Genomic DNA, 115,343 nt, shown 5'->3' with positions numbered 1-115,343 from the left:
GCGATAAAAAATAATACCCAATGCTCCACTTGCCATGTAAATCCGGCCGGTGGTGGTGCGCGCACGACTTACGGTGCCTACTACGGCACCCATGTATTGCCGCGAACCGCAGGTAGCCTGGATTTATTTGATGCCGGAAAATTCGGCGAGACTTTACGCATAGGTGCAGACTTGCGCACCAATTATTACCAGTCGGATCGCGATGAAGGTGAAGACACGCGCGGATTTGAAACCCAATCCGGCCAACTCTATGTAGTATTGCAACCCAAAGACTCGCGTTTTTCACTGTATATTGATGAGCAGATCGCACCCGGCGGTGCGTTAAATCGCGAAACATTTATTCTCACCAAACTTAACGGCAACCATTTTTTAAAAGCGGGGCGCATTATGTTGCCCTACGGTATTCGCCTGGAAGATGACAGCGCGTTTATCCGGCAGGCAAGTGGATTTAATTTTGATACCGGCGACAACGGTGTGGAGTTAGGTTTGCAGTACACCAAAACCCTGTTTAATTTTGCGCTTAGTAATGGCAGTAGCGGCCTTAACAATGACGATAAAAATTTACAATTTTTATCGCGTGCGGAATATCTCGGCAACAACTGGCGCATTGGCGCCACTGCACTCTATAACGATGCCGAAGCCGGTGCGCGCATCCAGGCAAATCTATTTGGCGGTTTTGTATGGCAGGGTTTTGTTTTTCTTGCCGAGGCAGATCTGATTGAAGATGAATCCATTGAAAACATTCCCGATGAGTATCAGCAGCAGCGGGTAGGTTTATTGGAAGTCAATCGCGAGATTAGTAAAGGCTACAACGTTAAACTCACGACTGAATATTTAGATCCGGATGCGAATATCGATGAGAATCAGCGTGTGCGCCATTCCTTGTTATTGGAATATACGCCTTTCGCCAATTTACAAATTCGCGGCGGTTTACGTAAAGGTGATGATATACCGCAGCGGGATGCAGGGAATTACCTGGATTTTTTTGCTCAGTTGCATTTTTATTACTGAATGAAAACTTGTGTGTATACTCGTTCGCAAGCTCCGCTTGCAAACGAGTATACGGGGAGAGCAGTGCAAAATTATCTATATTCGGGTTTGCGTCTGTTGCAATGGAAATGCCTGCGCTCCAATTCAACATTAACATGCCGGGCGAGCCCAAGATGTTGGGCAAACGTTATTACACCAAATCCAGCAAGACGCAACAACCGCACGATTATCCCTACAAATCCCACCGCGGTTAACAAGACTCCAACAATCATCACAATAAACGCCGTGAGCATTTGGTGTAGCGCTTCATGTTGACCGGACCTTAAAGGTTCGTCACTAAACCGGCTAAAAATTCGTTTAATTTCCAGATTATCCTTATCCATGATCCATCCTCGCAATTAAGAAAATGAAACCCGCAACTGCCTGCGAAATTCTCCATCCCGGGAGAAGCCCTATTAAGCTCAAGATCAATTTACGCCTGTAACAAGGGTTGCGTCTGTGAGAAATTACCAGCCATTTGTGTAGGATTTTTCCCCTTCAGTTACAGGAAAATGAATCTACACGACACTCAGGCTGGTTGGGTATGAAAGGACAATTGGAAATAGTAAACAGGAATTACAAATTAAACGAATAATCCAGATATACCTTGCGCACCGAACCTGAATTCCCTTCTGGTTCAAAATTGGCGAGGCGCAATGAGATGCTGTGTTTGCGCGCAGGTTTGTACACAAAATCCAGATCAAACTCGCGGCCGATATTAGTGCCGTCCAGATCATCTTTAAAAAAATGATAGGAAGTTTCTACGCGCAGCGGTGATGCGCGCCATAATAGTCCCAGCGAAAAATTGCGTAGGCCGCTATTGGGGGTATTGCCGATTTCATCGGCCCAGCCTTCAAAATCGTGATTGGAACCTAGTGGCGTTACAAATGCCGCGCCATCGTTTGCGCCGAGAATTTCATAGCGGGTACTGAGCTCCCAGGTGCTTATACCAAAACCGAGATCAACCAGATAATAAGGCAAGCTTTCCGCATTGAGTTCAAAACGATTTTGTTGTGCAGCTTCAAGTTGTACGCGATATTTTACAACGCTGGCTTTGTAGTTGAGTGTGTAGCTAGCACCAAACGTATTATTGGATACACTCGGCATATCGCGATTATCAATGCGATATCCATAGCCGACAACACGGGTGTAGTCCCATTCATTCCACTCAAGCCGCGCGAGATGGGAATTCTGTTTGTGGTCGCCGAGAAATGCAGCGGGACGCCATGCATTTTCATAATCGTGCTCGCGCCCCGAATTATTTTCATCCGCATCATCGCCATAAATGCGGTTGGCATTAGCGATATAGCTGTAAGTGACATTGGAATTGCTGGCGAGCTTGAATTTAGCGAGCACTGCATCAAAGGTCTGTTCGTTTTGCCAAAAACCATTGCCGCCGATAAAACGCTGGTTGTCAAAGTTAATGCGCTGCCGACCGAGATGGATATTGGCAGCATCCAGATTGAGCGACAAAAAAGCTTGATTGATTTCGGCGCCCTGAGGATCGGGAATTAATGGTTCATCATTAAATCGCTCGCCATCGCTGTGATCATCTTTTAAGGCTGTTCCGATTGCATCGACTTCCAATGTCGAACTTAATAATTCACTCCAGGCAGACTCAACATTCGCGCGCAACAATAATGATGCTGCCTGACCAGAGTTGTCGGCATTCACACGGGCATAGCGTGCGCGGCTGCCCCAATCAAATTCATGTTCGCCGAGCGCAAGTGTGCATGGCGATAATGTGAGCGCTGTTAAACCCGCTGCTAATAATTTCACCTGTTTCCAATCCTTTCTTATTGCCAGTCTTCGGCATTGCCGTCATGTAAAAAAGTCACGCCTTTGAGTTTGTCCATTTCTTCATAGAGTGGATCAGGCATGGGGTTTTGGCGCGCATCCATATAGGTCATGGCGGGCAAGTGGTAAATATCCACATGCTCCATCACATTATTGAACATATAGATTTTTTCCAGCGCGGGTAGATCCTTGTAAGTGAACTGCACAATCTGGTTGTCGTTGATTTTGAGCAGTTTAAGTTTGGGTAACCCGGACAAATCCAGCACCGTCATTTTATTGCCAAAAATATACAGTTCTTCCAGTGCCGGTAATTCACTGAAATTAACCTGGGTAATTTTATTTTTGGCGAGGTTGATATGGCGGAGGTTCGGTAATTTTCCGATGCTCGCTTCAGTGAGCTGGTTATTGTAGAGCGATAATTTTTGCAGCTGCTGGAATTGCTCAATACCGGCAAGCGAGGTGATATTTTTTGAGTGGCATTCAACCGCGGTGATATCGGCAAGGCTCTGCCAATTTTTTTTCGCTGCTAATTCCTGCACGCATTGTTTGAAATTGGCATCTTGCAAAGGAATCTCCAGCGCTTGGGTAACAGCGCTGGCGAGCAACAACAGTAAACCGCAACAGAGTTTTTTCGTCATGGCATAGGTTCGCAGGTGAGATAGATGCGGCGCATTATATGGCCTTCTTCACCTGCGCGAGGAGAACGCAAACACCTTTTGCCAAGACGACGTCACTGGGTTCATCTAACGGCGAGCCGCCTACGTCTTCCTCCGTAAGGATCAGATGGGAGGAATCTTTAATCAGCCGCCACTGTGGGACTGTGAGTGGCAATTGCTGGATATCGGTTTGCGCGAATACACCGAGCGGCCGGATTTGGCCATCGCGTTTGGAAACCGCCCAGAGCTGCAGGTTTTTATCATCTGCAATCTCCACTGCCTCCCATTTCAACCAAAGCTGCGCGCCACCAGTGGCGGTGAGTACCGTCAATTGTGGCGCACCTGAGTCATCGGTCAGTACGGCTACATAATCGGCATTGGGTTGTTGCAGTGGGTCGCGCGCCATCAGCAGCCAGATACATACAGCGAGCATCACTGTCGCAAACGCGGAGATACTGGGCCAGAGCCAGGCAAATCTGGATGGCCGCGTATCAGCCGGGCGCGTTTGCTGTTGTAGACGCGCCTCAATACCGCGCCAGACTTCCGGGTCGGGTTTGATGCCTTGTTGTTCATCGCTAAGGCTCATGAGCTGCTCTTCCCAGAAGCTGACCTCTGCCTGCAGAGCCGTATCGCTGCGCAGGCGCTGTTCACATTGCTCGCGTTCCGCACCGCGCAGTACACCGGTGACATAGTCGAACGCGAGGCTTTTGTCGTCTAAAGGTGGCTCTGGTGTTTGGCTCCCAGACGCACTTATTTGCTTTCTAGGCATAGTCTCAACCTTTCAGCGCCGCGATGCAGCCAGGATTTAACGGTGTTGGTATTGGTGGCAAATTGCTGCGCGATCTCTTCGCGCGAGTAGCCATATAAATAGGCTAGCTCGATACTGCGTTTAATGTTGTCGCCCAGCGTGGTCAGGCACTGGTGCAAATGAAATCTGAGCTGGCTGGCGCCGACACTGTGCTCGGGCTCATCGCCACCGGGCATATCTTCTATCCCATCATGATGGGCGACAAATTTAGCGCTAATCCGCTGCTCTGATGCGAGCCGATCCAGCGCCCGGTAGCGCGCAATGCTGGCCATCCAGGTCAGGGGCTTGGCGAGGTGCGGCCGGTAACTGGCCGCGTTATTCCAAATCTGCAAAAACGCCTCCTGCAATACCTCGTTGCTCAGCTCTTTGGATTTCAGGATGCGCCAGGCGATCGCATTCAAGTAGGGGCTCACCCGCTCAAACAGCGTTTTGAGCGCGGCCTGGTCGCGCAGCGCGCAACGGGCGATGAGGTTGATCAGCTCATCGTCCTGATTTTCAGTCGGGGCAGTCATCTCGGGATTCGTTCCTTATTCGGGGTGTTTGATCCCATCTACGGTTCAACGGCCAAAAAGTTGCAGGTGTCATATCAAACTTTAGGTGCCACTTCAGGTTTTCTGCGCGCCATTTTAGGTTTAGTGCGCACCACTTCAGGTTTTCTGCTCAAACTGGTGCGACCAAGTTTGGCAATTTGGGGAGTATAAGCTCGTGGCAGGCCGCAGTCGCCACGGTCTACTACAGACAAAAGCGTTTTTAATAATTGCCTCTAATAATTAATGATAAAGGTATTCGCTATGTTCAAACTCAATCGCTATACCGGCGTGCTCTTTGCGTTCGCCACCCTGATCGGTTTCACTGCTACCAGCCCTGCCGCCGCCAAACCTTATAAAGCTGCGGAAATCTACTCGAAGCAAACCTACAAATACGGTCGCTATGAAATGCGTATGCGTGTCGCCAAGGGCAGCGGGGTGTTGTCCACTTTCTTCACTTACAAAAATGGCTCCGAGCAACCGGGCGTATTTTGGGAGGAGATCGATATCGAGATCTTCGGTAAGAACAATGCCACCCAATGGCAGAGCAATGTGATTATCGGCACCAACCGCCCCACCACCAAAACCGAAGGCGTACATACCACTCCCTTCTCCATGGGCGACGGCTACCACACCTATGTGCTGGAATGGACGCCTAATTACATCGCCTGGTATGTAGATGGCACCCAAACTCGGCGCATTACTGGCGGACAATTTGTCACCAGCCTGACTAGTCCGCAAGACCTGCGCTTTAACCTTTGGGCAGCAAATATCGCTGAGTGGGTTGGCCCTTGGAATGACAGCATCCTGCCGGTGTACCAATTCGTAAACTATATTGAATACAAACCTTATGTGGCGGCGACCAACAGTTTCGGCACCGGTTGGCGCGATGACTTCAACAGTTTTGACACCAACCGCTGGAACAAAGCCAACTGGACCTTCGGTGAAAACCTCGCCGATTTCGATCCAAATAACGTGGTAGTGAAAAACGGCACGCTGGTTCTCGCACTGACACGCGAAGGCCAGACCGGTTATACCGGCACTCCTCCAGTCGATGGCGGCACGAGTGGTGGTGGCAGTAGCAGCAGTGCGCCCGCGACCTCTATCACCATCCAGGCAGAAAGTTTTAATGAAGTGGGCGGCAGCGTCACCGTCTCTGGTGGCACCGTGGGTTATATCGATGCGGGTGAATGGTTCAAATACAACAATGTGAATATTCCGCAAACCGGCACTTACAAAGTGGAATACCGTGTGGCCTCAGCGCTCACAACAGCGCAATTTACCTTGGATCGCAACGGCGTAGGTTTGGGCACCATAAGTGTACCCAACACCGGCGGCTGGGGTACCTACCAGACGATCAGCCACAATATTTACCTGAACGCCGGTGTACAAAGTTTGGCGATTTACGCCAACAGCGGTGGCTTTAATATTGATTGGATCAAGTTAACTAAAATTTAAAATATTCGTCACTACTGCGAACGTAGAAGCCCGGCGGGTTGTTGTGAATCCCGCGTTCGCGGGGATGACGACTGAGATGTTTCAGCCTTTGGGGGTTGCGGGTACCTTGCCTGCACTCCCGTTTTTATTTTTCTCGTCTATTTATTTTTACTACTTTTTAAAACTGTTTTTTGTCACTGAGGTAAAAGTTATGCGTCGTTTGTTGTGTGTATTCACTGCGATCACTTTGGGATTGGTTGCCCAGGTTGTTAATGCCAAAGCCTACAAAGGCGCGGAAATTTATTCCAGCGACAGCTATTTATATGGCCGCTATGAAATACGCATGCGCGTGGCCAATGCCAGCGGTGTGTTGTCGACTTTCTTTACTTACAAAAATGGTTCGGAAGTGGGCAATACCTTTTGGGAAGAAATTGATATTGAAGTATTTGGGAAAGAAAATGCGACCAAGTGGCAGAGCAATATTATTCTCGGCAGCTCGCGCCCGACCATTCACACCGAACAAGTTCATACTGCCCCGGCGTCGCTCGCGGATGCTTACCACACTTATGTCGTTGAGTGGACGCCAGATTACGTCGCCTGGTTTGTGGATGGCGTAGAAGCGCGTCGCATTACCGGCACCAGCACTGTAACCAGTCTCACAAATCCACAATCATTGCGATTTAATATTTGGTCATCTGAATCAGTGCCTTGGGTGGGCGCATGGGATGATGCAGTATTACCAGTTTATCAATTTGTAAATTACATCGACTACAAAGCTTACAATGCAACTACCAAAACATTTGAGGGTGGCTGGCGCGATGATTTCAACAATTTTGATAGCGCTCGCTGGGGCAAAGCCAATTGGAGTTTTGATACCAACCGCGTGGATTTTGCACCGGAGAACGTAGTAGTAAAGGATGGCATTCTGGTTCTCGCATTAACCAAAGAAAACGCCACCGGCTTTAGTGGTACACCACCAGCGGATGCGCCTGTAAGTAGTTCAAGCGCGAGTTCCGTTGCGGTTTCAAGTTCAGCGGCAAGCTCGATAGCCGCTTCAAGTGCTGCGCCCAGTTCAATCGCCGCGAGCAGCATTGCAGCGAGTGTAGCGGCGAGTTCTACTGCAGTAGCAATGTCATCAGTAGCAACTTCCAAAGCAACTAGCGGGGGTGGTTCGGGTGGTGGCGGTGCGGTGAATTTATTATGGTTAGTATTACTAGGTGGATTGGCACTCGTAGGTCGCAACAATAAATAAACATCTGGACTCCTGCGTTCAGGAGTGACGAAACATTTGCCATTCAACTGTATTTTTTGTCATACCCGCGAACGCGGGTATCCATATTTATTCGGCAGCGGATGTTTGTTTTCTAAACTCCGCCGCTGACATCCCGGTATAGCGTTTAAAAAACCGGTGAAATGACGACTTACTGTTAAACCCGGACTCCAGCAAAATATCCAGGATCGTCATCTCTGCATATTGCGGATCAACCAGCATCTGCTTGGCGCGATTCACGCGATACTCATTCACAAATTCAAAAAAATTCGTATTGAATTCTTTATTGATGATGCTGGATACCTCGCGAAAATGAATGCCCACCTGCCGCGCAAAGTCTTCAATATTCAAATTCTGTTTCAAATACAGCTGTTGCTTCTCCATGGTATTGCGAATGCGCGCAATGGCATCGGGCGATATTTCTGCCGGCGCAACTACTTCTTTTTCTTTGAGCTTTTCTTTGGTTTCCAGTAATTGATGTGCATACAACAAACTGTACACAAAGAGTGCGTTCACCAACACAAAGGTAATGTAGTTGTCGAAAATGCCAAAACTATCGGCGATAGAAAAACTCACTGTCTGCCCGAGCAAATGCACGACGAGCGACCAGAACCAATTGAGTGCAAAACCCAATGTCAGTAGTAGCAACCAATAGGGACCTTGCAAACTCAAACTGGAATAAAATTGTTTTAGCTGCTGTTTGTAGCGATAAATTTCCAGCGCTGCCGCAAAGGCATACACCACCGGTAAAATTTTCAGGTAATGCCATAAGTAATTCGTAAGTTGAATGGAATATTCTGTGTGACTAGCAGACTGAAAGCGCAAACGGTCGCTATCCAAACCACCCCATAGCACCCATCCGACAACCGTGAATAAATTCAATAAATGCAGCGCATCTTTTGCACGCAACGAAAAGTTCGCCCGCGTAATCGCCACCACATACAAATACAGACACACACTTTTACCGACAACCGCCGTCACCAATCCCAGTGACAGCACCATTTTCGCCACTTCGCTGTGCAAGCCAATATAGTCGTTCCACAACAACAAATTACACAGCGCACTGGCACCCACGCACACAAAAAATCCCGACAATAACTGCGAGGCAATCGCTTTTTGTTTGGATAACAGCCACTGGAAAATCACCAGCAGCACGCAGACTGCCAGGGTGAGTACGAGGATAAGGTCGTGGATATTGAAGATGGGGGTTTTCATGGTTGCACTTCAAGTTGTTGTTATAGTGTTTATAGTAAACCAGTTCAGACTTAATAATAGTAAGTCTGTTGCGCACGTGCATCGTTACCAAGACCGAAAACGGTTACCGATTGCTGTTCCTGATTTAACGCGAATGGCTTAGTTTTGTAAGGGCTAACATGACGAACAGCCTCTGGGGAAGTTGGCTTCATTTGTTCAATAATTAACAATAGCCCGCGTCGAAATGCTTCCAGATCTTTGGTGCGCACTACATACTCGGTATACATAGTGGGCGGAGCCACCTCACTGAGAATCTGCCCTACAACATTATAAGGGTGGCGAAAATAGTGGGTTGCCGTTTTTTCTGGATAAGCCTTTTGTTTATACAATTCCAGTGTTGCTTCAAAGTTGGTTAATGGAACATCGAGCTCCAACACAATTGAATTCAGTGATTCAGCCCGCTTATTTAAGGTATCTTGCTTTTGATACGCAAATGCAAGCAGCAGCCTGCCAGTAAAATTATCAATACCAGATCCATCCAGCGGGTAGACCAAACTTTCAGAAAGAAACCATTCCCCTATCAAACAACGCCGCATAGACAATTCTTCATCAGTAAAGGGAATTATTAACGCAGCAGGTATTGCAGCTGGTCGAATACTATTGTCCAACTTTAATAGGAAAAAATTAGTCCATAAAAAGTTATTTTTAATTGCAGCGACTGCGATCATTTTTCCAATTAATGTATCTGTATTTTTTAGTACAGATCGCCAAAATCGAAGATCGTCATCAAGTAGCCCAGCAATATTCTTGCTCTCATCAGGGTGCATAATGGCTAACGCACTAATAAATGCGAGCCGTTGAACTTTCATAACCTCACCATAGCTTGGTAATGGCAAGCGTATATCTGTTTTCATCAATTCCAACCAAGCCTTATGTGCAATCAACTGCCGATAGCGATCAAGAATCCAAGTATCATTTTTCGACCACTGAATGATTGAGTAACGCTGTTTTTCAATATTATTAATGCAAGTCGCTGTTATTTGACTGCAAAGATCCATAAGTTGTACGATTTCCTTTGGTAATTGTTTTTGGAAATCATTATACGCTTGAGGAAAACGTATAGATTCTTCAGTGGCTGGAAGTATTGCTTCTTTAGTCCATTGAACGCGCTCCTCCCCAACAAATTTTGGGTCTGCATCTTTTGCCACATCAAAGCCAAGAAAATAAAGATAACCATTATCGGCTGAATCAACTGGTTTTCTATTATCCCAGGATTGTTGGAATTCAATTACCGTTGCAGAAGGTGGCTTGTCTCTCAAGTTGATAAGCAGTACACCTAAAACATATACAAGTAGTAATGCAAGGACACATAAAAACAGTTTTCCCAATATGTTTAGCAATTTGCCCAGCATTGTAAGTCCTTATAAATAGTTGTTATTTAAGGTGTAGAGGTAAGGAGAATTAATGCCCTATCACCTGTTGAATTTTTTCGGGTTAATGGGCAGTCGGTGCCGACAACAACTTCAACCCGATAATCCCCGCAATAATCAGCACAAAACACAACAGTCGCAAAATGCTCGCATCTTCATTCAATGCAATGATGCCGTAAGCCGCTGTGCCGACCGCACCTACACCAACCCAAATCGCGTAGGCAGTTCCTATCGGTAAAGTGCGTACCGACAGGGATAACAAATACATACTGGCAGCGATAAATAGCAAGCAAAACAGGCTCGGCCAGAGCTTGGTAAAACCGTCCGTTTTTGGCATAGCAGCTGCGTAAAAAATCTCACACAAACCCGCGGCCAACAAATAAATCCAGCCCATTAATTCCCCCTCGAAAACATGTCAGGCGTCCCACTTCAAGAAACCGGGGTGGGACTTATATCCGAAACAGAGCACTTATTACCTAAATCGCAAATTGGCAGGATTTCTATAGTAAATAAGTTTAATTTGGCGCCAAAATAATGAAAATTGCGCCTATTTATTACCCAAAAGCGTGCCTATGATTGTTTTACGCGCTTTGTGATACCCGCCCCACCTCACAAAAGCGAAACAGGATGTGAACAAAAAGTCTAATAAAGCTCTACATTCCCATGAGGATAACAACTATGCGTCACGCTTTTTCACTGCTTATAAAACAATCCAAACTTCCGCTACTCAGCTCAGCCTTGCTAGGGCTGTGTGCATTGCCGTCGCAAGCGGTCGTATTCCAAGCGGAAGATTACAGTAGCTACTACGACACGTCTGCAGGTAACTCAGGCGGTAAATATCGCTCCGATAACGTCGATATTGAAAACACAAACGATACTACCGGCGGTATTTATAACGTTGGTTGGATAGAGCCAAATGAGTGGCTCGCTTACTCCAATCTGGTGATTCCCACTACTGGCAGCTACACCATCAAGATGCGCGTTGTGAGCCCCGCAGGTGCAACCGCAGCGGTCGACTTGAACGGCGGCAGCATCCCCTTGGGTGACATGGTTATTCCAGCCGCAGGTAACTGGACCAATTGGACCACTGTCACCAAAACAGTAAATCTCAATGCAGGCACCTACAGCCTGGGTGTTTTTTCCAAATCAACGGGGTGGAATTTTAATTGGATTGAAGTGGTGGCCAACAGCGCGCCACCTTCAAACTTACCTACCGCTTACCCAGGCTACACCGGAGTTTATTCTGGCTATACACTGAAGTTGGATGAACGTTTTAACAGTCTGAACACGGCCATTTGGGCCAAAGGTGATGGCGCTGTTGGTGGCGAATCCATCTGCCGCTTCCAACCCCAAGGTGTGCAAGTCGTTAACGGGAATCTGGAATTGGTCATCCGCAATCAATATGTGGCGGGTAGCTATTCTTATGACCACAAAGCTGAAAAAGGTGCTTACAACTATTCCTGTGGCGAATTGCGCACTGTTCCATCCAAACGAATCAAATATGGCCGCATTGAAACACGTATGAAGGCGCCAGCGAGAAATGTTGCTACTGGCTACATCTCTTCGCTCTTCACCTACAAACACGAGGGCTCGCCCAGAGAGTGGGAAGAGATTGATGTTGAATTGGAAGGTGGTCGTCCCGATAAATTCCAAGCCAACTTAATTTACGGTGTGAACGTTGTCGATTGGAATGGCACTCGTCAGTGGGGTGCATGGGAACATAAAATCGACATAGCACCTGCTGACCAATGGCGAGTCTATGCCATTGAATGGACGCCTTCTGCAATTAAATGGTATGTGGATGGTGTGTTGCTGAAAACCCTGGATCAAAACTGGATTGACTGTAATCCATCCTGTGTAGCGCCCCAAGTGTCTTACACGCCGATCCCGGACAATTTGACTGAATTGATGATGAATTTCTGGATCCCGAACGACGGCATTCAAAACGTTTTCGGTGGAAACAAATACGGCAACGTTTATCCAATGGTAACGCAATACGACTGGATTAGAATTTATCAGTTGAACACCCATCCGCTAACCAACTGGTAGCATTCACGTTTGGTAAAAACTGCACCTAAAAACCACCAGCGATGGTGGTTTTTTTATGGCCCACGGTTTATTTGCCGCCTCCCACACATGTCTTTTTGCTCAATAAAAGACTTGCCCACTCTCTGAACAATACATACACTTATCCATATATATGTAATTTCATATGTAGACGTCTGGAGACTAGTCGCGTTATGAATCCCGCTGAATTTAGCAAAGCTATAGCTGACCCCACCCGCGCGCGCATCGCGCTGCTGGTCACACGCGAAAAAGAGCTATGCGTATGCGAACTCACCTGCGCGCTCGATGAAATCCAACCCAAAATTTCCCGCCATTTGGCGCTGCTGCGTGAATCCGGTTTACTGGCAGATCGCCGCAAAGGGCAGTGGGTGTATTACCGTTTGCACCCGGAATTACCCGTGTGGGTGACTAAAACCCTGAAGACAATGCTTGATGCCAATCAGGATTGGCTGGAGGAAAATCACCAGCGTTTGTGTGCGATGGAAGCTCGGCCCAATCGTTGTTGTTAAACAATTAATATCAAATAATTTTTTTTTTGCGAGAAAGAACATGAAAAAAATCAAAATCGGTATCAATGGCTTTGGCCGCATTGGTCGCCTGGCTTTGCGCGCGAGCTGGCACTGGCCGGAATTTGAATTTGTACAAATTAATGATCCAGCAGGTGATGCAGCCACTTTTGCACATTTGCTTAAATTCGATTCCGTACAAGGCCAATGGGCGCCAGACACGAGCGCGGTTGAAAATGTAATTTATATTGATGGTAAATCAATTGCATTTAGTCGCAACAAAACAATTGCAGAAACCGATTGGAGCGGTTGCGATCTGGTGATTGAAGCCAGCGGCAAAATGCGCGAGGTAAACTTGTTGCAGGCCTATTTGGATCAAGGCGTAAAACGTGTCGTGGTAAGCGCACCGGTAAAAGAACCGGGTGTATTAAATGTCGTGATGGGTGTTAATCAGCATCTATTTGATCCAGCGACGCATCGCATAGTGACCGCTGCGTCTTGCACCACTAATTGTTTGGCTCCCGTGGTAAAAGTGATTCATGAACAGCTCGGGATTAAACACGGCGCCATTACCACCATTCACGATTTAACCAATACCCAATCAATACTCGATCAACCACATAAAGATTTGCGCCGCGCCCGCGCATCCCATTCCAATTTAATTCCCACCAGCACCGGTTCTGCTACTGCAATCGCGGAAATATTTCCCGAACTGCGCGGCAAATTAAATGGGCATGCGGTGCGCGTGCCATTGGCCACAGGTTCACTCACCGATTGCGTATTTGAAGTGGAGCGCACCACCACAGTTGATGAAGTAAATGCACTGTTAAAAACCGCGAGCGAAACTTACCTGAAAGATATTCTTGGCTATGAGACTCGTCCGTTAGTCTCCAGTGATTTTTGTGGCAATCCGCTTTCATCCATTGTCGATGCGCTTTCCACTATGGTGGTGAACGGCAGCTTGGTAAAAATTTATGCCTGGTATGACAATGAATGGGGTTATGCAAATCGCACGGTGGAGTTGGCGAAATTGGTTGGTTTGGAAAATTAACTTTATCGTTTGCAATGAGATTGCGTGTTGGGCATCGCTGCGCTCAGCCTACGCGGCCCGGCCCAACCTACGGAGCACCTTGTGAGCTAGCATGAATCAATCATCGGCAATAAAACAATACGCAATCGTCACCGGAAATTATTGGGCGTTTACCCTAACTGACGGCGCGCTGCGTATGCTGGTGGTGTTGCACTTTCACCAACTCGGTTACAGCCCGTTGCAAATTGCAGCGCTGTTTTTGTTTTATGAAATTTCCGGAATAGTCACTAATTTATTCGGTGGTTATCTGGGTGCGCGGATTGGTTTGAATCGCACAATGAATATCGGCTTGGGGTTGCAGGTTATTGCGCTGGCAATGCTCACTGTACCCACACATTGGCTCAGCGTGCCGTTAGTGATGGGCGCGCAGGCGCTATCAGGTGTCGCCAAAGATTTAAATAAAATGAGCGCCAAGAGTGCGATTAAATTATTGGTACCGGGTGACCAGCAGGGAAGATTATTTAAATGGATTGCGTTGCTAACGGGTTCTAAAAACGCTTTAAAAGGTGTGGGATTTTTTCTCGGCGGTGCGCTACTTGCACTTTTGAGCTTTAAAGGCGCAGTATTAGCGATGGCTGCGGCGCTAGCCTTGGTATGGATTGCCAGCGTGATCTTACTAAAACAGGATTTAGGTAAAGCCAAAAACAAACCGAAATTCAATGAGTTATTTTCCAAAAGTCGTGCGATTAATATTTTATCGGCTGCGCGGCTATTTTTATTCGGCGCGCGCGATGTCTGGTTTGTGGTAGCACTGCCGGTTTTTTTAAGCAGTCAGTTAGGTTGGAATTTTTGGTGGGTAGGTGGCTTTCTCGCCAGCTGGGTAATTGGTTACGGTATCGTGCAATCTTTTGCCCCCAAGATTATTGGCACCTTCTCTTCTAGTAAATCGGAAGCAGCTCCGGGCGGTAGCGCAGCGCTCGCTTGGGCAATAGTGCTAACCTTGGTTACAGCGCTTATGGCATTCGCATTTTCAACACCTTTACCTGTAGCAAAGGTATTAATCATCGGGCTGCTAGTTTTTGGTGTGGTATTTGCGATTAACTCATCGCTGCACAGCTATCTGATTGTTAGCTATGCTAAAGATGACGGTGTTTCACTTGATGTTGGCTTTTATTATATGGCCAACGCCATGGGGCGATTAGTTGGCACGTTATTATCAGGTTATGTCTATCAAACCGGTGGCATGATTGCGTGCCTTTGGATAACTACCGGATTTTTAGCCATCGTCTGTGTGATCTCGCTGTTGCTACCAAAAACACATTCGCGTGCTTCATAGGCGACATTCTATTTTCATTTTCGCAGGCAATCGACCCAACCATGTTGTTATCCATATTATCGATCCTGTTTTTAGTCACTACCGCCGTGCTTATTCATTTTGAAGCATTGAATTTATTAACGGGTACAATTTCTAAAATCAAAGCCTCGCCCCGCTTGAGTATTTTAATCGGTATATTGGGTTGTCTTTGTGCGCATCTGTTGGAAGTTACACTGTTTGCTGGTGGTTTTTATTTTTTAATTCAACAGGAATCGCTTGGTAGTTTATTGGGCGGCGATATTCAGGGCCACGGCTTATTTGGTACACCCAGCACCGGTTTTATAGATAGCCTTTATTTTTCTCTTACCTGTTATACCTCGCTCGGTTTTGGTGACCTGGCGCCCACCGGATGGCTGCGTTTTTTGGCCGGCATTGAAGCCCTGACGGGCTTGTTACTGATTGCCTGGACTGCGTCCTTTATGTATTTGGAAATGCAGAAACACTGGAAAGTAAAATAATAGAGGAAGGTAAAATAAAGTGAACGATAAAAAGGTTTGCAAGACAAATTGCGACTCCGCCGCTGATCTATTAAATCGTGCCTGCTTTTGCAAAACCCTGAATCGCGCTGAACTGCTGGTGAGTTTGCAGGCGCAGGCATTGCCAGCTGAAGTATTGCAGCACCTTGAACAATTATTTTCCCACACGGCAGTATTTATCTCCCCTACACAATGGCAGCAACTGCAGCGGCTGGTGCATGCAATAACGCGCGTTACTGCCTTGAGTGCTTATCAACAAGCGGCATTAGCCAAGGCTCCCGCCATCGCTCAACATGCATCAACTGTCTCCGGCGTATTTATGGGCTTTGATTTTCATTTGAATGAAAGCGGGCCGCAGGTTATTGAAATCAATACTAACGCTGGTGGTGGTTTTTTAAATGCGATATTACTCAGTGCACAAACTGCTTGTTGCAATGCAGCGGGAACTTTTCCACAGCTTCTGCAGCCGCAAGTTGAGTCTGAATTTGTAGCCATGTTTAAACGCGAATGGCAGTTGGCGCGTGGTGATCAAACGCTGCGCTGCATTGCACTGGTAGACGAAAATCCCAGCGCTCAATTTCTCTATCCGGAATTTTTATTGGCGCAAAGTGTATTTGAGCGCGCGGGAATTAAAACCCTGATTGTCGATCCGCGCGAACTCAGCTTGGTTGATGGCAAGTTGTTTTATCAACAACAAATGATTGATCTGGTTTACAACCGTCTCACAGATTTTTCTCTTACACAGCCGGGCAACGCCGTGTTGCGGTCTGCTTATGAAAACAATGCCATAGTGCTTACCCCCAACCCGCGTCACCACGCACTTTATGCCGACAAACGCAATTTGGTTTTGCTCAGTGATGAAACAAATCTCAGGGAGTTCGGCACAAGTGGTGACGATATCAAAACCCTGCTCGCCGGAATTCCCCGCACCCAATTAGTCAGTGCCGATAATGCCGAACATTTATGGCAGGAGCGCAAACACTTATTTTTTAAACCTGCGACTGGCTATGGCAGCAAAGCGGCCTATCGCGGCGACAAAATTACCAAACGCGTATGGGATGAAATCCTGCAGGGTGATTATGTCGCCCAACAACAAATTCCACCGAGCGAACGCGGTATTTTGGTGGATGAACAAGAGATCGCTTTAAAGATGGATATTCGCGCTTACGTATATGCCGGTGAAATTCAATTATTGGCCGCACGTTTGTATCAAGGCCAGACGACGAATTTCCGTACGCAAGGTGGAGGCTTTGCGCCGGTGTTTGTGGCGGAGTAGTTATTTTTTAAGCAGACCGTTATGCTTGCATCAATTTCATCCCAAACCTAAACTAAAAAACGGCCATGCCCAAACTCTCCCCCCATTATGCCTTTCTGGCACTAGCCTTCTGGTTGCTTAGCAACTGGGCGGGAGCACATGGGCATTTTTGTTTTGATGGGCAGGAGCCGCGGGTGTCGGTGCATATGCATTTGGATGGCCATGAGGTGCATGATCATCACCCGGATGAAGTGCATCAGGATGCTGATATTGAGTTGACCCAGTCAGCACTGGCGAAGCTGAGCAAAATTGATTTGGGATTGGTATTGCTGGCTGCGTTAGCGCTGGTGTTATTGATCCTGCCTACACCCGTTTATACCAGCGCTTATCGCTCGTTTTATCCCCGCGTTTTCCTCTATTGGCGACCTTTACTGCGCGCACCGCCCGTTCCTGTCTGAGTGTTTGATCGTATTGGGAGCGTGTGACTGCGCCCTGATAAAACCTCTGTGCCCTTTGGGCACATTTGACAGGATCTACCATGAACAAATTTTCGTTTGCGCTGCCTTTGTTGGTCAGTGCTTTGGCATGCACCGCAGTGGCGGACGGCATTAGCCTGCAAGATGCACTCAGCGCCAGCTTGCAACACAACCCACAATTGGCGGGCTATCAATTCCGCCGCGCAGCTCTAACCGGTGAACAGACTACCGCCGCATTGCGACCGGAGATGCGCCTGCATTCTGAATTGGAAAATGTCGCCGGTTCGGGTGATTTTTCCGGTGCAGATGGCGCCGAGCTGACGCTCTCGTTTGCTTCGGTAATCGAGTTGGGCGACCAGCGCGATGCACGCCTCGGTGTCGTCACTGCACGCCAACAGCAATTGGCGACCGAGCAGCGGGTGGCGGTATTGGATCTGGTCGCGGCGGTGAATTACCGTTTTATCGCCCTGATTGCGGCGCAAGAGCAAGAGCAAGTGCAAAAGCAGGCGCAGCAACTTGCCCAGTCATTAGTGACCAGCTTAAGCAAACGTGTCCAAGCCGGTCGTGCACCACAGGAGGAGTTGTTGCGCGCCCGTGCCGCGCAAGCCAAAGCGGCGCTGGATGTCGATCGAGCCCGCCAGCGAATGCAGCTGGAAGCACTAAAACTCAGCGCTTACTGGGCGGATAGCACGCCGGATTTTACCCGCGCCGAGGGTGATTTGTTTGCGCTTACTAACGCAGAACCCCTTGTCGATTGGCAAACTCGCCTCGCACAAAATCCGGATTTGCTCTTGCTCGCCGACGAAACCCGTCTGCGCTCCGCGGAGTTGCGCAAAGCGGAAGCCGAAGGGCAAATGACCTTGGGATGGAGTGCCGGCGTGCGCCAGTTGCAGATGAGTGAGGATACCGCGCTGGTCGCGGGCATCAATATTCCACTCGCCAGCGGCAAACGCGCGAGCGGCGCGATCAGTAAAGCGCGCGCCGAGCAAGATGCCGCCACATTCGCAGCCGATAGCTCTAAAGTTCAGCTGGAAGCCCGCTTAAACCAAACTTACAGCGCCCATACCCAAGCGCTTGCCGAGCTGCACAGCTTGCGCGACCAAATCCTGCCGCTGCTACAAGACGCCAACCGCGCTACCGCCGCCGCTTTCGACCAGGGGCGCTATAGCTCACTCGAACTGGCACTCGCCCAACGCGAATTGCTTGAAGCCCGCGCCGCCTTGATCGACGCCGCCTTGCGCGCCCATGAAACCCGCATTGAACTGGAGCGGCTCACCGCATCAGCCCCTGAAACGGAGATTGCCCAATGAATTCTTTTATCAAAACCCTGTTATTAATTGCGAGCCTCGGCCTGTCAGCAAACCTATTGGCATCGGGCGATCATGACCACGGCCACGATGAACATGACGAACACCACGAAGAGGAGCCGCAAAAGGGTGTCCATAACGGCCGCTTGCTGGAAGACGGTGACTTTGTGGTCGAGCTGGCGATTTATGAAAAAGACGTACCGCCCGAATACCGCGCCTGGGCGAGTGTGGATGGCAAATCCCTGAAACCCGGCGACTGGAAATTGGAAGTGCAGCTCTCTCGCTTGGGCGGTGACGTGAACAGCTTTGCGTTCGAACCCGAGCAGGATTTTTTGCGTGGGCAGGGCGTGGTAGAAGAACCGCATTCATTTGATGTAAAGGTGATCGCCACCTACCAGAACAAGCAGCATCAATGGACTTATCCATCATACGAAGGGCGCATCACTATGGAGGCTGATGTCGCTGCCGCCTCGGGTTTAACTACCGCGATTGCCGGTGAAGGTGTGCTGCAAGAGCGTATCAAACTCTACGGTACTATCGTTGCCGACCCGCTGCGCGTGAGTCACATTCAAGCGCGTTACCCCGGTTTGATCCGCTCGGTAAAACCCACCATTGGCGCGCGCGTAAAAGCGGGCGATGTATTGGCGACAGTTGAATCCAACGAGAGTCTGCGCGAATACCCACTGCTGGCGCCGATTGATGGGGTGGTCGTCGAACGCCATTCCAACCCCGGCGAATTTACCGCAGATCGCGTACTGTTTACCTTGCTCGATGAACGCGTATTAGAGCTGCATTTGCAGGCGTTCCCGACCGATGCCAGCAAAATCAAAACCGGCCAAGCTATCACCATCTATGCCAATGGTCAGCAAGCACAGACCAAAACGGAATACATCACCCCGCGCCATGGCGAAACTCCTACGCTGGAAGTCCATGCACCAGTCGATAACAGCGCCGGTAATTGGGTGCCCAACCAAGCGGTGGAAGGCTGGGTTGATATCGCCCAAACTCCAGTGCCGCTTATGGTCGATAACCGCGCCCTGCAATCCTTCCGCGATTGGCAGGTGGTGTTTATCCAGATCGGCGACACCTATGAAATCCGCCCGCTCGAACTAGGCCGCACCGACGGTCAATTCACTGAAGTGCTCAGCGGTTTAAACGCGGGCGATAGCTACGTGGTGGAAAACTCCTTTTTGCTCAAGGCTGATCTGGAGAAATCCGGCGCCTCTCACGATCACTAAGGGGCGGCATCATGATTGAATCGATTTTACGCGCGGCCATCACGCGCCGCTGGCTGGTGCTCGCCGCTGTGCTCGCACTGATTATCCTCGGCCTGTGGAATTACCAGCGGCTGCCAATTGATGCAGTGCCCGACATCACCAATGTGCAGGTACAAATCAATACCGAAGCATCCGGTTACTCGCCGCTGGAAACCGAACAGCGCATCACCTATCCGGTAGAAACCGCGCTCGCCGGTTTGCCCAAACTCGCTTACACCCGCTCAATTTCGCGCTACGGTTTATCGCAAGTCACCGTGGTATTTGATGAAGGCACGGATATTTATTTTGCGCGCAATTTAATTAATGAGCGCCTCGGCCAAATTAAAAGTGCACTGCCCGACGAGATAGAACCGGTGATGGGTCCTATCGCCACCGGTCTCGGCGAAATTTTTATGTATACGGTCGAAGCAAGCGATCCTGCGCAATTTGATGCAATGGCATTGCGTGAATTGCAGGATTGGGTAATCCGCCCGCAATTAATGCAAGTCAAAGGCGTGGTAGAAATAAACGCGATTGGCGGCTACACGCGGCAATATCACATCACCCCCGAGCCAACGAAATTGATGCAGTTTGGGCTGACCATGGAGGACCTGGCCGTCGCACTGAAAAACAATAACGACAATCGCGGCGCCGGTTATCTGGAACGCAGCGGCCAACAATTATTGGTACGCACACCAGGGCAATTAACCAGCATTGCGGATATCGAAAATTTAATTGTGAGCAACCCCAAAAGCGTCGCGGTGCGCATTGGTGATCTCGCGCAAGTGGCGATCGGCAAAGAATTGCGCACCGGTGCGGCAACACAAAACGGGCGTGAAACGGTGCTCGGCACTGCGCTAATGTTAAAAGGTGAAAACTCACGCACTGTTGCACGTACGCTGGCGATTAAATTGGAAGAGATTAATCGCTCATTGCCGGAAGGTGTTCGTGCAGTCGCGGTTTATGACCGCACACAACTGGTCGATAAAACCATCAGCACCGTGCAAAAAAATCTGCTCGAAGGCGCGCTCTTGGTAATCGCCGTTTTATTTTTATTGCTCGGCAATATGCGCGCTGCATTAATTACGGCGGCGGTAATTCCCATCACCATGTTGATGACGATTACCGGTATGGTGGAAGCCGGTGTGTCTGCCAACCTGATGAGTTTGGGCGCGTTGGATTTTGGTTTAATTGTGGACGGCGCCGTGATTATTGTAGAGAACTGCATTCGCCGGTTGGGCGAAGCACAACGAAACGGCAACCTTGAATTAAAAGAGCGTTTGCAACTCACCTATGAAGCCACCAGCGAAGTGATTCGCCCGAGCTTATTTGGTGTGGGCATTATTACGCTGGTGTACTTACCGATTTTTACGCTCACCGGTGTGGAGGGGAAAATGTTTCACCCTATGGCGATCACTGTAGTGATTGCCTTAACCGCCGCGTTAATTCTGTCACTCACTTTTGTGCCAGCTGCAATTGCATTAATCATGAACGGCAAAATCGCCGAACATGAAAACCGTTTTATGCAAGCGGCAAAAAAACTCTATCAACCACTATTGCTGGGCGCCTTTAGACAACGCAGCCTGGTATTGGGTGGTTCTGTTGTGTTGGTGATATTCAGCATCTGGCTTTCCACGCGTTTGGGTTCGGAATTTATTCCGCAACTGGATGAAGGTGATATCGCCCTGCATGCACTGCGCATTCCCGGTACCGGTTTGGATCAAGCCGTGGGTATGCAAACCTTGCTCGAAGCGCGCATCAAACAATTTCCGGAAGTGGATAAAGTCTTTGCCAAGATCGGCACCGCCGATATCGCCACTGACCCCATGCCACCTTCGGTTGCCGATAACTATGTGATTTTTAAACCGCGCAGTGAATGGCCTAACCCGAGTCGCGAAAAATCAGATTTGGTGGAAGCGATTGAAACTGCCGTGCGCGAATTGCCCGGCAATAATTACGAATTCACGCAGCCGATCCAGATGCGTTTTAACGAACTCATTTCCGGTGTGCGTTCGGATTTAGGTATCAAAGTGATTGGCGATGATTTGGAGCAACTGCAAACATCTGCAGCGGAAATTTTGGAAGTGCTGGAAAAAATTCCCGGCGCAGCCGATGCACGCATGGAACAGGTGACTGGCTTACCCGTATTAACTGTCACACCAAAACGCGACCAACTTGCCGCCTATGGTTTAACAGTTAATGAATTACAAGATTTTGTTGCGACCGCAATTGCTGGTGAAAGCGCAGGATTAATTTACGAAGGTGACCGCCGTTTTGAATTGGTTGTGCGCCTACCGGAAAATTTGCGCAATGATTTATCCGTATTGGAACGCTTGCCAGTACCCATCAAAACCGAACCGGGATTTGTACAGCTCAATGAAATCGCCAGTATTGAACTCGCTCCGGCACCGAACCAGGTCAGCCGCGAAAACGGCAAACGTTTAGTCATCGTCACCGCCAATGTGCGCGGCCGCGATTTGGGTTCTTTTGTCAGCGAAGTGCAAACGCGTATCGCAAGCGACGTAAAATTACCAGTAGGTTATTGGCTGGATTACGGCGGTACTTTCGAACAACTCGAATCCGCAAGCAAACGTTTAGCGATTGTTGTACCACTCACATTGTTAATGGTGATCGCACTATTGGTGATGGCCTTTGGTTCGATCAAAGACGCACTGATTATTTTCACCGGCGTCCCACTCGCACTCACCGGCGGCGTACTCGCACTCTGGCTGCGCGATATGCCCATGTCCATGTCCGCCGGTGTCGGCTTTATTGCACTGTCCGGCATAGCAGTCTTAAATGGTTTGGTAATGCTCGCATTTATCCGCCAGCTTTATCTTGAACATGGCGATTTAATGAGTGCGATAATTCAAGGCGCGCTAACACGTTTACGTCCCGTATTAATGACCGCATTAGTTGCCAGTTTGGGCTTTGTGCCTATGGCATTTAACGTGGGAATTGGTGCGGAAGTGCAGCGGCCATTGGCAACTGTGGTGATTGGTGGAATTATTTCATCGACGTTGCTAACGTTGTTGGTATTGCCGGTACTGTATGGTTTAGTGCACGGTAAGAAAAAATAAATGAATAGGAGTTGGGGCGCGCGTTTCGCTTTCTGAGCTGGTGAGCTCCAACTCCATATTCACAACACTGCCCCAGATGTACCAGTCACTAGTCGTTTTTACTCCGGACTAGTGACCGGCGGATAAACAATTGTGCATGCCGCTTGTTTTTTCATAAAACTGACAAAATCTTCCGGGGAAATCGGTTTACTAAAGTAGTAGCCTTGGGATTGGTCGCAGTTGTGATCGCGTAAAAATGCTTCTTGTTCTTTGGTTTCTACACCCTCGGCGATAACCGTCAAACTCAAGGTTCTGCCCATGGCGATAATCGCTTCGGTAATAGCGCGATCTTCGCGGTTTTGGGGGATATCGCGGATAAAAGAGCTGTCCACTTTTAAGGTATCAATAGGGAAGCGTTTTATTTGTGCGAGCGATGAATAGCCCACACCAAAATCATCAATTGCCAAGCGCACACCCAATGCTTTGATTGCGGTGAGGATGCGAATTGCGCGCTCTGCATCCTGCATCACCATCCCTTCGGTAATTTCCATTTCCAGCAACGCTGGCTGCATGCCAGATTCGTTTAATGCATCGGCAACATCCTGAATTAAATGTTCATCGAAAAACTGCCGCACGGATAAATTCACGGCCATGCACAGCGGTGGCAGGCCTTGTTTTAACCAGGCGACATTTTGTGCGCAGGCGGTTTTTAATACCCAGCGGCCAATTAATACAATCAAACCGGTTTCTTCTGCGAGAGGAATAAATTGTGCAGGCGAGATAATGCCAAGCTCTGGATGTTGCCAGCGCACTAATGCCTCAACTCCCGCAATTTCGCCGGTTTGCAAATTGCGTTTTGCCTGGTAGTGCAAGAAAAATTCATTGCGCTCAAGCGCCATGCGCAAATTATTTTCCAGCACCAAACGCTCCAATGAGCGGGCTTCTATATCGGGGGAATAGAATTGGTAATTGTTTTTGCCTTCTTCTTTCGCGCGGTACATGGCGATGTCGGCATTTTTCATCAGGGTTTGTTCGTCTCTTCCATCATCCGGATAAACACAAATGCCGATACTGGCAGTCACGCGACATTCCTGGCCATTGATATCCATGGGCTCAAGTGATGCAGACAAAATTTTCTGTGCAACAGTGGCTATTTGCTCGGCATTTTCCGGTTCAGGCAGCATAACGACAAATTCGTCGCCACCGAGGCGACCCACAACATCACTGGCACGCAAACATTGCTTCAGGCGTGCTGCCATTTCGCACAGTAAAAAGTCACCCGCTTCATGGCCAAGTGTGTCATTAATATTTTTGAACCTGTCCAGATCAATAAAAAATACAGCGAGTTTGCGATGATAGCGGTGCGCTGACTCAATCGCTAAATTCAATATCTGGCTAAACATAAAACGATTGGGCAGCGAGGTTAAACTATCGTGCGTAGCCAAAAAGTGAATGTGTTGTTCGGAGCGTTTGCGATCGCTAATGTCGCGCCCAATGCCGCGATAGCCACGAAAATTTCCGTCCTCATCGAAGGCGGGCAGACCAGTCAAACTAATGAAATACGTTTTGCCGTTGTCCGCCACGCGCCGCAGTTCCAAATCGCGAAACGGCTTGCGCTCGGCTACGTGGTCGTCGTATTCAATCCAGGATTCGGATAGGAGTGCAGTGCCGGGTAACTCCTTTAAACTTTTGCCGAGAACTTCATCGCGCGTGTAACTGGATTTGTTGTTCGGGTCTTCGATATCAGTAAACTGCAAATCGGCATCTTGTTCCCAATACCAATCAGACGATAATTCGATCAGGCTGCGGAACCGTTCTTCACTTTCGCGCATTGCGCGCTCTGCGCGGCGGCGTAAGGTGATGTCGCGGCCGATACCGACCAGCGCGACGGTTTCGCCTTTGTCGTTGCGTACAGGCAGCTTGGTGGTGAGAAACCAGCGCATATTGCCGGTCTCTTTGTTGACGGCCAGCTCCTCCCGGTTAACCAATCCTTCACCGGTGCGAACAATGGTTTGTTCATCGTCAAAAAAATTCTGCGCCATCTCTTGAGGAAAAAAATCAAAATCATCTTTGCCAATCAAATTTTCCGGCGTAGTGCCCATGCCTCTGGCAACCGCTTCATTTGCTAACAAAAATTTGCTGTTAAGGTCTTTGGCAAAAATACTGTCGGGTACTGCATCAACCAGTGTGCGCATCAGGTTGCGCTCTTGCTCAAGGGTAGCGCTGATCGCGCTCAGCTCGGCGGTGCGCTCGGCCACCCGATTTTCCAATTCAGCATTCAGATCACGCGCATTGAACTCGGCTTGTTTAATTTGGGTAATATCGCGTGTAATACCGATAATTCCGATAATCTCGCCGTTATCATCGCGCAGTGGAACCTTGGTTGTAGAATGCCAGCGCGACTCACCGGTTTTAAAGTTTGTCAGCAGTTCCTCGCGCCCCACCAGTGGTTGGCCTGAGCGCATCACCAATTGATCATCGTCGGAATAGGCTTGCGCAGCCGCCGGTGGGTTAAGATCGAAATCGGTTTTGCCTAAAATACTGTCTGCAGATTCCGCACCGGTCATATTGACCAAGGCCAAATTGGCATAGATAAACCGGCCTTGTTCGTCCTTGGCATAGATGAGATCGAGCATGTTGTCGCCGAGGGTGCGAAGTAAAAAGCGTTCCATAGGAAAGTCTTATATTGTTGGTGGAGGTCTTGCTTATGGCGCAGGTTTCATTAGAGGTCAGTATAGGCGGCGGTTGAAGCTGACGAGAAAAATAACACTAATAAACATTGGCTGCGGTCGCATTTGTCGGCTTATTGACGACCGCAAGGGGGATCCTGTGGGCGGGTGTTCATGTAGCGGTTTTTTTGGCGATGGATCGCTAAGTGTTATTTGGCAAGCATCTTCATTGAAAAACTTCACGTTGAAATATTCAGGAGCAAATGATGGGCGCCCATTGCTGTAACCACGATCATCAACAACCCGCCAAACCCGATCCCAAATACCGTCGCATTTTGTGGATCGCGTTAGTCGTCAACTTCGCTATGTTTGCGATTGAAATTATTTTCAGCCTGCAGTCCAAATCGGTTTCGCTACTCGCCGACTCCATCGACTTTCTCGGCGACTCTGCCAACTACGCCATCAGCCTTTGGGTATTGGCGATGAGCGTGCAAACCCGCGCAAAGGCATCATTATTTAAAGCCGCATCAATGGCATTATTTGGCGTTGGTGTTTTAGTTCATGCAATTTGGAATGCAATTACAGGTGTGATTCCCGATGCAGAAACCATGAGTCTGGTTGGCCTGCTGGCACTCGTGGCCAATTTGAGCGTGGCATGGCTGCTCTATGCCTATCGCAATGGCGACAGCAATATGCGCAGTGTGTGGTTGTGTACACGCAATGATGCGTTGGGGAACATCGCGGTGATTGTTGCGGCTATCGGTGTATTTGGAACGGGCACTGCGTGGCCGGATTTAATTGTGGCAAGCATCATGGCGTCACTGGCATTGACGGCGGCTTGGCAGGTGGCGAAACAAGCTCAGCGCGAGCTAGCCCAGTAAAAGCACGAATTTCATATATAAAAATAATTCCATGTTTCAAAATGAAACAGCTACCCAATTGTATTGCCAGGAGTAACTTCTGCCTGTTTCCAAACCACTCATTAAATCCTATTTGTAATATTTTAATGGTCTTTTAGTCAAAACAACCCTTAGTATTTCTTCAGCCGCTTGCGCGGCCGGTGCTGACCGCTTTGAGCTCGCACTCTCCCCCCTTGGGCGAGTTCCTGGCGGTTGCGCCTCTCATCCTGACTTAGGCTCCGGGCAACCGGAGAGACGTATCACCTGCAGTAGTGTCAGAGCACATCAATCCCTAAGGAAATAATAAAGATGAAATCCTTTTTCTCTTCCATTGTTCTATTGCTCGCGTTTTGTATTGCGCCTTTTTCCCAGGCGCAAAGCTGCGGCAGCGGCGGCGGTGCGACCGTCTGTTTGACGGCCACCGGCACTGCCAACAATGTCGGCTTGAGCTGGACTGTTAGCGGCACCATCAGTAGTGTGCAGGTTTACCGCGATACCGACAGCAACCCGAGCGGGCGCGTCCGCATTGCGACCGTAACCACATCAGCCAAAACCTATACCGACTCCACCGCCGTAGCGGGAACACCCTACTGGTATTGGATTAAATTTACCGCTGCCGGCACCAGCTACAGCTCCAATGCCGCATCAGCGACACGTACTGCGTCTACCGCTGCAATGCGCAATCTCACCAGCGTACAAGTGGCAGCCCTAATGGGCGCAGGTTGGAATTTGGGTAACTCGCTCGAAGCGATTGGCAGTGAAACCGCCTGGGGCAACCCTGCTACCACCCAAACCATGATTAATGCCGTGAAGGCGGCCGGTTTCAAAACCATCCGTATCCCTGTGTCCTGGAGTCAATACGCCGATGCCAATTACAACATCAGCAGCACCTGGATGGCCCGCGTTAAACAAGTGGTTGATTATTCAAAAAGCGCCGGCCTCTATGTGATCATCAATATCCACTGGGATGGCGGTTGGATGCAGCCCAAGTACGCCAATCAAACAGCCGTGAATAGCCGCATCACCAAATTGTGGACGCAAATCGCCAATCAATTTAAAAACTATGACGATTACTTATTATTTGCGGGCACCAACGAGGTGATGGTGGATGGAGATTACGGTACGCCCACCACGGAATACTACACAGTGCAAAACAGTTTTAATCAGACGTTCGTCAACGCTGTGCGTGCAACCGGCGGCAACAATGCGGTGCGTCATTTGATCGTGCAGGGTTTCAATACCAATATCGATCACACCATCAGCTTCGCCACTATTCCGAGCGATTCAGCGAGCAAACGTTTGATGATGGAGGTGCACTTTTACGATCCCTACAATTTCACGCTCAATGAAAACAGTGTTATCTGGCAGTGGGGTAAAAATGCGACCAGTGCGGCAAATGTGGAAGCCTGGGCAAACGAAGCTTATGTTGATGCGCAATTCCAACGCATGAAAACCAAATTTGTCGATAACGGCGTGGCGGTTATTCTGGGTGAGTTCGGTGCAATTTCACGCAACAATATTCCCGCCGCAGAAAGTTATCGTGTCTATTGGAATCAATACATTACCCGCGCGGCGTACACACGCGGATTGGTACCCATCTATTGGGACAACGGCTACACCGCCAACGGCGGCATGGGTCTATTTGATCGCTACAGTGGCAATCAGGTTTATCCAACGCTGATTAGCACAATCGTGAATGCTGCCAAATAAGCTTGAGGTGCGATGATCCAAACAAAAACGCCCTGCAAATGCAGGGCGTTTTTGTATCGCGCTGGCTGCACCAGGCAGCCCAGGCAATTATGCCGCCTTACGACGACGAGTCAGACCCAGACCCAACAGACCCAGACCCAACAACATCAGAGAAGAGGTCTCTGGAACGTCGGTAGTGCCATTGAAGGTGAAGTCATCCAGAGCCCAGTGACTACCGTTGTTGAAGATTTGGATAGAGTCAATACCAGCCCAATCCAGGCTGATCCAGAGCGGAGTTTGGTTATTGATGGTGTAGCTGCTGCTAGTAAAAATTTGCACGCCATCGTTGAAACCGGCAAAGCTTACGTTCTGGGTAGAATCCCAGGCAGCAGTCAAATAAGCACCGTTAAAGGTGAAGGTGTCAGTGCCCAACCAGTTAATCTTGGCACCTGAAGTACCGTAGTAGTTAAAAATGGTATTGCCTGGAGACACAGTGCCGTTGTCGTAGCCAGAGCCAGGGTGGAAGCCTTCACCAATAGCACCCAGGTTGGTAGAACCTGCCTGCCAGTCAAAGCCGCCGTAACCGAATGGAACTTGTTCGGTACCGCCAGCCAAATCATCAAAATTCAATACAGTTGCAGAAACAGAAGAAGCTGCGAAAGCCAAAGTAGCAGCCAACATGAAACGTTTCATAATCGATCCTTAGGTAGGGTAATGAGAAATTATTTTTTTGTTGCCTATAAGAATAAGCAAAAGGTGATCCAGTTCTCTTTTTTTAAGTAAAATCAATGATTTGCGCGCCAAGCACAATTGTGAATTGTAAATTTTTCCGACATTGATCGACTTCAGGCCTGGCAGTATGCTGACCCATCCTTATTATTCTCAAGCTTGATAAATATGACCGATCCTTTCCAGGCTGCCGCGCTGGACGAATACCAAAAGGCCACCGCCCAACTGGAGTCGAGAAGAGACCCGGCGACGGCGCTGCAAAAATCTTACACCCGCTACGACACTCTCATCGCGCGCGCGATGGAGGCATCGCCGATCAAACCGGCGTGCAAAGCGGGCTGCGCATTTTGTTGTCACTACAAGGTGGAAGTGCGTGCGCATGAAATATTGCTGATCAAAGATTACATGAACAAAACATGGAGTGAAGAAAAAATCACGGCGGTGCTGGCCGACGTGGAAGCCAATGCGGCGATCATTCGCACTCTCTCACCCGAGCAGCATCTGGTGACTAATATCAAGTGCGCTTTGCTACAGGACAACCAGTGCAGTATTTATCCCGTGCGCCCGTTTCGCTGCCGCAATTTTCATTCGACCGATGCAAATGCTTGCGAGCAATCCCACGGTGACCCGGGCAATATGGATATTGCTACGGGTATGATTGAGGACATCGCCATGCTCGCCGATGCTCATACGCAAGGGTTTGAAGCTGCAGCCGAACATACGGGTCGAGACAACCGGGTCTACGATTTCAGTACCGCACTGCTGGAGGCGTTCAGCGACAAGAGCGCGACCAAACGCCACCAGCGTGGTAAAAAGACCTTTCAACAGGCAATCGAAGTGATTCTGTGAAATAGCCAATCCCCTATTCCCAAATTTGCTACGTCACCAGGTCTACAACAGATCAAGTGCTATAGTGAAGCTGTCTTTTGTGTCTAACGACGGGAATCCCTTATGTCTGAGGCTGTGCCCCTTTTATTTCGTCGCCCGCGCGCGCTAGCGCTGCTGGTGCTGGCGATTTGCCTCAGCCTATCGACAGTGGTGATTTGGCAATTGGAGCAAAATCAGCGCCATGCCAAACGCGCCGATGTGGAAAACCTCGCGCAAAACCACACTTTTTTGGTGCGCGATAGCCTTGATCAGGCGCTGACACTCAATTATTCCTTCGCTGCCATGGTGCGTTTGGGGCAAGGATCCACCGGCCGCTTTGAAGATGCTGCCCGTGAACTATTGCCCTACTTTGACAGTGTTTCTCACGTGAGCCTCGCCCCCGGCGGTATTATCACGCGGGTGTATCCTTTGGAGGGCAATGAAAAATCCGTCGGTCTCAATTTGCTGGAGGACTCCTTCCAAAACAAAGAAGCCCTGCGTGCGCGCGATACCGGCAAGCTGACCCTCGCTGGCCCGGTCAATCTGGTGCAAGGTGGTTTGGGTGCGGTGGCGCGTTTGCCCGTATTTTTGGAAGATCAGGGCGGTCGTCATTTTTGGGGTTTTACGCTGGTGGTGATCCGTATCAATCGCCTGCTGGAAACCGCCAACCTGACCCAGCTTAATGATCAAGGAATGGCTTACCAACTTTGGCGCACAAATCCTGATACCGGTGTGAAGGACACTATCGCGGCCAACGCTCCTGAACAGCTGAACAACCCGGTGCACAAGTCCTTTGCAGTACCTAACGGCACCTGGACACTCAGTGTCGCGCCCATCGAGGGCTGGATTAACGGTTGGCGGCTGTGCGGTGAAGCACTGGTGGCGTTGATACTCAGCCTGCTGCTCGCGTATCTGGCCCGATTGATGGTTATGCTGCAAAGGCAGCACCTGAGTTTGCAGGATGCGGTTAGTGAGCAAACGCGCGAATTACTGGTTGCGCGCGCGCACTTGCAAGCCACGCTTGATGCGATCCCGGATCTCTTGTTTGATATAGACCTGAACGGCATTATTCACAGCTATCACACCAACCAACCTGATTTGCTCACGGTTCCACCCACTAAGTTTTTGGGTAAAAGTTTCCATCTGTTTTTGCCTGAGGACGCCTGCATCGCTGTTCACGAAGCACTGGATGAAGCCTTGGAGAAAGGTGTGTCCTCGGGTAAGTGCTATTCGATTATGATCCCGCGTGGCCCAGCTACGTTTGAGCTGTCGGTATCGCGCAAAGCGGATGACCACTCTGGCGTTCCGCGTTTTTTAGTGCTCAGCCGCGACATCACCCAGCGCAAGGAAAACGAAGCGCGGATTAACAATCTGGCGTTTTTTGATTCGCTCACGCAATTGCCCAATCGTCGCCTGCTGTACGAGCGTCTTGGGCATGCAATTGCCACCAGCCGACACCAACAGAGTTTGGGGGCGCTTTTGTTTATTGATCTCGACGATTTCAAAACGCTCAACGACAACCGCGGTCACCACATTGGCGATTTATTATTGATTGCTGTCGCTGAGCGCTTGAAGCAGGCCCTGCGCCGCCAGGACACAGTCGCGCGTCTGGGCGGAGATGAGTTTCTGGTGGTGCTTGAAGGGCTTGATCAGGAGCGCAATTCCGCCGCCTCACAAGCGCAACAAATCGCCGAAAAAATTCTCGCCAGTCTTAACAACGCCTATCAATTGGAAGGCCAGGATTATTTCAATTCGCCCAGTATCGGCCTGTGCTTGTTTGGCGATCAGGATGTAGCGATTGATGATTTGCTCAAACAAGCTGACCAAGCCATGTACCACGCCAAGGCTGCGGGACGGAATACCTTACGTTTTTTCGATCCGGAAATGCAGGCAGTTACCGCACAGCGTTTTGCGCTGCAAAATGAAATTCGCGAAGCACTGCAACAGCGCCAATTCCAGCTTTACTATCAGCCGCAAATGAATCATGTCGGAAAAGTGGTGGGCGCAGAGGCATTAATTCGCTGGATACATCCGCAGCGCGGCATGATCCCCCCACTGGACTTTATTCCGCTGGCAGAAGAGTCCGGATTAATCCTTGCTCTCGGCAACTGGATTTTTGCCACCGCTTGCGCGCAATTGGTTGAGTGGAGCAAATCAACAGTAACGGCGGATATTGTGCTCTCGGTCAATGTCAGTGCACGGCAATTTCAACACCCGGATTTTGTTGCACAACTGCTATTAATTATCCATGGCAGCGGAATTAATCCGCACAGACTTAAGCTCGAACTCACCGAAAGCATGCTGGTGGCCAACCAGCACGACATCATCACTAAAATGGATGCGCTCAAAACCCACGGCATTAAATTTTCACTCGACGATTTTGGCACCGGTTATTCGTCGCTTTCCTATTTAAAACGTCTGCCGATTAGCGAATTGAAAATCGATAAATCCTTCGTCAACGACATATTGTCCGATACTAATGGTGCCGCTATCGCGCGCATGATTATTCGCCTCGCACAAAGCATGGAATTAACGGTAATCGCGGAAGGGGTAGAAACCAAAGCGCAGCGCGATTGGCTGGAAAGTGAGGGCTGCTTTAGATATCAGGGTTATTATTTTGGTAGGCCAGTGGCTATTGAGAATTTTCCATTGCCTACTGAATAAATTTTGGTGGTACATAAGCCCTGCAATTGCAGGGCATAGTCTTTTATTCCGCTGGAATCAATCCCAAATTTTTCACAATTTGCGCGGTCGGTTCGGTCTGGTTCATGGTGTAAAAGTGCAGACCGGGCGCTTCGTTTTCCAGCATGACTTCGCACAGCTCTGTTACCAACTCTATGCCGAACGATTTTAAGCTGGCTTCGTCGTCGCCGTAGTTTTCCAATGCTTTGCGCAACCAGCGCGGAATTTCTGCGCCACAAGCATCGGAGAAGCGGGTCAAATTTTTGTAATTGATGATCGGCATAATACCGGGATAAATTGGCTGGGTGATTCCCGCTTTCTGGCATTGATCAACAAAATAAAAATACGAATCTGGATTAAAAAAGTATTGGGTGATGGCGCTGTTCGCACCCGCATCAAATTTACCTTTCAAGTAACCCACATCGTCGCTGTAGCTTTTGGCTTGCGGATGAATTTCCGGATAGGCTGCCACTTCCAAATGAAAGTGATCGCCAAAGTGTTTGCGAATAAACGCCACTAATTCATTGGCGTAAACCAACTGATAAGCGCCGCCTACACCGGAAGGCATATCGCCACGCAAGGCAACGATGCGATCGACACCCGCGTTCTTGTATTCCTGAATTAAGGTTTTGATGGTTTCTTCATCGTCGCCACCAAAAGACAAATGCGGCGCTATGCTGACGCCATCGGCTTTGAATTGCGTGACTATGCCTTTGGTGTTGTCGCGGGTTGAACCACCAGCACCGTAGGTGACGGAGAAAAAATCCGGCGCAAAGGCATTTAATTGGTCGCGTACTTTGATGAGTTTTTCTTTCCCTTCAGTGGTTTTTGGTGGAAAGAATTCAAAACTTAAACGCGGTTGTGAGTCGTTCATGATATTTCCTGATGTCGCGGGCGATATGCTTATCGCCCGCGCAAATAAAATTAATATTTGTAAGATTCCGGCTTGAATGGGCCTTCTACTTCCACGCCAATATATTCAGCTTGTTGTGAGGTAAGTTTGGTAATCACACCACCGAAGCCTTCCACCATATCTTTAGCGACTTCTTCGTCGAGTTTTTTCGGCAGTACACGCACGTACAAATGTTCTGCTTTTTGCTCTGCTGGCAAATCGGCAAATTTGCGCTCGTACAAATACATTTGCGCGAGAACCTGGTTGGCGAAAGAGCCATCCATTATGCGCGATGGGTGACCGGTTGCGTTGCCCAAATTTACCAGGCGGCCTTCCGACAAAATAATCAAATGATCGTTGGTGGCTTTATCGCGATACACTTTATGCACTTGCGGTTTAACTTCTTCCCATTCCCAATTTTTGCGCATAAACGCGGTGTCGATTTCGCTATCGAAGTGGCCAATATTGCACACCACTGCATTGCGTTTTAAGGCGCGCAACATGGCTGAGTCACAAACATTGACGTTGCCAGTGGTGGTGACTACCAAATCGGTAGTGCCGAGCACGATGTGATTAATGTCTTCGTATTTGCCGGTGTTGATGCCATCGTTGTAAGGCGATACAACTTCAAAACCATCCATGCACGCTTGCATGGCACAGATAGGATCGATTTCAGTAATTTTTACAATCATACCTTCTTGGCGCAGTGACGCGGCAGAACCTTTACCCACATCGCCGTACCCCACTACTAATGCTTTTTTACCCATCAGCAAATGGTCGGTACCGCGTTTAATCGCATCGCTCAAGCTGTGACGGCAACCGTATTTGTTGTCGTTTTTGCTTTTGGTCACTGCGTCGTTCACATTGATGGCGGGCACTTTTAATTGGCCTTTTTTCAACATGTCGAGCAAGCGGTGCACACCGGTGGTGGTCTCTTCTGAAATGCCGTGGATTTTCTCGAGCATCTGCGGATACTTTTCATGCACTATCTGTGTTACATCGCCGCCGTCATCGAGAATCATATTGGCCGCCCATGGCTTGCCATCTTTGTTGATGGTTTGCTCGATGCACCACCAGAATTCTTCTTCAGTTTCACCTTTCCACGCAAATACCGGAATGCCGGCAGCCGCGATTGCAGCTGCAGCGTGATCTTGCGTGGAGAAAATATTGCACGATGACCAGCGCACTTCTGCACCCAGATCCACCAATGTTTCAATTAATACTGCGGTTTGGATGGTCATATGGATACAGCCAATAATTTTTGCATCGGCCAGTGGCTTACTCGCTGCATATTTGCGGCGCAGTGCCATCAATGCGGGCATTTCACCTTCGGCGATTTCAATTTCTTTGCGGCCCCAGTTTGCGAGGGACATATCGGCAACTTTGTAGTCGGTGAAGCTCATAATAAATTCCTGATTAATCAACAAATGGTTGATATTTTATTCCGTCATTCCTGCGAACGCAGGAATCCATTTTTACAAGAGCTGGATCCCCGCGTGCGCGGGGATGACGATGGGTTATAAATCAATTTTTACAGCGCTTTCTTCAATGCATCCGCTTTATCGGTTTTCTCCCAAGTAAAATCGGGCAGCTCGCGACCGAAGTGACCGTAGGCCGCAGTCTGGCGATAAATCGGGCGTTTCAAATCGAGCATTTGGATCAGGCCGCGCGGACGCAAATCAAAATGTTCGCGGATTAAATCAATAATTGCGCTGTCGGCAATTTTGCCAGTACCAAAGGTGTTAATTGAAATTGACGTGGGTTCTGCAACACCAATCGCATAACTCACTTGAATTTCACATTTGTCCGCCAACCCAGCGGCGACAATATTTTTAGCAACATAGCGGCCAGCATAAGCAGCAGAGCGATCAACTTTTGATGGATCTTTACCAGAGAAAGCGCCGCCACCGTGACGAGCCATGCCGCCGTAGGAATCCACAATAATTTTGCGCCCTGTCAAACCGCAATCACCTACTGGGCCGCCGATAATAAATTGACCGGTAGGGTTGATGTGGTATTGCGTATCTTTGTGCAACCATTCAGCAGGTAATACGTGCGCAATAATTAATTCGCGCACAGCTTCGTGAATTTCTGATTGTTTTACACTGGGGCTGTGTTGGGTTGAGAGAACCACTGCATCAACTGCAACGGGTTTACCATTCTCATAACGCAAGGTTACCTGGCTTTTTGCATCGGGGCGCAACCAAGGCAACACGCCGCTCTTGCGCAGTTGTGCTTGTTTTTCTACCAAGCGGTGCGCATAAAAAATCGGTGCGGGCATTAATACTGCCGTTTCATTGGTAGCATAACCAAACATTAAACCCTGGTCGCCAGCACCCAAATCTTTATCGTCTGCCTCATCCACACCCATGGCGATGTCAGCAGATTGTTTGCCGATTGCGTTTAATACTGCGCAGCTTGCGCCATCAAAGCCGACATCGCTTGAGTTGTAGCCGATATCCAAAATTACCTGGCGAATCAAATCCTCCAGATCGACATAAGTGGATGTGCGCACCTCACCGGCGACAATCGCCATGCCGGTTTTTACCAGCGTTTCTACTGCTACACGCGCATTGGGGTCATCTTTTAAAATTGCATCGAGTACGGCATCAGAAATCTGATCCGCTAATTTATCGGGATGGCCTTCAGAAACGGATTCGGAGGTAAAGACGGAATATTCGGACATGATTTTTCCTTGCAAATAATATTAAAGAAATTTGTAGCCCCTATGGAGTGACGCGTAATACGGGGTTGTTATTCACATCATCAATCGTTCCCGTATTTCGTTACACTCCATACGAGTTACGTATTAAATTATTGAAAAGTTAAAAATTCATTGGTTTAAAAAATTGTCGTAACTGAATCTGGAATCCGTTGCGCAACGCAAAATACACGCTCTGCCCTTCATCTAACTTTGCTGCCTGCGCCCAGCGAGAAAAATCCTGTGGTTCAAAACCCTGCCATAAATCGCCGCAGGCTTCGCGCGCCCATGCTTGTTCGTGGCGACAGAGGTCGCAGATCAGTAATGCACCGCCAGGTGCCAACACATTGCTTAAATCCTGAAAAATATCCGCGGGCGATGGGGTGTGGTGCAGCACCATATTCACCAATATGCAATCGGCCAACACTTTATGGCCGAGTAAACTTTGCGTATCGCCGTGGATAAATTCGATATTGCGCAAGTTTTTTTCGCTGGCAAAGGCGCGCGCTTTATCGAGCATGTTGGCAGCATTATCGAGTGCAATCACGTGGTTAAATTGTTGTGCAATCACTGCCAGAAATTCACCTTCGCCCGGGCCAATTTCGAGCGCGAGTTTTTTGTCGCGCAGGGCAGTGTTGTTGAGTAATTGTGTCATCTGCTCAGCGTAGACGGGGTAGCTGGCGATCAAATCTTGTTGTGCGCGAAATTTATCGGCGTTCTCGCTAAAAAATTGTTGTGCGGCTTGGCTGCGTTCTTGCTGCAATTCGCGGATAGGTTCACGCAGGTGATCGGCAATTGGCAGGGTATCCACAGTCGCAAACAATTGTTGCTGTAATGCAGCGAGCGGATGATCTGGCGCTAAATAAGCGCGGCGGTAAAAAATGGAATTGGCTTCACGGCGCGAACTCAGTAAACCGGCGTTGTTGAGCACTTTAAGATGATGACTCATGCCCGACTGCTTGATCGAAAAAATCCGGCACAGCTCCAATACCCCGAACGAATCCTGGCTGAGTACGCGCAAGATTTCCAGACGCAGCGGATCGCCCGCCGCCTTGAGCAGGTTGGCGAGTGGACTGAGCGGGGTTTCCAATTCGACGACATCGGTCAGAACGGGAAGCGCGCTTGGGTCGTTGGGCAGGGGTTGGTTCATGGTGTGATCAAGTGGTGACAAGTGCTGAGCAGTCTAGCAGCCCAAAAAACCTATATCAAAATATTTTGATATAGGTTTTAGGCTTTTTTGTGAGGATTTGTTCTGAATGGATGCTTTTTCGATCTGTAGTGCCCCGTTTATGGATTAATTGTGCCGATCAGGTCGCTTATTCCTTTACGGACGGCGCTTGCTGGGCGAAAATGCCTGCCCATTTTGTCAGTGGCCGCTCGTTGTATCTTGAGCGACCACTCCCAGCGACGGCGGCTGGAACCCAACGACACAAAAGCCCATCAGAGGCCTGTAATAAGTGGCAATTGCCCATTAGTGCTTTGCAACCCCAGGGTGCCCTGAACCGCATAGGTGGTCAGGCAAACCGCGCCCACCACAACAGCAATCAACTTATCTTAGGAGCCTTGAGTTTCATGCCAACTCGCCAACATCTTGCCAATGCCATCCGTGTCCTTTCGATGGATGCCGTACAAAAAGCCAATTCAGGCCACCCGGGCGCCCCCATGGGCATGGCGGATATCGCCGAAGTTCTCTGGAATGACTTTTTAAAACACAACCCCCAGAACCCTGATTGGGCTGATCGCGACCGCTTTGTATTATCAAACGGTCACGGCTCCATGCTGATTTACTCGCTGTTGCACCTGAGCGGCTACGCTGTGTCGATGGAAGACCTGCAGCAGTTCCGCCAATTGCATTCCAATACCCCTGGCCATCCTGAGCGCGGCTATACCCCGGGTGTTGAAACTACCACCGGTCCGCTGGGCCAGGGTATTGCCAACGCTGTTGGTTTTGCGCTGGCAGAAAAAGTACTCGCGGCGCAATTCAACCGCGACAGTCATGACCTGGTTAATCACTTCACCTACTGTTTCCTCGGCGATGGCTGCATGATGGAAGGTGTTTCCCATGAGGCCTGTTCGCTGGCCGGCACTCTGGGCTTGGGTAAACTTATCGCCTTCTACGATGACAATGGCATCTCTATTGATGGCCATGTTGAAGGCTGGTTTACCGATGACACGGCAAAACGTTTTGAAGCCTACGGCTGGCAAGTCATCCGTTCCGTGAATGGACATGACCCGGTTGAAATCAAAACTGCAATTGAAACGGCGCGTGCTGAGACACAAAAGCCAACTCTGATCATCACCAAAACCGTTATCGGTTTCGGTTCACCGAACAAACAAGGTTCACACGATTGCCACGGCTCACCACTCGGTTTGGAAGAAGTGGCGTTGGTACGTAAAACCCTGAAATGGGAATACGAGCCATTTGTGGTTCCAACCGATGTGTACGAAGGATGGGATGCAAAAGCCAAAGGCGCTGCGGCAGAAAAATCCTGGAGCGAAAAGTTTGCGGCTTATAAAGCAGCCTATCCGGAATTGGCTGCCGAATTTGATCGCCGTGTAATCAAAGGTGAATTGCCAGCGGACTTCGCTGCAAAAGCGGAAGCTCTTATTGCCGAGACGCAAGCCAAAGGCGAAAAAATTGCGAGCCGTAAGGCATCGCAAAACACCATCGCGTCTTTTGTTGAATGGTTGCCTGAAATCCTCGGCGGTTCTGCCGATCTCGCTGGCTCCAACCTGACGTTGGTGAAAAAATCCAAAGGCGTGGAAGCGGGCGATGCAAGCGGTAACTATGTGTATTACGGTGTGCGCGAATTTGGTATGAGCGCGATCATGAACGGTGTTTCTGCTCACGGTGGATTTATTCCTTACGGCGCAACCTTCCTGATGTTCCAACAATACGCTGCTAACGCCGTGCGTATGTCAGCGCTGATGAAATTGCGCAACGTGTTCGTTTATACCCACGACTCAATCGGTCAAGGCGAAGACGGTCCGACTCACCAGCCAATCGAAGTGCTCGGCACTTTGCGTTTGACGCCAAACCTGGAAACTTGGCGCCCGGCGGATAGCACTGAATCGGTTGTCGCCTGGAAAGCCGCGGTTGAGCGTAAAGACGGTCCTGCGGCGTTGGTGTTCAGCCGTCAAAACCTGGATTTCTTCGCGCGTACGCCAGAGCAAGTTGCCAACATCGCCAAAGGCGGTTACGTGCTGGTTGATTCCGTAGGCGAGCCAGAAGCCATCCTGATCGCTACCGGTTCAGAAGTGGGTGTTACTGTGAAAGCCGCAGAAGCGCTGAAAGCAAAAGGCAAAAACATCCGTGTTGTGTCTATGCCTTCCACTTCTGTGTTTGATCAACAAGATGTTGCCTACAAAGAATCAGTATTGCCTATTAGCGTAGGTGCACGCGTTGCCGTTGAAACTGCACACGCCGATTTCTGGTACAAATATGTCGGCTTCGATGGCCGCATCATCGGCATGACCACGTTCGGTGAATCAGCGCCGGGCAATAAACTGCTCGAACACTTCGGCTTCACTGTCGATAACATCGTCAGCACTGTTGAAGAATTGTTGGAAGACTAAGTAAGAAAAAAACACCCGGCGCGAGTCGGGTGTTTTGTTTTATCGCAGTATTTTTTTGAATTATTCACATTCATGTGAAGTATAAAAAGGCATTTGGTTTTATTCGGAGCTTCTTCGTAAAGGTGAAAAACATGACCGTAAAATTAATGAAAGACCAGGATCTCGCTGGCAAGCGGGTATTGATTCGTCAGGATCTGAACGTGCCGTTGGAAGATGGCCGCATAACGTCTGCTGTGCGTATTGATGCATCTATTCCGACTATCAAGGAAGCCTTGGCGAAAGGCGCAAAAGTGATGGTGATGTCGCATCTCGGTCGTCCCGATGAAGGTGTTTACGATGAAGCTGCTTCGCTTGCTCCTGTTGCAAAATACCTGAGTGAAAAATTGGGTCGCAATGTGCCGCTCGTTAAAAACTGGGTCGACGGTTTTGCGATGGAAGGCGATTTGGTGTTGCTGGAAAATGTGCGCTTCAATGTGGGCGAAGGCAAAAATTCTGATGAGCTGTCGAAAAAAATGGCGGCCTTGTGCGATGTGTTTGTAATGGATGCTTTTGGCACCGCGCACCGCGCGCAAGCATCAACACACGGTGTTGCGAAGTTCGCACCTATCGCCTGTGCAGGTCCACTGCTCTCAGCGGAATTGGAGGCCTTGGCAAAAGTATTGGATAAACCAGCGCGTCCATTGGTTGCTATCGTTGGTGGCTCAAAAGTCTCAACCAAATTGAGCGTGTTGGATGCGCTGTCGAAAATCGCAGACATCCTGGTTGTTGGCGGTGGTATCTCCAATACTTTCGTGGCAGCTGCAGGCAATCAAGTTGGCAATTCACTGTACGAAAAAGATTTGATCCCTGAAGCACAGCGTCTGTGCAAAACGACTGAAGTGGTTTTTGCGACTGATGTACGTGTCACCAAAGAAGGTTTCAAATCCTGGAACCACAATTCTGTCGCGACGGTTAAAAAGCCAAGCGAAATTCAGGCTGACGAAGAAATTATCGACTACGGTCCTGAAACCGCAGCGCGCGTTGCCGAGATCATCAAGAACGCAAAAACCGTATTGTGGAATGGCCCTTGCGGCGTATTCGAATTCGATGCGTTCGCCAAAGGTACTGAAACCATTTCGCGCGCAATTGCTGAGAGCGATGCATTCTCTGTTGCCGGTGGTGGCGATACTTTGGCTGCAATCGACAAGTGGAACCTGGCTGACAAAATTTCGTACGTGTCTACCGGTGGTGGTGCTTTCCTTGAATTCGTTGAAGGCAAGGTATTGCCTGCAGTAGCCATTCTGGAAGAGCGCGCTAAAGGCTAATTGCACTTTTTGCTGTACTCCAAAAGGCGATCTTCGGATCGCCTTTTTTATTTCCAGTGTGCTGTCCCACTTTCGCAGCTGCCTAAAGTGAGGGTAACCAAACCGTAAATCGGCTAAAGGTGGGACGACAAGCCAGCGCCCAAAGACGATTCTGTTCTCCTGCTGCATCCAACATTGGTTATGCAGATAACAATAAAATAGTGGGAGATAACGAGATGAAAAAATATCTGGCAACAGCAATGTCTGCGCTCTTGGTTGCAAGTTGTTATGTACAGGCGGATAGCGCCCATTACCAAAAAATTCCGGTCGCTGAATATCAGGATAAAGTGAAAGCCTCCTGGTTGGGGCAAATCATCGGCAATACCTATGGACTCTCCTATGAATTTAAATTTATTGATCAGCCCGGCCCCAACAAATTCCCCTATGGTTTTGGCGAATATCTTGCGAAAGTAAAAGAGGTCAATGGCGCGTTTTCTGATGACGATACGGATATCGAATATATGTATTTATTGCAGATGGAAAAGCACGGCAGTACGCCGTCTTATTCAGCTCTGGCGAATGCATGGCAAGATCACGTGCGTGAAAAAGTCTGGGTGGCCAACCGGCAGGCGGTGGCATTAATGCATGCTGGATATTCGCCGCCGCTCACCGGGCACAAAACATTAAATCCGCAGTGGTTTCAAATTGATCCGCAATTGGTTAATGAAATTTGGGCAGTGACTGCGCCGGGCATGATGAATTATGCCGCTGCAAAAACCCGCTGGGCTGGGCGTATTACCAGCGACGATTTTGGTATTGATCCCGCCGTTATGTACGGCGCTATGTTTTCCGCCGCATTTTTTGAGCGCGATATTGAGCGCTTGATTGCCGCAGGTTTGGCAGCGCTACCGACGCAGAGCCGGTTTGCGGCGATAGTGCGGCATATGCAACAGCTGCACAAAAAATATCCCGATGATTGGCAAAAAGCGCGTGCGGTAATGGCAGAGCATTATTATCGCGCATTCGATTACAACAAAAATGCCTGGTTGGTGGTTGATGCGAATTTAAACGGCGCCTGTGCCATTCTCGCACTTTTATACGGCGAAGGGGATTTTCAAAAGACGCTCGATATGGCAAGTGCAATGGGTTTTGATGCAGACAATCAAGCGGCCAGTATGAGTGGTTTATTGGGAATTGTTGGCGGCACAGCGATATTGCCGAAAAATTTATTGTTCCCCATCCCGGAGTTAAACTGGAGTCAGCCCTATAACGATCGTTATATTAATGTCAGCCGGGTTGGCCTGCCCGATGCGCGCATTAGTGAATTGGTTGCGCGCATGGCACACGAAGGGGAAAAAATTATTCTGGCGCAGGGTGGAAAAAAGATTGTTGAGAAGGGCGTTGAATACTATGTAATTAATACCGACGCGAAATTTTCCGCACCGCTGGAGCTACCTTCTGCGCCCGTGTTGTTTGCTGAGCAAGATCAAATGTTTTCGTTTGATACCGGTGTCGATATTTCCGCGAGCGATGAAAAATTAACACTGCTCAGTAGTGCGCTACCCTCGGGATTGCAGTTGCGCTCCGGTGTCATCTCGGGCGTGCCAGAAACTTCCGGGCTGTATCGATTTAAATTGCGCTTGGCGCGCGGGCAGGAAACCGTTGAGCGCGAATATGTTATCGATGTGCATACTCGTAATCTTGTCGCTACTGCAACTGAGGTTTTGCACAATATAAATGATCCACAAAAAGGTGAATCGCTTGCGCAAATACTACGCGATGGCCAGCTCGAAACAACTTATTACAGCACTGAAAATGCGGTGACAAACAAGCAGGATTTTTACGGCTTTAGCTGGGAGCAACCACAAACTATTTCGGTAGTGCGCTTTAATCCTGGTACGCCCAAAGAATTTGCCGGCTGGTTTACGTCGTTGCAGGTGCAATATCTGGATAATGCGGGTGAGTGGCAAAATGTACAGCAACTGCAGATAGCACCATCAATAAATTTTGATAATTCCCAATGGTTAAAAGGGATTGGTATAAATCACACGCTTTCATTCGCACCAGTTACGACAAAATCGATTCGAATTATTGGTGCTGCAGGTGGTGTTGAACGCGATAGTTTTAACGGCGGCGGTCGCGAGTTTTTCACAGGGATTAGTGAATTGAGTGTGCACGAACGCTAAGCTGCAGTTGTGTTGGAAAAACGGGAAAAAAAATGCCGGTATCAAACAATACCGGCATTTTTATTTATAACGCTTTAATTTGTAAGATCTGCAGAAACATTAATCGCGTTTGGTGGCGGTTTGGAATAGACGCTGTTTGTCGCGCGCCCAATCGCGTTCTTTTTCAGTTTCGCGTTTATCGTGCAGTTGTTTACCCTTGGCGATGGCGATTTCCAATTTAATCAAATGTTCTTTCCAGTAGAGCGCGGTGGGCACTACTGTGTAGCCTTTTTGTTCTACCGCTTCTTGCAGGCGACTAATCTCGCGGCGATTGAGCAGCAGTTTGCGGTTGCGAAAAGGGTCAGTCACAAAATGCGTGGACGCGCTTAGCAGCGGTTGGATTTGGGCAGCTTGCAACCAGGCCTCGTTATTTTTAAACACCACGTAGCAATCAGTGATATTGCCTTTACCCGCGCGCAGGCTTTTGACTTCCCAACCGGTGAGTGCAATGCCCGCTTCAAAACGGTCGTGCAGTTCGTAATCGAACTTGGCTTTTTTGTTGAGGGCGATAGTGCTGCCTTGGTTTTTTTGCGCTTTTTTGGCCATGAACTCAATACTACTCAGGGTATGTCGTCAAACGGGCGGGCATTATATCGGCAAAGCCCGCGCTCTGTCTTGATATAGGCTTGCTGTCTTGAGCAGAGCCTATGGCATGGGCTTATACGGTTGCGCCAATCTAGGTACAATTCACCGTCGAATATTATTCTAGCGCGCTATGTCTGGTGCGATCTGTGCTTAACCAACAATAACGATGCCCAATCAGGGTTAATAGAGGAGCAGCGCGTGAAGCCACTTAAACAACACACTATTTGGGGATTGCGCGGCAGTTTTATTTTGGCCGCGACCGGCTCCGCTGTGGGGTTGGGTAATATCTGGAAGTTTCCCTATATCACCGGCGAGAACGGCGGTGGTGCATTTGTGCTGATGTATCTGCTGTGCATCGCACTGGTTGGTATTCCAATCATGATGGCGGAGATTTTAATGGGCCGCCGAGCGCGCGCCAACCCGATTATGGCAACGGCTGAACTCTGCGAGCACGCCGGAGCTAGCAAGGGCTGGACGACTATAGGTTGGATGGGGGTGCTGGCAGGGCTGCTGATTTTATCCTTCTACTCGGTGATTGCGGGCTGGACCCTCGAGTATGCACTGGCGGCTTTGGATGGAAAATTTGCCGGGCTGACGGGTGAGACATCGCAAGCCCTGTTCGATGGTTTGCTTGCCGACAGCGATCTGATGCTGCAGTGGCACTCATTATTTATCGCGATGACTATCGCGGTACTGGCGCTCGGCGTTACGCGTGGCCTTGAGTCGGCCGTGCGCTGGATGATGCCCTTGCTGTTTGTGCTGTTGCTGATTCTGTTGGGTTACGCCATTAAAGAAGGTGAGTTTGTCACCTCGCTGCGTTTTATGTTCAGTTTTAAACTGGAGGATTTGTCCTGGGAGGGCGCGCAGATTGCCATGGGTCACTCCTTCTTTACCCTCAGCTTGGGTATGGGCGCGATCATGGCCTACGGCGCTTATATGCCGAGCAGCCAATCGGTGGGCAAGACGGTAGTGATAGTCGCGATCCTGGATACCCTCGTTGCCTTGGTAGCCGGTGTCGCTATCTTCGCCTTTGTGTTTGCCACCCCCGGTATTAGTCCCGGCGCCGGGCCGGGCTTGATGTTTGTGACCCTGCCGGTCGCCTTTGGCAATATGGGTGCAGGTCTGGTAATCGGTTCGGTATTTTTTGTGATGGTGATTCTGGCGGCCTGGACATCGACTATTTCGCTGCTGGAACCGGGGGTCGCCTACTTGAATGAGCGTTTTGGGCTGCACCGGATTTTCGCGAGCCTATTGCTGGGGACGATTTCCTGGTTTATCGGTCTGGGCTCAGTCTATTCATTTAATGATTGGTCGGAGCTGCAGTTTTTATGGGGCAAGAATTATTTTGACAGCATGGACTTTATCGCTACCAATATTATGCTGCCGCTCGGCGGAGTATTGATCGCGCTGTTTACCGGCTGGAAACTGCGCGATGAGATTATCCTGCACGATTTAAAATTTGAATCCGCCCTGGTGTTTCGCCTCTGGCGCCCGGTGCTGAAATTTATTTCGCCCATCGCGGTGTTGGTAATTTTGTACAACGGGATTTTTCCCGTATTGCGTGCGGTGTTGGTAGAGTAAATCGTGGTGGAGTAAAAAGTGGCTCATCGGGTAGAGAGATCGGCGTTGGTGAATTATTCCGCGTCACAAATGTTTGAGTTGATCAACGATATTGAAGCCTATCCGCAATTTATGGATGGCTGTGTTGGGGCGACAATTTTGGCGCGTGGCGATGATTGGCTAGAGGCGCGCCTGGAGCTGAGTAAAGCGGGTGTAAGCCAGAGTTTTGTCACGCGCAACCAGTTGCAGCCGCCGCACAGCATGAGCATGAATCTGGTCGATGGCCCGTTTAAGTACTTGCGCGGCGTCTGGCGTTTTACACCCTTGGGCGAGCAGGCGTGTAAGGTGACTTTTGAGTTGGAATTTGAATTGCAAAACCGTCTCTTGGGTATGGCGGTGGGCAAGTTGTTTGAAGGGGTGAGCAATAAACAAGTAGATGCGCTCTGTGCGCGCGCCAAGCAGGTTTACCAGTAATTCTTTTTGTAGTTTATTTTCGATTTCTTTTATTTTGATGGACAGACAGCATGGCCGATTTTGATCTTATCCGGGTAGAAGTGGCTTACGCCTTGCCGCACAAGCAAAAAATTATCGCACTTTTGGTTGAGCCGGGTACCACGGCGTTGAGTGCGGTACAGCGCTCCAAAATTGCCGATCACTTTCCTGATCTGGATATTGCCACTGCCAAGATGGGTATTTTTGGACAGTCTCTGGGTACCAAGGGTATGGACAGCGCCGATAAGCATGTCCTGCATGCCGGTGACCGCGTCGAGATCTATCGCCCGCTCGCCTCTGACCCGAAAGACGCACGGCGCAAACGGGCGGAAAAAGCCGATAGCGCTAAACCTGACGCTGCACTTAACGAAACAGATAATTCTGCTACTGATTAATCCCTCCTCCATCTCTCTCCTTGTGTGTTCCCCCGGTTGATCAGTTGATCAACCGGATAGCCGACCTGCTCCGTTAAAAATTTGCACTACACTGGGGTAATACTGCGTCTTTGCTGGTGCCCAGCAGTCGCTATAACAACATGCTTGAGAGACTTCATGTCACTGAATTACAAACGCCTTTACCGCTGGCTGCCCTGGCTTTCTGCCTTGGGTTTAGCGGCTGTATTTGTGTTGTTTATGTTGGCCGATCTACGTGTTCATCAGCAGGTATGGCATGAGCGCCTGAGCTGGAATACCCAAACCCAAAAAAACCATCTGGAAACCTCGGGACGCGACCTGACCCAACAGGCCATGTTATTGGCGCAGCTGATTGGTGGCGATCATCAGGTCATCGACAAATTGCGCGGGGCGCATCAGGTATTTGTTGCCGAAGAGGGCACTAGTGGTGCCGAACATTTGCGTCAGCTCAGGCAGGAACTGCGAGAGCATCTACACGATTACTGGAGTGGGATGGAAGCGCTGGGCGTGCGGCAATTGAGTGTGTATTTTGCCCCTGGTGCGGTGAACTTTTTGCGCATGCACCGCCCCGATCGCTACGGCGACAGTTTAAGCGGTTTGCGCCCGCTCATCACTAATGCCTTTACTTCCGGCGTGCCCACCTGGGGTGTTGATGTCGCCCGTCAGGGGAGTGGTTATCGCGCCATTCTGCCGGTCACTGCCAAGGCTGATAAAACCGGTGGAGTGATTGCAGTGCTGGAAGTGGGTATGTCATCGCTGCCACAGAAGACTGAAGAATTGCAGTCAGACATTCAGATGGCGGTATTTCTGCGCAAGGCGGCGGTTGAGCAAATACTCTGGGAGCAGACCCGGCAGGAGCTCAACCAGCAGAACCCGACCACGGTGGATGACTGGCGTCTGGAGGACACGACTGACCCGCAACTCCATAACTGGTGGAGCCGGGGCATGATCCCTATCAACCAGCAGGGGCAATTGCTGCACAACGAAGGTAGGACTTACGTCGCCTCTTGGTGGCCGCTGCAGCAGGCGGGGCTGCCAGTGCAGCAATCGGGTTTGGCCATGCTGGTTTGGAACGACATCACCCCGGCCTATGAAGATTATTTATCTATCCGCCAGCGGGTGATCGCCAAGTGGATGACGGCACTGGTGTGCGCACTTTTGCTGCTGATGGCTTTCATCCGCTTCAATCGCCGGTATTTGCGCAGCCTGGTGGAGCAGCACGGCGAACAGCTGCGCGGAGAGCACGCGGTCAGTGAGCAGGCGCGTCAGCGTTTGGCTCTGGCGCTGCGCTCCAGTGACTCGGGCTTTTGGGAGTGGGACATAGCGAACGACAAAGCCCGCTTCTCACCCGAATGGCGTCAACTATGCGGCATTGGGCCCGAGTCGCCCAACTCGCTTGATCTGGACGAGTGGATGAGCCGCGTCCACCCCGCCGACAAACGTATGAGTTACAGCGACATTATTCGCCATATAAAAGGCGAAACGCCCATGTACGAAAATGAATACCGGCTCAAAATCCACGATGGCAGCTACAAGTGGATTCTCACCCGCGGCAAAGTAGTGGAGTGGACTGAGAGTGGCAAAGCGGCGCTGATGTTGGGGGTCTACACCGATATTACCGAGCGCAAAAATACCGAGCTGATCAGTATTCGCCAGCAGGCTGCGCTCCACTCGCTCAATGAAATTGCCTCGCTCTCAGCCGTTGACCCGGATGAACAATTGCGTCGTGCACTCAGTTTAGGCGCGCGCTATCTGGGGTTGAGCAACGGCATCATCAGCCAGATTGATGGCGATGAGTTTCGCATCCATATGCAGTTTTCCGCTCAGGGGCAGCGCGATGCTCCGCTCGTCAGCCCGCTTGCTAAAACCTACTGTAGCCTCACGGTAAACCAGCAGGATGTAGTGGCGGAAGATGATATTCCGGCGAGCAACTTTCGCCAGCACCCCGCGTATTTGTTGACCCAAGTTGAGACTTATATAGGTGCCCCTTTGTGGGTGGGTGGTAAGATTTACGGCACCCTCTGCTTCAACTCGCGCAAAACCCGCCATCACCAGTACGATGCACTCGACAGGGACTTTGTGCGCCTGCTGGCGCGCTGGATCAGTTCGGTGGTTGAACGCTGGCAACAGGATGCCGAGAAAAAAGATATTTTGCAGCGCTTCCAAAAACTCAGCGAGCGCTTGCCTGGCTTTCTCTATCAATTCCAACTGCGCCCCGATGGCAGTTCATTTTTTCCCTACGCCAGCCCCGGGATCAAAAACATTTACGACGTGAGCCCGGAGGATGTGGCGATATCGGCGAGTAAAGTCTTTGGCGTGATTCATCCGGATGATGTGGGCTGGGTGGGCGAAAGCGTCTCCTATTCCGCCGCCCACCTCACGCCCTGGGTGGCTACCGTGCGCATTAACCATCCGCAGCGCGGCATGATTTGGACACACATAGAATCGATCCCGGAAAAACTGGAAGACGGCAGCGTACTCTGGCATGGCTATGTCTCCGACATCACACCGCTTAAACAAACGGAATCGCAGTTGAAGGAAACCAACTCACTGCGCAAAGCGATCCTTGATGCTGCCAGTGTGGCGATAATTTCAACCGACCCCACCGGCACGATCAAAACCTTCAATCATGGTGCGGAGATGATGTTGGGCTATAGCGCTGACGACATCATTGATAAACAAACGCCTGCGCTTATCCATTTGTCCGACGAGGTTATCGCCCGCGCGCAGCATTTGACGTGTGAGTTGGGTTATGAAGTCAAACCCGGGTTTGATGTGTTTATCGCCAAGGCGCGCGAGGGCAGCGACGATGAAAACGAATGGCACTATGTGCGCAAAGATGGCAGCCAATTTCCGGTGCTGCTGACGGTGTCGGCGCTGCGCGATGCGGAGGGGGAGATTACCGGCTACTTGGGGATTGCGCGCGATATCAGCGAAATAAAACGCATTGATCAAATGAAAAATGAATTTATTTCCACCGTCAGCCATGAGCTGCGTACACCGCTGACCGCGATCAGCGGCGCATTGGGGATTTTAGTGAATGGCCTCGCGGGAACTTTACCCGACTCGTCGGCGCGTATGATCCAGATTGCGCACAATAATTCGCAGCGCTTGATCCATCTGGTCAATGATTTGCTCGATATGGAAAAATTGGTTGCGGGCAAAATGCATTTTGATATTCAACAACAAATGTTACTGCCGCTGATCCGGCAAAGTATCGAATCCAATGCGGCTTTTGCCCAGCAATACGGCGTCACTTATAAATTACTACCCGGCAGCGATGTAAAAGTATCTGTCGATCATCAGCGCTTATTGCAAGTGCTCGCCAATTATTTGTCCAACGCTGCGAAATTTTCACCGCTCAATGATGTGGTCACTATCCAGCTGGATATCCACTTCGGCAGCGTGCGTGTCACCGTCACCGATAAAGGCCCTGGTGTGCCCGATAATTTCCGATCGCGCCTGTTTCAAAAATTCTCCCAAGCCGATTCATCGGATACACGTCAAAAAGGCGGAACCGGTTTGGGGCTTGCGATCTGCAAAGAAATTATTGAGCGCATGGGCGGGGCGGTGGGGGTGGAATCCACACCAGGCAAAGGCGCCAGTTTTTATTTTGATTTACCCTGCGAAGATGCAACGCAAAAAATTCCATCAACACGCCTGGAACCGCAAAAAATAAAACCGCATTTGTTGGTAGTGGAAGATGATGCTGAAACCGCAGAGGTGTTAGTCACAGCATTATCTGCACAAAAATACGATGTCGATTGCGCTACGACCGGGCAGTCGGCGCTGGAGCATTTACAATTGCGTGATTACGATTTGGTCACACTCGATTTGCAGCTGCCGGATATGAATGGGATTGCGATAGTGGAGCACATTCGCCAGCAGGAATCCTACCAGCGCAAGGGCGCGAAAAAATTGCCCATTATTATTATCACCGGTGCGGTCGATGAAGGAAAAAAACGTCTGCCATCACTCGTCTCCCGGGAACATGTGTTCTGGTTACAAAAACCGCTTGTCAATGGCCAGTTGGAAGATGTTATTGCACAAGCCCTGGAAAAATTAGCGGCGGATTCAGTGGGAGCAGCGCGATGAAAGCCCCATTATCAATTCACGAAGATGAGAGGCTCGCTCACTTGCATCGGCTGGATATCCTGGATACCCGGCGCGAGCAGAGTTTTGACGATATTGCGCAGTTGGCAATGACCCTGTGCGAAGTTCCCATTGCAGTAGTTTCGCTAATCGACCGCGACCGCCAATGGTTTAAAAGTTGTATTGGTTTGGATGCGGAGGAAACGCCACGCGATCTCGCATTTTGTGCACATGCGATACTTACACCAGACGATTTGTTAGTAGTTGAGGATGCTCTGCTCGATGATCGTTTTAACGACAATGCTCTGGTGTTGGGCGATCCTTATATCCGGTTTTACGCGGGTGCGCCCTTGGTAACTAGTGCCGGTTATGCATTGGGAACCCTGTGCATTATTGATCGGGTTCCACGCAAACTCAGCGCACTGCAATTGTCTACGCTGAAATTATTGGCTGGACAGGTGATGCAATTGTTGCAGCTGCGTGAAGCCAATCTCGCGCTCGCACAAGAGCGTGAAAATTTAGACGATGTGCTCAAGGGCGCCAACCTCGGCACCTGGCGCTGGAATGTGCAAACGGGTGAAACTGTTTTTAACGCGCGCTGGGCGGAGATGCTCGGCTACAACCTCGCCGAACTTGCACCGGTTTCCATCAACACCTGGCTTACATTAACCCATCCAGATGATTTGCCGATTGCGCAGGAACAGTTGGATAAACATTTCCGCGGTGAGCTGACATTTTATGAATGTCAGTACCGGATGAAACATAAGCTTGGCCACTGGATTGTTGTGTTTGCACGCGGTCGTGTTGTTAGTTTTAATACCGAAAACAAACCTCTGTGGATGTCGGGTACGCATGGCGATGTGACGGAGTTGCACACATCGCGCATTCGATTACAGGAAAACGAAGAGCGTTTGCAAACCATGATCAGTAATTTTCCCGGCGCTGTGTATCGCTGCGAAAATGATTCGCGCTGGACCATGTTGTACTTGAGCGCTGCGGTGCAACAATTAACCGGGTATAGGGCAGAAAAGTTTATCGACGATTCACTTAGTATGACTGATATCACCCATAGCGATGATGTGCCGGTAGTCTATGAAAAAGTACAGCAGGCCTTAGCGCGCAAAGAAACCTTCCATGTAATTTATCGCATACAACGCCTCGACACTAGCTGGCGATGGGTTGAAGAAGTGGGGCGCGGTGTTTATGGTGAAAATGATGAACTGAAATATATCGATGGTTTTATCTGGGATATCACCGTCGCCGAAGAGGCGCGCACTGCAATTCAATTAAGCGAACAAAAATTATCGACACTTTACAATCAGGCACCAGTGGCGATTATATCGAACAACTTTGCCGATGGTCGTTTTATTGAGTGCAACCCCGAATTTGTACGCATGATTGGTTACAGTGCCGACGAGATTTTGCATATGGATTATATGGCGCTCACCCCGCCTGAATATGCACAGTCTGATAAAAATGAGTTACAAAATTTATTGCGCAGTGGGCGCTACGGTCCCTATGAAAAACAATATATTCATAGGGATGGTCATTTAATTCCGATCTTGTTGAATGGAGTGTTAATCAACGCACCCGGTGGCGAGCAACATATTTGGGCGTTTATTCAGGATATCACCGAGCGCAAACGCATCGAGCAAATGAAAAATGAATTTGTCTCTGCGGTCAGCCACGAATTGCGTACACCATTGACGGCAATTTCTGGATCGCTCGGTTTGATCGTTAGCGGTGTGCTGGGCGACTTGCCACTTAATATGAAAAATATGCTGGCTATTGCCAATAAAAATGCACAGCGTTTAACACTGTTGATCAATGATTTGTTGGATATGGAAAAGCTATTGGCCGGAAAAATGGCTTTTGATATGCGTGTGCAACCATTCTTGCCAATCATTGAGCAATCGCTGGAGGCGAATAAAGCGTACGCGGATACTTTCGGTGTGAGTTTAGTGCTGCACGCACAGCCTACCAATGTGAGCGTGAATGTTGATGCACAGCGATTGCAGCAGGTATTGGCGAATTTTATTTCCAATGCCGTGAAGTTTTCACCCGCTAATGGCCAAGTGGAAATTCATGTGGTTGCGCACGAACAGCGGGTTGACGTTGCTGTTGTTGATCACGGCCCCGGTGTGAGCGACGAATTTCGCACACGCATTTTTCAAAAATTTGCACAGGCAGATTCATCCGACTCGCGCCAGCGAGGTGGCACGGGTTTGGGCTTGGCGATCAGTAAGGCGTTTGTCGAACGCATGCAGGGTACTATTGGATTTGAATCAGAACCCGGTCAGGGCGCCACTTTTTTTGCGCGTTTTCCAATCGTGAATACGATCGGGTAGCAACACAAAAACCCATGTTAACTACATTAATCAGGTAACTGTAATGGATCATGAATTAACCCGCATTTTGTACGTTGAAGATGACCCGGATATTCAGGCCATCGCCGTAATGGTATTGGAAACTATCAACGGATTTACACTCGAAGCCTGTAATTGCGGCAGCGATGCCTTGGCGAAAGCTGTGCAGTTTAAACCTGACTTGGTATTGCTGGATGTGATGATGCCGGGTATGGATGGCCCGGAAACGCTTAAGGGGTTGCGCGCGTTTCCCGAATTGGCGACGACACCGGTAGTATTTATGACCGCGAAGGTGCAGCCGCAGGAAGTGGAGGGTTATCTCAATTTGGGAGCGGTAGGCGTTATCGCCAAACCTTTTGACCCTATGACGCTGGCGCAGGAGCTGCGCGATATCTGGTTAAGACAATAGAGGGCGGGCAACACAGTGATTTTCTAACTAATGCCCGACCACAGCATATCGAGATTTTTAAAGCCCCAGTCGTCGGGCGATTCGCGCCCGATAATTTTTTCTTTACCCACCAGTTTGGCCAGATCCAGTGTTTCCTGGATGATCGGCATTTTGGTTTTGGCCGAGTAAAACACTTTTACACGCGGGCTGAGCAGCGATGTTTCATGCTGCTCTACCACGACCGCGAGCCGCCCGCTTTCCAGGCGCACCAGTGAACCTGTGGGGTAAATACCTACGGTTTTGACGAAAGCCTGGAATACAGCTTCATCAAAATGCCCCTTGCTCCACTCGGCCATTTTGCGAATTGAATCGGCGGGTGCCCAACCTTTTTTGTAAGGCCGATTGGATGTAATTGCATCATAGACATCGCAGACCGCACCCATTTTGGCATAGAGGCTGATGGTCTCGCCCTTGAGTCCGTGTGGGTAGCCGGTGCCGTCCATTTTTTCATGGTGATGCAGGCAGACGTCCAGCACCATAGGGCTGACCTGATAGCTTTCAATTAAAATTTTGGCGCCCACTTCCGGGTGCGATTTCACAATAGCGAATTCACTGTCGGTAAGTTTGCCCGGCTTGTTAAGCACTTTCATAGGAATGCCGACTTTGCCAATATCGTGCAACAGTCCGGCGAAACCGGCTTCGCGCACCATTTCCTCTTCAAGGTTTAATTGGCGTGCAAGGGCAATCATCAGCGCACACACCGCAACCGAGTGCATATAAGTATATTCATCGGCAGTTTTCAGCCGCGCCAGGCTGATCAATGCGTGCGGTTGGCGCATAACGGAATTGGAAATCTCTTCTACCAATGCTTTTGCTTGCTCGATTTGAATCGCTTTGCCCATGCGGGCATCGCTAAACATTTCAATCACAGCTTCTTTGGCTTTGGCGCAGAGTTTGGCGGCAGTTTGTATTTCATCTTCAAGCGATATTTTTTCTCTGCCCTGGGTGTTTTCCGCCTCAAGCAGTACCGCTTCGGTTTCTTGTGCGACTTCTTCTTCTGTTTTTCCTGGGACTGCTTTATCTAAATCGGCACCCTGGGTGACATCAATCCACAGCTCTTTAATCCCACTGGCCTGAATTGCCTGCAGGTCTTTTTCGTCGGTGAGCAAAAACTTGGTTTTCCAAAAGGGATGCTCCATCCAGGAACCGCAAAATTCACAAATGAACATGCCGAGCTGGATATCTTTGACTGCGATTCGTTTGAGCATGTGGTTCCAAATAGCTGACAGCGGAGATAGGGGTTAAGTCTGTTCTGGTGAGTATAGACGGGGATTTTTTGTCGGGCGGAGCGAGGCGGTAATAAATTTTTTGTGGTGCAAAAAAGCGCGTTGGCGTTATTCCATTTGATTGGCCAAACACCGGATTCACACCTATTATTCACACTAGACTGCGGAAAATCCCGGTATGGTAGATGCCGAAAGGTCTTGCGCAAAAACGACAATAAAATTTCCCCTGTCTTCCAGGCATCGGTTACCCATGGATAAAAATGCTGAAATTGCGCTAAAACTTCAGGCATTACGCGACGATTATGCGGCGCGCTTACCTGCCGAAATCCAGTCGTTGCGAGATCTGGTTAGCGACTTGGCGCAGCCCGAATTCCAGCGCGATGCACTCGAGAAACTCAATCAGAAATTGCACAAACTGGCGGGTTCGGCAGGTAGTTTTGGTTTTCCCGACCTCGGCAAACAAGCAAAGAAACTGGAGCTGCAAACACAGACATGGTTGGCGGCTAATCAGTTGGATATGGGTATGTTGCGCGTCTTTGCGGTTGCCGTTGCTGCACTGGATGGGCAGGCACAGGGCGATAGCGCCAAAAAGACTCCACTGGTATCGCAAAGTGCCCCGTTGAAGACCAATACCCTGATTTACGTGCTAGAGGACGACCCTGATGTCGCCGACGAAGTTTGCATGAGCCTGCGTCACTTCGGTCATCAAGTCGTGCACTTTTCCACTATCGCCGCTGCCGAGGTTGAAGTGCTGCGACGCCCGCCGGATTTTATGATCTGCGACATTGTGTTCACTGAAGAGGGGCGTGAAACCCCTGAGGCGGTCGCGATTTTACAGCAGAATTTACCCACGCCTGTGCCGGTGATTTTTGTGTCTACCCGCACGGATTTTGAGGCTTATCACGCGGCCGTGCGTGCGGGTGCGGTGGGTTATTTTGTTAAGCCGCTGGATATCATCCGCTTGGTCGACTGCTTTGAATACTATCTCGATCGCCATCGTAGCGCGCCTTACAGGGTATTGATTATCGATGATGACATGGCGCTGGCCGAGCACTATAAATTGGTGCTGAACTCCGCCGATATCCGTGCCGAGGTGAGCAATAACCCCAATGAAATTTTTGAGGTGTTGCAGGATTTTCACCCGGAACTCATTTTGCTTGACATCAACATGCCCGGCTGCAACGGCATTGAATTGGCACAGGTCATTCGTCTCAATCAGGATTGGCTGCGCGTCCCTATCACCTACCTGTCTTCGGAACAGGATGTGGAGAAGCGCGCGGTGGCCATGGGGCGCGCGGGCGATGATTTTTTAAGTAAGCCACTGGGCGATCGTGAACTTATCACTGCTGTGTCCGTGCGAGCAGCGCGCAGCCGCCAGTTGAGTGATGCTCTGGACCGTGACAGCCTGACTGGCCTGTTGAAACATTCGCGCATTAAAGAACAGGTGGATGCCGAGTTAAGCCGTGCCGTGCGCAGCGAAGAAAATTTAAGTGTGGTGATGCTTGATCTCGACCACTTCAAGCAAGTCAATGATACCTACGGCCATCCGGCGGGCGACAAGGTGATCAAGGCAATTGCACATCTATTGCGCCAGCGCTTGCGCAAAACCGACGCGGTGGGGCGCTATGGAGGCGAGGAATTTGTCGCCGTGTTGCCGCGCTGCAGCCGTGAAGAGGCGCAAGTGTTGATGGAAGATGTGCGCCAGCGTCTGCGCGATATCAGTTTTACGGTTGACCAGCGCACCTTTAATGTCACGCTCAGTGCGGGTATCGCCGCTTATCGGCCGGGCGTAGAGCGCGCTGAACAATTGCTGCAAGAGGCTGATGCGGCGCTCTATCGCGCCAAAGCTGAGGGACGCAACCGCATCTGCCTGAGTCGATAATCGCCACTGTGAAAACAGTGTGATCAAAAATAAAACGCCCGGATTGACCGGGCGTTGTTATTAACCGAGAGTGCTTTTTGCGATTATTCGAGCTCTTCCGGATCAGGTACTTCCGGTGGTGTGCTGTCTTCAGTAGGCACAGGTACATCGCGGTTCATATCATCCAGATATTTCTCCGATTTCTCTCCTGTAAGTGGAGCTTTACCCGGCAAGTAATCGCCCTCTGTTTTTACCAACTTGTCGTTTTCAAAATAGACAGTGTAAAGGTATTGAGTGATCTCACCCTGTGACCCACGACGTACACTGTAAGGGTAATCCCAACGGTCATCATTAAATGTATCGGGCAGTAAGGTGTTGCCGAGTACAAAGCGTACCTGCCGTTTGGACATGCCCAGCTTTAGTTGCTCTACCATCTCTTGCGTGATGATGTGACCCTGTTGAATACCGACTTTATAAACACCGGGAAAGCGGAAGCTGGAGCAAGCGGTGAGGCTGGAGACTAAGACCACGGCCAGAAAAACACGGCTGGCTAATTTCATACAAGGGCTTCCACTAACGAAAATGAACGCGGATAATACCCGAACCACAGGAACACTGAGAAGGGTTTGGGGGAAATAATGGCAGACGGTAACCACGAACTGCGCAAAGCGGGTCTTAAAGTGACCTTGCCACGTGTGAAAATTTTGCAAATGCTCGAATCCTCTGAAAAGCATCACATGAGCGCGGAAGATGTGTACAAAGCGCTGATGGAACAAGGTGATGATGTAGGCTTGGCGACTGTCTATCGGGTGTTGACCCAATTTGAGACCGCCGGTTTGGTAGTGAGACACAATTTTGATGGCGGCCATTCAGTGTTTGAAGTAGCGCGCGGCGAACATCATGATCACATGGTCGATATAGATTCCGGCACCATCATTGAGTTCCATAATGATGAAATTGAAGCCTTGCAAAAACGTATCGTAGCGGAGTATGGTTTCGAACTGACCGATCACAGTTTAGTGTTGTATGTGAGAAAGAAACGTTAGTGCGAGAAAGGCAAGTGTTTAGGTAGCGATGTTTTTGGTGAGTTGTTTCCAAGTAACCCTGTTCCATGTAACAAAGTTAGTGCTAGATGCGGTAAACGTTAGTGCTTTATGAAAGAAAACGTTGATTTGTTTTACCCGCTTGAGGGCGCGATTTATCGCGCCCTTTTTATTTTCAACGGTTGCTCGCCCGGCATTTTTGCTACAGCGCCAGCATTTCACGTGCGTGCGCCAGGGATTGATCGGTAATTTTCAAACCTCCCAACATGCGCGCAATCTCTTCTACTTTGCTTTCCCCTGCCAGTTCCACCAGAGTAGATTCCGCACTCTTTTTGCTGGATGTCTTCACTACCTTCAGATGCTGATGGCCTTTGCTCGCTACCTGCGCTAAATGCGTTACGCAGATAACTTGCCCGCGCGCTCCCAATTGCCGCAATAGCTGACCAACCACATCACCCGTAGCGCCGCCAATACCGACATCTACCTCATCAAACACCAGCGTCGGGGTGGCCGAAGTTTTGGCGGTAATCACCTGAATGGCCAAGCTAATTCGCGATAATTCGCCACCCGAGGCGATTTTAGCCAGTGGTCGCGGCGCTTGGCCGGGGTTGGTGCTGATTAAAAACTCCACGTCTTCCAAACCATTGGGGCCGGGTTTATCGGTAAGCGGGAGCAGGCTGACACTAAGGTTGGCATTGGTCATCGCCAATAATTTGAGTTGTTCATTGACTTGCTTGGCGAGGCTGGTGCCCGCTTTACTGCGTTTGGCTGATAGTTGTTCAGCCAATTGACGATAGGCTTTTTCAGCCTGCGCAACCTGCTGCGCGAGTTGGTCGAGTTTGCCATCTCCACCCTGCAACTGCTCCAGCTCTGCACTGAGTTTCTCAATAAACGCTGGCAGCTCTTCCGGCTGGATACGGTGTTTGCGCGCCAGGTCATAAATCGCTGACAGGCGATCCTCAACCACAGCGAGGCGCGCCGGGTCGAGGTTAAAACTATCTATATGGCGATCAATTTCATGCTGCGCTTCTTCGACCTGGATCTGTGCACTGGTCAGCAGCTCCTCCGCCGTTTGCAATGCCGCCGATTTCTCAGGCAGGTTGCGCAAAATATGCAGCGCGCGATGCAGGTTTACACTCAAACCCTGCTCGTCATCGCCGCAAAACGCCGCCAACTGCTGGCTGCCGTGCAGTATCTCTTCAGCGTTGGCGAGGCTGCGCTGCTCGGCCTCCAATTTGGCCTGCTCACCCGGTTGCAAGCCCAACTGTTCCAGTTCGTTAAATTGATAGCTGAGCAGTTGGAAGCGCGCACTCACATCGGCAGCGTTATCGCGCAGGTGGATAAAGTGTTCGAGCCGGCTCTGCCATTCGCGGAAGGCGAGGCGGACTTGTTTGGCGAGGTCGGTCTGACCGGCAAATTCGTCGATCAGGCGGCGATGGGTATCTTTGATCAGCAGTGATTGGTGCTCGTGCTGGCTGTGGATATCAATCAGCATCTCGCCCAGAATTCGCAATTGCTGCAAGGTGACCGGTTGGCCATTGATATAAGATTTGGATTTGCCCTCGTTGTTGATCAGGCGGCGCAGCAGGCATTCCTGCGGGTTATCGGGCTGTTGCAAATCCATATTGAGTAGCCATTCCTGGGCGCTGGGAATGGCACTGGTATCGAAGGTGGCGGTGATGTCGGCGCGGCTGGCGCCAGTGCGCACCCGGTCTGCTTCGGCGCGGTCGCCCAGCGTGAGTGCCAAGGCATCTAGCACAATCGATTTACCCGCCCCCGTCTCACCCGTAATCACCGTCATACCGGGTTTGATATCCAGATCGAGCTGGTCAACCAGAGTGAAATTTTGGATGTTCAGATGAGTCAGCATGGGCGCCTCGCAGGTGTTGCCGCAATAAAATAGCCGGACACTTAATAAGAATAAATGTCTGGCTATTTATACAGTATCTGCGGTCTGAGTGGCAAGTCGAAGCTGGTTCAATTACAGGCGGAAACCTTCCAGTTGGCGGCTGAGTTCATCGGAGGCATCACGAATTTGCTGTGATGCCATCAGTGTGCCGCGCGCTGCATCTTTAGTGCCCAGCGACGATTGCTCAACCTGGCTGACATACTCCAAAATCAAACTGCTCGCCTGCACATGTTCGATCAGCGAACTGCCGATATGCGCCACCATCTTGGCGACTTCATCGGTCTCGTGGCGCACGCTCTCCACAATTTCACCGCCTTGGCGGGTTTGACCAATACCTTCTTTCAGTTGTACCACCATGTCATCCATATTTTGTTTGGCGACGCGGCTGGAGTTCTGCACGGCGGTAATAGTTTCGCTGATTTCACTGGTCGCTTGCGTTGTACGCTGGGCGAGTTGGCGCACCTCGTCGGCCACTACCGCAAATCCGCGCCCCTGTTCACCTGCGCGCGCTGCTTCAATCGCGGCATTGAGTGCGAGCAGGTTGGTTTGGTTGGCTACTTCGCTGATGACTGAAATTACCGCCGAGATACTGTTAATCCGGTTAGCCAAATCATCAATGCTGCCCTGGGTCTGGATCACGCTGTTGTCGATTTCCACAAAGCTTTTCACCGCACTGGAGATCAATTTTTGCCCTTGGGTAGCAGTTTTGGAGGCGTGGTCAGTCTGGTTGGTAGCGACTTTGGCCTGCTGCATTGCGTCCTTGGTCTGCATATTAAATTCTTCGGCCGAGGAGGCAATCTTGATGGTATTGATGCTCTGGTCTTCTGCCATGGCAGTACTGGTTTCGGCCTTGTGGACTATGTCATCGCTGATCGAGTGCAGGCGCGCCACCATTTGCGATATGCCGCCGATCACCTCACGCAGCGCATGGCGCATACGCACCACCGACCCGTAAATACTGTCTTCCGGCGCCTGGCGTACATCGCGCTCGGTCAGGTCGCCGCCCGCTACTGCGCGCACCAGCGTCAGCACCTCTTTCAATTCAGCGCCCAGGCCGCGATCCAGTTTGCGCGCAAACAATACCACCGGCACCACTATAAATAGCATCACCAGCAAACAGACCGTTAGTTGCCATTTGGCGGTTTCCCAAAAACGGGCATTTACCTCGTTAAAGCCTATTCCTGTGCCTACTACCCAGTTCCAGCGTGGTGAAAGTTTGGCGATAGAGAGTTTGTCTTCAATGGTTCCGTCATCCAGTTTTTTGGTCCACTTGTAGCGCGCGAGTTGGCCATTGGCCTTATCAACTGCCTTTTGCAGAATCTCGCCCACACTGTTGCCCTTGCCATCTTTAAATTCGTGGAAGCTGGTGCCGTGGATTTGTGGATCGAGCGGTGCGGCAACAAAGTTCAGCTTCTCATCGGCGACGTAAACGTATTCAGACTTGTGATAGATGTTGTTGCGCAACAGCGTGGTGGCGATTTTTTTGGCGGTCTCATCATCCAGCTCGCCGCGTGCGGCCATCTGCTCCATCTGAATGACCGTGGCGTAAGTGCTATTGAGCAACTGCTCTACCCGCGCAGCATTGTCCTGGTTGCTCGTGTAGCGCACGGTGTACAGGCCGATCAGCATAATTCCCAGTAGGCCGATTAGAATTTGAGCAGAGACGATCCAGATTTTGACGCGCAGTGACATTGTGCCCCCTGGGAGTGGCTAAGTTATAAACAGGTGTTGTTTGACCTTAGGCGCAAGGGACAACGTTGTCAAATAGTATTTAAACGTATAAGTTCGACTTTCCGGCCCAAATGGTTATTAAGGTTCGGATTCACTCTTTTGGCGCATTAATCAACAGTTGCGCACCTGAGTTGTGCGCCTTTTTAAGATGGTTTTCGGTGGGTTGTGACCGCCGGGGTCGGTATAAAAAATCTTGTTTTGAGTATAGGTAGTAATCTATCGCTGCCAGCAAATTGGTCGCGCTTATTTAGTGTTACGGCTAGGCCGGGAAAAACTTTGGCGACAAAAACTTGAATCCCCCCGCGCCAGCCCCATATAGCGTCCACAGTAATTCAAGCGGATCAGTGTTTTACCTGCATCCGCCCAACCTGCGATGGAGTACCCAAGTGTCAACCCAAGACTATAGCGATATCCAAAACACCGCCGAGCCGCTCAATCCGACTGAAGATGCTGCCGAGCAGACACAAGCTGCCAACGAGCCCAGTCTGGAAACCCTGCAGGCGCAACTGGCAACCTTGGCAACAGCCTACGAGTCTGCCAAAGAGCAATCCCTGCGCTCGCAAGCCGAGGCACAAAACGCCCGCCGCCGCGCTGAGCAAGATGTTGAGAAGGCACACAAGTTTGGCTTGGAAAAAATGGTCAACGACTTGTTGCCAGTTGTCGATAACCTGGAGCGCTCGCTCGCCGCTATCGATAGTGGTAATGAAGCTTTTGCCGCAGTGATTGAAGGTATTCAGCTTACCCACAAATCGTTTGTCGACGCCCTTGCTCGCCATCAAGTCATTGCAGTCAGTCCGGAAGGTGAGCCGTTTGACCCGAATTTGCACCAAGCGGTTTCTGCTGTCCCCAATCCGGATGTAGAACCCAATACCGTACTTACCTGCTTCCAAAAGGGTTACACCTTGCACGGTCGCCTGATTCGCCCGGCGATGGTAGTGGTGTCCAAAGCACCCTGATTGGCAATAAAAGGGCGCACAGGAAACCACAAACAATATGAGGATTTTTGGTGCGCTGGACTTGAATTAATTTCACTCGCGCCAATATAGAAAATAACTGCCGATAGCGGCAAGAAACCAACAATTCAGTGCACTTTATTTGTGTAATTGCACTTAGCACCACATAGCAATTTTTAGGAGCAACACCATGGGCAAAATTATCGGCATCGACTTGGGTACCACCAACTCTTGTGTATCTGTACTTGAAGGCGGCAAACCAAAAGTGATTGAAAACGCCGAAGGCGATCGCACTACGCCGTCAATTATTGCATTCACCAACGACGATGAAATTCTGGTGGGACAATCTGCCAAGCGTCAATCAGTCACAAACCCGCACAATACCTTGTACGCGGTAAAGCGTTTGATCGGCCGTAAATTCAAAGACGATGTTGTGCAAAAAGACATCTCCATGGTGCCGTACAAAATTGTTGCTGCCGATAACGGCGATGCATGGGTAGAAGTGAAAGGCGATAAAAAAGCACCGCCGCAAATTTCTGCTGAAGTTTTGAAGAAAATGAAAAAGACCGCTGAAGATTACCTCGGCGAGACTGTAACTGAAGCGGTAATTACCGTTCCGGCTTACTTCAACGATTCACAACGTCAAGCCACCAAAGATGCCGGCCGCATCGCAGGTCTGGATGTAAAACGTATCATCAACGAACCCACCGCCGCTGCGCTCGCATACGGTTTGGATAAAGGTGTGGGCGACCGTACCGTCGCAGTATACGATCTGGGTGGCGGTACTTTCGATATTTCGATTATCGAAATTGCAGACGTAGATGGCGAACACCAGTTCGAAGTACTTTCAACCAACGGTGATACTTTCCTCGGTGGTGAAGACTTTGATATGCGCTTGATCGAATTCCTCGCGGAAACCTTCAAGAAAGATACCGGTATCGATTTGCACAACGATCCACTGGCACTGCAACGCTTAAAAGAAGCGGCAGAAAAAGCCAAGATCGAATTGTCATCCAGCCAGCAAACCGAAGTGAATCTGCCCTACATCACTGCTGATGCATCAGGTCCGAAACACTTGGTAGTAAAACTGACTCGTGCAAAATTAGAGTCGCTGGTAGAAGATTTGGTTACTCGCTCCATGGAGCCTGTAAAAACTGCGATCAAAGATTCCGGTAAATCCTTGAGCGAAATCGACGACGTGATTTTGGTGGGCGGCCAGACCCGTATGCCACTGGTGCAAAAAGCCGTTGCAGATTTTTTCGGTAAAGAAGCGCGTAAAGATGTAAACCCGGATGAAGCAGTAGCAATCGGCGCTGCAATCCAAGGTTCAGTATTGTCAGGTGATACTACCAACGTATTGTTGTTGGACGTTACTCCGCTGACTCTCGGTATTGAAACCATGGGCGGTGTTGCGACTCCGTTGATCGATAAAAACACCACGATTCCTACCAAGAAGTCGCAAATTTTCTCGACCGCGGATGACAACCAAACTGCTGTGACTATTCACGTAGTGCAAGGTGAGCGCAAACAAGCGTCGCAAAATAAATCACTCGGTCGTTTTGACCTGAGCGATATTCCACCGGCGCAACGCGGCATGCCACAAATTGAAGTGACTTTTGATATCGATGCCAACGGTATTTTGAACGTAAGCGCGAAAGACAAAGCCACTGGTAAAGAGCAATCCATCGTGATCAAAGCTTCTTCCGGTTTGAGTGACGATGAAATCCAGAAAATGATCAAAGACGCAGAAGCCAACGCTGATGCTGACCGTAAATTTGCTGAAGTCGTTACCGCGCGCAACACTCTCGAAGGTTTGATCCATGCAACGGAAAAAACCCTGAAAGAAGCGGGCGATAAAGCGACTGCAGATGAAAAATCGGCGATTGAAGCGGCGTTGACTGAAGGTCGCGATGCAGCCAAGTCAGAAGATCTTGCTAAGATCGAAGCAGCAACAACCAAGCTGACTGAAGCTTCAGGCTCACTTGCGCAAAAACTTTATGCTGAGCAACAAGCGGCAGGTGCAAATGCTGGCGCTGGTGCACAGCAAGCCGGTGGCAACAGCAAAGCAGCAGATGACGGCGTAGTGGATGCTGAATTTGAAGAAGTGAAAGAAGATAAATAATTCAAGTATGGGTATAGCGTAAGCGATACCCATCAATGAATTAACGGGATAAAAAAACAAATGCGGGCTTGCCCGCATTTGTCATGTAAGAAGCAAATGAATTATTAACTGAAATGTAAAACACATTTCTAATACCGGTGTAACCATGGCAAAACGCGATTACTACGAAGTCCTCGGCGTCAAAAAAGATGTAGACGCAGCAGAATTGAAAAAAGCTTACCGCCGCGTGGCGATGAAATTCCATCCGGATAGAAACCCGGACGATCCCTCTGCGGAAGAAAAATTCAAAGAAGCAAACGAAGCCTACGAAGTACTTTCCGATGACAACAAACGCGCTGCTTATGACCGTCATGGTCACGCGGGCGTTGATGGTCAGGCGGGCATGGGCGGCGGCGCTGGCTTTAATAATTTCAGCGATATTTTTGGCGATGTGTTCGGCGATATTTTTGGTGGCGGCGGCGGTCGCGGTGGACGCGGCGGCCCCGCGCGCGGTTCCGATCTGCGCTACAACCTTGAACTGAGTTTGGAAGAAGCCGTTAAAGGCACCAGCGTCCAAATAAAAGTTCCCACACTCGTCAGCTGTAAAACGTGCGACGGCTCAGGTGCAAAACCCGGTAGCAAACCCGTTACCTGTACAACCTGTGGCGGGCACGGTCAAGTGCGTATGCAACAGGGCTTTTTCTCGGTGCAACAAACCTGCCCTACCTGTCGCGGGCGCGGCACTATTATTTCTGATCCATGCAAATCCTGTCATGGACAGGGCCGCACTGAAGAAACCAAAACCCTTTCCGTTAAAGTGCCAGCAGGTGTGGACACTGGTGACCGCATTCGCTTATCCGGCGAAGGTGAGGCGGGCGCAGACGGTGGGCCAAGCGGCGATTTGTACGTGCAGGTGCACGTGCGCGAACACAATATTTTCAAACGCGACGGCGCCGATTTATATTGCGAAGTTCCCATCGATTTTGTCGATGCTGCGCTCGGCGGTGAGTTGGAAGTCCCCACACTTGATGGCCGCGTAAAATTAAAAGTTCCGGCCGAAACCCAAACCGGCAAACTCTTTAAATTGCGCGGCAAAGGTGTAACGCCGGTACGCGGCGGCGGAGTGGGCGATTTGCTTTGCCGCGTTGTAGTCGAAACACCGGTCAACCTCACCAGCAAACAAAAAGACTTGCTTAAGGAATTCCAAACTACCATGAAAGGCGGTAAATACTCGCCGAAACAGTCGAGTTGGTTTGATGGGGTTAAGAAGTTTTTTGGTGAGTAAGTAGATAGTTGAAATTAAAAGCCGATTCGAGAGAATCGGCTTTTTTATTGCGCAGGCTTTTATAAATATCACAAGACTGTTTCTTCTCTGTTTCAGGTGCGACAATCTTTTAAGATTAATAAACGCGAGGTGATAACGATGAAGAGTTGGCTGTTTTTAGGTGTAGCAATTTTATCTGAGGTGATTGCAACTTCGGCCTTGAAAGCGAGTGAAGGGTTCTCCAAAACGACACCTTCAATGATCGTGCTAATTGGTTATGGTTTGGCATTTTATTTTTTGTCGCTTACCTTAAAAACTATTCCTGTTGGCATTGCCTATGCTGTTTGGTCTGGAGTCGGGATTATTGGTGTCAGTGTTATTGGGTTGCTGGTGTTCAAGCAAAAACTTGATTTTCCCGCGTCGCTGGGAATGGCTTTTATTTTGATCGGCGTATTAATTATGAATGTGTTTTCCAAATCAGTTGCGCATTAAGTGTCATGACCAAAAAACGCAAAGTGCTGAAAATATTCTTCGTTATTTTTGTAATCGTTTTATTCTTGCCTGAAATCCCCAAAATCCCCGTACAAAATGCCACTGCAAAAGATTGGAATGCAAAATCCTTTTGGTTTGAGCCTTGGGGGAAATCAGGTGTGCATAAAGGAATTGATATTTTTGGCAAGATGGAGACGCCGATTTTATCGACCACTTATGGGCTGGTGATTTTTGCGGGCGAGTTGCCGCGCGGTGGCAAAGTGGTTGCAGTCTTGGGGCCTAAATGGCGAGTGCATTATTACGCGCATTTAAATGTAGATTCAGTGTTTATCGGTGAGCCTGTATGGAGCGGTAAAACGATTGCGAGCTTGGGCGATACCGGTAATGCCAAAGGAAAGCCGCCGCATTTGCATTATTCTGTTGTGACGCTGGTGCCTTACCTCTGGAAAATTGATGGTACATTGCAGGGGTGGAAGAAGGCGTTCTATCTTGATCCAGCGGCGATACTTTTACCTTAATGCGTTGGGCATCGCTGCGCTCAGCCTACGCGGCCCGACCTGCGCGGCCCGACCCAATCTACAGAACTTTGAAGAAAAATTATCGTGAATAAAAAAGAATTGATATGGGGTTTGGTGCTGACAGCTTTGGTTGCTGTGTTGGTCATTGTGGGTTGGTTGCCTTTGGCTAATGCGATTGGTCTCTTGGGGGTTGCCTGCCTTGCGTGGTTTTTCCGTAAAGAAGAATTAAATCGCTGGATTAAAGTCGGTTTGTTTTTATTACTGGTGCCTTTGGCATTTTGGGTGGCGAGTTATGAGCCGGAGGGATTTGCTTATCCGCTGTTGTTTAGTTTGGCGGACGATGCTGGAGAAGCTGCGCGCTATCAATTGTCAGTTGATTTTGCTAAAGGTATTGCCGGTTTTCTGTTGTTATATTTACTGTGGCCAAGGTTGCGCGCGAATGAATTTGTTGTGAGCGCAAGACTGTCACTTGTATTTATGCTTCTTGCGCCGCTATTTATAATCGGTGTGGCGATTTCGGTGTTGGGCTTGCAGTGGCAACCTAAACCGGTCGAACAAATCCTGCAGTTTGCGGTGGTGAGTTTGTTAATAACCTGCATAGCTGAAGAAGTGTTTATGCGGTTTTTATTTCAGCAGAATCTGCGCAATGCCATCGCAAGTTTTACAGCCAATCGCGCGCTGCAAGACATTATTCCGCTCCTGCTGGTGACGGGGATTTTTGTGGCGATTCATGCAGGCATTAGTGGTGCGGCTATTTGGGTGTATGCGCTAGTGGGATTTTTATACGGATTGAGTTACACACTGAGCAAAAACATCCTCTACCCGATTGCGATTCACTTTCTGGTCAACCAAATACACTTCTCGTTTTTGACCTATCCGCTTTAGTCTATGGTGGCGGTTATGATGGTTTATATGCCTTCTCATATTCCCAATTTCTAGCTATAGTTCCCAAGCGTTACAAAAAACATGCAGGTTGATCCCTCCGAATAAAACAGAAGCAGGAGCTTTTTATGAGTGACAATAACGTTTACAGCACCCCGCAATCCCAGCTTGTCAATCAAGTCGATGACAGTGAAAAACCACTGGCATCCCGTTGGGCGCGCTTGGGCGCTTCGATTATCGATTCCATCATCATGATGTTTGTCGTTATCCCGGCGATGTATTTTACCGGTGGTTTTGACGGCATTATGGAAGGGCGCGAACCTGGTTTTGTGTATATGTTTAGTATGGGGATCGTCAGTTTTATTGTTTTCTTTGCGATCAATTATCGATTCCTGGTGAGCAATGGCCAAACCATTGGAAAGAAAGTATTGGAAATAAAAATCGTTGACCTCAATGGCAATGTGCCGCAATTCCAACCTCAATTGTTGATTCGCTATGCCGTCTATTTGTTGCCAGGCCAAATTCCGATGGTTGGTCAGCTCTTTAGTTTGATCAACGTGCTGTTTATATTCAGCGCCGAAAAACGCTGTATCCATGATCTGGTTGCAAAAACCAAAGTGGTGCAATGCTAATTTTTTGATTTGTGGTGATGTAAAAAGGGCGCAACATCAGAGGTTGTTTTTCTGATTGTTGCGTCCTTTGTATTTCTGCAATAAATGGTGCGATTAACTATTTTCCTTTCAATAATACTTCCACTTCTTTTTGTACCTTTCCTGCATTATCAAATTGCGTAAATCGCCCGATTTCTTTGCCGTTGTTAAATACAATAAACGTTGGATATTCATTGGCTTTCAAGTGTCGAAATTGCTGGTTGTTATCGTCCGTAGTAACGGCATAGGGAATATTGAATTTCTTAATGTAGTCGGCCAGATCGGTTTGCTCCGTCCACAGGTGGGTGACATAAGCTGTTAATGGCAACTTGGGATTACTGCGGTAGAGTTTATCTACCAGTTGCAATGAGTTGGCGCAGTTGCTGGACATCTCCGGGTGAATATCTTTCATATACCAATCGCACCAGGTTGCAGTGAAGTACACCACTGCGATGCCTTTGGGTAAGGCAGTGATGGGCGCTGTGTTAGTGGGTGTGGATGCAGTTGCTACGGTTGGTGCATTGCTGGCGAGTTGTACTAATTTTTCCGCGAGTTGTGCATCGTCTTTATAAGTGGTGTAAATCACATCACCCTGCGCATTGATCAGTACGTGAAAGGACGTGCCTTTAAATTCAAAGTTGCCGGCGATTGTTCCGTTGTTATCCATTAATATCGGGATAGTCAGTTTGTGTTTTTGTTGCAGCGAACGAATCGCTTCATCGGTTTCATTGATATTTAAATTCACCGCAAAGATGGCAATTTTATCACTGTATTTCTGATAAGTTTGTTCAAGGCTCGGTAGCTCGCTGCGGCAATCCAAACACCATGTTGCCCAGAATTTCAGGTAGACCGGTTTTTTGCCAATCAAGGCTTGCAGTGACACTGGCTGCTTTTCAAAGGTTTGATATTCTGCTTCAAATTGCAGCGGTGTGGCGCTCAGCCAAGGTGACAATAACAATAATAAAACCAGTAAAAAATTGCGTGCTTGCATTATCTCTCTCCTGTGATTGTAGAGTGTGGCCATTTAAAAATGGGGAGCAAAATTAAAACCAACCGCGATGCGGTTCCATGCATTAATAGTCGCTATAGCTGCACTCAAGTTGACGATTTCTTTTTCGCTAAAGTGTGCTGCCACTTCAGTAAAGCAGGCATCGCTTACAGGTTGGCCGGCAAGGTGGGTTAAGGCTTCTGTCCACGCTAATGCAGCTCGTTCACGCGCAGAAAAAATAGTCACTTCACGCCATGCAGGCAACACATCCAAACGGTGTTGCTGTTCGCCATCTTTACGCGCTTCGTTCGCATGCATATGTTGACAAAATGCGCAGCCGTTAATTTGCGATGCGCGTAATTTCACTAAATGAATTAATGAGTGTTCCAATTCGCTGGCAGCGGCATCCCCTAAACCGATTAACGATTTGAGCAGTGCGGGTTGGAGTTTGTAAACGTCTGGTTGGTTAATACGTTGTTGCATGATGCGCTCCTGACGGGACTGTTTGTTGGAGGCTTCATGGTGACAAATCAGGGTTTAGTTGAATTGTATATTTGCGACATCTTGCGCTGGCGATATTCACCCGGCGTCTGGCCAGTGATTTTGTGGAAGTGGCGGATGAAGTGCGCCTGATCGTAAAACCCCGCGTCTTGGCCTATATCGGTCAGCGATTGCTCCGGCCGCTGGCTAATCAACGTGCGGGCGATTTTAACGCGGTGTAATTGTTTGAGCTGGTTGGGGCTGAAGCCGACTTCCAGTTGGAATTTGCGCTCCAATTGCCGACGGCTGATCGGCAAGTGTTCGCTCAATTGTTCAAGCGGTTGTGGTGTAAGAATCAATTGCGGCAATAGCTGCTGAATGAATCCGATATTGGCGTTATTTTTTTTAACGCGATCAAGTAGCCACTGATCAATCAATGTTAAACGCTGGCTGACATGGGACAATTCAGCGAGTTGATCGCGCAATTGCAAGAGCGAGTGCATGGATAAATCATCTGCAGAAAGCTCAGTCCCAATTACATCAGGCATGCCCAACCCGAGTAATTGGAATGCCCCACCGGGATGAAAGCGTATGCCCATGCGATTCACCGATCCCTGAAAAATCATTTTGCCAACGGTTTGGGTGGCAAAGAAGGTGATGTCGGGATAATCGTTGGCGAAATTAAATACCAGCGTAGTGCCGCCATCGGGATATACCGTTTCACTGACGCTAGCCTCGGGCAGTCGATCTTGCCGTGCAATCCAATAACACTGCACCCACGGCCGCAGTTGCAGCGGTGGTGCGAAGCGCTGGAAGCCTAAATGCCCAAGGCTTTTAAAGAGGGCGTCGCTGACATTGGGAAGCAACTTGGCGGACATGAATTTTGTCTACACAGTGACGGTGTTCAAAGCATATTACACTGATACTGGTTTTGTGATTACTATTCATCGACTATTCAGTTTTTGACAGTAGTCTTGCCTACTCGCTGTCACAATGCATGCCCATTATTATCGCAATGTCATATTAACCAAGGAGTTGTTATGTCCCTTCGCCCCCTACCTTTGTTGGCCTTCGCTGCCACACTGATAAGCCCGTCGCTTTACGCGAGTTATGATCAGGATCATCCGCTGTTTGCTGCTTATCCGGGGGCGGATCTTGAACAGGCAAAAATGTATGACTATGAAAAATACGCCTTCCCGGTTTCTATTGTAGATGCCAGCAAAGAGCCCTACACCTTCACCCGATTAGATGCAGTGGGCGATTTGTATCTGCACAATTATGAAATTGAAAATGTATCGTCACTCAAGGTGTCTGAGAATTACATCGCTGCTGCAAAACAGGCTGGCTTTAAACACCTGTTTTCGTGCGCGCTTGAGGCCTGTGGCGATGAAGCTCAGGCAGCGGCATTAGGTACAGCGATTGCGGTGCGGGGCGATGTTTACAATCACTATCGCAAACCCTATTACTGGATAGGCGAGAAGGAATCGCCCAAGGGCAAAATTGTTGTGTCCTGGTTTTTTGGTTCCTACGAGGATAGTGTCAGCGTGCAACAAGTTATTCTTGAAGCCGAACCGCTCGAAGCCGGTTTGATAAAAGTCGATGCTGCCTATGCGGGATCAACTGCAGAGCCAGTAGCACCGCTGTCTGCAGACGACAAAGCAGAAGACAACCCCATGCTGCCGCGCTACCCGGGAGCAAAAATTTACAACCATAAAAAAATCGATACCGAAACGGTAAAGATTCCCTTTGCGATTAACGCCACAGAAAAAACGCCGCTGCAATTAACCGGTGATTTAACCAAGCACACTTACACGATTGAAAATGTTTCAACCTTAAAAGTGTATGAAAACTACAAGGCTGCATTAACCAATGCGGGATTTAATTTTATTTCCCAGTGTGAGTTAGCGCAGTGTGGCACTGAGTCACAAGCCGACAATTTGGGTGATCAGCTGGCGTTGTCGGGCGATGTGTATAACTGGTATCGCAAACCCTATTACTTGCTGGGCAAAAAATCCTTGCCCACTGGTAATGTCTATGTCGCACTATTTATCGGTGGTTATGAATCGCAAGTCGGTGTACAGCAAGTGATCTTGCAAGAAAAATCGGTTCAAGCAGGTTTGGTAAATGTGAATGCCGATGGTTTGAAGCAGCAAATTGATGCGGATGGTAAAGCGCTGATTTACGGTATTTATTTTGATACCGGCAAAGCGGAGATTAAAGCCGAATCAAAACCTACGCTCGATGCGATTGCGGAATTGCTAAAACGCAATCCGGATTTGCTGCTCTATGTGGTGGGGCATACCGATGACACCGGCGATGGTGCGGCGAATGTAAGCTTGTCCAAACAGCGCGCGGATTCGGTGGTAGCTGCGCTGGTAAAAGATTACCAAGTAACGGCTAACCGTTTGCAGGCGCAGGGTGTTGGCCCTTACGCACCGGCGGGCAATAACACCAGCGATGCGGGTAAACAAAAGAACCGCCGCGTTGAATTGGTAAAGCGTCTGCGTTAAGGATTTGTCGGGCAAGTGTTAAACCAATCCCCGCCCCGGCGGGGATTTTTTTGCTCCAACAAGTAGCTCCTTGCCATGTTGGATGATTTCTGTTCTGATAATCATGCCAATAAGCTAAGTCATATCAAACTATAAACCTGGCAACTCTAGCGAAACTCAGATTGGTTCATTCAATAATCCACATGCAGGCCGCGTGGGATTGTTGCTGTCTGAAATTTTGTGGAGCCAGCCATGAAGCCCATGTACGAAAAAGTCTTGCCCACCGAAAACTCCTCCTGGCGTTATTGGCTCTATGCTCTCGATGAAATTCCCTTCAACTGGCACTACCATCCCGAATATGAAATTTGCCTGACGCTCAACAGCTGTGGCCAGCGTTATATTGGCGATAACATTGCCAATTACAGCGATCTGGATTTGGTCCTGCTCGGCCCCAAACTACCGCACACCTGGCACTCTAAAGAATTAATTGCGCCGGGCCAGCATTTAACTTACGTGGCGCAGCTGCCTACAAGTTGGATTGATGCAGTGGTGCAAATGCCGGAATTAAAACCACTCGGCGATTTGCTGGCGAAAAGTAAGCGCGGAGTGGAATTTAGCCTTGCTACCGCACAGCAGTGTCGCACACGTTTTGAAGCAATGGCGGATGCTACACCCATGCAGCGGCTATTGTGGTTGTTGGAGATTTTGCAATTGATGCTGGACGATTCCAGCGCACGTATGATTTCCAGCGATGGTTATGCGCCGGTGAGTTTTGCTGATTCGGCGACGGAAAAAATTGATCGCGTTATTGCCTACATCCATCAACACTACACCAGCGATTTGTGCGCGGAGCAGATGGCCGCATTGGCACATATGAGCACCAATCACTTTCACCGTTTTTTTAAGCAGCGCACTGAGCAAACGTTTACGGAATTCGTCAATCAATTGCGTGTAGGCAAAGCCTGCTCATTATTGTTAACCACCGATTTTCCGGTGTCGGCAATCAGTTATCGCTGCGGCTTTAATAATATCTCTAATTTCAATCGCCGCTTTTTGCAACTCAAACATTGCACGCCGCGCGAATTCAAACGCAGCTATCAACATAATTGAAGTAACAGCCTAATTAATACTTAAACGAAAAAAAAGGCCGCATTGCGCGGCCAAAAATCGTCTCACGGGAGAGTGATTGGATTTAAACCATTGTTCTATTCACTATCAGTTGCACACTTGGAATTCCACAATGCCGGAACCTGAACCAAAACGCTGCATGGTGTATTTTTCCAAATCAATCAGGTAGCCATCGCCCGCAAGGTTAGCGGTGCAGCAGCCACTGCAATCTGAATCGGCACAAGCGTCGTACACTTTTGCAGTGATACGTTTATTGCCTTGGCGCAGGTTAATGGATTTAAGGCCGAGCCAGCTCCAATCTTTTAAATGCACTGCGGCGATATTATTGGCCATTACCCATGACTCAGGTTGTTTGCCGGAGATGCCATAAAAATATCCAGACCATAAACAACCGTTGTAAATGACGCACTCATCGCTACCCGGTGCGGGATAAGATTCGTAGTTGGTTAAGTTCGCGCGATACCAGGCTGCACCACAATCATTACCTGCAACAGAAGAACTTGATCTGCTGGAAGCGACTGACGATTTGCTGCTGGATTTGCTCGAAGCAACGGAAGATTTGCTCGAACTTTTTGCAGACGATGCCGGTGTGGATGACGCAGTAGTGCCATCGCAACTGCCCAACAATTTCCACTCCTGCCATTGGCCGGAATAATTTGCCGGGCTATGGCCTTGCGACCACCACTGGGCTTGGTAGGCTTTATTGCTTTGTTTAACTTGCGCACCGCCGTTGTAAACGCTACCGCTATTCCATTCCGCAATGCCGTTGCAGTTAACGGCCTGTACATTCAAACAAAAAAAACTGCTGCAGAGTGCGATAGAAAAAACGGCAAGCCGTTTAAGCGCACTCCCTGACTTATTGCTCACAAACTGGTTCATATTGACCTCGATATTATTGTTGGCTGTGGGATGTTCACATTGAAAGTTATCCCTGTTGATTAAGCGAATCCGTCATCCTGCGGTGATTCTGCCAAGGTTGGTCGAGGTAAAAATGTATTTTTGAATGCAAAACTGGCACTTTTCTATCAGCTCTTAAAAACTAAACACTGGCTCCAAAAAAAAGCCCCCGCGAATTTTTTACGCGCGGGGGCTTTTTGTTTAACAGTGTGTCAGCAGTGAAAAACTATTGTGGATAGCCGGTCACTCGCGGGGTTTGCACCGCAATTCCCGGTGGTGTCGGGTCGCCGGTATTATTGATCACCCGTTGGATGCCGCCATCATTGGTCAAGTTGACCGTCACCATGTGTTCGAATTTCACATTGGGTGATATTGGTGTTTCTATCGCCCGCGAGAGGAACACGTTCGGGCGCAAGAACACCGCATAGATTCCCATCCCGCGTGCGTCATGTTGCGTCACGGAATCGGCGACTTTGTACGACGCCCAACCATTTACACCTGCACCGCTGCGCCATTGATCTTGTGTGGGCGGATCGTAAGGAATTTCGGATTGGTAGAAATAGGTCTTGCCGTTGTTGCCGTTCCAGAGCACTTGATACTCCTGGTAATGCTCGACGAATAAACCGTACGCAGACACGTTATTGCCGTTCACCACCAAGCCGTTGGCGGCGGTATTCAAGTCCCAGGCGACACCATCACCATGGTCGGCGCGCCACAGCCAGGTGTGGTCGATAATCACATCGTTACTGTTTACCAACAGGCTCACGTTCGCGCGGCCAACGCCATTGCCACCCACGCGCACAAAAATATCGTGCAATACCGTCGGGTTGGATGCATGGCTGGCATTGCTGCCATTTTCACCGACGCGGATCAGAACCGGTGAATTGAGCGCATGGGCATCAACCATCAAGTGGGAGATAGTTACGCCATCGACATCGGCCACTTCCATTACGCTGTTACCATTGGTCGGGGTCAGGGTCGCATAGCCCATACCCAGCACAACGGTATTGGCGCGGTTGATTTTGATCGATTCCGCGAGAGGGTAAATACCGGGAGTGAGCAGCAGATTTTTGCCTTGGTTCAAGGCGGCGTTGATGGTGGTGGCGGTATCGACACCCGCGCGCGCCACGTAGAACTGGCTGATCGGCAGCGAGGTGCCGGCCGATTGGCCATTCGCCCAGGACAAGCCTTTGCTATTGGTGCGCAGCGCTGGCACAAACACCTCGTAATTGCTGCCGTTCAGGTAGAGGAATGGCTTCTCGCGTATCACGGGAGTGCTATCGATAAAGGTATTGGCCGAGGCAGGCCAGGTGCCGCCGGGCAGGTTGTTGGCGATCCCCAAAAACACCATATTCCACAGGCTGCCGGTCCAACTGCCCCACTGGCTGTTGCGTGATACCCACTGCTGTTGCGAGCCGGTGCCTACGTCGTAATCCACTTTGGAATCTGCCAACCAGCCGCCACTCGCCCAACCGCCGTAGTAGTGCAGGATCAGGTTGTTGTTGCGCACATGCATGCGGCGCATAGGAGCCGCTTGCGATACCGACCAGAGCATGCCGCCACCGGGTGGGGTGACCGAGAAGTTCTCGATGCCGCGCCAGAAGTTTTGCGTGGAGTTGTTGTTAGGCAGGACGGGATAGGAGACCACTTGCCCGACGATATGCACATCATCCGGCATCGCCCCCAAGCCGATCACATGGGTAAAGAAGCCGACCGGAATCTCTAGGTTGTAAGTGCCCGGTTTGAACATAATCGCGTCGCGCGGGGTGCCGAATTGGTTGTCGCGCTGGCGCTCGTAGATGTCGTTGATTTTGGCTTGCATCTGCGCCTGTGGCATGGCCGGGTCGAAAATCGTCACGTTGCTGCCGAAGTTGATAGCGTTGCTGTCGCTCTCGGTGGATACCGGAAAGGTCGCACTTGCCGCAGAAGCGCCGACGCGGTTGATCGCCACAACGGTAAACGAGTAAACCGTGTTGGGCGTGAGGCCGCTAATTACCGCATTGGTTGCAGTGGGTGATGCCACCAGCACGCCGTTTTGGTAGACGCGATAACCAGTCGCATTGCAGGGCGGAACCGAGGTAAAGGGCGCTGTCCAGGACAGGGTCAAAGCCGTGGTCGTCACACCGCTCGCATTCAAACCGCTCGGTGCATTGAGCACACTTCCACATTGGTCCGTCGATGATACTGATGAGGACGAAAGTGACGAAGAGCGTGAAGAGGGTGTCACGGAAGATGACGTTGCCGGTACCGATGATGACGTCGCTGGCGCTGAGGACGATGTTGTCGCAATCGATGAGGATTTGCTTGACGGTGCGACAGAGCTTGAAGGCGCGACTGACGACGGCGCCGAGGATGAACCTGTGCCACCGCTGCGGCTGCCGTATACATCAAACTCCCACAGCGAATAGCCGTAACCCGTGCCGCGCGCCACACCGTTCATGCGCACATAGCGGCCGCTGCCGCTGAGGTTGATTTCATCGATACCACCATCGCCGCTAGTGGTGGAGTAAATCGTTGACCAGTTAGTAGCGTTGTCTGACACCTGGATCTGGTAGGACTTGCCATAGGCCGCTTCCCAGTTGAGCGCGATTTTGCTGATAGTCGCGCTGCTACCCAAATCGAGGCTGATCCATTCGGCGTCGTTAAAATTGCTGCCCCAGCGGGTGCCAGTATTGCCATCCACTGCGCTCGCCGCAGTAAAGCCGCCCTCTTGCGAGGATGCCGTTACCGGTGCATTGCGCGAGAGCAGGCTCGCGGTTTGGCCAAATTGGCCGTACACCTGCATCTCCCACAGTGAATAGCCATAACCGTTCGCGCGCGCGGTTCCGTGCATGCGCACATAACGGCCGGTGCCACTCAGCGCGATGTCATCGATACCGCCGTCGCTATTGGTCGTGGAGTAGATATTTGTCCAGCTGGTGCCGTTGTTCGATATCTGAATCTGGTAGGCCTTGCCGTAAGCTGCCTCCCAATTTAAGAGCACGCGGTTGATGGTCGCCACTGCGCCCAAATCCACGGTGATCCATTGTGGATCGGCAAACACACTGCCCCAGCGGGTGCCGGTATTGCCATCAACCGCCATAGATGCCGCTAGCGCAGCACCTTCCTGCGTTGATGCTGTGACTGGTTTGCCTTGGGATAACAGAGTCTGTGCCGACGCTGTTGGGGAAAATACACACGCAGCCAAAGGCACTAAGATTGCCCCCAGCCGCACTAACTGCCGCTTTAACATGGTGGATACTCCAGAGTTATTTTTATTTAATGGAACGGTTTAACTGCACAATGTAACGGCACATCGCCAACGGCAATGCAGTGCATAGGCGACGTGGTGCAGGCATTCTAGGGCGCTGGATAAAACTGTCGTCCGGTCGGCAACATCGAACGAAAATCTGTGTGTTCGGCTAATTCACAACAAAACTACCTGTTAAAAATCATTGCCAATCAATTGCTTAAGCGCAGTTGAAAAAACACGCGCGCGAAGGAGAAAACATTTTTTCTGCATTATTGTGGGGGCATTGGGTGACATAGGTTCGCGTGCGCAATGACTAATAGGGTTTGCGCAAACCTGTTGCAGGTGCAACGCACAAAAGTGGGAAGTATTTTTGCGGAACTGGTGCACAGAAAAAAGCGCACGAAAATCGCGGCCGATAAACCACAAACTGAAACAGAGCGTTTATGATGCGCGACTTAGTTGCCCGTTTAACCGCATCATCAATTACATCATCGCTCATGGAAGAATGCTTATGACAACAGGAACCAAAATGACTTTACCGACAACGCTGTTACAAAACACCTTTAAATTACCCTCCTTCCGCCCCGGCCAGGAGGCGGTCATTCATGCGCTGCTGCAGGGTCATTCAGCGCTCGCGGTTTTTCCCACTGGCGGCGGCAAAAGTCTCTGCTATCAACTGCCCGCGCTGCTGCTCGAGGGCTTGACGCTGGTGGTATCGCCATTGATTGCGTTGATGAAAGATCAGGTTGATGCGTTGCAAGCGTTGGGCATTAACGCCGCGCGTTTGGATTCATCGCTCGGTAAAGATGAGACGCAAGCAATTTATACAGCGCTGCAAAACGGTAGTTTGAAATTGTTGTACGTCTCACCCGAGCGATTAAAGAACGAACGTTTTGTACAGCGGCTCAGCCAGCTCAATATCAGCTTGCTGGCCATCGATGAAGCCCATTGTATTTCCGAGTGGGGTCACAATTTTCGCCCCGATTATTTGCTGCTTGCCGACCTTGCCAAAAAATTGCGCGTTGCGCGTGTACTTGCATTAACTGCGACCGCAACCCCCAGTGTCGCCGCCGATATTTGCAAACAGTTTGCGATCCAGCCACAGCATCACATCCAGACAAGCTTTGCGCGCCCCAATTTGCAATTGCGTGTAACACCTTGCACTGCAGAGACACGCATCGAATTATTATTAGCGCGTTTGCACAAACACCCGCGCGCTGCCGCGACTATTGTTTACGTCACCCTGCAAAAAACGGCAGAAGAAGTTGCGGCGGCGATTAACGTGGCAGGTTTAAGTGCGGCGCACTATCACGCCGGTTTAAAAGACGATGAGCGCGAACAAGTACAAAACCAGTTTATGAGCGGAGAAGTGCCGATTGTAGTCGCGACTATCGCGTTTGGCATGGGTATCGATAAAAGTAATATCCGCGCCGTCTACCATTTTAATTTACCCAAATCGATTGAAAACTACGTACAGGAAATTGGCCGCGCCGGGCGCGATGGCAATCCATCCCTGTGCGAAATGCTGGCATTGGGCGATGATATCCGCGTGCTGGAAAATTTTACCTACGGCGATACACCCACCGCCGAAAGCTTGCGCGCGCTAGTCGAACACTTGCTTGCGTTTGATGATGTGTTTGATATTTCCACTTACGAATTGTCCAACCAGTTTGACCTGCGCCCGCTGGTATTAAATACCGCACTCACCTATCTTGAATTGCAACATGTCTTCAGCGCCCAGAGCCCGTTTTACACCGAATACAAAGTCAGTTTCATTCAGGATAAACAATTTATCCTGTCCCAGTTTGACGCAGACCGCGCCGCGTTTTTACAGCAATTATTTTCCGCCGGGCGCATGGGCAGAAAATGGCTATCACTCGATATGCTCACCATTCCCCTACAGTTAAATGAACCCAAAGAGCGCATTACCAAAGCATTGGATTACATTACCGAAAAAGGTTGGATCGAATTAACCGTTGCCAATTTGCGTCAAGGCTACAAAAATAATCAGTCAATCAATTCACCGGAAAAACTCAATGCACTCTGCGAACATCTGAATAAGTTGTTTGCCGAGCGCGAAGCGCGCGATATCAAACGCATCCACAGCGTACTCGAGTTTGCCAATAATCCCGCTTGTTTGGGCCAGCAGTTAATGCAATATTTTGGCGAGGCCAGCGCGCAGGCCTGCGGCATTTGCAATCACTGCCGCAACACTTCACCCGCACAAGTTGAATTGCCAATCGCTGCGCCACTTACATCTGCACAGCAAACCCTGATCGACAATCTAAAAAATGAAGACCATGCAGTGTTGCGTCAGCCACGTCAATTGGCACGCTTTTTATGCGGCTTGCCCAGCCCCGCAACCAGCCGCTCGACGTTGAAATCCCATCGCGCATTTGGCGCATTGGCGGAGGTTTCGTTTCCGGTGATATTGAAATCAATATCGGACAGTTAATTGATGGCAAACTGTTTTTATTTTTTGCGAGTTAAGGATAGGATAAAAATGAAAAAGATCTTCGTGTCTGTTGTTAATGTTTGTATATTGTTGGTATTGGCTCAATGCACTTTCGCCAGCGAATTAAAATCCGATGAGCGCGTTATTTTTTACCCGACCAGCGCGCACCTAACTGCTAACGGAAAAATTGAAGCGCACATTTCTGCATGGGTGCATGAGTCTGAATCGCGCCCTGGCGCTAAAGAGGCGCTGGCGTTATGGCTGGATGTGGATCTTGCAAGCTTAACCGAAGCAGAAAAAATCAATTTTGAAACGCGCACTCAACTTTTTAGATTCGATTCGGAACGGCGCAAACAAATAAAAATTAAATTTGGTGCAGCGGATACCTATAAACTGCCGCCCACCAATGCTCGTGGGTTCACTTACAAAACCATTCGTATCGATGCGGAAAAAATCGGTGAAATGAATAACGCTATCCGCTGGTTGCCCTTCACTGCCAGCTTGTCTGAAAATGATAAGCGCGTATTTTCTGGTGAGGTGATGTTGGTGCCTGCGCAAGGGTTGTCGGTGGTCTCGGATATTGACGATACCATCAAGGACAGCCATGTGTTGGATACGCACGAATTATTATTAAATACTTTTGTGCGGCCATCTAAAGCGGCGCTGGGTATGCGTGAATTTTATCAGACGCTTGTTGGTGAACACCAAGGTATAACATTTCATTATGTGTCGGGCAGCCCGCACCAGCTTTATCCAGTGTTGGATAATTTTTTGCGCGAGCAGGGTTTTCCCAAAGGCAGCATGCATTTGCGTCAGGTAAAAATAACGGAAGAATTGTTTCGTAAAGGCAGCAGTTCTGAGCGCCACAAACACGCAGCCATTCGTGCACTGTTAAAGCAATATCCGCAGCGCCAGTTTTTATTGATTGGCGATTCGGGAGAAGCCGATCCGGAAATTTATGCCGATATAGCGCGGGATTATCCTGAGCAGGTCCGCGCTATTTATATCCGCGATGTTACCGGCGAAACAGCCAGTGCTCCGCGCTATCAAAAAACCTTTCATCAGTTGCCCGCATCGCTGTGGAAGATTTTTGTCCAACCTGCAGCCTTGTTCCCTCTGCCGTAAGTCACCTTGCGGTTATATGTATCTATACTGGAGGTCAACCAGCCGGCATTGATTTTCACCTGTGCCGGTTATAAGAAGTGTAAATAACTGTTTGGTGTATCGCGCCCTTGGGCGACATGGAATAAAGTCTTGCGCCTGAAATAATAAATCTTATATTTATAGGCTTGCGCCCGGTTTTTAAGGGTTGCGAGTCTGACAATTAAAAACAATACGGACTTGATCCGTCCTGCTACCGCCCGGAGAACGACGATGAAAACCCTCAAAGGCCCCGCCATCTTTTTGGCCCAATTTTTAGGTGATACCGCCCCGTTTAACAGCCTCGATGCCATTGCCGGTTGGGTGGCAAGTCTGGGTTTTAAAGGCGTACAAATTCCCACTTGGGACAAGCGCGTATTTGATCTGGAGCAGGCGGCGAAAAGCCCGGAATACTGCGCGCAATTCCAGGCGACCCTGGCCAAACACGGTTTGGTGGCGACGGAATTGTCCACCCATCTACAAGGACAACTTGTTGCGGTGCATCCCGCTTACGATGATATGTTTGATGGCTTCGCGCCTGAGTCTGTGCGCGGCAATCCTAAAGCTCGTCAAGCATGGGCGGTTGAGCAATTACTGTTTGCTGCGCAGGCGAGTAAAAATCTCGGTTTGAAAGCGCACGCGACTTTCTCGGGCGCCTTGCTCTGGCCCTATTTGTATCCCTGGCCACAGCGCCCTGCCGGTTTGGTGGAAAAAGGTTTTGAAGAACTGGCGAACCGCTGGCTGCCGATTCTGGATGCGTTTGATAAAGCGGGCGTTGATGTCTGCTACGAAATCCACCCCGGTGAAGACCTGCATGATGGTGCGACTTTCGAGCGCTTCCTCGCGGCGGTAAATAATCATCCGCGCGCAAATATTTTGTTTGATCCTTCGCATTTTGTGTTGCAGCAACTCGATTACTTGGCGTTTATCGACCGCTATCACGCGCGCATCAAAATGTTCCATGTGAAAGATGCGGAATTTAATCCGACTGCGCAGCAAGGCGTGTACGGCGGCTATGAAAGCTGGGTTGATCGCGCTGGCCGTTTCCGTTCTCTCGGCGACGGACAAGTGGATTTCAAGCAAATTTTTTCCAAATTCGCTGCTTACAATTACGACGGCTGGGCAGTGTTGGAATGGGAATGCTGCCTGAAGCATCCGGAAGTGGGTGCAGCAGAAGGCGCTCCGTTTATTCAGCAGCATATTATTAAAGTGACTGAGCGTGCGTTTGATGATTTTGCGAAAAGCGGAATTGATGAAGCCAAAAACCGTAGAATTCTCGGTCTGTAAAAATAAGGAAAAACACTATGACAACTCCAAGAATTCGTTATGCCATGGTCGGTGGTGGTCGCGGTGCGTTTATCGGTGCAGTGCATCGTATCGCCGCGCGTATGGACGACCGTTTTGAATTGGTTGCCGGTGCGCTCTCTGCGAATCCGGAAAATGCCAAAGCCTCGGCAGCAGATTTACATATCGCGGCCGATCGCGCTTACATGTCGTATGAAGAAATGTTGCGCGTAGAAAAAACACGCGCTGATGGCATTCAAGCTGTCGTGATTGTGACGCCGAATCATATGCACTTTCCCGTCGCTAAAGCCTGTTTGGAAGCGGGCATTGATGTGATTTGTGATAAGCCGGTGACGCGTACTTTGGAAGAAGCGCTGGAGCTTGAGCAAATCGTAAAAAAGAGCGGCTGTTTTTTTGCGCTCACCCACAATTACAGCGCTTATCCATTAGTGCGGTACGCGCGTGAATTAGTGGAGCAGGGCAAACTCGGCAAAGTGCGCGTGGTGCAGGTGGAGTATCCACAAGAATGGCTCACCGAAGCGGCGGCGGACGATAACAAACAAGCCTCATGGCGCACTGACCCGGCGCGTTCGGGTCTTGCCGGTTGTTTGGGCGATATCGGCACTCACGCATTTCAACTTGCGCGTTTTATTACGCAGCAAAAACTCAGTGCTGTTAGCGCGGATCTCACCAGTTTTGTCGATGGCCGTTTGGTAGATGACAACGTACATGCGCTACTGCGTTTTGATGGCGGTGCCAAAGGTATGTTGTGGAGTAGCCAGGTTGCGCCCGGATGTGAAAATGGTTTGCGCATCCGTATTTATGGCGAAAAAGCCGGCATCGAATGGGCGCAGGAAAACCCCAATGAGTTGTGGTTTGGCGAATTAAATAAACCGCGTCAACGCATCACCCGTCGCGGTGATATCGGCAGCGAGATTGCAGCGCGCGGTATGCGTACACCCGGTGGTCATCCGGAAGGTTATCTCGAAGGTTTCGCAAATTTGTATAAAGATATCGCCGACATTCTTATCGCGCGTCAGCAAGGTGAATCGCATTTCTTGCAAAACTGGGTACCGAATATCGATACCGGTGTGGAAGGTATGCGCTTTATCCAAGCCGTGCTAACCTCATCCCAGCGCGATGGTGTTTGGACGCCGCTGGTGTAATGTTTTACTCGAACGCACTGACTAATAACAAAAGACCCCAATAACAAAAGGTATAACCATTATGACCACCTCCTCTGCAACGATTAATCCACAGCGGCTGTTTGTAGCCTGCTGTGTTGCGCTGATTGTGACGGCCATGACCTTCGCGATTCGCGCAGGCATCCTCACCCAGCTCAGCGCAGACTTTGATTTTACTAATGCCCAGTTGGGTTGGATTAACGGCATGGCGTTTCTCGGCTTTCCGGTCGCTATGATGTTTGGCGGTTTGATTTACAACCATGTCGGTGCGCGCACGCTGATGTATCTGGCATTTGCCTGTCATTTGCTCGGTTTGGTGTTGACCATCACCGCCAATGGCTTTGTCACGCTGTTGTTATCGAGCTTCTTTATCGGCTTCGCCAATGGCTCGGTTGAAGCAGCTTGCAACCCGTTGATCGCCGATATTTATCACACCCGTAAAACAGCGATGCTCAATAAATTCCACGTCTGGTTCCCGGGCGGGATTGTGATTGGTGCCTTGGTATCCAGCTTGATGACTAAATTGGGCCTGGATTGGCAATGGCAGATTGCGATCATGATTATCCCGACGATTATTTACGGCGTGATGATTTTCGGTCAGCCCTTCCCGACTATGGCAAATTCCGAGACATCAACCAAAACCAATATCAAGGCGCTCTTCTCGCCGTTGTTTATTTTTATGTTCTTCTGCATGACTGTCACCGCCGCATCCGAATTTGGTACCCAGCAGTGGGTAGACCGTATTTTCGGTGCATCGGGTGCACACCCGATGTTGGTGCTTGCGCTGGTAACCGGGTTGATGGCGCTGGGGCGCTTTTTTGCAGGGCCGATTGTTGAGGCGCTTAATCCGGTTGGAGTGCTGTTGATGTCGGCTGTGGTGACTACTATTGGTATTTACTTACTCAGCATCGCCTCTGGCGGATTGATTTATATCGCCGCTATGGTATTCGCGTTGGGTGTGACTTATTTCTGGCCGACCATGATCGGGTTTATCAGCGAATATCAACCCAAAACCGGTGCACTGGGGATGTCGCTGTTAGGTGGTGCGGGAATGTTCTCCATGAGCATGTGGAACCCGGTGATTGGCGGTTGGCTGGATGATGCAAAAGCCGAAGCCATTGCCAATGGTGTTCCAGCGGAAGCGGTAGAGCTGACGGCGGGTCAGGCTACTTTGCAAAACCTGGCACTTTTCCCTGCTTTCCTGATTATCGCTTTTACGGTTTTGTTTGTGCTGCGCAAGCGTTTTGCCCACAGTAAATAAACCGAAAAGTACCAGATTGGCTTATTCCAAAAAAAGCGCTTTTAGGCGCTTTTTTTGTAGGTGTTATTTGATGCCAATCACAAAAATGCTGTAATGCTTTGTAATATTTAGATGTATTCAGCGACAAATATAGGACGTGTGTCACATTTGTGGTTTGGTGCATTGGGTTTTTTAAAAAACCAAGTGTATAAAGAACTGGCATGACCATGATATGAGTGAGTGGTTTAGTGAGCTCAAAAGGATTTGAGTTTCCACCTCCTGTCTATCCTCCTCCTGATTAAATCCCTCCCCCCCGTTTTTTGCTTTATTCTTCCTTGTTCGTTTTCTGGTATCAATAAAAATTCCATATTCGATTGGTCTCGATATTGTCGCATCAGCCAATAAAAAAGGCGATGCACTTTCGTACATCGCCCAAGAGGGGAGAGACAACTCCTGAAGACTTAAAGTATTACTGCGAGCTGCAAGTACTGCGGGCTATGCAGCTTTTGTTGTTTTCCCAGCCCCACCCGGAACTGGTATTGACGCAAATCGGGTAGTTGGTGCCATACCAATTGCAGGTACCACCTGAGGCTGCAGAAGAACTGCTGCCTCCACCAAAGATGGTTGCTTTTTTGGAGGTGGCTTTAATCCCATTCGCGCTGTTGATCAGGGTATTACCCCATGAGCTTAAGGTGCTGGGATTGAAGTTTTGGGCTATATCCAGTGATGTTAACCCCGACCCATTACCCGCCCATGACCAGCCGATATAGCCGTAGTTATACTGTTTGGCGTAGCTCATGATTGAGCCTTCATCGACGTTCTCGCCGAAGTGGTCCGCTGCGAACTCACCCACCACTAGGGCCAGACCATTGCTCTTGAACGATGACATGTAGCTATTGATGATGCTCGCGTTGTTGTACACCTGATACATGTGCACGCTGAACATCACGTTCTTTTGCGGGTCGCTGGCTAACACGCTGGCGGCGTTGTCGCGCATGATGTTTTGCCAATCCTGCCCCCAGTTGGCGGCATCGACCATCAAGGCGTGCTTGAAACCGGCGGCGCGCAAGCGGCTGATGGCATTTTTGTGGCCGTTAGTCCAGGTGCTGGCAGATTGGCCGTTGCCAAAAGGTTCATTGCCGATATTGATGACGACGTAATCTTCCTGTCCGATCAGCGAGTTTTTTATGCTGATCCAGTAATCGACCGCCTCATTGAGCGTAGCGGCAGTCTGTTCGCCGTAACCGGTGGTATCGTGCACTTCCAGCACGGCAATCAGTTTATTGGCTTTGGCCTGGCTAATAATGCTGGCGACTTGTGATTCGGAAGTCTTGCTCCACAGCTTTCCTGTCGCCAGTACTACCCGCACGGTGTTGGCGCCGGTTTTGGAAATGTCACTTAGTGAGCTGCTGGTTTTATCGGCATACCAGGCGTGAGCGACATTGACTCCGCGCATCACAAACGGCGAGCTGTTTTCATACACGGTACTACCCGAGACATAAATGCCCGCGCTGCTGCTGGCGGCTGCAATAGCCATTGCTATAGCGGAGACGTGTTTGATCAAGGTTGATGTTTTCACTGGAATATCCTCATTATGATTATTGTCGATAGTGCCCTTTGCTCAGGGCGGTTTTCTGTAGCCATAGTTGGCGACGCTCCCCTTTTAAACCCTCTTCCTGACATCCTCTCCATTTTTTCAATTGTTGCCCATAAAACACACATTTTTGTAATCGGTTACAGGTTTTTGGAAAATAATACATCCATAAAAGGTGTTGACCGTGAGAGCAAAATTCGGGTTTGTTCTGGTTAATTCTAGATAAGATGCTGATTTAAATATCAAAATTATTAGTATTATGGAGGTTGGGCTTATGGTTGATAACGTGTGATTATTGTTATTAATGTAAACGGTTACAAAATTAGTGCATAAAAAGGGGCTTGGCAAGCCCCTGGCAGAAAAGATTTGTAGAGGTAGGGTTATAGGTGGATGATGCGTTACCTATTCGGCGCGGTTAAACAGGTGTTTGGCATGATAGCGCAAATGGTCTTCGATAAAAGTTGCGATAAAAAAGTAGCTGTGGTCGTAACCTGCATGACTGCGGTAGATCAGTGGATGGTCGACTTCAGCACAGACTGCTTGAAGTTGCTCGGGCTTGAGCTGTTCGTTTTTGAAGTTGTCGGCCTCGCCTTGGTCGACAAACAATTCCTGCCGCGATTGGCGGGTTGAAATCAGCTTGCAGGCATCGTATTGCGCCCAGGTGCCACGATAAGCACCCAAGTAGCCGCTAAAAGCTTTCTCGCCCCAAGGGCAATTACTCGGATTAGCGATGGGGGCAAAAGCCGATACCGATGAATAGCGATCCGGCTGGCGCAGCGCTAATACCAGCGCACCGTGGCCGCCCATGGAGTGGCCGCTAATCGATTCGCGCCCGTTGAGTGGTAAGTTCGCCATCACCAACCCGGGAAGTTCCTGGGTCACATAGTCGTACATGCGGTAGTTGGTTTTCCAGGGTTCCTGGGTGGCGTTCAGGTAGAAGCCAGCGCCTGAGCCGAAATCGTAGCTATCATGCTCGCCGGGCAGGTCGAGTCCGCGCGGGCTGGTATCCGGGCAGATAATGGCTATACCCAATTCCGCTGCAATTCGCTGCGCCCCCGCCTTCTGCATAAAGTTTTCATCAGTACAGGTCAGTCCTGACAGCCACCAGAGCACTGGCACTTTCTGTGTTTCCGCCTGCGGTGGCAAATACACCGCAAAAATCATGTCGCAATCAAGACTGGTAGAGCGGTGCTTGTAGCGCTTAAGCCAGCCGCCAAAACACTTGTTGGCAGCGATTTCGGTCAGTGTAGTGGTCATGATGGTTTGGGTTCGCTTCCTGAATAATTGTACGAGGCTTAGTAGTGCAAAACGGTGCGGATACTTTTGCCCTCGTGGAGCAAATCGAATGCTTCATTGATCTTGTTGAAGGGCATATCGTGGGTGATAAATTCGTCGATCTTGATCTCACCTTTCATATAGCGCTCCACATAACCAGGCAGTTGGCTACGGCCTTTTACCCCGCCAAACGCCGAGCCTTTCCATACGCGGCCAGTCACTAGCTGGAAGGGGCGTGTGGAGATTTCTTGGCCTGCACCGGCGACGCCGATGATGATCGATTCGCCCCAGCCTTTGTGGCAGCACTCCAGCGCCGAGCGCATCACGTTCACGTTGCCGATGCATTCAAACGAGTAATCCACGCCGCCGTCAGTCATATCCACAATCACCTGTTGGATGGGTGCGCTATGGTCTTTGGGATTGACGAAATCGGTCGCGCCGAATTGGCGCGCAAGCTCAAATTTGCCGGTGTTGACGTCGATGGCAATGATGCGCCCTGCGTTCATCATCTGCGCACCCTGAATTACTGCGAGGCCAATAGCGCCCAGTCCAAACACAGCGACAGTAGAACCCGGAGTCACTTTGGCGGTATTGATCACTGCGCCTATGCCGGTAGTGACACCGCAGCCGAGCAGGCAGATTTTATCGAGCGGTGCCTCTTTGGAGACTTTGGCCAGGGACACTTCCGGCAATACGGTGTACTCCGAGAAAGTCGAGGTGCCCATATAGTGAAAGAGCGGTTTGCCTTCGAGTGAAAAGCGTGTAGTGCCATCGGGCATCAAGCCTTTGCCTTGGGTGGCGCGCACCGAGCCGCACAGGTTTGTTTTGCCCGAGAGACAGAATTTGCACTTGCCGCATTCAGCGGTATAGAGCGGAATCACATGGTCGCCCACCTTCAAACTGGTCACGCCTTCGCCCACTTCTTCCACTATGCCCGCACCTTCGTGGCCGAGTACGGCGGGAAATACGCCCTCGGGATCGGCGCCAGATAAGGTGTAGGCATCGGTATGGCAGACGCTGGTCGCCACAATGCGCACCAACACTTCACCCGCTCGGGGGCCTTGCACATCAATATCGACTAATTCCAGTGGTTGTCCGGCGGCGAGGGCAATGGCGGCGCGTGATTTCATAGTGATTCCTGATTCCGGGTCTTGTTGGGTGATGGGGGCCAAGATGTCGCATCAATACACAAGGCGTGTCATTTTTCTGGGGGCAAAGTGTAGACTAGTGACTCAATGGCAATAAGCCAGCTAAAAATCACTTAATTATTGCAATGGAGCAACAATGCAGCATTGGGAGCGGGTGGAGGCGTTTATCGCCGTGGTGCGCTTTGGCAGTTTTGCGGCAGCAGCGCGCGAGCTGCAGGTATCTAACTCCCATGTGAGCCGGTTGGTGAGCCAGCTTGAGCTGCAACTGGGGACACAATTGTTGTATCGCACCACCCGCCAGATTCGCCTGACCGACGCTGGCCAATTGTATTACGAGAGCTGCCGCCATTTGTTTGATGGTCTGCGCGAGGCGGAATCGCTGCTGCAGCACCATCAGGGCCAGCCGACTGGATTACTTAAGATTACTGCAGCAGCCACCTTTGGCGACCGCTATATCGCCCCGCTGGTGAATGATTTCCAGCTGCTCTACCCACAGCTCAAGGTGAATATGTATTTCAGCAACCGCCAAGTGGAATTGATCGAAGAGGGTTTTGACCTGGGTATCCGCATGGGGGTAATGCGTGAATCAACGCTTATCGCCAAACGCTTATGTGACAGACGCGAGTATATCGTTGGTTCACCTGCTTACCTCGCGCGTATTTCGGCGCCGCAAACCCTGACGGATCTGGAGCGTCACAATTGCCTTATCGGCACGCGCGGTTACTGGCTGCTGAGTCATCAGGGGCAGCGTAAAGATCTGGTGGTTCATGGCAACTGGCAGGCGAATTCCGGCCCGGCACTGCTGGATGCAGCGCTCAAAGGCCTGGGGTTGGCGCAATTGCCGGATTATTACGTGGATGAGTTTTTGGCCAAAGGGCGCTTGATATCGGTGCTTGACGACTATCGTTTTACCGATACCGGTGTCTGGGTGGTCTACCCGCAGCAGCGCCATTTAGCGCCCAAGGTAAGGTTGTTTATCGATTTTTTGGTGGAGCGGTTTGCGGCAGGGGTCACGGCATTAGGGTGATGGCAGGCGATGGTTATTTGCGATGCTTTTTTGTGGCGCCCCGCAACATGGCATCGATCAACTCGCGCGCATCAAACTTGGTGAGTGCTTCGTCGGCGCCGACCTGACGGGCTTGGCTGACGCTGATGCTGCTCGAGAGGGAGGTGTGCAAAATAATGTAGGCGTTGGCGAGTTGTTTGTCGTCGCGCACTGCAAAGGCCAGTTCGTAGCCGTCCAGGCCGGGCATTTCGATATCGCTGACCAACAGGTCGATCGGCTGCCCCTGTTGGGCAGAGGTGCGCATTAAGTCCAGCGCTTTTTGGCCATCGTCAGTTACTTGATAGCGCACATTGATGGCATCGAGTGAGTCGCTCAATTGTTTGCGCGCGGTGCGGGAATCATCTACCAGCAGGATATTCATCGGACGCAGTTGCTCGCGCTCCATATCGGTAATGGTTGCGGTGGCTTTGGACGGGTCGAGCGGAAACAGGCGCGCCATAATCACTTCGACATCCAATAGCTGTACTAGCTGGTTGTCCACTTTAGTGACGCCGGTGATGTAAGTGCTGCTGCCTAAAAATTTGTCCGGCGCACTTATGTCGCGCCAGTTGGTATCGGCGATGCGTTCAATCTGGCGCACCAAAAAGCCGACTTTTTGCCGCTGTACATCGGTGATGATGATAAAGCTGCTCGCCAGTGTGTCTTTGGGGGTGGCGCCTTTGCCGACAGCGGCGGCCAAGTCAACAATAGGCATAGTCTGTCCGCGCACATTGAGTGCGCCCAAAATACTCGGGTGCTGGTTGACCATGGGGGTGACTGGCTGAAAGGGCACCAGTTCCTGGATTTTAAGCGTGCCCAAGGCAAATACCTGCTGGTTGTGCAGGCGGAATAACAGCAGTCCCTGGGAGTGGTCGGCTTTAGTGGATGGCAAGGTAAGGACTCCTCGCGGATTGGCTTGGTGAACAGGGAGGCTGTGCCTCCCCGGGATTTAGCGCGCCGCCAATTTGGTGTCAGCGCTGGTTTTGCCCAAGCGCTGGCTGATGTGTTCGGCGATGGATTTTGCATCCAGCCCCTGACTTGCCAGTTGTTGTTTCTGGCTGGCGTGCTCAACAAATTCATCGCCAAAGCCCAGCTGTAATAACGGCACAGTCAATGCGCGGCTATTGAGGTATTCGCTCAAACCGCTGCCCGCGCCACCGGCGATGGCGTTCTCTTCCAGCGTCACCAGCAATTCATGGCTGGCAGCCATTTGTTCAATCAGCTCGGTATCCAGCGGTTTCACAAAACGCATATCGCACAGGCTGTAACCCAATTGGTCAGCTACTTGCTGCGCGACGGGCAGTAAGGTCCCAAAACAGAGTAATGCTACCTGTTTGCCCTCTCGTTTCAGTAGGCCTTTGCCGATGGGTAGGGCGGTAAAGGTTTTTTCAATCGCAACGCCCGTACCCGTGCCGCGCGGGTAGCGCACCGCCGCAGGGCCTTGGTATTGGTAGGCGGTGTAGAGCAATTGGCGGCATTCATTTTCGTCGCTCGGTGCGGCAATCACCATATTGGGGATGCAGCGCAGGTAGCTGATATCAAAACTGCCCGCGTGGGTGGGGCCGTCTTCGCCAACCAATCCCGCGCGGTCGATGGCAAAAGTCACATCGAGATTTTGCAGGGCAACGTCGTGCACCAACTGGTCATAGGCGCGCTGCAAAAACGTTGAGTAAATCGCCACTACTGGTTTTTGCCCTTCGCAGGCCATACCGGCGGCGAGGGTAACGGCGTGTTGCTCGGCGATGGCGACATCGTAAAAGCGTTCGGGATAATCGCGTGCGAACTCCACCATGCCTGAACCTTCGCACATTGCAGGGGTGATACCGATCAGCTTTTGGTCCTGCGCGGCCATATCGCACAGCCACTGGCCAAATACGTCCTGATATTTGGGTTTTTTAGGGGCATCTACTACACCAATCGCGGCTTTTTTGGGTTCGATTTTATTCAGTGCGTGGTAGCCGACCGGATCGAGTTCGGCTGGCTCAAAACCTTTGCCCTTCTGGGTGATGATATGCAGCAGCTTGGGGCCTTTGATCTCCCGCAGATTGCGCAGGCAGAGGACTAAATCGCCCAGGTCGTGGCCGTTGATCGGCCCGACATAATTGAATCCCATCTCTTCAAACAGGGTGCCGGGTGACATAAAACCCTTGAAATGCTCCTCGGTGCGGCGTGCAAACTCCCAGGCGGGCGGAATCTTGCCGAGCACCTGTTTGCTGCCCTCGCGCAAGGAGTTGTAAAACTTGCTCGCCCAGATTTTGGACAGATAAGTAGAGAAGCCGCCGACATTAGGTGAGATAGACATATTGTTGTCGTTAAGCACCACTAACATGTCGGTTTCGGTATGTGCAGCGTGATTCAGTGCTTCGAACGCCATGCCTGCAGTCATGGCACCATCACCGATGATCGCCGCAACTTTGCGCTCAACTCCGGCCATTTTGGCGCCGATCGCCATGCCTTGGGCGGCGCTAATTGAGGTGCTGGAGTGGCCTACGCCAAAGGTGTCGTACTCACTTTCCTCGCGTTTAGGGAAGCCCGACAAGCCGTTACCCTGACGGATACTATTCATGCGCTCGCGGCGCGAGGTGAGGATTTTGTGCGGGTAAGTTTGATGGCCTACATCCCAAACCAGGCGGTCGTCCGGTGTTTCATACACATAATGTAACGCGATAGTCAGTTCGACTACGCCTAAACCGGCACCAAAATGCCCGCCGGTCTGCCCCACGCTATAGAGCAAAAACGCGCGCAGCTCATCCGCCAATTGCGGCAATTGCTTTTCGTCCAGCCTGCGCAGGTCAGCGGGGTTATCAATGCTGTCCAGCAACGGCGTGAGCGGGCGACTGGTGGGGATTTCGTTATGCATGCAAGTCATCATTTATAGTTGTGCGGTTTGCCGCTCATAGACGGCTATTGTAGGCGGCTTGCCAGAGGCTTGGCTAGTTCGACCTTTGGACTATATAGCTGGCCAATTGGCGCAAGGGTGCGGCGCTCTCATCAAACATACCAAGCGCGCCAAGAGCTTGACGATGTAATTCATCCGCTTTGGTTTTGGCGGCATCAAGTCCGAGCAGTGATACATAGGTCGGTTTGTTGCGTGCGATATCCGCTCCCTGCTGTTTGCCCAGTGTGGTGGTGTCGCCCGTGACATCGAGGATATCGTCCTGCACTTGGAAAGCGAGGCCAATAGCGGAGGCGTAGTTATCCAGCGCGGCCAATTGTTTATCATCTGCACCGGCGCTGATGGCACCCATTGCAACGCTGGCGCGTATCAGGGCGCCCGTTTTATGTCGATGCATAGTTTCCAGCTGTGCCAAATTAAGCTGGTGATCGACGGCGGCCAGGTCGATAGCCTGGCCCAGAACCATGCCGTCCACTCCCGATCCCTGTGCCAGCTGGCGGACTAATTTGATCTGGGTTGCGGCGGGTAAGTCTGTGGTGGTCAACAAATCAAACGCGAGTGTTTGCAGTCCATCACCCGCCAGAATGGCCGTCGCTTCTGTAAAGGCGATATGGCAAGTAGGTTTGCCGCGGCGCAGGTCGTCGTCATCCATTGCCGGCAGGTCATCGTGCACCAAACTGTAGGAGTGCAGGCATTCAAGCGATGCGGCGATGGGGTCGATCAGATTGAGGTTGATGCCGGGTTTGATGGCGAGCGCTGCGGCATAAGCGAGGATCGGGCGCACGCGCTTGCCGCCGTTGAACAGGCTGTAGCGCATGGCGGCGCGCAGCTGGGTCGGGTCTTGTGCGAGCGGTAGATACTGGTCGAGTACGTTATCGACCCGAGCGCGGCATTGGCTGGCAAATTGGGTAAATTCCTGAGGCATCAGGCATCGCCTTCATCGGTATTAAAAGGCTCCAGATGGATGGTGCCCTGCTGTTCGATCAGCTTGCTGACTTGCTGTTCGGCGGCGGCCAATCGAGTCTGGCATTCGCGTGTCAGTGCTATTCCGGTTTCAAAAGCGTGCAGTGACTCCTCCAGCGTCATATCCCCCTGTTCCATGCGGTTCACCAGGCTTTCGAGGGTGCTGAGCGATTGTTCAAAATCGACGCCTTTCTTTTTGGGTGTTGAGGTCTTGGGCGGCATGGTTTTTTCTCGCAGGACTGGAGGTGGGCGACGGATTATAAACCTGCCCGAACAAAACTGCAGTCGTTTTGACTGGCAGCTGTGTGAGATATCTCCTACAAAACTTACCGAAATTAGCCACTATTGCCTGACGCCTGATTCATCAATAATGGCAACCAGAGGAGATTGTCGCAGGAAGCGACTCTGGCAGGGAGTAAAATGGAATCAAGCACATTTACCGCCAAGGTCTGGCCAGTCATCCTGTAAGAACCCTGATTGCCCCCTCCTGCAATCAGGGTTTTTCGCGTTTTAAGCCCCCTATTTTGCGGCCCCTGTCGCATATTTCATTTATTGTGCAACTTCCCCCCTGTTTTGCTATCCAAAATGCGTCGAAACTCGCGTCGCAAGCGACTTGCCACACTGATTTTAGTATTTCGCTTTTGTAATATGGATGGAGTAGAATCTCACGGCTTTGATAAACATAATGCACTAAGCTTTTGATACGACTACTAATTGCCATCTCGCTGATTTTTGTCGTATAGCCCGGGTAAGGGAATCAATCAGACCTATGCAAGATAGATCACTTAATCATAGAGCCGCCTTCGAGCAGCGCACCGCCCAGTTGGAAGTCCAGCTGCGCCGTTTTTTTGCGCTTTTAAATCGGGTGTCGCTGCAGCGCTGGCAATGGTTGGTGATGTTGCTGCTGGTGATTTGGCTCAGCCAGAGTTTAGCGCGCCTGTTTTGGCTGATAATTCCCAATCCGGTTATTCCTCCTGCCACCTTGTCACTGGTCGCAGCTGATGCGCAGTCTGGCGCGGGTGCCGCGCCGGAAGCCGTTAATATCACCCAGATTACCGCCTTGGCGCCCTTTGGCGATACCGCCCAGGAAGTGGCGCCCCCGGTCGATGCCCAACCGACCACCCAGGGCATAGAGACAGATGCCGCCGACACCCAGCTCAACCTGATTTTGCGCGGTGTATTGGGCAGTAATGATGAAAAAGCAGGGCGCGCAATTATCGCTTCGGGAGAGCGCGCTGATGTCTATGCGGTGGGCGATACGCTACCGGTTGGCACGAATGTGACCCTCGCCAAGGTATTGGATGGCCGCGTCATCATCAACAATAATGGCTCCTTTGAATCCCTCTGGCTGTTTAAAGAAGATCCCAATGCACCGAAACTCACTACGTCTTTTGCTGCTCCGCAAGCGGGCGGTGATCCGACGCAGGGGGGATACGCTAACCCCCCTTATCAACAACAACCGCCGCTCTATGTCGATAAAAGCCCGATAGCGGATTCGCCTCGATTTGGTGCTGATCCATCAGCTGCTGCAGCCAGTAAAACCCTCGCCGATGTGGTGGCTATGAGTATTTACCGCGAAGGTGGCCAAGTGGTTGGCTACAAAATTCGCCCGGGGCGCAATGCGGAGATGTTCAATTCTCTGGGGCTGCAGACTGATGACATAGTCACAGCAGTCAACGGCGTGCCGTTGAGCAGCCCGGGTAAAATAATGGAAATTTACAAAAGTATGGGTAGTGCCACATCGGCGAATCTGGAAATCAGACGCGGTGGCAGTACAGTTAACCTAGACGTAATGCTCAAGTGAGGTTTTCGTGATCCGGTTTCATGGTCGTAACAATAACAACATCATCAGCGGCCTTTTGTTGGCGACGCTTATGGGCATGAGTGGCGCGGTCTTCGCCCAAGTCGAAGCACAGCCGGTCGACGCGCAAGGCGAAACCCGCTGGGCAGTCAATTTTAACGATACCGATATCCAGGAAGTGATCAAATCCATTGCGGGATTGACGGGTAAAACCTTCATTATCGACCCCAAGGTGCGCGGCCCGATCAAGGTTATCAACACTAAACCGCTCAATGCCAAGGAGCTCTACGAGCTATTTCTGGCATCGCTTGATGTGCATGGGTTTACCGCCGTAGAGAGCGGTAATATTGTGCGCATCGTGATGAACCGCGACGCGCGCAACCTGCCTATCCCGACCGAAAACAGCGTCACCAACAAAGACGATCTTTACATCACTCAGGTGATTCCCCTTAAAAATACTAGCGCGGCCAAAATTCTCGCCGCCCTGCGTCCTTTAGTTCCGCAGTATGGCCACCTCACTACCTATGAGCCCAGCAATGCTCTGATCATTACAGATACGCGCGCCAACGTCGCCCGTATGAATGAATTGGTGGTACAACTGGATAAAATCGGTGTGACGCATACTGATGTAATTCCGCTGCGCTATGCCAACTCCGCGGATGTGGTGGCGATGTTGACCCAGTTGGAAAAGCCCGATCCCAACCGCGGTATGACCACCTCGCCACCGGTCATAGTGGCAGATAAGCGCACCAATGCCGTAGTGATCAGTGGCGATGACCTGACTCGCCAGCGCCTCAAGTTATTGGTCGATGACCTTGATCGCCCGCAGTCTAAAAACAGCAATGTGCGTGTGGAATATCTGCAGTACGCCAAGGCGGAAGATGTCGCCAAAGTGCTTTCGGGAATGATGCAAAGCCTCGGGCAGGGTAAAGCCGCAGAGGGCGCACCTGCAAATGCATCGCCACCCGCCGTGCAGGCGGATGAAGCGACCAATTCGGTGCTTATCACAGCTGATGTGGACACTATGGACACTATGCTGTCGATTATCGATAGCTTGGATATCCGCCGTCAACAGGTATTGGTTGAGGCGATCATCGTTGAAATCACTGGTAACAATGCCAAAGAAATTGGTATTGAATGGATGTATCAAGCTGATGATGCAGGTTTTGGTGGATTTACTTCCGGAGGTGCGCTGGGGACTGTTGCTGGACCGGCCTTGAATATTTTGGAAAGTCCTGACGATAACACCGCACTTGCGGCCTTGGCGGGTGGTATCAATACTGTTAAATCGCCCGTTTTTGGCGTTGGGCGTCTTGGCAAGGAAATCGATTTCCTGAGTGTTTTGAAGTTATTGCAGACGACTGAGTCAACTAACATTCTGTCTACACCAAGCTTGCTCACAACAGATAACAGCGAAGCATCGATTCTGGTCGGGCAGCAGGTGCCTTTTGTTACCGGTTCCTATTCCGGTGCGAACACTGGCGGCACCACCGGTGGTGTTAATTCTTTTGCTAGCCCATTTAATACTGTCAACCGTGAAGACGTAGGTATCAAACTGCAGGTCACTCCACATATTAACGAGGGTGACAGTATGGTGCTTGATATAGAGCAGGAGATCTCCTCAGTAATTGGTAACACCCAGAATTCACCGAATGGACCTACAACCAGTAAGCGTGAGATCAAAACCCAAATTCTTGCTGGCGATGGACAAACTGTCGTTTTGGGTGGATTGATAGAAGATCAGGTCAACAAAGGCGATCAACGTGTTCCTGTCCTCGGCAGTATCCCTGTGCTTGGCCATTTGTTCCGCTCTCAGAGTGCGACCAAAAGAAAGACTAATCTATTGATATTCCTCAAACCAACGATCATCCGTACTAATGAAGTCCTGACTGGTGCAACGGCGGAGAAGTATCGGACGATTAGAAATGAACAACTCGAATTCCAGCGCTCACGCGGCATTCTGACAGGGAAGCGCGATGTGCCCATACTGCCTGAGTGGGAAGAGCAGATTCAGAAGTACATAGAAGAGACAAAACAAGCCGATGCGGCACCTGCAACTGAAGCCGCTGGGGAATAATCGTGAGCGAGCAAGTATTGGAGCCGCTGACGCTAACTGACGAGGCGTTCGACGAAACTGCAGCAGAACCTTCGGTTTACGAGCGGCTGCCATTTAGTTTTGCTTCAGCTCATGGGGTGATGCTGGAAGAGCTGGCTCCCGGGTTGATGCCGCGGGTCTTGCATCGTCCAGGATTGACGCTGGATGTGCTGCTGGAGCTACAGCGCATTCTCGGCCCGGAGTTGGTGCTGGAAGAGTTGCCCGCTGAAGACTTCCAAAAGCGCCTCACCCGCGAATACCAAAGCGGCGATGGTGCCGCCCAGCGCGCCGCCGAAGATCTTGGTAACGAGTTTGATTTGTCATCTATGGCCGATGATCTGGCCGACCGTACCGATTTGCTTGCCGGCGATGATGACGCCCCGATTATCCGCTTGATCAACGCGATTCTGTCGCAAGCCGTGCGCGAAGGCGCTTCGGATATCCACCTTGAACCCTTTGAAGACCGCGTGTCAGTGCGCTTCCGTATCGATGGCGTCTTGACCGAAGTACTTTCGCCCAAGGCGGAGTTGGCGCCGGTCTTGGTATCGCGCCTGAAGGTAATGGCGCGTCTCGATATCGCCGAAAAACGCTTGCCGCAGGATGGTCGAATTACTGTGCGTTTGGCAGGTCACGCAGTGGATCTGCGGGTATCAACAATTCCCTCGGCGTTTGGTGAACGTATTGTATTGCGTATTCTCGATCAGGCCGCTGGCCAGCTCAAGCTTGAACAATTGCAGATGCCGCAGCTGGTCTATGAGCGCCTGACCAAAAACCTGCTCAGGCCACACGGGATTATCCTGGTAACTGGACCAACCGGTTCCGGTAAAACCACCACCCTTTATGCGGGGTTGAGCCATATCAATACCCGCAGTCGCAACATTCTCACCGTTGAAGACCCGGTTGAATACCTGTTGCCCGGCATCGGCCAGACCCAGGTGAATACCAAAATCGATATGACCTTTGCCCGAGGACTGCGCGCTATTCTCCGGCAGGACCCGGATGTGGTGATGATCGGTGAAATCCGTGACGCAGAAACTGCTGAGATTGCGATTCAAGCATCGCTCACGGGGCACTTGGTGTTATCGACACTCCACACCAATACCGCGATCGGCGCAGTATTGCGCTTGAAAGATATGGGTGTTGAACCCTTTCTGCTGGCCTCAAGTATTGAAGTTGTTATGGCACAGCGTTTGGTGCGTGTGCTCTGCAGTCACTGTAAACAGCAGTACTTGCCGGTAGAGTCTGAGCGCGAAATGCTCAAACTGCCAGCCGATACCCCTATCTGGCGCCCGGCGCCGAGCGGCTGCAAACACTGCAACCACCAAGGCTATCGTGGCCGCAAAGGTATTTACGAATTAATTGAGATCACTGAGCGTTTGCGCCACTTGATCCACGAGCAGGCCGGCGAGCAGGAGTTGTTAGCCGAAGCGCGTAAACACAGCCCATCTATGGGTGACGACGGCCGTCAGTGTGTACTCAATGGCATCACCAGCATTGAAGAAGTGCTGCGTGTGACCACCCAGCTGTAACGGATATCAATCATGGGTGCATACAGTTACAAAGCGCTGACCGAAGAAGGCAAAACCGTCAAAGGCATACTTGAAGGGGATTCAGAGCGCCATATTCGCACGCAGTTGCGTGCCAAAAAGCTTAAACCGCTTGAAGTTGCCAGTGCCGGCGCAGGTACCGGTACCGATGCTGGTTCTGGCGCTAGCGCCAGCATGGATATCTCCGCCTGGTCGCGTCGCCGTGCCGCCAAATTAAGTACGCGCGATCTCAGTCTGATTACCCGCCAATTGGCCTCGCTGGTCAAATCTGGCCTGCCACTCGATGAGGCTCTTCACGCTACCGCCAAACAGTCGCAAAAAGCCAATGTAAAACGTGTTGTATTGCAAGTGCGTACCAAGGTCTTGGAGGGTTTAAGCTTGGCGCAGGCACTAAGCGACAATCCGGTCGCGTTTGACGATATGTACCGCGCACTGGTGCGCGCTGGCGAAGGCTCCGGTTTTTTAAGCCCGGTATTAGAACGTTTGGCGGACTACACCCAAACCAGCCAAATACTGCAACAGCGCATCAAAATGGCGATGATCTACCCGGTGGTCATGCTGGTGGTGAGCCTTGCGGTAATTGTCGCGCTCATGGTGTTGGTGGTTCCCAAGCTGGTCAAAATTTTTGAGCAGGGCAAACGCGAATTGCCTGCGTTGACAGAGGGGTTGATCGCCACCAGTAGCTTTTTGATGAACTACGGTCTCTATCTGTTAGTTGCTTTGGTTGGGGTCTATTTCTTTATCAAGCATTTGATGCGCGACCCCAAACGTTTGCGCGCTTGGCATGTGGTACAACTGAAGTTGCCGGTAATCGGCGAGCTGGTGAAACAGATCAACTCGGCGCGTTTTGCGGCGACTCTGAGCCTCTTATCTGCCAGTGGTGTCCCGCTGTTGCAGGCGCTGAATATTTCCGGTCAGGTGATGACCAATAAAATCTTGCAAGAGGCTTGTGACACTGTAGCTGCTTCAGTGCGCGAGGGTATGAGCTTGAGCCGGGCGATGGAAAATACCGGTCACTTCCCACCCTTGCTGGTGCAGTTAGTGGCCAGTGGTGAAACCAACGGCACCTTGCCGCAGCAATTGGACAACGCCTCCAAAGATCAGGAGCGCGAGTTGGAAATGATGTTAGGTGTGGCTATGGGCTTGTTGGAGCCGGCGACAATTATTTTTATGGGGGGCGCGGTGTGCGTGATTGTATTGGCGATCCTCACCCCTATTTTCGAAATGACCAAGCTCAGTTAAGGCGAATGGGCGGGGTTTTGCAGACCAGTTGATAGTGATGTTTCAGGAGACAGTCATGACAAAAAATATGAAAACAAGTGCGATGAAATCCCGCGTGCAGCAAGCGGGTTTTACCCTGGTAGAAATCATGGTGGTGGTGATCATCATCGGCCTGCTTGCCGGTATTGTGGTGCCCAACGTGATGGATAACCTCGATAAAGCCAACGTGCAAAAAGCGCGTGCGGATTTCAGCTCGTTGCAAACTGCACTCAAGTTGTACCGTATTGATAACTTCAATTACCCGACGACTGAACAGGGGTTGGAAGCGCTGGTGACCAAAAGCTCTATCGCGCCGGTTCCGCGCAACTTTAAGTCGAGCGGTTATATCGATAACCTGAACAAAGACCCATGGGGCAACGACTATCAGTACATGAGCCCGGCTGATGACGGCAAAGAGTACGATATTTACAGCTTGGGTGCCGATGGTGTTAGCGGCGGCGAAGGCCAGAATGCTGATATCAGTGTTTGGGACGAACAATAGGTTTTAACCGCCAAAGGCCGCGCCAGTGAAATCCAGCCAACGAGGCTTCACCCTGATCGAGATCATTTTTGTGGTCTTTATCATCGGTATGGCGGTGAGCGTGATTTCCATTGCGGTGGGCGGTAATGCCGCGGCCGACATGACCCGCAAAGAGGCCGAAGAATTTATGCTGCAGGCGGGTTATATCGCCGAGCAATCGGTACTTAAAGGTGAGACTCACGGCCTGTTTGTTGAGCCACGCCCGGCGCAAGATATCGATGGTCAAGAGCAGTGGTGCTACCAGTGGCGCCGCGTGCGTGACCGGCAGTGGCAGGATTTGCCCGAGCTGACCCAGCACTGTTTGGCAGAAGGGCAGAAGATCGATTTTGTGGTGGAGGATGAACTCTGGGAGTTTGACCCCGAGTTGGAATATCAGGAGCCTGTGATGGGCTTTTTCCCCAGCGGTGATGGGTCGGGCAAAATTGAAATCGCTATTTACACCGAGCAATTGGCCGGCGGCGAGGCTGTGGAAACCGAAGAGTTTGAGTTGGATCTAGCCGGTGAGTTGCGCTGGGTGAGCGAAGAAAAGCGGATTGAAGAGGAGCAGCGCGGGCGATGACACTCTCTCTGTTCCATCGCTCGGTACCGCGCGCGAAACAACGTGGTTTTACTCTGTTGGAGGCCATGATTGCGCTGATGATTGTTGCTATGGCATTGCCAGCATTGATCACATTGGTAATGACCCAGTTGGATGGCTCGGCCGCAATCCGCGATAAAACTTACGCCTATTGGGTAGCAGAAAACCAGCTGACGCGGGTGCGCTTGTTGCAGCAGCAAAAGGCTAAAAAAACGTTAGTGGATTACAAAGTGCCGGAAAAAGACTCCGGCACCGTAGACATGATGGGGTTGCGCTGGCAGTGGCAACTCAAAAGTATTGCGATGGAAGCAGTGCCAGGCTTTAAGCGCATTGAAATCGCAGTGCGTCTGTTAGGCACAGCCGATGGAGCAAGTTTGGGTAACTCGGCGGTCGATGAAGACCAGCCGGCACTCGCTCGTCTGACTGGTTACATCAGTGACCCGGAAGTTGTGCAGGTGCAGCCGTGACGCGGTCGCAAGGTTTTACCCTATTAGAAGTGATGATCGCGCTAGTGATTTCGGCATTGATCGCGGTTATGGCCTTCGAGTCGCTCGATGCAGCGGATGCTGGTGCAACGCGCACCAACGAAGTGTTGAATGAAATCAATCGCCTTGACCGTGCATGGCAAATTATCGCGGCGGATTTACGCCATGTTATCCCCCCGGCTCAGGCTGATAAAAATGCGGTATTTAAAGCAGAAAGCTTGCGCTCGTCCGGCGAGGATGCCGACCAACTGGTGCTGCTGTTCAAGCGGCGCGGCTGGGTCAACTTTTCCAACCTGCCACGCAGTGATCTGCAGTTGGTGGGGTACCGTGTGGAAGAGGGCAAGCTCTGGCGCGATTTTGTGCCTGAGCGGAACCTTGAGTTGTCCGATATTGATTTGGAGGAAGACGACGGCTTTCACCAGTTGCTGTTAGACGGTGTAGAGGACGTCCAACTGCGCATGTTGCATCAGGGGGCGATTACCTCTCGAGGTAAATCGGCGCTAGAAGAGCGAGAATTTTCAGAAGATTGGCTGCAAAAGTGGCCAGACAATACCCAGCAGGGCGCCAGCGCCCAGGATTTACCTCTGGCGGTAGAGATTACCATCGAACTCAAAGGAGTCGGCAGCAGTGTGCGTCTCTTCGCCATGCCTGAACAGCAGCAGTAATTCGCCCGGTAAGCCGAGCGCCGAGCGCGGTACAGTACTGGTGCTGGTATTGCTGATTGTGGCATTGGTGGCCGGCTTGAGTGTCAAGTTTGCCGCGCAGTACCAGCTGGGTTTGGCGCGTGCAGAAACACGCTGGCATGGCACTCAGGCCCGCGCGTTTTTGGAAGGTACCGAAGAGGTGGCCAAGTTGATGTTTCCCGATGCAGATATCGACTCTAATATCGATTATTTGGGAGAGCCTTGGACTAGCGAAGTGCCAATTGAGGATGAGGGCGTTACCGGCTTCGCCAAAATGACGGACGCCACCACGCAATTCAATTTGAACGATTTGGCGCGCCCTATCGACATGAGCAAGGAGGGGTTGCCCGAGCGCTACAGTGAACCGCAGCGCCGGTTTATTCGCCTGCTGCAGACATTTCCTGACCTGCAGCTCGACGAGAACCAAGCGGAACTGCTGTTGGCGGGCGTCGTGGATTGGATTGATGCGGACGAAAATGAATCTGGCTCGGGCGGCGCTGAGTCCAATTTTTACCAAAGTATGAAGGAGCCTTACCGCGCTGCCAATGCGCTGTTTAAGTCCGTTGATGAACTGAGGTTGGTGCGCGGTTTTAATGAGAGTCCGGTGCTGGTAACACTTTTACAGCCGTATTTGACTGTCTTGCCAGTGGCCGACGCCGGTTTGAACATTAATACTCTGGACTTGGTCGGCCCCTACGGCAAGGGCATCAACAATTTACTGTTATGTATAAATGGTTCAGCCGATTTGCAGCCGATGAACCCTGCCGATATGGAGCAGTTTATCGCCCTTAGGCCATCAACAGGATTTCCCGATAAGGCGGCAATATCGACAGCTTGGGACACTATGTTTGCGGGCAAACCGCTCGATATTGATGGATTGAACACCGCCACCAAATATTTTTGGCTGAATTCAACGGTGCAGTTGGTAGATCAGCGCCGCAGCATGCGCAGTTTGATGATGCGCGGCACTGAGCCGGGCTCACTCAGAGTCATCCGGCGCGATGATGTATTTGAATTGCCGACGGTTGACCGCGGCGAAAAAGACGAAGACGGCGAAACCGAATTGGTCGAATAATCCCCCAGGTTATTGAACAACAACCCGATTTAACAATGAGTTAGAGCAAATTATGTCCATGCAATTGGTGCTCTCTGTAACAACCTCCGATGACGGCAAAAGTCTGGCTGACAACTTTCGCTGGTGCTGGCTGGGTGCTGATGGTTCGCCTGCAGCCGAAGGTGCCAGCGGCGACCGCGAAGCGCTGCGCGCTGCGCTAGGAGATAAACCGGCAAACCCCCAATCGGCTTGGGTCATATTGCCTGGCAGTCGCGTCAATACGCGTCAGCTGGAATACAGCGATAAAGAGAAAAAACACCTGCGTAATCTCCTGCCCTTCCAGTTGGAAGACTCAGTGGTCGGCGATGTGGAAGATCTACACTTTGCCTTGGGCACGCCTGCTGATGGCAAAGTAGTCGTCGCTTTTGCCGATAAAACCTGGTTGCAGGCAGCCTTTGCGGAGCTGGCGGCTTTAGGTATCGAAGTTACCCGCTGCTGGACGGCGCCGCTGACTCTACCACTTGCTGCCGAAGCCGCTACCGATAGCTCCAACCACTGGTCGCTTGGGCTGTATCAAGACCAGGTCTACCTACGTTATGCCAGCACTATGGGATTTAGTGTCGCCCAGCAACATGCGCGTATGGCGCTACAAATGCTGCTGCGCGATCAGGAGCGGGTTGATAGCCTGCCCAACCTGCATTTACGCGCAGCCTCAGAGGCGGATCTTGCTGCCTTGGGCGAGTTGATCCCCGCTGAGCTGCAGGGAGCCATTGCTAGCCAAACCCTCGCCGATGAATGGGCGCTGGATTACAGCAATAGTTCGATTGATCTGTGCCAAGGCGATTTCTCCCAGCGTTTACCGATCGAGCGCTGGTGGAAACTTTGGCAATCGGTCGCGATTTTTGCCGGCGTTTGTGTGGCGGTGTATCTCGGCACCCTGATGTTTGAAATCCACAAGCTGGGTGGCGAAAACCTGAAGATCCGCCAGCAAATTGAGACCACTGCGCGCGGTGTAATTACCCAGGGCCGGATTGTTGATGCCGAGAAACAGCTAAACACCCTGCTCAAACAATCTCAACCCGTCAGCCAATCAGCCAGTGTGATGGCGCTGCTGACGTTGGTGCTGCCGCAAATTGCGCAGGAACCGAATGTGGTGATCAAAGCGATTTCCTATGCTGGCGAAGCGGGCGAATTAAATATCAGCATCCAGGCCGACAGTTTCAGCGCGTTTGAATCGCTCAGTGAAAAAATCCGTAAACAGGGGTTAAATGCCGAGACATCGAGCTTTAATGCCCAAGGCAATGTGCAGACTGCACGCCTCAAAGTGACCAAGAATCCCTAACCGGTAGGCCGTTATGAACCTGAACCAGCTACTGAACTTGCTCAATAAATACAACCGCCGCGAGCAGACATTGATCCTCGGCTGCGGTTTGGCGGTGGTGCTCTATCTGTTGTGGTTGATGGTGTTTGTCCCCATCCAGAACAAGCGTGACCAATTGCTGGCCGCCAATATTGCCTCCACCCAAACCCTCGGGCGGGTGCAGATTGCCGCGGCGCAAATCCAGCAACTGCGCACCGCAGGCGCCAGTGCCAGCACCGAGAATATTAGCGGTTTGATCGATACCACCTTGCGCGCCAATGGTCTCGCTATGAGTGGTTTTCAGCCTGGCGCCAATGGCGAAGCGCGCGTGCGTCTGGATCGCGCCGCCTATGGTCCTCTGATGCAATGGCTGTATGAGATAGAATTCAAGCAAGGTATCACGGTGAGCGATCTATCGATTGTCACGACTAACGAGCCCGGGCAGGTGACTGTGACCCTGCGCCTGCAGAAAGCCAACTAACAATTAAATAGTATTAACGTCGCTATCGATGCTATTTGCTGTATCGATGAAACTTGTACACGATTGAAACCAGCCCTATGAGCCGTTTACCTGTGTTGTTAAAAACCCATAAAAAACTCTGGATCCCGCTCGGGGTTGCCCTGTTTCTGGTGTTTGTGATCAGCAGCATCCCCGCTATATGGGGAGCGTATTTCTTGACGCGTGGAACCGGTGTCGCTCTGAGTGGGGTGACCGGCACCCTGTGGAATGGCCGCGCAAGTCTGGCCAGTGTGCGCATGACTGATCAGGAGTATTCGCTCGGGCAGTTAAGCTGGAGCCTCAGCCCGCTCTCATTGCTGACCTTGTCACCCTGCGCGGAGGTAACCACCAAATTGCCAATGCAGCAGTTTGACGGCGAGATCTGCTCCGGTTCAGGTGGTGCGATAAAAGTGCGCAACGCGGATGTCTCTCTGCCTGTTGCCTTACTGCAGGCCAAAATTCCGGTTCCTATCCAAGGTCAATTTTCTACCCATATCGACGAACTTGAATTGCGCGGCAACGTATTGCTTAAACTCAAAGGCAACCTCACGTGGAATGGCGCACGCGTCAATACCGGAGCCAACTGGTTGGACATTGGCAGCTACGGCGCTGAGCTGAGCGACAACGGTAATAACGGTGTCAGCGCTAAACTCTTCCACTTGGCTGGGCCTGTGGATGTGAATCTGCAAATTGAATTGGCAGCGCCCAGCGGCGGTAAAGTTACCGGCGAACTTGCCGCCCCTAAAGCCTTTTTTGAGGCCGCCAATGCCATCGATATGCTCGCCATGTTTTCCCGGGAAGATCGCGTTGATGAAGAAGGCAAAACACACTACAGCGTTGATATGAACCTCTGATCATCATGCGCTTACTACTTTGCATCAGCCTGCTAACAGCCTGCCAGTTTTGTTTGGCAAAATGGCATGGCGATGCTCAGGATATTATGGGCACCAAGATCAGTGTTGCGCTCTGGCTGGAAGACGACCAAAAAGCCGAGCAGGCAGTAGCGGCCGTGATGGCGGAAATGCGCCGTATCGACGAACACTTCAGCCCCTATATCACAACCAGCGAACTCTATCGTGTCAATCAGTTAGCACCCAAAGCCAGCGCCAAAAATCCGCTCAGCATTTCGCCTGAATTGGCGGCGATAATTGATAAGGCCAATCACTACAGCGAGTTGAGCGATGGCGCTTTTGATATCACCTTTGCCTCCCTCGGCCGCTATTACGACTACCGTAATAAACTCACTCCCAGCGAACAGCAACGCGAAGAGTTACTGCCTGCCATCAATTACCGTTTGATTCATCTCGACACCAAAAATAATACCCTCTGGTTCGAACACCCGAAGGTCTACATCGATCTGGGGGGCATCGCCAAGGGTTATGCGGTTGATAAAGCCATCGAGGTAGTGCAGTCGTTTGGCGTTAAACATGCCAGCGTCACCGCCGGTGGCGACAGCCGGGTAATCGGCGATAAGTTCGGCCGCCCCTGGTTAATCGGTATTAAAAACCCGCGCGCGGATGCTGTGGCTATTACTTTGCCGTTGGTTGATGTCGCCGTCTCAACTTCGGGCGATTACGAGCGCTACTTTATCGACGATAGAGGCGAGCGGGTGCACCACATTATCAATCCGCGTACCGGTAAATCGACCAATGGCGTCAACAGCGTAACTATCATCGGCCCACTCGGGTTTGATACGGATCCACTTTCCACCACGGTATTTGTGCTGGGCCCGGAAAAAGGCATGGCGCTGATCAATCGCGTGCCGGGTTTTGATGCGGTGATTATCGCCAGCGACGGCAAGGTGTCTTACAGTAAAGGGCTTGCGCCGCCAGACTAAATGGGTGTTGGTTATCGGAGTGTTTCTTTCCCCATTTTATTTAAAACCATCTAAGCTTTCCCTAATTCTCACTTTTTGACTGGTCTTGTCACTTTTGTTCAGGGCTTGATCACTGCTCAAAAAAAATAACTCAAGCGCCAGATCAACTGTGCTCACTGTCACATCCAAGAAACTGTTTGGCTTCTAGAATGATTCGATTATGGTGGCGACTGATGCCAAGATCGCGCTTTAATCGCCATGGACAAGGCGTAGAACCTGTTGATAACGAAAGTCGTCCACTTAGAATTCGGAGAGAGAGCATGATCCACCCCCTGCGCCAGTGGTTTCATCTGGCTATTTTGATCCCCTTATTGTGCTGTTTTCAGGTCTTTGCACAGACGCCCACCGAGAGCACTGGGCAGGTGGAGTCGCTGAAAGAATCCGTACTCACATTGAACCGCGATCTGCTAATTCTTGAAGAAGAATTGCTATACCCCGCCAGCAGTCAGGTGGCGGTCTATGTGTCTATGGATCTCGGTACTTATTTCGCGCTGGATGCAATCAAATTGGAAATTGATAACAAGTTGGTTGCCAGTGAGCTATATACCGACAAACAGACCAAGGCGCTGTTTCGCGGCGGTGTACAGCGTTTGTATCTGGGTAATCTAAAAACGGGCGAGCACGAAATCAGCGCATTTTTTACCGGGCGCGGACCGCAGCAAGATTACAAGCGCGGCGCCAAAATTGTGATCACCAAAGACCAGGAGCCAGTGGTGCTGGAGTTGCGCATAGTGGATTCCAGTGCGCAATTGCAGCCGGTTTTTGAAATCAAACAATGGCAGATGTAATGCGCAAATCAACCTCTGTGTTGCGCTATTTTCTGATGCTGGCGGCAGTGGTGGTTATTTCTGTCGATGCCAAAGAAAAACCTAAAACTTCCGTGGCCGATTTGCGTTATGGCGTAGCGCTTTATCACTATTATCAGCAGGATTATATTGCTGCGCTCGCGGAGTTGATGGTCGCGGATACGCGCGATGGCATTCAAGGTCACGGCGATAATCCGGAATTAATCGCTGGCGGTGTCAGTCTTGCCTTTGGTATGCAGCATCACGCTGAAGCTGTATTCAATCACATTTTGCAAGATGAGCGTCGTCCACAGTCAGTGCGCGACGCAGCCTGGTTTTATCTTGGCAAGTTACATTACACCCGCGGCGATTGGGTTGCAGCCGAGCAAAGTTTTGCGCGCGTTAGCAGCGAATTCAAACCGTCACTGCGCGCGCAGATGCAAGCGCTGAAAATTAATATCCGTATCCGCAATAAAAATTATGCCGATTTAGCTCTGAATAATATCGATGCTGGTGAACTGCGCGCATGGAGCCCCTATACTTTTTACAATCTAGGTGCTGCGCACGCACGTGACGGTAATTTTGCCAGTGCACAAAAATTTTTCAGCGAATTGGCAGAAATAGATGTAGTCGAAAATCCACAGCGCCGCAAAGAGCAATGGGCACTGCAAGATAAAGCTTACACGGCGATTGGTTACTCTTATCTAGCGGAAAAAAAATACGCCGCCGCCATTCGCGAATTCACCAAAGTGCGGCTCGATGGCGTTTTTGCCAATCAAGCGCTACTGGGTTATGGCTGGGCTGCAGTAGCCCAGGAAGAATATGATGAGGCGCTGCGGCCTTGGCAATTATTGCGCTCGCGCAGTTTAATGTATCCCGCTGTGCAGGAATCCTTGCTCGCCCTGCCTTATGCCTATGAAAAATTGGGTGCACAGGGCGAAGCGGTAAACGCCTATCAAGCTGCTGAAGAATTGCTCGCACGCGAAATCCAATTAATCCGTGACATGCGTGCGACCCTCACTGAAGGTGAGCTGCTCACCTTGATCGGCAGTGAGCCTTTATCTGCTGAAGAAGCGAAAAAAGTGCTACGTCCAGAAGCCGCCCAAGATGGCGCACTCACTGCAGTAGTGACCGACGACGGGCAAAACTGGCTGAAGTTGGATAGCACTAGCATAATCAAAACCCGCTCTGTTTATCTCAACGAATTATTTGCGAAAAACGCGTTTCAAACAGCGGTGCTGGATTTGCGCGATTTGCTGCGCCTGCAAATACTCTTGCAAAATTGGTTGCCCAAGTTGGATGCCTATCGCGAATTATTGTTACAAAAACAAGGGAATCGAGAGCGTCAGGAACAACAACTTGCGCAACATTCTGCGTCGCAGCAAGAGCAGAAATTACAAGCGGAGCGAGCTGCCATTGCAAGGCAATTGGAACAGATAAGTAGTAGTGAAAACTATATGGCACTTGCTGATGACGAGACGCGCGCATTGTACGTGCGTATCGAGCGTGGCCAGCAGACAATCGTACGCATGAAAGCCGCTGGGCAAGATACAAGCGAGTTGGAAACCCGCGCCAAAATGTTTGGCGGAATTTTGTTGTGGCGAGCCGCGCAGGAATATCCCGCGCGGCTCGCTGCTCAACAAACAGAATTAAAAGCTATTGATGCCAGTCTCGCGCAAATTGCCAAGACTCGACAACACATTGAAGAAATTACTGCCACCAGCATGGATATCCAACCGACCCTGGCGCGTCTGCAAGTATTGCAAAAAGACGTCAGTATGCATCTGGAAAATACCGACCAGCTCATCGCCCAACAGAGCGGTCTGTTGCGGCAACAAGTGGACCGACAATTGGCAGCGCATGAAAAACGTTTAAATAATTATCTGGCACAGGCGCATCTTGCAGTTGCGCGCTTGTACGACGCTGAGTTAAGGAGGCAACCAGAATGATGCACCTTAACCCTTCCCTGTTTCGACATACATTAATGGCGCTCGCAGTGAGTGCAGTGTTGCAATTGCAAGGCTGCAGCATGATTGGTTTGGGTGATGATGAGCGCGGTAAAACCCTTGCCGATTTACCCGCAGCAAAAATACCGGACGCCAAAGCCAAAGTGGCCGTGCTCGATATGGCGCGCATAGAACAAAGTTACCAGCGCGCGTTATCAGCGGCCGAAGATCCAGCGCTACGCCAACAAATTATGGTGCGCCTTGCTGATTTGGAAATGGCGCGCAGTGAAAAAGCCCAGCTCGACTCAACCGATATGCGCCGCCATTACGACAAGCCGGTTGCTATGTACAGCGAACTGCTAAAAATGCAGGCTACCGGTGGGCGACCGGTAAAAGGTATAGAAGCTGATCAATTGCGCTATAAACTTGCTAAAGCGATGTCGCTCGATGGCCGCAGTGCGGAAGCCGCAGTTGTATTAGATCAACTGGCGGACACTAATCCTGATTCCAAATTTATGGCGGAAACCCAATTTCGCCGCGCCGAAAAATCCTTTGCCGATGGCGACTACGCTGCTGCCGAACGCAATTACGATGCAGTAGTAAAAGGCAATAATCCCGAGCTGCAACAAAACGCACTTTACATGAAAGGTTGGGCCCAATTTAAACGAGGCGATTACGATCTTGCACTCAATTCATTTGCAAAGGTGCTCGATCAATTAATTGGTCACGCTAAAAATCCTAATGATGTTGATGCGGCGCTTACCGATATAGGTGCGTCAAAAGCTAACCTGGTAAAAGATACTTTACGGGTGATGGGTTTATCGCTTTCATATCTTGAAGGTGCAAAATCAATCAGCGATTTGCAAACCCAACTGGGCGGTGGACGCGCCTACGAATATTTGCTCTATCAACAACTCGGGCAGTTGTATCTCGATCAAAAACGTTTTACCGATAGCGCTGAAACTTACCAACACTATGTGCAGCACAACTCCAATTCAGATTTTGCGCCCAGCTTTAGTATCAAAGTCATCGATGTTTACCAGCAGGGCGATTTCCCAAGTTTGATTTTGCCTGCCAAGCAGGATTTTGTTGAGCGATATGGTATTAGCAGCAATTACTGGACGCAGCGTAAGGGAGCAATTGGCGATAATGCGCTCGCCTACTTGCATCAATCCCTGCAGGAGCTGGCGCAGTTTGAGCACGCGCAGGCGCAGAGTTTTAAAAGAGCAAAACCTGCTGATGCAACTGCCGCATTCGGGCGCGCTGCAAAATGGTATCGCGAATTTGTGCAGACTTTTGCGAAGGATGCGCAGGTTGCCGAGATGACTTTCCTTCTCGCGGAATGTCTCAACGAGGCTGGTGATCTCCCCGCCGCTATGGATGCCTACGAGCAGGTTGCTTATGGTTACATGGATAAATTGCGCGGTGCCGACGCAGGCTACGCCGCGATTTTGTTGCCACAGCAATTAGTGCAATCGGCACGCAGCTTGCCCGACACCCGGTTGCAGGAATGGCAAAACCGCAAAATTCAAAATGCATTAAATTTTGCCGATGTTTACAACACTGATCCACGTGCAGTGGTTGTGCTCGCTGAAGCGGCCAATGATCTGTTGCAACAAAATCGCTATGTCGATGCAAAAATGGTGGCGGAACGGGTTATTGAATGGCAACCACCGGCCGAGGGAAAATTATTATTTTCCAGTTGGTTGATCCTCGGTCACAGCCGCTTTGAAACCAAAGAGTATGCAGCGGCAGAGCAAGCGTATGTGCAAGTATTAAATTTACTACCCGCTTACGGTAAAAATCCCGGCGCTCCCAGTGCGCAACAAGTGCGCGAGCGAATTGCGGCAAGTATTTATCAACAGGCTGATGCCAGCTTGCAATTTGGCGATAAAGATTCTGCAATCGCGCAATTGCTGCGTATTACCCAGGTTACTCCCGATACCGAAATCGCCGCTAAAGCGCAATACGATGCTGGTGTCTATTTAATCGAGCAGGAAAAATGGGCACAGGCAGAGAATGTTTATTTGGGCTTCCGCAAAAAATATCCCAACCATCAATTAATATCTACCTTGCCCGCCAAGATGGTGTTGATTTACCAAAATCAAAGTAAATGGCAGTTAGCGGCCGATGAGTTGGTGGTAATGGAGCGCACCAGCACTGATCCGGATGTGAAACGTCAATCACTTTACATGGGTGCGGAACTGTATGAAAAATCCGGCAAGCGCGCACAGGCCATTGAACAATATCGTCGCTATGCCACCGAATACGCGCGTCCGCTCGCGAACAACCTGGAAGCGCAATTTAAATTGACCGAATTGTATGGTGCAGCGGGTGATAAAGAAAAACGCCTGTTCTGGCTGCAAAATATTATTAACACTCACAACCGTGCGGGCAATGCAAAAACAGATCGCTCGACCTATCTGGCCGCAAGTGCCCAAGCGGAATTATCACAACCGGCTTACGATGAATTTACCCGTATCCAGTTAACCCTGCCGCTCAAAACCAGTTTGCAACGCAAACGCGCTGCATTGGAAAAAGCACTTAAAGCGCAGGAGCAGGTTTTGGCTTTTGGTGTAAGTGAGTTCACTACCGAAGCGAGTTTTAAAATTGGTGAAATCTATGCGCAGCTCAGCCGCGATTTAATGAATTCCCAGAGGCCAAAAGATTTGGATGAATTGGCGCTCGAACAATATGAAATTTTATTGGAGGAGCAGGCTTATCCCTTTGAAGAAAAGGCAATTGAAATTCACCAGACCAACGCCCAGCGCAGTTGGAAAGGCACTTACGATGCAGGGGTAAAACGCAGCTTTGATGCGCTAGCCAAATTGTTGCCGGCGCGCTACAACAAAACCGAATCGCGCTTGGAGGTGAGCAATGAAATTCACTAAGCTCATCGCTAGCTTATTAGTGTTAGTTTTGGTTGGTTGTGCATCGGAACCGGTTAAAAAAAGCAAAATTGCGCAGGGCGCTGCAGCGCCAAGCGTTGCGGCAGCGGGCACATCTATATTGCCAGCGGGGCCTGTAACCCCTAATCCTTATTTACAAAACAAACCTTCGGTAAGCCGTCAGGCGCAGCAAAATTTTACAGATGCTACCCGTGCTATGCGCAATAAACAGTGGGCGCAGGCGGAATCTCTGCTGCAAAAAGTACTTGCTGAAAACAACAAATTATCGGGCGCCTATCTCAATTTGGGATTGGTCTATCGCGCACAAAAAGAAGATAAGCGCGCAGAGCAGGCTTTTAACGATGCGATTGCAGCAAACCACACCAATCTCGATGCCTATAATCAGCTCGCTATTTTGCAGCGCGAGGCGGGCAATTTTTCCGGTGCGGAAACGAATTACAAAAAAGCGTTGAGTCTCTGGCCGTTCCATCCCGAGAGCCATAAAAATATCGCCATACTCTACGATCTATATATGGGCAAAAGTACGGAGGCTTTGCCGCACTACGAAGCTTATTTGCAATTGCTGGGCGGTGAAGATAAACAAGCTACCAGCTGGATTGCTGATTTGCAGCGGCGTTTGGGTATAGCGCCTAAACCAAAAGCGGCCGCGTCAGCAGATGAAGTACCAACTGAGACCACCACTGAAACTCCAGCAGAGGAAGTGAGTGATGAATAAAATCTTATTAGTAGGCTTGTGTATCACAGCCTTAAATGCGCATGCACAAGAGCCAGAAAAACCGTTAGAGGCCGATGTGGTTGCTACCTCAGCGCCAGAAAAAAAAGCGTCTGCCTCAGCGGATAAAAAAATGGTGCGCGAAGCCAATATTAATTTGCAAACTACAGTGACAGGTAATCAGGAGCAGCCGCGGGTAATGTATATTTTGCCCTGGCAGTCACCGCTTAGCCCCGATCTGGAAATGGAGATGTTAAGCAGCCAGGAGGACGCCGTATTCGGCCACGTCGAGCGCGATGAAATGCAGCGTAGCCTGGAAGCGGCAGGTGAACTTGATTCGGCCGATTAGTAATTTTTTAACAATTATTTTATAAATTCATTGATGGTTTTCTTTTTTTTGAGGTTAATAAAGTTATGGATACTCTGATTCGTTTTTTCCAAGAAGGCGGCGCCTTTATGTATCCCATCGCTGTGGTGTTGGTGGTTGGGGTTGCAATAGCCATAGAGCGTTGGTTGGTGCTGACCTCAGCTAAAAGTGCGAATCGCCAAGCCTTTAATCGCATTTTGCCGATGCTGCAGAAAAAAGATTATGCGGGCATCGTGAATCTGGGTAAAAGCGACGATGCACCTATCGCGCGGATTATTGCGGCAGGTATTGCACGTATGAGCCAGTCGCCGCGTCGCGATGATATTGAATTGGCAATGGAAGAAGGTGTGATGGAAGCTATGCCGCGTCTTGAAAAGCGCACGCCCTATTTAGCAACACTGGCCAATATTGCCACGCTGCTTGGTTTGCTCGGTACGATTATCGGTTTGATCCAGGCGTTTACCGCGGTGGCCAGTGCCGACCCGGCAGAAAAAGCCGCATTGCTTTCTTCATCAATTGCGGTAGCAATGAATACCACTGCGTTTGGTTTGGTTGCGGCGATTCCACTTCTGTTAGTGCATTCCATGTTGCAAAGTAAAACCACCGAAATTATCGATAGCCTGGAAATGGCCGGTGTTAAATGTTTAAACATGATTACCCATGTGCAGGATGTTCCGCGCAGTCGCACGCAAGATGCCAGTGCGACCAAACCGCAAGCGGCGCAATAATTTAATCGGTGTAGTCGTTAACACTGGTTATTTTTAACATCTATTTAGTTGCACAAAGTGGATTTAACCTATGCGCATTAAACGGCGATTTAAAGCGGACGCGGAGCTCGACATTACCTCCTTTATGAATCTGATGATCATATTGGTGCCGGTATTGCTAATGGGCATGGTGCTCGCGCGCACAACGGTGCTCGATCTGAAGTTGCCAGACATGGCCGACTCCAGTATTCCCCAAACCGAAGAGCCTCCGCAGCAATTGGAATTAATTATTCGCGCGGATAAATTTGAAGTGAATTATCCGGCGGGTATTAAATTAAAGTGGGTAGAGAAGACATCTGACGGCGAATACGATTTCAAATTGCTCGCCGGTGTATTGCAAGAGACCAAACGTTTGCTGGAAGACAAAGGCATCCAGAAAAAAGATATTTATATCCTCTCCGAAAAAGATACGGATTACCAAACCCTGGTCACCACTATGGATACCGTGCGCTCATTCAAAGCGGTGGTGGCAGCGAATCTAGTGGATGCGGAATTGTTTCCGGAAATTTCCTTGGGTGATGCGCCGCCTCCCGGCGCATCGACTGGTGCCGTGGCGAGTCCGGCAGGAGGTGCGCAATGAAGCAATCGCTGCGTGCCAAACGTATGGCCAAGCATCATCGCCGTTTGAATCAGGTTCCAAGTCTTAACCTGGTATCGCTAATGGATATCTTCACCATCCTGGTATTTTTCCTGTTGGTAAATTCCGGCGATGTAGAAGTGTTGCAGACTGACAAAAGCATCAAATTACCTGCGTCGTTTTCCGAGCAAGTGCCGGAAAATAATTTGGTGGTATTGGTGAGTGCAACGGATGTCATTGTCGGTGGGCGATCTGTAGGTAGTGTTGCCGACCTTGTTGCAGCAACCGGAAATAATTTTGCACCCCTGGAG

At 50.3% G+C, this 115,343-nt stretch carries 96 protein-coding genes (2 of these 96 running past the window's edge); 65 read left to right on the top strand and 31 right to left on the bottom strand.

Annotation, left to right across the window (positions count from 1 at the left end):
* Window positions 1-1,011: the 3' portion of a hypothetical protein gene (locus tag J2X05_RS16880; protein WP_310074674.1), read on the top strand. It extends 90 nt beyond the left edge of the window; only the last 1,011 of its 1,101 coding nucleotides appear in the window; the start codon falls outside the window, past its left edge; the stop codon is at window positions 1,009-1,011.
* A 71-nt stretch (window positions 1,012-1,082) separates the two neighbouring features.
* Here J2X05_RS16880 and J2X05_RS16875 read toward each other — a convergent pair whose 3' ends face one another.
* From J2X05_RS16875 to J2X05_RS16855, 5 genes are all read right to left on the bottom strand, one after another.
* On the bottom strand, window positions 1,083-1,373 hold the full coding sequence (locus J2X05_RS16875) for a hypothetical protein (RefSeq protein WP_310074673.1): 291 nt from the start codon (window positions 1,371-1,373) through the stop codon (window positions 1,083-1,085).
* A 232-nt stretch (window positions 1,374-1,605) separates the two neighbouring features.
* Window positions 1,606-2,808, bottom strand: a complete 1,203-nt coding sequence (locus J2X05_RS16870; RefSeq protein ID WP_310074670.1) for an alginate export family protein — start codon at window positions 2,806-2,808, stop codon at window positions 1,606-1,608.
* Window positions 2,809-2,825: 17 nt separating this feature from the next.
* On the bottom strand, window positions 2,826-3,464 hold the full coding sequence (locus J2X05_RS16865; protein ID WP_310074668.1) for a leucine-rich repeat domain-containing protein: 639 nt from the start codon (window positions 3,462-3,464) through the stop codon (window positions 2,826-2,828).
* Window positions 3,465-3,498: 34 nt separating this feature from the next.
* Complete coding sequence (locus tag J2X05_RS16860) at window positions 3,499-4,251, bottom strand: anti-sigma factor (RefSeq protein ID WP_310074666.1); 753 nt, start codon at window positions 4,249-4,251, stop codon at window positions 3,499-3,501.
* Window positions 4,233-4,802, bottom strand: a complete 570-nt coding sequence (locus J2X05_RS16855) for an RNA polymerase sigma factor (RefSeq protein ID WP_310074663.1) — start codon at window positions 4,800-4,802, stop codon at window positions 4,233-4,235. The genes J2X05_RS16860 and J2X05_RS16855 overlap by 19 nt, the downstream gene beginning before the upstream one ends.
* Window positions 4,803-5,081: 279 nt before the next feature.
* Here J2X05_RS16855 and J2X05_RS16850 point away from each other — a divergent pair, with 279 nt between their 5' ends.
* Both J2X05_RS16850 and J2X05_RS16845 read left to right on the top strand, forming a co-directional pair.
* Window positions 5,082-6,275, top strand: a complete 1,194-nt coding sequence (locus J2X05_RS16850) for a family 16 glycosylhydrolase (protein ID WP_310074662.1) — start codon at window positions 5,082-5,084, stop codon at window positions 6,273-6,275.
* A gap of 43 nt (window positions 6,276-6,318) precedes the next feature.
* Complete coding sequence (locus tag J2X05_RS16845; RefSeq protein ID WP_310074660.1) at window positions 6,319-7,506, top strand: family 16 glycosylhydrolase; 1,188 nt, start codon at window positions 6,319-6,321, stop codon at window positions 7,504-7,506.
* Between the two features lie 87 nt (window positions 7,507-7,593).
* Here J2X05_RS16845 and J2X05_RS16840 read toward each other — a convergent pair whose 3' ends face one another.
* From J2X05_RS16840 to J2X05_RS16830, 3 genes are all read right to left on the bottom strand, one after another.
* Window positions 7,594-8,739 carry a helix-turn-helix domain-containing protein gene (locus J2X05_RS16840; protein ID WP_310074657.1) on the bottom strand — a complete coding sequence of 382 codons (1,146 nt, stop codon included), beginning with the start codon at window positions 8,737-8,739 and terminating at the stop codon, window positions 7,594-7,596.
* Between the two features lie 50 nt (window positions 8,740-8,789).
* Window positions 8,790-10,130 carry a hypothetical protein gene (locus tag J2X05_RS16835; RefSeq protein ID WP_310074654.1) on the bottom strand — a complete coding sequence of 447 codons (1,341 nt, stop codon included), beginning with the start codon at window positions 10,128-10,130 and terminating at the stop codon, window positions 8,790-8,792.
* 82 nt (window positions 10,131-10,212) lie between these two features.
* Window positions 10,213-10,542 carry a DMT family transporter gene (locus J2X05_RS16830; protein WP_310074652.1) on the bottom strand — a complete coding sequence of 110 codons (330 nt, stop codon included), beginning with the start codon at window positions 10,540-10,542 and terminating at the stop codon, window positions 10,213-10,215.
* A gap of 284 nt (window positions 10,543-10,826) precedes the next feature.
* On the opposite strand from J2X05_RS16830, the gene J2X05_RS16825 reads away from it, so the two are divergent.
* The 10 genes from J2X05_RS16825 to J2X05_RS16780 all read left to right on the top strand — a co-directional run bounded on the left by J2X05_RS16825 (window position 10,827) and on the right by J2X05_RS16780 (window position 22,976).
* Window positions 10,827-12,197, top strand: coding sequence for a family 16 glycosylhydrolase (locus J2X05_RS16825; RefSeq protein ID WP_310074650.1), 1,371 nt, complete (start codon window positions 10,827-10,829; stop codon window positions 12,195-12,197).
* Window positions 12,198-12,388: 191 nt separating this feature from the next.
* Complete coding sequence (locus J2X05_RS16820) at window positions 12,389-12,724, top strand: metalloregulator ArsR/SmtB family transcription factor (protein ID WP_310074648.1); 336 nt, start codon at window positions 12,389-12,391, stop codon at window positions 12,722-12,724.
* Between the two features lie 40 nt (window positions 12,725-12,764).
* On the top strand, window positions 12,765-13,772 hold the full coding sequence (locus J2X05_RS16815) for an ArsJ-associated glyceraldehyde-3-phosphate dehydrogenase (RefSeq protein ID WP_310074646.1): 1,008 nt from the start codon (window positions 12,765-12,767) through the stop codon (window positions 13,770-13,772).
* Between the two features lie 91 nt (window positions 13,773-13,863).
* Window positions 13,864-15,087, top strand: a complete 1,224-nt coding sequence (gene arsJ / locus J2X05_RS16810; protein WP_310074644.1) for an organoarsenical effux MFS transporter ArsJ — start codon at window positions 13,864-13,866, stop codon at window positions 15,085-15,087.
* Between the two features lie 41 nt (window positions 15,088-15,128).
* Window positions 15,129-15,584, top strand: a complete 456-nt coding sequence (locus J2X05_RS16805) for a potassium channel family protein (RefSeq protein WP_310074643.1) — start codon at window positions 15,129-15,131, stop codon at window positions 15,582-15,584.
* 19 nt (window positions 15,585-15,603) lie between these two features.
* Entirely contained in the window at window positions 15,604-16,878 is a 1,275-nt protein-coding gene (locus tag J2X05_RS16800) for a hypothetical protein (RefSeq protein ID WP_310074641.1), read from the top strand.
* 65 nt (window positions 16,879-16,943) lie between these two features.
* Window positions 16,944-17,315, top strand: coding sequence for a hypothetical protein (locus tag J2X05_RS16795; protein ID WP_310074639.1), 372 nt, complete (start codon window positions 16,944-16,946; stop codon window positions 17,313-17,315).
* 80 nt (window positions 17,316-17,395) lie between these two features.
* The gene (locus tag J2X05_RS16790; RefSeq protein ID WP_310074637.1) at window positions 17,396-18,643 is read left to right on the top strand and encodes a TolC family protein; all 1,248 of its coding nucleotides are present in this window, start codon (window positions 17,396-17,398) and stop codon (window positions 18,641-18,643) included.
* Complete coding sequence (locus J2X05_RS16785; protein ID WP_310074635.1) at window positions 18,640-19,878, top strand: efflux RND transporter periplasmic adaptor subunit; 1,239 nt, start codon at window positions 18,640-18,642, stop codon at window positions 19,876-19,878. Before J2X05_RS16790 ends, J2X05_RS16785 begins: the two co-directional genes overlap by 4 nt.
* Before the next feature lie 11 nt (window positions 19,879-19,889).
* Window positions 19,890-22,976 (top strand): efflux RND transporter permease subunit, encoded by a 3,087-nt coding sequence (locus J2X05_RS16780; RefSeq protein WP_310074634.1) that lies wholly within the window; start codon window positions 19,890-19,892, stop codon window positions 22,974-22,976.
* Window positions 22,977-23,074: 98 nt separating this feature from the next.
* Here J2X05_RS16780 and J2X05_RS16775 read toward each other — a convergent pair whose 3' ends face one another.
* Window positions 23,075-25,627 carry a sensor domain-containing protein gene (locus J2X05_RS16775; protein ID WP_310074633.1) on the bottom strand — a complete coding sequence of 851 codons (2,553 nt, stop codon included), beginning with the start codon at window positions 25,625-25,627 and terminating at the stop codon, window positions 23,075-23,077.
* Window positions 25,628-25,887: 260 nt separating this feature from the next.
* Here J2X05_RS16775 and J2X05_RS16770 point away from each other — a divergent pair, with 260 nt between their 5' ends.
* Window positions 25,888-26,505, top strand: coding sequence for a cation efflux transmembrane domain-containing protein (locus J2X05_RS16770; RefSeq protein ID WP_310074632.1), 618 nt, complete (start codon window positions 25,888-25,890; stop codon window positions 26,503-26,505).
* 327 nt (window positions 26,506-26,832) lie between these two features.
* Entirely contained in the window at window positions 26,833-28,233 is a 1,401-nt protein-coding gene (locus J2X05_RS16765) for a glycoside hydrolase family 5 protein (RefSeq protein WP_310074630.1), read from the top strand.
* 87 nt (window positions 28,234-28,320) lie between these two features.
* On the opposite strand, the gene J2X05_RS16760 is transcribed toward J2X05_RS16765, so the two are convergent.
* Complete coding sequence (locus tag J2X05_RS16760; protein WP_310074629.1) at window positions 28,321-28,905, bottom strand: PEP-CTERM sorting domain-containing protein; 585 nt, start codon at window positions 28,903-28,905, stop codon at window positions 28,321-28,323.
* Between the two features lie 204 nt (window positions 28,906-29,109).
* On the opposite strand from J2X05_RS16760, the gene J2X05_RS16755 reads away from it, so the two are divergent.
* Window positions 29,110-29,790, top strand: coding sequence for a YkgJ family cysteine cluster protein (locus tag J2X05_RS16755; protein WP_310074628.1), 681 nt, complete (start codon window positions 29,110-29,112; stop codon window positions 29,788-29,790).
* A 102-nt stretch (window positions 29,791-29,892) separates the two neighbouring features.
* Complete coding sequence (locus J2X05_RS16750) at window positions 29,893-32,472, top strand: bifunctional diguanylate cyclase/phosphodiesterase (RefSeq protein WP_310074627.1); 2,580 nt, start codon at window positions 29,893-29,895, stop codon at window positions 32,470-32,472.
* Window positions 32,473-32,515: 43 nt separating this feature from the next.
* On the opposite strand, the gene metF is transcribed toward J2X05_RS16750, so the two are convergent.
* The 4 genes from metF to J2X05_RS16730 form a co-directional block, all read right to left on the bottom strand.
* Window positions 32,516-33,364 (bottom strand): methylenetetrahydrofolate reductase [NAD(P)H], encoded by an 849-nt coding sequence (gene metF, locus J2X05_RS16745; RefSeq protein ID WP_310074626.1) that lies wholly within the window; start codon window positions 33,362-33,364, stop codon window positions 32,516-32,518.
* A gap of 50 nt (window positions 33,365-33,414) precedes the next feature.
* Window positions 33,415-34,785: an adenosylhomocysteinase gene (gene ahcY, locus J2X05_RS16740; protein WP_310074624.1), complete on the bottom strand. Its 1,371-nt coding sequence runs from the start codon at window positions 34,783-34,785 to the stop codon at window positions 33,415-33,417.
* A gap of 128 nt (window positions 34,786-34,913) precedes the next feature.
* Entirely contained in the window at window positions 34,914-36,068 is a 1,155-nt protein-coding gene (gene metK / locus J2X05_RS16735) for a methionine adenosyltransferase (protein WP_310074623.1), read from the bottom strand.
* A 139-nt stretch (window positions 36,069-36,207) separates the two neighbouring features.
* Complete coding sequence (locus J2X05_RS16730) at window positions 36,208-37,233, bottom strand: ArsR/SmtB family transcription factor (protein WP_310074622.1); 1,026 nt, start codon at window positions 37,231-37,233, stop codon at window positions 36,208-36,210.
* A gap of 422 nt (window positions 37,234-37,655) precedes the next feature.
* Between J2X05_RS16730 and tkt the strand changes: the two genes are divergently transcribed.
* The 3 genes from tkt (at window position 37,656) to J2X05_RS16715 (ending at window position 43,128) form a co-directional block, all read left to right on the top strand.
* A complete protein-coding gene (tkt, locus tag J2X05_RS16725) occupies window positions 37,656-39,659 on the top strand; it encodes a transketolase (protein WP_310074808.1) in 2,004 nt (667 codons plus the stop codon).
* A gap of 131 nt (window positions 39,660-39,790) precedes the next feature.
* A complete protein-coding gene (locus tag J2X05_RS16720; RefSeq protein ID WP_310074620.1) occupies window positions 39,791-40,963 on the top strand; it encodes a phosphoglycerate kinase in 1,173 nt (390 codons plus the stop codon).
* 215 nt (window positions 40,964-41,178) lie between these two features.
* The gene (locus tag J2X05_RS16715; RefSeq protein WP_310074619.1) at window positions 41,179-43,128 is read left to right on the top strand and encodes an ADP-ribosylglycohydrolase family protein; all 1,950 of its coding nucleotides are present in this window, start codon (window positions 41,179-41,181) and stop codon (window positions 43,126-43,128) included.
* 99 nt (window positions 43,129-43,227) lie between these two features.
* Here the strand turns inward: J2X05_RS16715 and smpB are convergent, their stop codons facing one another.
* On the bottom strand, window positions 43,228-43,713 hold the full coding sequence (smpB, locus tag J2X05_RS16710; RefSeq protein WP_310074616.1) for an SsrA-binding protein SmpB: 486 nt from the start codon (window positions 43,711-43,713) through the stop codon (window positions 43,228-43,230).
* 237 nt (window positions 43,714-43,950) lie between these two features.
* Between smpB and J2X05_RS16705 the strand changes: the two genes are divergently transcribed.
* The 6 genes from J2X05_RS16705 to J2X05_RS16680 all read left to right on the top strand — a co-directional run bounded on the left by J2X05_RS16705 (window position 43,951) and on the right by J2X05_RS16680 (window position 53,084).
* Window positions 43,951-45,333, top strand: coding sequence for a sodium-dependent transporter (locus tag J2X05_RS16705; RefSeq protein WP_310074614.1), 1,383 nt, complete (start codon window positions 43,951-43,953; stop codon window positions 45,331-45,333).
* Window positions 45,334-45,351: 18 nt separating this feature from the next.
* Window positions 45,352-45,786 carry a type II toxin-antitoxin system RatA family toxin gene (locus J2X05_RS16700; protein ID WP_310074612.1) on the top strand — a complete coding sequence of 145 codons (435 nt, stop codon included), beginning with the start codon at window positions 45,352-45,354 and terminating at the stop codon, window positions 45,784-45,786.
* A 50-nt stretch (window positions 45,787-45,836) separates the two neighbouring features.
* Window positions 45,837-46,199, top strand: a complete 363-nt coding sequence (locus tag J2X05_RS16695; protein ID WP_310074610.1) for an RnfH family protein — start codon at window positions 45,837-45,839, stop codon at window positions 46,197-46,199.
* A gap of 156 nt (window positions 46,200-46,355) precedes the next feature.
* On the top strand, window positions 46,356-50,312 hold the full coding sequence (locus J2X05_RS16690) for a PAS domain S-box protein (protein ID WP_310074609.1): 3,957 nt from the start codon (window positions 46,356-46,358) through the stop codon (window positions 50,310-50,312).
* Window positions 50,309-52,657 (top strand): PAS domain-containing protein, encoded by a 2,349-nt coding sequence (locus tag J2X05_RS16685; protein WP_310074607.1) that lies wholly within the window; start codon window positions 50,309-50,311, stop codon window positions 52,655-52,657. Before J2X05_RS16690 ends, J2X05_RS16685 begins: the two co-directional genes overlap by 4 nt.
* Before the next feature lie 43 nt (window positions 52,658-52,700).
* Entirely contained in the window at window positions 52,701-53,084 is a 384-nt protein-coding gene (locus J2X05_RS16680; RefSeq protein WP_310074604.1) for a response regulator, read from the top strand.
* A gap of 23 nt (window positions 53,085-53,107) precedes the next feature.
* Here the strand turns inward: J2X05_RS16680 and J2X05_RS16675 are convergent, their stop codons facing one another.
* Window positions 53,108-54,331: a cyclic di-GMP phosphodiesterase gene (locus J2X05_RS16675; protein ID WP_310074603.1), complete on the bottom strand. Its 1,224-nt coding sequence runs from the start codon at window positions 54,329-54,331 to the stop codon at window positions 53,108-53,110.
* Between the two features lie 268 nt (window positions 54,332-54,599).
* On the opposite strand from J2X05_RS16675, the gene J2X05_RS16670 reads away from it, so the two are divergent.
* The gene (locus J2X05_RS16670) at window positions 54,600-56,231 is read left to right on the top strand and encodes a diguanylate cyclase (RefSeq protein ID WP_310074602.1); all 1,632 of its coding nucleotides are present in this window, start codon (window positions 54,600-54,602) and stop codon (window positions 56,229-56,231) included.
* A gap of 83 nt (window positions 56,232-56,314) precedes the next feature.
* Here J2X05_RS16670 and J2X05_RS16665 read toward each other — a convergent pair whose 3' ends face one another.
* Window positions 56,315-56,770, bottom strand: coding sequence for an outer membrane protein assembly factor BamE (locus J2X05_RS16665; RefSeq protein WP_310074600.1), 456 nt, complete (start codon window positions 56,768-56,770; stop codon window positions 56,315-56,317).
* A gap of 78 nt (window positions 56,771-56,848) precedes the next feature.
* On the opposite strand from J2X05_RS16665, the gene fur reads away from it, so the two are divergent.
* Window positions 56,849-57,256, top strand: a complete 408-nt coding sequence (gene fur / locus J2X05_RS16660) for a ferric iron uptake transcriptional regulator (protein ID WP_310074599.1) — start codon at window positions 56,849-56,851, stop codon at window positions 57,254-57,256.
* A gap of 199 nt (window positions 57,257-57,455) precedes the next feature.
* Here the strand turns inward: fur and recN are convergent, their stop codons facing one another.
* Both recN and J2X05_RS16650 read right to left on the bottom strand, forming a co-directional pair.
* Window positions 57,456-59,123, bottom strand: coding sequence for a DNA repair protein RecN (recN, locus tag J2X05_RS16655; protein ID WP_310074598.1), 1,668 nt, complete (start codon window positions 59,121-59,123; stop codon window positions 57,456-57,458).
* A 111-nt stretch (window positions 59,124-59,234) separates the two neighbouring features.
* Window positions 59,235-60,854, bottom strand: a complete 1,620-nt coding sequence (locus J2X05_RS16650) for a methyl-accepting chemotaxis protein (RefSeq protein WP_310074597.1) — start codon at window positions 60,852-60,854, stop codon at window positions 59,235-59,237.
* A 425-nt stretch (window positions 60,855-61,279) separates the two neighbouring features.
* Here J2X05_RS16650 and grpE point away from each other — a divergent pair, with 425 nt between their 5' ends.
* The 7 genes from grpE (at window position 61,280) to J2X05_RS16615 (ending at window position 67,735) form a co-directional block, all read left to right on the top strand.
* Complete coding sequence (grpE, locus tag J2X05_RS16645) at window positions 61,280-61,849, top strand: nucleotide exchange factor GrpE (RefSeq protein WP_310074596.1); 570 nt, start codon at window positions 61,280-61,282, stop codon at window positions 61,847-61,849.
* Between the two features lie 187 nt (window positions 61,850-62,036).
* The gene (gene dnaK, locus J2X05_RS16640) at window positions 62,037-63,968 is read left to right on the top strand and encodes a molecular chaperone DnaK (protein ID WP_310074595.1); all 1,932 of its coding nucleotides are present in this window, start codon (window positions 62,037-62,039) and stop codon (window positions 63,966-63,968) included.
* A 145-nt stretch (window positions 63,969-64,113) separates the two neighbouring features.
* Entirely contained in the window at window positions 64,114-65,232 is a 1,119-nt protein-coding gene (gene dnaJ, locus J2X05_RS16635) for a molecular chaperone DnaJ (RefSeq protein WP_310074593.1), read from the top strand.
* A gap of 138 nt (window positions 65,233-65,370) precedes the next feature.
* A complete protein-coding gene (locus J2X05_RS16630; protein WP_310074591.1) occupies window positions 65,371-65,703 on the top strand; it encodes a DMT family transporter in 333 nt (110 codons plus the stop codon).
* A 5-nt stretch (window positions 65,704-65,708) separates the two neighbouring features.
* Window positions 65,709-66,221: a M23 family metallopeptidase gene (locus J2X05_RS16625; protein WP_310074589.1), complete on the top strand. Its 513-nt coding sequence runs from the start codon at window positions 65,709-65,711 to the stop codon at window positions 66,219-66,221.
* 84 nt (window positions 66,222-66,305) lie between these two features.
* Entirely contained in the window at window positions 66,306-67,106 is an 801-nt protein-coding gene (locus tag J2X05_RS16620; RefSeq protein ID WP_310074587.1) for a CPBP family intramembrane glutamic endopeptidase, read from the top strand.
* 125 nt (window positions 67,107-67,231) lie between these two features.
* Window positions 67,232-67,735: an RDD family protein gene (locus J2X05_RS16615; protein ID WP_310074585.1), complete on the top strand. Its 504-nt coding sequence runs from the start codon at window positions 67,232-67,234 to the stop codon at window positions 67,733-67,735.
* 97 nt (window positions 67,736-67,832) lie between these two features.
* Here the strand turns inward: J2X05_RS16615 and J2X05_RS16610 are convergent, their stop codons facing one another.
* From J2X05_RS16610 to J2X05_RS16600, 3 genes are read right to left on the bottom strand one after another with little or no spacing between them, the layout of a single operon-like run.
* Window positions 67,833-68,744, bottom strand: coding sequence for a TlpA family protein disulfide reductase (locus tag J2X05_RS16610; RefSeq protein WP_310074582.1), 912 nt, complete (start codon window positions 68,742-68,744; stop codon window positions 67,833-67,835).
* A 33-nt stretch (window positions 68,745-68,777) separates the two neighbouring features.
* Window positions 68,778-69,224 carry a carboxymuconolactone decarboxylase family protein gene (locus tag J2X05_RS16605; protein ID WP_310074581.1) on the bottom strand — a complete coding sequence of 149 codons (447 nt, stop codon included), beginning with the start codon at window positions 69,222-69,224 and terminating at the stop codon, window positions 68,778-68,780.
* A gap of 47 nt (window positions 69,225-69,271) precedes the next feature.
* Window positions 69,272-70,099, bottom strand: coding sequence for a helix-turn-helix domain-containing protein (locus J2X05_RS16600; protein WP_310074580.1), 828 nt, complete (start codon window positions 70,097-70,099; stop codon window positions 69,272-69,274).
* 162 nt (window positions 70,100-70,261) lie between these two features.
* Between J2X05_RS16600 and J2X05_RS16595 the strand changes: the two genes are divergently transcribed.
* Both J2X05_RS16595 and J2X05_RS16590 read left to right on the top strand, forming a co-directional pair.
* Window positions 70,262-71,731, top strand: coding sequence for an OmpA family protein (locus tag J2X05_RS16595; RefSeq protein ID WP_310074576.1), 1,470 nt, complete (start codon window positions 70,262-70,264; stop codon window positions 71,729-71,731).
* Between the two features lie 231 nt (window positions 71,732-71,962).
* Window positions 71,963-72,820, top strand: coding sequence for a helix-turn-helix domain-containing protein (locus J2X05_RS16590; RefSeq protein WP_310074574.1), 858 nt, complete (start codon window positions 71,963-71,965; stop codon window positions 72,818-72,820).
* Between the two features lie 105 nt (window positions 72,821-72,925).
* Here the strand turns inward: J2X05_RS16590 and J2X05_RS16585 are convergent, their stop codons facing one another.
* Together J2X05_RS16585 and J2X05_RS16580 are read right to left on the bottom strand one after the other, a co-directional pair.
* A complete protein-coding gene (locus J2X05_RS16585) occupies window positions 72,926-73,717 on the bottom strand; it encodes a hypothetical protein (RefSeq protein WP_310074572.1) in 792 nt (263 codons plus the stop codon).
* A 244-nt stretch (window positions 73,718-73,961) separates the two neighbouring features.
* A complete protein-coding gene (locus J2X05_RS16580; protein ID WP_310074570.1) occupies window positions 73,962-76,967 on the bottom strand; it encodes a pectate lyase-like domain-containing protein in 3,006 nt (1,001 codons plus the stop codon).
* Between the two features lie 529 nt (window positions 76,968-77,496).
* On the opposite strand from J2X05_RS16580, the gene J2X05_RS16575 reads away from it, so the two are divergent.
* The 5 genes from J2X05_RS16575 to J2X05_RS16555 all read left to right on the top strand — a co-directional run bounded on the left by J2X05_RS16575 (window position 77,497) and on the right by J2X05_RS16555 (window position 84,291).
* Window positions 77,497-79,422, top strand: coding sequence for a RecQ family ATP-dependent DNA helicase (locus J2X05_RS16575; protein WP_310074569.1), 1,926 nt, complete (start codon window positions 77,497-77,499; stop codon window positions 79,420-79,422).
* A gap of 48 nt (window positions 79,423-79,470) precedes the next feature.
* Window positions 79,471-80,547, top strand: coding sequence for a phosphatidate phosphatase App1 family protein (locus tag J2X05_RS16570; protein WP_310074567.1), 1,077 nt, complete (start codon window positions 79,471-79,473; stop codon window positions 80,545-80,547).
* A gap of 249 nt (window positions 80,548-80,796) precedes the next feature.
* Window positions 80,797-81,849, top strand: a complete 1,053-nt coding sequence (locus tag J2X05_RS16565; RefSeq protein ID WP_310074565.1) for a sugar phosphate isomerase/epimerase family protein — start codon at window positions 80,797-80,799, stop codon at window positions 81,847-81,849.
* Between the two features lie 17 nt (window positions 81,850-81,866).
* On the top strand, window positions 81,867-83,012 hold the full coding sequence (locus tag J2X05_RS16560; protein ID WP_310074563.1) for a Gfo/Idh/MocA family protein: 1,146 nt from the start codon (window positions 81,867-81,869) through the stop codon (window positions 83,010-83,012).
* A gap of 61 nt (window positions 83,013-83,073) precedes the next feature.
* Window positions 83,074-84,291: an MFS transporter gene (locus tag J2X05_RS16555; RefSeq protein ID WP_310074560.1), complete on the top strand. Its 1,218-nt coding sequence runs from the start codon at window positions 83,074-83,076 to the stop codon at window positions 84,289-84,291.
* 448 nt (window positions 84,292-84,739) lie between these two features.
* On the opposite strand, the gene J2X05_RS16550 is transcribed toward J2X05_RS16555, so the two are convergent.
* Window positions 84,740-85,849 carry a cellulase family glycosylhydrolase gene (locus J2X05_RS16550; protein ID WP_310074559.1) on the bottom strand — a complete coding sequence of 370 codons (1,110 nt, stop codon included), beginning with the start codon at window positions 85,847-85,849 and terminating at the stop codon, window positions 84,740-84,742.
* 15 nt (window positions 85,850-85,864) lie between these two features.
* Between J2X05_RS16550 and J2X05_RS16545 the strand changes: the two genes are divergently transcribed.
* A complete protein-coding gene (locus J2X05_RS16545; RefSeq protein WP_310074555.1) occupies window positions 85,865-86,080 on the top strand; it encodes a hypothetical protein in 216 nt (71 codons plus the stop codon).
* Between the two features lie 186 nt (window positions 86,081-86,266).
* Here the strand turns inward: J2X05_RS16545 and fghA are convergent, their stop codons facing one another.
* Both fghA and J2X05_RS16535 read right to left on the bottom strand, forming a co-directional pair.
* Complete coding sequence (gene fghA, locus J2X05_RS16540; RefSeq protein WP_310074552.1) at window positions 86,267-87,121, bottom strand: S-formylglutathione hydrolase; 855 nt, start codon at window positions 87,119-87,121, stop codon at window positions 86,267-86,269.
* A gap of 38 nt (window positions 87,122-87,159) precedes the next feature.
* A complete protein-coding gene (locus J2X05_RS16535; RefSeq protein ID WP_310074550.1) occupies window positions 87,160-88,269 on the bottom strand; it encodes an S-(hydroxymethyl)glutathione dehydrogenase/class III alcohol dehydrogenase in 1,110 nt (369 codons plus the stop codon).
* 154 nt (window positions 88,270-88,423) lie between these two features.
* Here J2X05_RS16535 and J2X05_RS16530 point away from each other — a divergent pair, with 154 nt between their 5' ends.
* Window positions 88,424-89,314, top strand: coding sequence for a LysR substrate-binding domain-containing protein (locus tag J2X05_RS16530; RefSeq protein ID WP_310074548.1), 891 nt, complete (start codon window positions 88,424-88,426; stop codon window positions 89,312-89,314).
* Window positions 89,315-89,327: 13 nt separating this feature from the next.
* On the opposite strand, the gene J2X05_RS16525 is transcribed toward J2X05_RS16530, so the two are convergent.
* The 4 genes from J2X05_RS16525 to J2X05_RS16510 form a co-directional block, all read right to left on the bottom strand.
* Window positions 89,328-90,224, bottom strand: a complete 897-nt coding sequence (locus J2X05_RS16525; protein ID WP_310074547.1) for a chemotaxis protein — start codon at window positions 90,222-90,224, stop codon at window positions 89,328-89,330.
* A 57-nt stretch (window positions 90,225-90,281) separates the two neighbouring features.
* On the bottom strand, window positions 90,282-92,192 hold the full coding sequence (gene dxs, locus J2X05_RS16520; RefSeq protein WP_310074545.1) for a 1-deoxy-D-xylulose-5-phosphate synthase: 1,911 nt from the start codon (window positions 92,190-92,192) through the stop codon (window positions 90,282-90,284).
* A 73-nt stretch (window positions 92,193-92,265) separates the two neighbouring features.
* Window positions 92,266-93,153 carry a (2E,6E)-farnesyl diphosphate synthase gene (gene ispA / locus J2X05_RS16515; RefSeq protein WP_310074543.1) on the bottom strand — a complete coding sequence of 296 codons (888 nt, stop codon included), beginning with the start codon at window positions 93,151-93,153 and terminating at the stop codon, window positions 92,266-92,268.
* A complete protein-coding gene (locus J2X05_RS16510; protein ID WP_310074541.1) occupies window positions 93,153-93,413 on the bottom strand; it encodes an exodeoxyribonuclease VII small subunit in 261 nt (86 codons plus the stop codon). The genes ispA and J2X05_RS16510 overlap by 1 nt, the downstream gene beginning before the upstream one ends.
* A gap of 547 nt (window positions 93,414-93,960) precedes the next feature.
* On the opposite strand from J2X05_RS16510, the gene gspC reads away from it, so the two are divergent.
* The 21 genes from gspC to J2X05_RS16405 form a co-directional block, all read left to right on the top strand.
* Window positions 93,961-94,995: a type II secretion system protein GspC gene (gene gspC / locus J2X05_RS16505; protein ID WP_310074539.1), complete on the top strand. Its 1,035-nt coding sequence runs from the start codon at window positions 93,961-93,963 to the stop codon at window positions 94,993-94,995.
* Window positions 94,996-95,002: 7 nt separating this feature from the next.
* The gene (gspD, locus tag J2X05_RS16500) at window positions 95,003-97,069 is read left to right on the top strand and encodes a type II secretion system secretin GspD (RefSeq protein ID WP_310074537.1); all 2,067 of its coding nucleotides are present in this window, start codon (window positions 95,003-95,005) and stop codon (window positions 97,067-97,069) included.
* A 26-nt stretch (window positions 97,070-97,095) separates the two neighbouring features.
* Window positions 97,096-98,616: a type II secretion system ATPase GspE gene (gene gspE, locus J2X05_RS16495; protein ID WP_310074806.1), complete on the top strand. Its 1,521-nt coding sequence runs from the start codon at window positions 97,096-97,098 to the stop codon at window positions 98,614-98,616.
* Between the two features lie 12 nt (window positions 98,617-98,628).
* Window positions 98,629-99,876: a type II secretion system inner membrane protein GspF gene (gene gspF / locus J2X05_RS16490; protein ID WP_310074535.1), complete on the top strand. Its 1,248-nt coding sequence runs from the start codon at window positions 98,629-98,631 to the stop codon at window positions 99,874-99,876.
* A gap of 55 nt (window positions 99,877-99,931) precedes the next feature.
* The gene (gene gspG, locus J2X05_RS16485) at window positions 99,932-100,396 is read left to right on the top strand and encodes a type II secretion system major pseudopilin GspG (protein WP_310074533.1); all 465 of its coding nucleotides are present in this window, start codon (window positions 99,932-99,934) and stop codon (window positions 100,394-100,396) included.
* A 25-nt stretch (window positions 100,397-100,421) separates the two neighbouring features.
* Window positions 100,422-100,994 carry a prepilin-type N-terminal cleavage/methylation domain-containing protein gene (locus tag J2X05_RS16480; protein ID WP_310074531.1) on the top strand — a complete coding sequence of 191 codons (573 nt, stop codon included), beginning with the start codon at window positions 100,422-100,424 and terminating at the stop codon, window positions 100,992-100,994.
* Window positions 100,991-101,479 carry a type II secretion system minor pseudopilin GspI gene (gene gspI / locus J2X05_RS16475; protein ID WP_310074528.1) on the top strand — a complete coding sequence of 163 codons (489 nt, stop codon included), beginning with the start codon at window positions 100,991-100,993 and terminating at the stop codon, window positions 101,477-101,479. The genes J2X05_RS16480 and gspI overlap by 4 nt, the downstream gene beginning before the upstream one ends.
* Entirely contained in the window at window positions 101,476-102,162 is a 687-nt protein-coding gene (gene gspJ, locus J2X05_RS16470; RefSeq protein ID WP_310074526.1) for a type II secretion system minor pseudopilin GspJ, read from the top strand. Before gspI ends, gspJ begins: the two co-directional genes overlap by 4 nt.
* Window positions 102,125-103,255, top strand: coding sequence for a type II secretion system minor pseudopilin GspK (gene gspK, locus J2X05_RS16465; RefSeq protein ID WP_310074524.1), 1,131 nt, complete (start codon window positions 102,125-102,127; stop codon window positions 103,253-103,255). The genes gspJ and gspK overlap by 38 nt, the downstream gene beginning before the upstream one ends.
* Before the next feature lie 52 nt (window positions 103,256-103,307).
* Window positions 103,308-104,576: a type II secretion system protein GspL gene (gspL, locus tag J2X05_RS16460; RefSeq protein WP_310074523.1), complete on the top strand. Its 1,269-nt coding sequence runs from the start codon at window positions 103,308-103,310 to the stop codon at window positions 104,574-104,576.
* A 13-nt stretch (window positions 104,577-104,589) separates the two neighbouring features.
* Window positions 104,590-105,075 carry a type II secretion system protein M gene (locus J2X05_RS16455; RefSeq protein WP_310074521.1) on the top strand — a complete coding sequence of 162 codons (486 nt, stop codon included), beginning with the start codon at window positions 104,590-104,592 and terminating at the stop codon, window positions 105,073-105,075.
* Between the two features lie 77 nt (window positions 105,076-105,152).
* A complete protein-coding gene (gene gspN, locus J2X05_RS16450; protein ID WP_310074519.1) occupies window positions 105,153-105,947 on the top strand; it encodes a type II secretion system protein N in 795 nt (264 codons plus the stop codon).
* 5 nt (window positions 105,948-105,952) lie between these two features.
* Window positions 105,953-106,930: an FAD:protein FMN transferase gene (locus J2X05_RS16445; RefSeq protein ID WP_310074517.1), complete on the top strand. Its 978-nt coding sequence runs from the start codon at window positions 105,953-105,955 to the stop codon at window positions 106,928-106,930.
* A gap of 299 nt (window positions 106,931-107,229) precedes the next feature.
* Window positions 107,230-107,757, top strand: a complete 528-nt coding sequence (locus tag J2X05_RS16440; protein ID WP_310074515.1) for an AraC family transcriptional regulator — start codon at window positions 107,230-107,232, stop codon at window positions 107,755-107,757.
* Window positions 107,757-109,703: a hypothetical protein gene (locus J2X05_RS16435; RefSeq protein WP_310074513.1), complete on the top strand. Its 1,947-nt coding sequence runs from the start codon at window positions 107,757-107,759 to the stop codon at window positions 109,701-109,703. The genes J2X05_RS16440 and J2X05_RS16435 overlap by 1 nt, the downstream gene beginning before the upstream one ends.
* On the top strand, window positions 109,700-112,591 hold the full coding sequence (locus J2X05_RS16430) for a tetratricopeptide repeat protein (protein ID WP_310074510.1): 2,892 nt from the start codon (window positions 109,700-109,702) through the stop codon (window positions 112,589-112,591). The genes J2X05_RS16435 and J2X05_RS16430 overlap by 4 nt, the downstream gene beginning before the upstream one ends.
* Window positions 112,578-113,324, top strand: a complete 747-nt coding sequence (locus tag J2X05_RS16425) for a tetratricopeptide repeat protein (protein WP_310074508.1) — start codon at window positions 112,578-112,580, stop codon at window positions 113,322-113,324. The genes J2X05_RS16430 and J2X05_RS16425 overlap by 14 nt, the downstream gene beginning before the upstream one ends.
* Window positions 113,317-113,670 (top strand): hypothetical protein, encoded by a 354-nt coding sequence (locus tag J2X05_RS16420; protein WP_310074505.1) that lies wholly within the window; start codon window positions 113,317-113,319, stop codon window positions 113,668-113,670. The genes J2X05_RS16425 and J2X05_RS16420 overlap by 8 nt, the downstream gene beginning before the upstream one ends.
* 65 nt (window positions 113,671-113,735) lie before the next feature.
* Window positions 113,736-114,416 carry a MotA/TolQ/ExbB proton channel family protein gene (locus J2X05_RS16415; protein ID WP_310074503.1) on the top strand — a complete coding sequence of 227 codons (681 nt, stop codon included), beginning with the start codon at window positions 113,736-113,738 and terminating at the stop codon, window positions 114,414-114,416.
* A gap of 70 nt (window positions 114,417-114,486) precedes the next feature.
* Window positions 114,487-115,035, top strand: a complete 549-nt coding sequence (locus J2X05_RS16410; RefSeq protein ID WP_310074501.1) for an ExbD/TolR family protein — start codon at window positions 114,487-114,489, stop codon at window positions 115,033-115,035.
* A protein-coding gene (locus J2X05_RS16405) for an ExbD/TolR family protein (protein WP_310074500.1) crosses the window boundary here: on the top strand, window positions 115,032-115,343 show its 5' portion. 204 nt of this gene lie beyond the right edge of the window; 312 of the gene's 516 nt are visible here — the first part of the coding sequence; it begins with the start codon at window positions 115,032-115,034; its stop codon lies beyond the right edge, outside the window. The genes J2X05_RS16410 and J2X05_RS16405 overlap by 4 nt, the downstream gene beginning before the upstream one ends.

The sequence above is a fragment of the Cellvibrio fibrivorans genome, assembly GCF_031457055.1.
Lineage (GTDB): Bacteria > Pseudomonadota > Gammaproteobacteria > Pseudomonadales > Cellvibrionaceae > Cellvibrio > Cellvibrio fibrivorans.
This window is presented reverse-complemented; position numbering and strand designations above follow the sequence as displayed.

Bases quoted from the DNA above. Each gene is read 5' to 3' on its own strand.
- J2X05_RS16875 (WP_310074673.1), bottom strand. From the start codon at position 1,373: ATGGATAAGGATAATCTGGAAATTAAACGAATTTTTAGCCGGTTTAGT.
- J2X05_RS16865 (WP_310074668.1), bottom strand. From the start codon at position 3,464: ATGACGAAAAAACTCTGTTGCGGTTTACTGTTGTTGCTCGCCAGCGCT.
- J2X05_RS16860 (WP_310074666.1), bottom strand. From the start codon at position 4,251: ATGCCTAGAAAGCAAATAAGTGCGTCTGGGAGCCAAACACCAGAGCCA.
- J2X05_RS16855 (WP_310074663.1), bottom strand. From the start codon at position 4,802: ATGACTGCCCCGACTGAAAATCAGGACGATGAGCTGATCAACCTCATC.
- J2X05_RS16850 (WP_310074662.1), top strand. From the start codon at position 5,082: ATGTTCAAACTCAATCGCTATACCGGCGTGCTCTTTGCGTTCGCCACC.
- J2X05_RS16840 (WP_310074657.1), bottom strand. From the start codon at position 8,739: ATGAAAACCCCCATCTTCAATATCCACGACCTTATCCTCGTACTCACC.
- J2X05_RS16835 (WP_310074654.1), bottom strand. From the start codon at position 10,130: ATGCTGGGCAAATTGCTAAACATATTGGGAAAACTGTTTTTATGTGTC.
- J2X05_RS16830 (WP_310074652.1), bottom strand. From the start codon at position 10,542: ATGGGCTGGATTTATTTGTTGGCCGCGGGTTTGTGTGAGATTTTTTAC.
- J2X05_RS16825 (WP_310074650.1), top strand. From the start codon at position 10,827: ATGCGTCACGCTTTTTCACTGCTTATAAAACAATCCAAACTTCCGCTA.
- J2X05_RS16820 (WP_310074648.1), top strand. From the start codon at position 12,389: ATGAATCCCGCTGAATTTAGCAAAGCTATAGCTGACCCCACCCGCGCG.
- J2X05_RS16815 (WP_310074646.1), top strand. From the start codon at position 12,765: ATGAAAAAAATCAAAATCGGTATCAATGGCTTTGGCCGCATTGGTCGC.
- arsJ (WP_310074644.1), top strand. From the start codon at position 13,864: ATGAATCAATCATCGGCAATAAAACAATACGCAATCGTCACCGGAAAT.
- J2X05_RS16805 (WP_310074643.1), top strand. From the start codon at position 15,129: ATGTTGTTATCCATATTATCGATCCTGTTTTTAGTCACTACCGCCGTG.
- J2X05_RS16795 (WP_310074639.1), top strand. From the start codon at position 16,944: ATGCCCAAACTCTCCCCCCATTATGCCTTTCTGGCACTAGCCTTCTGG.
- J2X05_RS16790 (WP_310074637.1), top strand. From the start codon at position 17,396: ATGAACAAATTTTCGTTTGCGCTGCCTTTGTTGGTCAGTGCTTTGGCA.
- J2X05_RS16785 (WP_310074635.1), top strand. From the start codon at position 18,640: ATGAATTCTTTTATCAAAACCCTGTTATTAATTGCGAGCCTCGGCCTG.
- J2X05_RS16780 (WP_310074634.1), top strand. From the start codon at position 19,890: ATGATTGAATCGATTTTACGCGCGGCCATCACGCGCCGCTGGCTGGTG.
- J2X05_RS16775 (WP_310074633.1), bottom strand. From the start codon at position 25,627: ATGGAACGCTTTTTACTTCGCACCCTCGGCGACAACATGCTCGATCTC.
- J2X05_RS16770 (WP_310074632.1), top strand. From the start codon at position 25,888: ATGATGGGCGCCCATTGCTGTAACCACGATCATCAACAACCCGCCAAA.
- J2X05_RS16765 (WP_310074630.1), top strand. From the start codon at position 26,833: ATGAAATCCTTTTTCTCTTCCATTGTTCTATTGCTCGCGTTTTGTATT.
- J2X05_RS16760 (WP_310074629.1), bottom strand. From the start codon at position 28,905: ATGAAACGTTTCATGTTGGCTGCTACTTTGGCTTTCGCAGCTTCTTCT.
- J2X05_RS16755 (WP_310074628.1), top strand. From the start codon at position 29,110: ATGACCGATCCTTTCCAGGCTGCCGCGCTGGACGAATACCAAAAGGCC.
- J2X05_RS16750 (WP_310074627.1), top strand. From the start codon at position 29,893: ATGTCTGAGGCTGTGCCCCTTTTATTTCGTCGCCCGCGCGCGCTAGCG.
- metF (WP_310074626.1), bottom strand. From the start codon at position 33,364: ATGAACGACTCACAACCGCGTTTAAGTTTTGAATTCTTTCCACCAAAA.
- ahcY (WP_310074624.1), bottom strand. From the start codon at position 34,785: ATGAGCTTCACCGACTACAAAGTTGCCGATATGTCCCTCGCAAACTGG.
- metK (WP_310074623.1), bottom strand. From the start codon at position 36,068: ATGTCCGAATATTCCGTCTTTACCTCCGAATCCGTTTCTGAAGGCCAT.
- J2X05_RS16730 (WP_310074622.1), bottom strand. From the start codon at position 37,233: ATGAACCAACCCCTGCCCAACGACCCAAGCGCGCTTCCCGTTCTGACC.
- tkt (WP_310074808.1), top strand. From the start codon at position 37,656: ATGCCAACTCGCCAACATCTTGCCAATGCCATCCGTGTCCTTTCGATG.
- J2X05_RS16720 (WP_310074620.1), top strand. From the start codon at position 39,791: ATGACCGTAAAATTAATGAAAGACCAGGATCTCGCTGGCAAGCGGGTA.
- J2X05_RS16715 (WP_310074619.1), top strand. From the start codon at position 41,179: ATGAAAAAATATCTGGCAACAGCAATGTCTGCGCTCTTGGTTGCAAGT.
- smpB (WP_310074616.1), bottom strand. From the start codon at position 43,713: ATGGCCAAAAAAGCGCAAAAAAACCAAGGCAGCACTATCGCCCTCAAC.
- J2X05_RS16695 (WP_310074610.1), top strand. From the start codon at position 45,837: ATGGCCGATTTTGATCTTATCCGGGTAGAAGTGGCTTACGCCTTGCCG.
- J2X05_RS16690 (WP_310074609.1), top strand. From the start codon at position 46,356: ATGTCACTGAATTACAAACGCCTTTACCGCTGGCTGCCCTGGCTTTCT.
- J2X05_RS16685 (WP_310074607.1), top strand. From the start codon at position 50,309: ATGAAAGCCCCATTATCAATTCACGAAGATGAGAGGCTCGCTCACTTG.
- J2X05_RS16680 (WP_310074604.1), top strand. From the start codon at position 52,701: ATGGATCATGAATTAACCCGCATTTTGTACGTTGAAGATGACCCGGAT.
- J2X05_RS16675 (WP_310074603.1), bottom strand. From the start codon at position 54,331: ATGCTCAAACGAATCGCAGTCAAAGATATCCAGCTCGGCATGTTCATT.
- J2X05_RS16670 (WP_310074602.1), top strand. From the start codon at position 54,600: ATGGATAAAAATGCTGAAATTGCGCTAAAACTTCAGGCATTACGCGAC.
- J2X05_RS16665 (WP_310074600.1), bottom strand. From the start codon at position 56,770: ATGAAATTAGCCAGCCGTGTTTTTCTGGCCGTGGTCTTAGTCTCCAGC.
- fur (WP_310074599.1), top strand. From the start codon at position 56,849: ATGGCAGACGGTAACCACGAACTGCGCAAAGCGGGTCTTAAAGTGACC.
- recN (WP_310074598.1), bottom strand. From the start codon at position 59,123: ATGCTGACTCATCTGAACATCCAAAATTTCACTCTGGTTGACCAGCTC.
- J2X05_RS16650 (WP_310074597.1), bottom strand. From the start codon at position 60,854: ATGTCACTGCGCGTCAAAATCTGGATCGTCTCTGCTCAAATTCTAATC.
- dnaK (WP_310074595.1), top strand. From the start codon at position 62,037: ATGGGCAAAATTATCGGCATCGACTTGGGTACCACCAACTCTTGTGTA.
- dnaJ (WP_310074593.1), top strand. From the start codon at position 64,114: ATGGCAAAACGCGATTACTACGAAGTCCTCGGCGTCAAAAAAGATGTA.
- J2X05_RS16630 (WP_310074591.1), top strand. From the start codon at position 65,371: ATGAAGAGTTGGCTGTTTTTAGGTGTAGCAATTTTATCTGAGGTGATT.
- J2X05_RS16625 (WP_310074589.1), top strand. From the start codon at position 65,709: ATGACCAAAAAACGCAAAGTGCTGAAAATATTCTTCGTTATTTTTGTA.
- J2X05_RS16615 (WP_310074585.1), top strand. From the start codon at position 67,232: ATGAGTGACAATAACGTTTACAGCACCCCGCAATCCCAGCTTGTCAAT.
- J2X05_RS16610 (WP_310074582.1), bottom strand. From the start codon at position 68,744: ATGCAAGCACGCAATTTTTTACTGGTTTTATTATTGTTATTGTCACCT.
- J2X05_RS16605 (WP_310074581.1), bottom strand. From the start codon at position 69,224: ATGCAACAACGTATTAACCAACCAGACGTTTACAAACTCCAACCCGCA.
- J2X05_RS16600 (WP_310074580.1), bottom strand. From the start codon at position 70,099: ATGTCCGCCAAGTTGCTTCCCAATGTCAGCGACGCCCTCTTTAAAAGC.
- J2X05_RS16595 (WP_310074576.1), top strand. From the start codon at position 70,262: ATGTCCCTTCGCCCCCTACCTTTGTTGGCCTTCGCTGCCACACTGATA.
- J2X05_RS16590 (WP_310074574.1), top strand. From the start codon at position 71,963: ATGAAGCCCATGTACGAAAAAGTCTTGCCCACCGAAAACTCCTCCTGG.
- J2X05_RS16585 (WP_310074572.1), bottom strand. From the start codon at position 73,717: ATGAACCAGTTTGTGAGCAATAAGTCAGGGAGTGCGCTTAAACGGCTT.
- J2X05_RS16580 (WP_310074570.1), bottom strand. From the start codon at position 76,967: ATGTTAAAGCGGCAGTTAGTGCGGCTGGGGGCAATCTTAGTGCCTTTG.
- J2X05_RS16575 (WP_310074569.1), top strand. From the start codon at position 77,497: ATGACTTTACCGACAACGCTGTTACAAAACACCTTTAAATTACCCTCC.
- J2X05_RS16570 (WP_310074567.1), top strand. From the start codon at position 79,471: ATGAAAAAGATCTTCGTGTCTGTTGTTAATGTTTGTATATTGTTGGTA.
- J2X05_RS16565 (WP_310074565.1), top strand. From the start codon at position 80,797: ATGAAAACCCTCAAAGGCCCCGCCATCTTTTTGGCCCAATTTTTAGGT.
- J2X05_RS16560 (WP_310074563.1), top strand. From the start codon at position 81,867: ATGACAACTCCAAGAATTCGTTATGCCATGGTCGGTGGTGGTCGCGGT.
- J2X05_RS16555 (WP_310074560.1), top strand. From the start codon at position 83,074: ATGACCACCTCCTCTGCAACGATTAATCCACAGCGGCTGTTTGTAGCC.
- J2X05_RS16545 (WP_310074555.1), top strand. From the start codon at position 85,865: ATGATTATTGTCGATAGTGCCCTTTGCTCAGGGCGGTTTTCTGTAGCC.
- fghA (WP_310074552.1), bottom strand. From the start codon at position 87,121: ATGACCACTACACTGACCGAAATCGCTGCCAACAAGTGTTTTGGCGGC.
- J2X05_RS16535 (WP_310074550.1), bottom strand. From the start codon at position 88,269: ATGAAATCACGCGCCGCCATTGCCCTCGCCGCCGGACAACCACTGGAA.
- J2X05_RS16530 (WP_310074548.1), top strand. From the start codon at position 88,424: ATGCAGCATTGGGAGCGGGTGGAGGCGTTTATCGCCGTGGTGCGCTTT.
- dxs (WP_310074545.1), bottom strand. From the start codon at position 92,192: ATGCATAACGAAATCCCCACCAGTCGCCCGCTCACGCCGTTGCTGGAC.
- ispA (WP_310074543.1), bottom strand. From the start codon at position 93,153: ATGCCTCAGGAATTTACCCAATTTGCCAGCCAATGCCGCGCTCGGGTC.
- J2X05_RS16510 (WP_310074541.1), bottom strand. From the start codon at position 93,413: ATGCCGCCCAAGACCTCAACACCCAAAAAGAAAGGCGTCGATTTTGAA.
- gspC (WP_310074539.1), top strand. From the start codon at position 93,961: ATGCAAGATAGATCACTTAATCATAGAGCCGCCTTCGAGCAGCGCACC.
- gspF (WP_310074535.1), top strand. From the start codon at position 98,629: ATGGGTGCATACAGTTACAAAGCGCTGACCGAAGAAGGCAAAACCGTC.
- gspG (WP_310074533.1), top strand. From the start codon at position 99,932: ATGACAAAAAATATGAAAACAAGTGCGATGAAATCCCGCGTGCAGCAA.
- gspI (WP_310074528.1), top strand. From the start codon at position 100,991: ATGACACTCTCTCTGTTCCATCGCTCGGTACCGCGCGCGAAACAACGT.
- gspL (WP_310074523.1), top strand. From the start codon at position 103,308: ATGTCCATGCAATTGGTGCTCTCTGTAACAACCTCCGATGACGGCAAA.
- J2X05_RS16455 (WP_310074521.1), top strand. From the start codon at position 104,590: ATGAACCTGAACCAGCTACTGAACTTGCTCAATAAATACAACCGCCGC.
- gspN (WP_310074519.1), top strand. From the start codon at position 105,153: ATGAGCCGTTTACCTGTGTTGTTAAAAACCCATAAAAAACTCTGGATC.
- J2X05_RS16445 (WP_310074517.1), top strand. From the start codon at position 105,953: ATGCGCTTACTACTTTGCATCAGCCTGCTAACAGCCTGCCAGTTTTGT.
- J2X05_RS16440 (WP_310074515.1), top strand. From the start codon at position 107,230: ATGATCCACCCCCTGCGCCAGTGGTTTCATCTGGCTATTTTGATCCCC.
- J2X05_RS16435 (WP_310074513.1), top strand. From the start codon at position 107,757: ATGCGCAAATCAACCTCTGTGTTGCGCTATTTTCTGATGCTGGCGGCA.
- J2X05_RS16430 (WP_310074510.1), top strand. From the start codon at position 109,700: ATGATGCACCTTAACCCTTCCCTGTTTCGACATACATTAATGGCGCTC.
- J2X05_RS16425 (WP_310074508.1), top strand. From the start codon at position 112,578: ATGAAATTCACTAAGCTCATCGCTAGCTTATTAGTGTTAGTTTTGGTT.
- J2X05_RS16420 (WP_310074505.1), top strand. From the start codon at position 113,317: ATGAATAAAATCTTATTAGTAGGCTTGTGTATCACAGCCTTAAATGCG.
- J2X05_RS16415 (WP_310074503.1), top strand. From the start codon at position 113,736: ATGGATACTCTGATTCGTTTTTTCCAAGAAGGCGGCGCCTTTATGTAT.
- J2X05_RS16410 (WP_310074501.1), top strand. From the start codon at position 114,487: ATGCGCATTAAACGGCGATTTAAAGCGGACGCGGAGCTCGACATTACC.